General features: G+C 68.6%; 106 protein-coding genes and 1 pseudogene (1 of these 107 cut by a window edge). 29 read left to right on the top strand and 78 right to left on the bottom strand.

The features are described 5' to 3' along the window. Positions 1-78: 78 nt before the first annotated feature. Positions 79-261: pseudogene (locus HRC28_RS07455) on the top strand (IS481 family transposase); the annotation flags it as partial. A 249-nt stretch (positions 262-510) separates the two neighbouring features. Here the strand turns inward: HRC28_RS07455 and HRC28_RS07450 are convergent. Genes HRC28_RS07450 through HRC28_RS07435 form a run of 4 tightly spaced genes read right to left on the bottom strand, consistent with a single transcriptional unit; the run spans position 511 to position 4,738 of the window. Further along, positions 511-1,581, bottom strand: coding sequence for an LLM class F420-dependent oxidoreductase (locus HRC28_RS07450; RefSeq protein WP_182379495.1), 1,071 nt, complete (start codon positions 1,579-1,581; stop codon positions 511-513). Further along, on the bottom strand, positions 1,578-2,774 hold the full coding sequence (locus HRC28_RS07445) for an acyl-CoA dehydrogenase family protein (protein ID WP_182379494.1): 1,197 nt from the start codon (positions 2,772-2,774) through the stop codon (positions 1,578-1,580). Before HRC28_RS07445 ends, HRC28_RS07450 begins: the two co-directional genes overlap by 4 nt. Then, on the bottom strand, positions 2,771-3,535 hold the full coding sequence (locus HRC28_RS07440; RefSeq protein WP_182379493.1) for a 3-hydroxyacyl-CoA dehydrogenase: 765 nt from the start codon (positions 3,533-3,535) through the stop codon (positions 2,771-2,773). Before HRC28_RS07440 ends, HRC28_RS07445 begins: the two co-directional genes overlap by 4 nt. A gap of 9 nt (positions 3,536-3,544) precedes the next feature. Beyond that, complete coding sequence (locus HRC28_RS07435; RefSeq protein WP_182379492.1) at positions 3,545-4,738, bottom strand: thiolase family protein; 1,194 nt, start codon at positions 4,736-4,738, stop codon at positions 3,545-3,547. A gap of 106 nt (positions 4,739-4,844) precedes the next feature. Between HRC28_RS07435 and HRC28_RS07430 the strand changes: the two genes are divergently transcribed. Continuing rightward, positions 4,845-5,486 (top strand): TetR/AcrR family transcriptional regulator, encoded by a 642-nt coding sequence (locus HRC28_RS07430; protein WP_182379491.1) that lies wholly within the window; start codon positions 4,845-4,847, stop codon positions 5,484-5,486. Here the strand turns inward: HRC28_RS07430 and HRC28_RS07425 are convergent. Beyond that, complete coding sequence (locus HRC28_RS07425) at positions 5,452-6,060, bottom strand: TetR/AcrR family transcriptional regulator (RefSeq protein WP_182379490.1); 609 nt, start codon at positions 6,058-6,060, stop codon at positions 5,452-5,454. The genes HRC28_RS07430 and HRC28_RS07425 overlap by 35 nt on opposite strands. Before the next feature lie 75 nt (positions 6,061-6,135). Here HRC28_RS07425 and HRC28_RS07420 point away from each other — a divergent pair, with 75 nt between their 5' ends. After that, complete coding sequence (locus HRC28_RS07420; RefSeq protein WP_182379489.1) at positions 6,136-7,359, top strand: acyl-CoA dehydrogenase family protein; 1,224 nt, start codon at positions 6,136-6,138, stop codon at positions 7,357-7,359. Between the two features lie 3 nt (positions 7,360-7,362). On the opposite strand, the gene HRC28_RS07415 is transcribed toward HRC28_RS07420, so the two are convergent. From HRC28_RS07415 to HRC28_RS07405, 3 genes are read right to left on the bottom strand one after another with little or no spacing between them, the layout of a single operon-like run. Further along, entirely contained in the window at positions 7,363-8,625 is a 1,263-nt protein-coding gene (locus HRC28_RS07415) for a DUF445 domain-containing protein (RefSeq protein ID WP_182379488.1), read from the bottom strand. Then, the gene (locus tag HRC28_RS07410) at positions 8,622-9,272 is read right to left on the bottom strand and encodes a hypothetical protein (RefSeq protein ID WP_182379487.1); all 651 of its coding nucleotides are present in this window, start codon (positions 9,270-9,272) and stop codon (positions 8,622-8,624) included. The genes HRC28_RS07415 and HRC28_RS07410 overlap by 4 nt, the downstream gene beginning before the upstream one ends. 3 nt (positions 9,273-9,275) lie before the next feature. Beyond that, entirely contained in the window at positions 9,276-10,628 is a 1,353-nt protein-coding gene (locus HRC28_RS07405) for a wax ester/triacylglycerol synthase family O-acyltransferase (protein WP_182379486.1), read from the bottom strand. Positions 10,629-10,878: 250 nt separating this feature from the next. Here HRC28_RS07405 and HRC28_RS07400 point away from each other — a divergent pair, with 250 nt between their 5' ends. Continuing rightward, positions 10,879-12,582, top strand: a complete 1,704-nt coding sequence (locus HRC28_RS07400) for an NAD(P)/FAD-dependent oxidoreductase (protein WP_182379485.1) — start codon at positions 10,879-10,881, stop codon at positions 12,580-12,582. Positions 12,583-12,778: 196 nt separating this feature from the next. Continuing rightward, the gene (locus HRC28_RS07395; RefSeq protein WP_182379484.1) at positions 12,779-13,813 is read left to right on the top strand and encodes a hypothetical protein; all 1,035 of its coding nucleotides are present in this window, start codon (positions 12,779-12,781) and stop codon (positions 13,811-13,813) included. 55 nt (positions 13,814-13,868) lie between these two features. Here HRC28_RS07395 and HRC28_RS07390 read toward each other — a convergent pair whose 3' ends face one another. Next, positions 13,869-14,486, bottom strand: a complete 618-nt coding sequence (locus tag HRC28_RS07390) for a TetR/AcrR family transcriptional regulator (RefSeq protein ID WP_182379483.1) — start codon at positions 14,484-14,486, stop codon at positions 13,869-13,871. Positions 14,487-14,551: 65 nt separating this feature from the next. Here HRC28_RS07390 and HRC28_RS07385 point away from each other — a divergent pair, with 65 nt between their 5' ends. From HRC28_RS07385 to HRC28_RS07375, 3 genes are read left to right on the top strand one after another with little or no spacing between them, the layout of a single operon-like run. Further along, the gene (locus HRC28_RS07385) at positions 14,552-15,835 is read left to right on the top strand and encodes a TetR family transcriptional regulator (protein WP_182379482.1); all 1,284 of its coding nucleotides are present in this window, start codon (positions 14,552-14,554) and stop codon (positions 15,833-15,835) included. 1 nt (position 15,836) lies between these two features. After that, positions 15,837-16,832 carry a spirocyclase AveC family protein gene (locus tag HRC28_RS07380; RefSeq protein WP_182379481.1) on the top strand — a complete coding sequence of 332 codons (996 nt, stop codon included), beginning with the start codon at positions 15,837-15,839 and terminating at the stop codon, positions 16,830-16,832. Between the two features lie 30 nt (positions 16,833-16,862). Next, positions 16,863-17,486, top strand: a complete 624-nt coding sequence (locus tag HRC28_RS07375; RefSeq protein WP_182379480.1) for a TetR/AcrR family transcriptional regulator — start codon at positions 16,863-16,865, stop codon at positions 17,484-17,486. Here HRC28_RS07375 and HRC28_RS07370 read toward each other — a convergent pair whose 3' ends face one another. From HRC28_RS07370 to HRC28_RS07315, 12 genes are all read right to left on the bottom strand, one after another. Next, positions 17,487-18,575 carry a peptidyl-prolyl cis-trans isomerase gene (locus tag HRC28_RS07370; protein ID WP_182379479.1) on the bottom strand — a complete coding sequence of 363 codons (1,089 nt, stop codon included), beginning with the start codon at positions 18,573-18,575 and terminating at the stop codon, positions 17,487-17,489. Further along, complete coding sequence (locus HRC28_RS07365; RefSeq protein WP_182379478.1) at positions 18,572-20,866, bottom strand: RND transporter; 2,295 nt, start codon at positions 20,864-20,866, stop codon at positions 18,572-18,574. Before HRC28_RS07365 ends, HRC28_RS07370 begins: the two co-directional genes overlap by 4 nt. Before the next feature lie 3 nt (positions 20,867-20,869). Further along, positions 20,870-22,204 (bottom strand): MlaD family protein, encoded by a 1,335-nt coding sequence (locus HRC28_RS07360; RefSeq protein WP_182379477.1) that lies wholly within the window; start codon positions 22,202-22,204, stop codon positions 20,870-20,872. After that, a complete protein-coding gene (locus tag HRC28_RS07355; protein ID WP_237111836.1) occupies positions 22,201-23,418 on the bottom strand; it encodes an MlaD family protein in 1,218 nt (405 codons plus the stop codon). Before HRC28_RS07355 ends, HRC28_RS07360 begins: the two co-directional genes overlap by 4 nt. Next, positions 23,418-24,812: an MlaD family protein gene (locus HRC28_RS07350; protein WP_182379476.1), complete on the bottom strand. Its 1,395-nt coding sequence runs from the start codon at positions 24,810-24,812 to the stop codon at positions 23,418-23,420. Before HRC28_RS07350 ends, HRC28_RS07355 begins: the two co-directional genes overlap by 1 nt. Continuing rightward, entirely contained in the window at positions 24,812-26,095 is a 1,284-nt protein-coding gene (locus HRC28_RS07345) for an MlaD family protein (RefSeq protein ID WP_182379475.1), read from the bottom strand. The genes HRC28_RS07350 and HRC28_RS07345 overlap by 1 nt, the downstream gene beginning before the upstream one ends. Then, complete coding sequence (locus HRC28_RS07340; protein ID WP_182379474.1) at positions 26,092-27,516, bottom strand: MlaD family protein; 1,425 nt, start codon at positions 27,514-27,516, stop codon at positions 26,092-26,094. The genes HRC28_RS07345 and HRC28_RS07340 overlap by 4 nt, the downstream gene beginning before the upstream one ends. Continuing rightward, positions 27,513-28,763, bottom strand: coding sequence for an MlaD family protein (locus HRC28_RS07335; protein ID WP_182379473.1), 1,251 nt, complete (start codon positions 28,761-28,763; stop codon positions 27,513-27,515). The genes HRC28_RS07340 and HRC28_RS07335 overlap by 4 nt, the downstream gene beginning before the upstream one ends. 3 nt (positions 28,764-28,766) lie before the next feature. Beyond that, on the bottom strand, positions 28,767-29,573 hold the full coding sequence (locus tag HRC28_RS07330) for an ABC transporter ATP-binding protein (protein WP_182379472.1): 807 nt from the start codon (positions 29,571-29,573) through the stop codon (positions 28,767-28,769). Positions 29,574-29,647: 74 nt separating this feature from the next. Further along, positions 29,648-30,523, bottom strand: coding sequence for an ABC transporter permease (locus HRC28_RS07325; protein WP_182379471.1), 876 nt, complete (start codon positions 30,521-30,523; stop codon positions 29,648-29,650). Next, positions 30,520-31,404: an ABC transporter permease gene (locus HRC28_RS07320; protein WP_202033261.1), complete on the bottom strand. Its 885-nt coding sequence runs from the start codon at positions 31,402-31,404 to the stop codon at positions 30,520-30,522. The genes HRC28_RS07325 and HRC28_RS07320 overlap by 4 nt, the downstream gene beginning before the upstream one ends. Positions 31,405-31,490: 86 nt before the next feature. Further along, complete coding sequence (locus HRC28_RS07315; protein ID WP_182379470.1) at positions 31,491-31,859, bottom strand: hypothetical protein; 369 nt, start codon at positions 31,857-31,859, stop codon at positions 31,491-31,493. Between the two features lie 252 nt (positions 31,860-32,111). Between HRC28_RS07315 and HRC28_RS07310 the strand changes: the two genes are divergently transcribed. Next, positions 32,112-34,457, top strand: coding sequence for a LuxR C-terminal-related transcriptional regulator (locus tag HRC28_RS07310; RefSeq protein WP_182379469.1), 2,346 nt, complete (start codon positions 32,112-32,114; stop codon positions 34,455-34,457). On the opposite strand, the gene HRC28_RS07305 is transcribed toward HRC28_RS07310, so the two are convergent. The 4 genes from HRC28_RS07305 to HRC28_RS07290 form a co-directional block, all read right to left on the bottom strand. Continuing rightward, positions 34,412-35,377, bottom strand: coding sequence for an AMP-binding protein (locus HRC28_RS07305; protein ID WP_182379468.1), 966 nt, complete (start codon positions 35,375-35,377; stop codon positions 34,412-34,414). The two genes, HRC28_RS07310 and HRC28_RS07305, sit on opposite strands and share 46 nt — an antisense overlap. 101 nt (positions 35,378-35,478) lie before the next feature. Next, complete coding sequence (locus tag HRC28_RS07300; RefSeq protein ID WP_237111735.1) at positions 35,479-35,748, bottom strand: cytochrome C oxidase subunit IV family protein; 270 nt, start codon at positions 35,746-35,748, stop codon at positions 35,479-35,481. Between the two features lie 10 nt (positions 35,749-35,758). Continuing rightward, positions 35,759-36,385 carry a cytochrome c oxidase subunit 3 gene (locus HRC28_RS07295; protein ID WP_202033259.1) on the bottom strand — a complete coding sequence of 209 codons (627 nt, stop codon included), beginning with the start codon at positions 36,383-36,385 and terminating at the stop codon, positions 35,759-35,761. After that, positions 36,382-37,104 carry a hypothetical protein gene (locus HRC28_RS07290; RefSeq protein ID WP_182379467.1) on the bottom strand — a complete coding sequence of 241 codons (723 nt, stop codon included), beginning with the start codon at positions 37,102-37,104 and terminating at the stop codon, positions 36,382-36,384. Before HRC28_RS07290 ends, HRC28_RS07295 begins: the two co-directional genes overlap by 4 nt. A gap of 75 nt (positions 37,105-37,179) precedes the next feature. On the opposite strand from HRC28_RS07290, the gene HRC28_RS07285 reads away from it, so the two are divergent. Further along, a complete protein-coding gene (locus HRC28_RS07285; protein ID WP_182379466.1) occupies positions 37,180-37,998 on the top strand; it encodes an alpha/beta fold hydrolase in 819 nt (272 codons plus the stop codon). Here the strand turns inward: HRC28_RS07285 and HRC28_RS07280 are convergent. From HRC28_RS07280 to HRC28_RS07240, 9 genes are read right to left on the bottom strand one after another with little or no spacing between them, the layout of a single operon-like run. Next, a complete protein-coding gene (locus tag HRC28_RS07280; RefSeq protein ID WP_182379465.1) occupies positions 37,970-38,752 on the bottom strand; it encodes a hypothetical protein in 783 nt (260 codons plus the stop codon). The genes HRC28_RS07285 and HRC28_RS07280 overlap by 29 nt on opposite strands. Positions 38,753-38,771: 19 nt before the next feature. After that, the gene (locus HRC28_RS07275; protein WP_182379464.1) at positions 38,772-39,938 is read right to left on the bottom strand and encodes an MCE family protein; all 1,167 of its coding nucleotides are present in this window, start codon (positions 39,936-39,938) and stop codon (positions 38,772-38,774) included. Continuing rightward, positions 39,935-41,167 (bottom strand): MCE family protein, encoded by a 1,233-nt coding sequence (locus HRC28_RS07270; RefSeq protein ID WP_182379463.1) that lies wholly within the window; start codon positions 41,165-41,167, stop codon positions 39,935-39,937. Before HRC28_RS07270 ends, HRC28_RS07275 begins: the two co-directional genes overlap by 4 nt. Before the next feature lie 11 nt (positions 41,168-41,178). Then, on the bottom strand, positions 41,179-42,321 hold the full coding sequence (locus HRC28_RS07265) for an MCE family protein (protein WP_182379462.1): 1,143 nt from the start codon (positions 42,319-42,321) through the stop codon (positions 41,179-41,181). Next, positions 42,318-43,349 carry an MCE family protein gene (locus HRC28_RS07260; protein ID WP_182379461.1) on the bottom strand — a complete coding sequence of 344 codons (1,032 nt, stop codon included), beginning with the start codon at positions 43,347-43,349 and terminating at the stop codon, positions 42,318-42,320. The genes HRC28_RS07265 and HRC28_RS07260 overlap by 4 nt, the downstream gene beginning before the upstream one ends. Then, entirely contained in the window at positions 43,346-44,389 is a 1,044-nt protein-coding gene (locus HRC28_RS07255) for an MCE family protein (protein WP_182379460.1), read from the bottom strand. Before HRC28_RS07255 ends, HRC28_RS07260 begins: the two co-directional genes overlap by 4 nt. Beyond that, positions 44,386-45,471: an MCE family protein gene (locus tag HRC28_RS07250; protein WP_182379459.1), complete on the bottom strand. Its 1,086-nt coding sequence runs from the start codon at positions 45,469-45,471 to the stop codon at positions 44,386-44,388. Before HRC28_RS07250 ends, HRC28_RS07255 begins: the two co-directional genes overlap by 4 nt. A 3-nt stretch (positions 45,472-45,474) precedes the next feature. Then, positions 45,475-46,314, bottom strand: a complete 840-nt coding sequence (locus tag HRC28_RS07245; protein WP_182379458.1) for an ABC transporter permease — start codon at positions 46,312-46,314, stop codon at positions 45,475-45,477. 7 nt (positions 46,315-46,321) lie between these two features. After that, positions 46,322-47,089 carry an ABC transporter permease gene (locus HRC28_RS07240; protein ID WP_182379457.1) on the bottom strand — a complete coding sequence of 256 codons (768 nt, stop codon included), beginning with the start codon at positions 47,087-47,089 and terminating at the stop codon, positions 46,322-46,324. Positions 47,090-47,226: 137 nt separating this feature from the next. On the opposite strand from HRC28_RS07240, the gene HRC28_RS07235 reads away from it, so the two are divergent. After that, positions 47,227-48,024 (top strand): SDR family oxidoreductase, encoded by a 798-nt coding sequence (locus tag HRC28_RS07235; protein ID WP_182379456.1) that lies wholly within the window; start codon positions 47,227-47,229, stop codon positions 48,022-48,024. Between the two features lie 121 nt (positions 48,025-48,145). Here HRC28_RS07235 and HRC28_RS07230 read toward each other — a convergent pair whose 3' ends face one another. Together HRC28_RS07230 and HRC28_RS07225 are read right to left on the bottom strand one after the other, a co-directional pair. Continuing rightward, entirely contained in the window at positions 48,146-49,123 is a 978-nt protein-coding gene (locus HRC28_RS07230; protein ID WP_182379455.1) for a MaoC family dehydratase, read from the bottom strand. After that, complete coding sequence (locus tag HRC28_RS07225; protein ID WP_182379454.1) at positions 49,120-49,998, bottom strand: CoA ester lyase; 879 nt, start codon at positions 49,996-49,998, stop codon at positions 49,120-49,122. Before HRC28_RS07225 ends, HRC28_RS07230 begins: the two co-directional genes overlap by 4 nt. An 18-nt stretch (positions 49,999-50,016) precedes the next feature. On the opposite strand from HRC28_RS07225, the gene HRC28_RS07220 reads away from it, so the two are divergent. Both HRC28_RS07220 and HRC28_RS07215 read left to right on the top strand, forming a co-directional pair. Then, a complete protein-coding gene (locus HRC28_RS07220) occupies positions 50,017-51,216 on the top strand; it encodes an acyl-CoA dehydrogenase family protein (RefSeq protein WP_237111734.1) in 1,200 nt (399 codons plus the stop codon). A gap of 51 nt (positions 51,217-51,267) precedes the next feature. Beyond that, positions 51,268-51,906: a TetR/AcrR family transcriptional regulator gene (locus tag HRC28_RS07215; protein WP_182379453.1), complete on the top strand. Its 639-nt coding sequence runs from the start codon at positions 51,268-51,270 to the stop codon at positions 51,904-51,906. A gap of 82 nt (positions 51,907-51,988) precedes the next feature. Here HRC28_RS07215 and HRC28_RS07210 read toward each other — a convergent pair whose 3' ends face one another. The 5 genes from HRC28_RS07210 to HRC28_RS07190 form a co-directional block, all read right to left on the bottom strand. After that, complete coding sequence (locus HRC28_RS07210; RefSeq protein WP_182379452.1) at positions 51,989-53,245, bottom strand: ABC transporter substrate-binding protein; 1,257 nt, start codon at positions 53,243-53,245, stop codon at positions 51,989-51,991. 37 nt (positions 53,246-53,282) lie between these two features. Continuing rightward, positions 53,283-53,996, bottom strand: a complete 714-nt coding sequence (locus HRC28_RS07205) for an ABC transporter ATP-binding protein (RefSeq protein ID WP_182379451.1) — start codon at positions 53,994-53,996, stop codon at positions 53,283-53,285. Continuing rightward, positions 53,996-56,683: a branched-chain amino acid ABC transporter permease/ATP-binding protein gene (locus HRC28_RS07200; RefSeq protein WP_182379450.1), complete on the bottom strand. Its 2,688-nt coding sequence runs from the start codon at positions 56,681-56,683 to the stop codon at positions 53,996-53,998. The genes HRC28_RS07205 and HRC28_RS07200 overlap by 1 nt, the downstream gene beginning before the upstream one ends. 161 nt (positions 56,684-56,844) lie before the next feature. After that, complete coding sequence (locus HRC28_RS07195; RefSeq protein WP_182379449.1) at positions 56,845-57,483, bottom strand: TetR/AcrR family transcriptional regulator; 639 nt, start codon at positions 57,481-57,483, stop codon at positions 56,845-56,847. A gap of 5 nt (positions 57,484-57,488) precedes the next feature. Further along, complete coding sequence (locus HRC28_RS07190; protein ID WP_202033258.1) at positions 57,489-58,376, bottom strand: hypothetical protein; 888 nt, start codon at positions 58,374-58,376, stop codon at positions 57,489-57,491. 108 nt (positions 58,377-58,484) lie between these two features. On the opposite strand from HRC28_RS07190, the gene HRC28_RS07185 reads away from it, so the two are divergent. From HRC28_RS07185 to HRC28_RS07170, 4 genes are read left to right on the top strand one after another with little or no spacing between them, the layout of a single operon-like run. Further along, positions 58,485-59,549, top strand: coding sequence for a tyrosine protein kinase (locus HRC28_RS07185; RefSeq protein WP_182379448.1), 1,065 nt, complete (start codon positions 58,485-58,487; stop codon positions 59,547-59,549). Next, a complete protein-coding gene (locus HRC28_RS07180) occupies positions 59,549-60,652 on the top strand; it encodes a phosphotransferase family protein (protein WP_182379447.1) in 1,104 nt (367 codons plus the stop codon). The genes HRC28_RS07185 and HRC28_RS07180 overlap by 1 nt, the downstream gene beginning before the upstream one ends. Positions 60,653-60,657: 5 nt before the next feature. Then, complete coding sequence (locus HRC28_RS07175; RefSeq protein WP_182379446.1) at positions 60,658-61,398, top strand: hypothetical protein; 741 nt, start codon at positions 60,658-60,660, stop codon at positions 61,396-61,398. After that, entirely contained in the window at positions 61,391-63,001 is a 1,611-nt protein-coding gene (locus HRC28_RS07170; RefSeq protein WP_182379445.1) for an NAD(P)/FAD-dependent oxidoreductase, read from the top strand. The genes HRC28_RS07175 and HRC28_RS07170 overlap by 8 nt, the downstream gene beginning before the upstream one ends. Positions 63,002-63,026: 25 nt before the next feature. Here HRC28_RS07170 and HRC28_RS07165 read toward each other — a convergent pair whose 3' ends face one another. The 10 genes from HRC28_RS07165 to HRC28_RS07120 form a co-directional block, all read right to left on the bottom strand. Then, entirely contained in the window at positions 63,027-64,016 is a 990-nt protein-coding gene (locus HRC28_RS07165; protein WP_182379444.1) for a hypothetical protein, read from the bottom strand. A gap of 134 nt (positions 64,017-64,150) precedes the next feature. Then, on the bottom strand, positions 64,151-64,825 hold the full coding sequence (locus HRC28_RS07160) for a tyrosine-protein phosphatase (RefSeq protein ID WP_182379443.1): 675 nt from the start codon (positions 64,823-64,825) through the stop codon (positions 64,151-64,153). Beyond that, positions 64,822-66,558, bottom strand: coding sequence for a PEP-utilizing enzyme (locus tag HRC28_RS07155; protein WP_182379442.1), 1,737 nt, complete (start codon positions 66,556-66,558; stop codon positions 64,822-64,824). Before HRC28_RS07155 ends, HRC28_RS07160 begins: the two co-directional genes overlap by 4 nt. Continuing rightward, positions 66,558-67,640: a hypothetical protein gene (locus tag HRC28_RS07150; protein WP_202033257.1), complete on the bottom strand. Its 1,083-nt coding sequence runs from the start codon at positions 67,638-67,640 to the stop codon at positions 66,558-66,560. The genes HRC28_RS07155 and HRC28_RS07150 overlap by 1 nt, the downstream gene beginning before the upstream one ends. After that, a complete protein-coding gene (locus HRC28_RS07145) occupies positions 67,637-68,716 on the bottom strand; it encodes a TIGR03857 family LLM class F420-dependent oxidoreductase (RefSeq protein ID WP_182379440.1) in 1,080 nt (359 codons plus the stop codon). Before HRC28_RS07145 ends, HRC28_RS07150 begins: the two co-directional genes overlap by 4 nt. After that, complete coding sequence (locus HRC28_RS07140; protein ID WP_202033256.1) at positions 68,713-70,323, bottom strand: PEP-utilizing enzyme; 1,611 nt, start codon at positions 70,321-70,323, stop codon at positions 68,713-68,715. Before HRC28_RS07140 ends, HRC28_RS07145 begins: the two co-directional genes overlap by 4 nt. Next, a complete protein-coding gene (locus tag HRC28_RS07135; RefSeq protein WP_182379439.1) occupies positions 70,320-71,762 on the bottom strand; it encodes a pyruvate, phosphate dikinase in 1,443 nt (480 codons plus the stop codon). The genes HRC28_RS07140 and HRC28_RS07135 overlap by 4 nt, the downstream gene beginning before the upstream one ends. Further along, positions 71,759-72,376 carry a hypothetical protein gene (locus HRC28_RS07130; protein WP_182379438.1) on the bottom strand — a complete coding sequence of 206 codons (618 nt, stop codon included), beginning with the start codon at positions 72,374-72,376 and terminating at the stop codon, positions 71,759-71,761. The genes HRC28_RS07135 and HRC28_RS07130 overlap by 4 nt, the downstream gene beginning before the upstream one ends. A gap of 13 nt (positions 72,377-72,389) precedes the next feature. After that, positions 72,390-73,298 (bottom strand): hypothetical protein, encoded by a 909-nt coding sequence (locus HRC28_RS07125; protein WP_182379437.1) that lies wholly within the window; start codon positions 73,296-73,298, stop codon positions 72,390-72,392. After that, positions 73,295-74,947, bottom strand: coding sequence for a PEP-utilizing enzyme (locus HRC28_RS07120; RefSeq protein ID WP_202033255.1), 1,653 nt, complete (start codon positions 74,945-74,947; stop codon positions 73,295-73,297). Before HRC28_RS07120 ends, HRC28_RS07125 begins: the two co-directional genes overlap by 4 nt. 100 nt (positions 74,948-75,047) lie before the next feature. Between HRC28_RS07120 and HRC28_RS07115 the strand changes: the two genes are divergently transcribed. After that, positions 75,048-75,650 carry a TetR/AcrR family transcriptional regulator gene (locus HRC28_RS07115; RefSeq protein ID WP_182379436.1) on the top strand — a complete coding sequence of 201 codons (603 nt, stop codon included), beginning with the start codon at positions 75,048-75,050 and terminating at the stop codon, positions 75,648-75,650. Between the two features lie 9 nt (positions 75,651-75,659). On the opposite strand, the gene HRC28_RS07110 is transcribed toward HRC28_RS07115, so the two are convergent. The 6 genes from HRC28_RS07110 to HRC28_RS07085 all read right to left on the bottom strand — a co-directional run bounded on the left by HRC28_RS07110 (position 75,660) and on the right by HRC28_RS07085 (position 81,646). Next, complete coding sequence (locus tag HRC28_RS07110; protein WP_182379435.1) at positions 75,660-76,913, bottom strand: FAD-dependent oxidoreductase; 1,254 nt, start codon at positions 76,911-76,913, stop codon at positions 75,660-75,662. Then, complete coding sequence (locus HRC28_RS07105) at positions 76,910-77,107, bottom strand: ferredoxin (RefSeq protein WP_182379434.1); 198 nt, start codon at positions 77,105-77,107, stop codon at positions 76,910-76,912. Before HRC28_RS07105 ends, HRC28_RS07110 begins: the two co-directional genes overlap by 4 nt. 105 nt (positions 77,108-77,212) lie before the next feature. Next, entirely contained in the window at positions 77,213-78,523 is a 1,311-nt protein-coding gene (locus HRC28_RS07100; protein WP_182379433.1) for an FAD-dependent oxidoreductase, read from the bottom strand. A 15-nt stretch (positions 78,524-78,538) separates the two neighbouring features. Then, positions 78,539-79,705 carry an acyl-CoA dehydrogenase family protein gene (locus HRC28_RS07095; RefSeq protein ID WP_182379432.1) on the bottom strand — a complete coding sequence of 389 codons (1,167 nt, stop codon included), beginning with the start codon at positions 79,703-79,705 and terminating at the stop codon, positions 78,539-78,541. A 2-nt stretch (positions 79,706-79,707) separates the two neighbouring features. Next, a complete protein-coding gene (locus tag HRC28_RS07090) occupies positions 79,708-80,406 on the bottom strand; it encodes a hypothetical protein (RefSeq protein ID WP_202033254.1) in 699 nt (232 codons plus the stop codon). Positions 80,407-80,422: 16 nt separating this feature from the next. Next, complete coding sequence (locus HRC28_RS07085) at positions 80,423-81,646, bottom strand: enoyl-CoA hydratase-related protein (RefSeq protein ID WP_182379431.1); 1,224 nt, start codon at positions 81,644-81,646, stop codon at positions 80,423-80,425. Positions 81,647-81,715: 69 nt separating this feature from the next. On the opposite strand from HRC28_RS07085, the gene HRC28_RS07080 reads away from it, so the two are divergent. Next, positions 81,716-82,999, top strand: a complete 1,284-nt coding sequence (locus tag HRC28_RS07080; protein WP_182379430.1) for an NAD(P)/FAD-dependent oxidoreductase — start codon at positions 81,716-81,718, stop codon at positions 82,997-82,999. Between the two features lie 6 nt (positions 83,000-83,005). Here the strand turns inward: HRC28_RS07080 and HRC28_RS07075 are convergent, their stop codons facing one another. The 14 genes from HRC28_RS07075 to HRC28_RS07010 are packed head-to-tail and all read right to left on the bottom strand — an operon-like array spanning position 83,006 to position 97,171. Then, a complete protein-coding gene (locus HRC28_RS07075; protein ID WP_182379429.1) occupies positions 83,006-84,196 on the bottom strand; it encodes an acetyl-CoA acetyltransferase in 1,191 nt (396 codons plus the stop codon). Then, positions 84,196-85,539, bottom strand: coding sequence for an OB-fold domain-containing protein (locus tag HRC28_RS07070; RefSeq protein ID WP_182379428.1), 1,344 nt, complete (start codon positions 85,537-85,539; stop codon positions 84,196-84,198). Before HRC28_RS07070 ends, HRC28_RS07075 begins: the two co-directional genes overlap by 1 nt. Next, positions 85,536-86,756, bottom strand: coding sequence for an acetyl-CoA C-acetyltransferase (locus tag HRC28_RS07065; RefSeq protein ID WP_202033253.1), 1,221 nt, complete (start codon positions 86,754-86,756; stop codon positions 85,536-85,538). Before HRC28_RS07065 ends, HRC28_RS07070 begins: the two co-directional genes overlap by 4 nt. A 9-nt stretch (positions 86,757-86,765) precedes the next feature. Then, positions 86,766-88,031, bottom strand: a complete 1,266-nt coding sequence (locus HRC28_RS07060) for an acetyl-CoA hydrolase/transferase family protein (protein ID WP_182379427.1) — start codon at positions 88,029-88,031, stop codon at positions 86,766-86,768. Beyond that, positions 88,028-88,315: a hypothetical protein gene (locus tag HRC28_RS07055; protein ID WP_237111733.1), complete on the bottom strand. Its 288-nt coding sequence runs from the start codon at positions 88,313-88,315 to the stop codon at positions 88,028-88,030. The genes HRC28_RS07060 and HRC28_RS07055 overlap by 4 nt, the downstream gene beginning before the upstream one ends. A 10-nt stretch (positions 88,316-88,325) precedes the next feature. Continuing rightward, the gene (locus HRC28_RS07050; RefSeq protein ID WP_182379426.1) at positions 88,326-88,886 is read right to left on the bottom strand and encodes an aromatic-ring-hydroxylating dioxygenase subunit beta; all 561 of its coding nucleotides are present in this window, start codon (positions 88,884-88,886) and stop codon (positions 88,326-88,328) included. Then, positions 88,886-90,169, bottom strand: a complete 1,284-nt coding sequence (locus HRC28_RS07045) for an aromatic ring-hydroxylating dioxygenase subunit alpha (RefSeq protein ID WP_182379425.1) — start codon at positions 90,167-90,169, stop codon at positions 88,886-88,888. The genes HRC28_RS07050 and HRC28_RS07045 overlap by 1 nt, the downstream gene beginning before the upstream one ends. Next, positions 90,166-91,938: an AMP-binding protein gene (locus HRC28_RS07040; protein ID WP_182379424.1), complete on the bottom strand. Its 1,773-nt coding sequence runs from the start codon at positions 91,936-91,938 to the stop codon at positions 90,166-90,168. Before HRC28_RS07040 ends, HRC28_RS07045 begins: the two co-directional genes overlap by 4 nt. A 30-nt stretch (positions 91,939-91,968) precedes the next feature. Then, the gene (locus HRC28_RS07035; RefSeq protein WP_182379423.1) at positions 91,969-93,597 is read right to left on the bottom strand and encodes an AMP-binding protein; all 1,629 of its coding nucleotides are present in this window, start codon (positions 93,595-93,597) and stop codon (positions 91,969-91,971) included. Then, positions 93,597-94,400, bottom strand: a complete 804-nt coding sequence (locus HRC28_RS07030) for an enoyl-CoA hydratase-related protein (RefSeq protein WP_182379422.1) — start codon at positions 94,398-94,400, stop codon at positions 93,597-93,599. Before HRC28_RS07030 ends, HRC28_RS07035 begins: the two co-directional genes overlap by 1 nt. Then, positions 94,397-95,200 carry an enoyl-CoA hydratase-related protein gene (locus HRC28_RS07025; RefSeq protein WP_182379421.1) on the bottom strand — a complete coding sequence of 268 codons (804 nt, stop codon included), beginning with the start codon at positions 95,198-95,200 and terminating at the stop codon, positions 94,397-94,399. Before HRC28_RS07025 ends, HRC28_RS07030 begins: the two co-directional genes overlap by 4 nt. Next, positions 95,197-95,961, bottom strand: coding sequence for an enoyl-CoA hydratase/isomerase family protein (locus tag HRC28_RS07020; RefSeq protein WP_202033252.1), 765 nt, complete (start codon positions 95,959-95,961; stop codon positions 95,197-95,199). The genes HRC28_RS07025 and HRC28_RS07020 overlap by 4 nt, the downstream gene beginning before the upstream one ends. 23 nt (positions 95,962-95,984) lie before the next feature. Then, positions 95,985-96,722: a 3-oxoacyl-ACP reductase FabG gene (fabG, locus tag HRC28_RS07015; protein WP_182379420.1), complete on the bottom strand. Its 738-nt coding sequence runs from the start codon at positions 96,720-96,722 to the stop codon at positions 95,985-95,987. Next, positions 96,719-97,171: a MaoC family dehydratase gene (locus tag HRC28_RS07010; RefSeq protein WP_182379419.1), complete on the bottom strand. Its 453-nt coding sequence runs from the start codon at positions 97,169-97,171 to the stop codon at positions 96,719-96,721. The genes fabG and HRC28_RS07010 overlap by 4 nt, the downstream gene beginning before the upstream one ends. A 105-nt stretch (positions 97,172-97,276) precedes the next feature. On the opposite strand from HRC28_RS07010, the gene HRC28_RS07005 reads away from it, so the two are divergent. The 5 genes from HRC28_RS07005 to HRC28_RS06985 all read left to right on the top strand — a co-directional run bounded on the left by HRC28_RS07005 (position 97,277) and on the right by HRC28_RS06985 (position 102,574). After that, the gene (locus tag HRC28_RS07005; protein WP_182379418.1) at positions 97,277-98,428 is read left to right on the top strand and encodes an acetyl-CoA C-acetyltransferase; all 1,152 of its coding nucleotides are present in this window, start codon (positions 97,277-97,279) and stop codon (positions 98,426-98,428) included. A gap of 14 nt (positions 98,429-98,442) precedes the next feature. After that, positions 98,443-99,600, top strand: a complete 1,158-nt coding sequence (locus tag HRC28_RS07000) for an acyl-CoA dehydrogenase family protein (RefSeq protein ID WP_182379417.1) — start codon at positions 98,443-98,445, stop codon at positions 99,598-99,600. Positions 99,601-99,705: 105 nt separating this feature from the next. Further along, positions 99,706-100,902 carry an aminoglycoside phosphotransferase family protein gene (locus HRC28_RS06995; protein ID WP_182379416.1) on the top strand — a complete coding sequence of 399 codons (1,197 nt, stop codon included), beginning with the start codon at positions 99,706-99,708 and terminating at the stop codon, positions 100,900-100,902. Further along, positions 100,899-101,585, top strand: a complete 687-nt coding sequence (locus HRC28_RS06990) for a nitroreductase (protein ID WP_182379415.1) — start codon at positions 100,899-100,901, stop codon at positions 101,583-101,585. Before HRC28_RS06995 ends, HRC28_RS06990 begins: the two co-directional genes overlap by 4 nt. Continuing rightward, positions 101,582-102,574, top strand: a complete 993-nt coding sequence (locus HRC28_RS06985; RefSeq protein WP_182379414.1) for an MBL fold metallo-hydrolase — start codon at positions 101,582-101,584, stop codon at positions 102,572-102,574. Before HRC28_RS06990 ends, HRC28_RS06985 begins: the two co-directional genes overlap by 4 nt. A 63-nt stretch (positions 102,575-102,637) precedes the next feature. Here HRC28_RS06985 and HRC28_RS06980 read toward each other — a convergent pair whose 3' ends face one another. Next, the gene (locus HRC28_RS06980; RefSeq protein ID WP_182379413.1) at positions 102,638-103,501 is read right to left on the bottom strand and encodes an SDR family oxidoreductase; all 864 of its coding nucleotides are present in this window, start codon (positions 103,499-103,501) and stop codon (positions 102,638-102,640) included. A gap of 87 nt (positions 103,502-103,588) precedes the next feature. After that, a complete protein-coding gene (locus tag HRC28_RS06975; protein WP_182379412.1) occupies positions 103,589-103,993 on the bottom strand; it encodes an SCP2 sterol-binding domain-containing protein in 405 nt (134 codons plus the stop codon). A 154-nt stretch (positions 103,994-104,147) separates the two neighbouring features. On the opposite strand from HRC28_RS06975, the gene HRC28_RS06970 reads away from it, so the two are divergent. Beyond that, entirely contained in the window at positions 104,148-104,705 is a 558-nt protein-coding gene (locus tag HRC28_RS06970; protein WP_182379411.1) for a TetR/AcrR family transcriptional regulator, read from the top strand. A gap of 63 nt (positions 104,706-104,768) precedes the next feature. On the opposite strand, the gene HRC28_RS06965 is transcribed toward HRC28_RS06970, so the two are convergent. From HRC28_RS06965 to HRC28_RS06955, 3 genes are read right to left on the bottom strand one after another with little or no spacing between them, the layout of a single operon-like run. Then, positions 104,769-106,175, bottom strand: a complete 1,407-nt coding sequence (locus tag HRC28_RS06965) for an aldehyde dehydrogenase family protein (protein WP_182379410.1) — start codon at positions 106,173-106,175, stop codon at positions 104,769-104,771. A 29-nt stretch (positions 106,176-106,204) separates the two neighbouring features. Continuing rightward, the gene (locus tag HRC28_RS06960) at positions 106,205-107,473 is read right to left on the bottom strand and encodes a cytochrome P450 (protein ID WP_182379409.1); all 1,269 of its coding nucleotides are present in this window, start codon (positions 107,471-107,473) and stop codon (positions 106,205-106,207) included. A gap of 2 nt (positions 107,474-107,475) precedes the next feature. Continuing rightward, positions 107,476-109,011 carry an acyl-CoA synthetase gene (locus HRC28_RS06955; protein ID WP_182379408.1) on the bottom strand — a complete coding sequence of 512 codons (1,536 nt, stop codon included), beginning with the start codon at positions 109,009-109,011 and terminating at the stop codon, positions 107,476-107,478. 182 nt (positions 109,012-109,193) lie between these two features. Here HRC28_RS06955 and HRC28_RS06950 point away from each other — a divergent pair, with 182 nt between their 5' ends. After that, a complete protein-coding gene (locus HRC28_RS06950; protein WP_182379407.1) occupies positions 109,194-110,036 on the top strand; it encodes an SDR family oxidoreductase in 843 nt (280 codons plus the stop codon). Positions 110,037-110,038: 2 nt separating this feature from the next. After that, the gene (locus HRC28_RS06945) at positions 110,039-111,574 is read left to right on the top strand and encodes a carboxyl transferase domain-containing protein (protein WP_182379406.1); all 1,536 of its coding nucleotides are present in this window, start codon (positions 110,039-110,041) and stop codon (positions 111,572-111,574) included. Between the two features lie 37 nt (positions 111,575-111,611). On the opposite strand, the gene HRC28_RS06940 is transcribed toward HRC28_RS06945, so the two are convergent. Then, on the bottom strand, positions 111,612-112,277 hold the full coding sequence (locus HRC28_RS06940; protein ID WP_182379405.1) for a TetR/AcrR family transcriptional regulator: 666 nt from the start codon (positions 112,275-112,277) through the stop codon (positions 111,612-111,614). Between the two features lie 95 nt (positions 112,278-112,372). On the opposite strand from HRC28_RS06940, the gene HRC28_RS06935 reads away from it, so the two are divergent. Then, on the top strand, positions 112,373-113,392 hold the full coding sequence (locus HRC28_RS06935; protein ID WP_202033251.1) for a hypothetical protein: 1,020 nt from the start codon (positions 112,373-112,375) through the stop codon (positions 113,390-113,392). After that, positions 113,389-114,969 (top strand): PEP-utilizing enzyme, encoded by a 1,581-nt coding sequence (locus HRC28_RS06930; protein WP_182379403.1) that lies wholly within the window; start codon positions 113,389-113,391, stop codon positions 114,967-114,969. The genes HRC28_RS06935 and HRC28_RS06930 overlap by 4 nt, the downstream gene beginning before the upstream one ends. 97 nt (positions 114,970-115,066) lie before the next feature. Here the strand turns inward: HRC28_RS06930 and HRC28_RS06925 are convergent, their stop codons facing one another. Continuing rightward, positions 115,067-115,343, bottom strand: the final stretch of a protein-coding gene (locus tag HRC28_RS06925) for a phosphotransferase family protein (protein ID WP_182379402.1). Its footprint extends 839 nt past the window's final position; only the last 277 of its 1,116 coding nucleotides appear in the window; its start codon lies beyond the right edge, outside the window; its stop codon occupies positions 115,067-115,069.

Genomic DNA, 115,343 nt, shown 5'->3' with positions numbered 1-115,343 from the left:
CGGTTCGTGCCGCCACCCGACCGAATCGAACACCAGCGCGCCGACGGTGAATGTCTGTTTCCGCCGCGCCGGACGATGCACCACCTCGGCGTCGGCTACGCCCACCAAGGACTACAGATCCTCGCCATCGCCGACGACACCACCGTGACCGTCATCCAGTTCACCACCGGCGAAATCCTGTCCACCCACCACGTCGAGCCCGACAAGAACTACTGGCGCAACACGCAAAGAGCCCCCGGCCGATGGCCGGGAGCTCTCTGACTTGTCACTCTTGTCGCGACTCAGGTGTCACCTATGTCTCGACTCATCACATGGTGGAGCTGAGGGGATTCGAACCCCTGACCTTCTCATTGCGAATGGCTTCCTCGGCCTTCGCGCGCGGGATTCACGCCTAGAACTGGCGCAAATCAACGCATGGAACCGCACAGATTGCGCCCGCGGGGTACGCCGGGGGTAAGCGTTCCGACAGGATCCCGGTGCCGCCAACGGCAAGAACGGTCTCTGGCGTGATCATTCAACTGACGCCGACATGCGCTGCTCAGCGAGCAGACCGGCAAGCCGACTGACGTGCTCGACCCGGTCGGCCGGCGTCGCTGCCATCGGGTTGACCAGCAACGTCCTCACCCCGGCGTCGTGGAACTCCGCGAGCTGGCGACGCAGCGAGTCCTCGTCACCCATCAAGGTCACGGCCTCCACCAGATCCTGCGGTACGGCGGCCGCAGCCCCGGCCTTGTCACCGGAGAGGTAGAGGTCCTGGATGTCCTTCGCCTCGTCCTCGTAGCCATAGCGGCAGGCGAGCTGGTTGTAGAAGTTCTTGTCGCGCGCTCCCATGCCGCCGATGTAGAGCGCCAACTGGTTGCGCACCGTGGCAACGACCTCGGGCGGTGGCTCGCCGACGTGGAAGCTGACCTGGAGCTGGATGTCGAGCTCACCGAGGGCGGGGTCGCGCCTCGCGAAGCCGGCAGCCAGGGACTCGCCCCATGCCTGCTGAGCCTTGAGCGGGTGGAAGAACAGCGGCTGCCAGCCCTGGGAGATCTCCGCTACCAGCTCGACGTTCTTCAAGCCCAGTGCGGCAATCGACACCGGGATGTCCGCGCGCAGCGGGTGGTTGATCAGCTTGAGCGGCTTGCCCAGACCCGAACCACCGTGCTCCTTGGTCAGCGGCATCCGGTAGTACTTGCCGTCGTGGTCGAGCGGCTCGCGGCGCCAGACCTGGCGGCAGATCTCGACCGCTTCGCGGGTCCGGCCGAGCGGGGCGTCGTACTTGATCCCGTGGAAGCCCTCCACGACCTGGGGACCGCTGGCACCGAGGCCCAAGGTGAACCGTCCGCCCGAGACGAAGTCGAGCCCTGCCGCGGTCATCGCGGTCAGAGCGGGCGTGCGCGAGTAGACCTGCAGGATGGCCGACATCAACTCGACCTTGTCGGTCTTCGCTGCCACGTAGCCGAGCTGGCTGACGGCGTCGAAGGAGTAGGCCTCCGGAATCGCCACCATCTCCAGGCCGACCTGCTCGTAGGCCTGGATGAGTTCGACGCTCTCGTCGAAGCTGCCGGTGTAGTCGATGATCATGCCCAGCTTCATCGGCCGGCCTCCTTCGGGTAGCGGCCGGCGATGTCGCGGCCGATGATTTCCTTCATGATCTGGCTGGTACCGCCGTAGATCGTCTGAACCCGGGAGTCCCGGAAGGCGCGGGCGATCGGGTACTCGTTCATGTAGCCGTAGCCACCGAACAACTGCAGGCAGCGGCTCGTGACCCGGACCTGCATCTCGGTCGCCCAGAGCTTCGCCTTGGATGCCTCCGCAGCGGTGAGCGTGCCTTCGGTGAGCGCGAGCGCAGCGTTCTGGACGTAGGCGCGGGTGATCTCGACCTCGGTCTCCAGATCAGCCAACTCGAACCGGGTGGCCTGCTGGTCGCCGATCCGCTTGCCGAACGCCGTGCGCTCGAAGACGTAGTCCTGGGTCCACTTCACGGCAGCCTCCGACGCGGCCAACGCCTGGACAGCCAGGGAAAGTCGCTCCTTGGGCAGGCGCTGCATCAGGTAGATCAGACCTTCGCCGATCTCACCGAGCACATTCTCCGGACCCACCCGCACGTCCTCGAAGACGAGCTCGGCGGTGTCCTGCCCGGGGATGCCGACCTTGTCGAGCTTGCGGCCGCGCGAGAAGCCCGGGTCGGCGCGCTCGACGACGAACAGGCTGAACCCACGTGAGCCGGCATCAGGGTCGGTGCGTGCAAAGACGATGACCAGGTCGGCATTGATGCCGTTGGTGATGAACGTCTTGGCACCGTTGAGGATCCAGCCATCGCCGTCACGGACGGCCGTCGAGCGGATCCCCTGCAGGTCACTGCCTGCGCCGGGCTCAGTCATGGCGATCGCGAGGACGAGCTCGCCCGACACCGCGCCCGGGAGCCAGCGCTGCTTCTGTTCCTCGGTGCACAGGTCGACCAGGTAGGGCAGCACGATGTCGTCCTGCAGCCGCAGGCTGAGGAGGTACGACGTCGCGCCCACCGCCGAGAGCTCCTCGGCCACGATCATGGGGAACCGGAAGTCCGACACTCCCCCGCCGCCGTACTGCTCCGGGACGGCGAGGCCCAGGATGCCGTTCTTGCCGGCGGCCTGCCACGCACTGCGCGGGACGAGGCGGGCTTCTTCCCACTCGAGGTAGTGCGGCTCGACTTCACGCCGGACGAACTCCCGCACCGAAGCCCGGTAGTCGTCGTGGTCGACGTCGTAGAACCCGCTGCGCAAGTTGAGTGAGTGGGCGACGCTCATCGCGGAGCCATCCGGATGGCGCCGTCGAGACGGATGGTCTCGCCGTTGAGCATCGGGTTCTCGACCACGTGGGCGGCCAGGGCGCCGTACTCCTTGGGGTCGCCGAGACGCGAGGGGTGCGGGACCTGCTGGCCAAGCGACTTCCGCGCTTCCTCGGGCAGCGAGGCGAGCAGCGGGGTGTCGAACAGGCCCGGCGCGATCGTGACCACACGGATGCCGATCGTCGACAGGTCACGGGCGATCGGCAACGTCATGCCGACCACGCCACCCTTCGATGCGGCGTAGGCGGCCTGGCCGATCTGGCCGTCGAAGGCCGCGACGGAAGCCGTGTTGATGATGACGCCCCGCTCTTCGCCCTGCAGGTCGAGGCCCGCAATGTGCGCGGCGGCGAGGCGGATGACATTGAAGCTGCCGATCAGGTTGATCTCGATGATCCGCTGGAACTTGTCGTAGGGGTAAGGGGTGTTGCCCTTCCCGACGGTCTTGATCGCATCACCAGTGCCGGCGCAGTTCACGACCACACGCAGCTCGCCGAGTTCGGAGGCAGCGGCGATCGCGGCCAGCACGTCGTCCTCGCTTCGCACGTCGCCGGGAACGAAGCGGACGGCGTCGCCGAGCTCCTTCGCGGCGATCTCACCCGGACCACCGGGCAGGTCGAGGATGACGGCCTTGCCGCCCTTGGCGAGCAGGGCTTCGACGGTGGCGCGGCCCAGACCTGAAGCGCCACCGGTGACGAGGGCGACGTTGTTGTTGATCTGCATGGTGAGTCCTCAGATTCGTTCGATGATGGTGGCGTTGGCCATGCCCTGGGCCTCGCACATGGTCTGGATGCCGTAGCGGCCGCCGGTCGCCTCGAGGTGGTTGACCAGCGTCGCGAGCAGGCGGGTGCCGGACGAGCCGAGCGCATGGCCCAGGGCGATCGCACCGCCGCGGGGGTTGAGCTTCGCCGGGTCGGCGCCGAGGTCGTGCGCCCAGGCGAGCGGCACGGACGCAAAGGCCTCGTTGACCTCGTAGGCGTCGATGTCATCGATACTCAGACCGGCCTTGGCGAGCGCCTTCTGCGTGGCCGCGATGGGCCCGGTGAGCATCATGAGCGGGTCGGAACCCACGACGGCGTACGACACGAAGCGGGCGCGCGGGGTGAGGCCGAGCTTGCTGGCCATCTCCTCGCTCATGATCAGCGCAGCCGAGGCACCGTCGGTGAAGGGCGAGGAGTTGCCCGGGTGGATCGCCCATTCGACGTCGGGGAACCGGGCGGCGTACTCATCAGAGCGGAACGCCGGCTTGAGGCCACCTAGGCCCTCGGCCGTCGTGGTCGCACGCACGGTCTCGTCGACCTTGTGCTCGACGGCGTTGCCCTCGGCATCGGTCACCGTGATCGGCACGATCTCCTTGTCGAAGAAGCCCGAGGCGATCGCCTCAGCCGCACGGCGGTGCGAAGTGGCGGAGTACTCATCCAGCGCCGCACGGTCGAACTTCCAGTCGCGGGCTACGAGCTCGGCCGACACCCCCTGGTTGACCAGACCGTCGGGGTAGCGCGCGGCCACCTCGGGACCGAAGGTGTCCTTGCCCTGCGTGGTGCTGCCCATCGGGACCCGGCTCATCGACTCGACGCCCGCAGCAATCACGATGTCGTAGGCACCCGCGGCCACACCCTGCGCGGCGAAGTGGACCGCCTGCTGGCTGGACCCGCACGCTCGGTCGATCGTCGTCGCCGGCACCGACTCAGGGAACCCGGCACCGAGGACCGCAGTCCGCCCGATGTTGAGCGCCTGCTCGCCACCCTGCATGACGCAACCGGTGATCACATCGTCCACGAGGGCGGGGTCGAGGCCATTGCGCTCGACGATCGCCTTCAGGACGTGGACCAGCATCGAGGTCGGATGGGTGCCGGAGAGGGCACCGCCCATCTTGCCCTTGCCGGATGCGAGACGGACGACGTCGACGATGACGGGAGTGGGCACGCGGACCTCCATAAGTTATGTTCTGATTAACCAGTCAGTCTTGACTGGTTAATGCACTGTAGCCTGTCGCCGCTGCGATGTCATCCACGAGAAGGGACCAGCACCGATGCCCGGTACGTCGTCCCCGGAACGCGCGTCCGGCAAGCGCCCGCCGATCAAGCGCGCCGTGCAGTCCCGCACGGTTGACGTCCAGCGCCGGATCCTTGACGCAGCCGTCGAGGTCCTCCTCGAAGACGGGTACGGCGGCGCGACGACCCTGCGCATCCAGGAGCAGGCCGGCGTCACGCGCGGTCGGTTGCTGCACCACTTCCCGTCCCGCGACACCCTCCTGACCGCGGCCGCACACCACCTGGCGAGCGCGCGCGTCGCCGAGATGGGCGCAGACCAGATCTGGCCGGCGGACCCCGCCGAACGGATCGACGCCGCCATCGAGGCGATGGCTCTGACGTTCACCCAGGGCTACTTCTGGGCCGCCACCGAACTGTGGATCGCGGCGCGCCACAACGATGACCTCCGGGCAGCGCTACTGCCGGGCGAGCGCGATCTGGCTCGAGTGATCCGCCCCGGACTGGACGCGTTCTTCGGGCCGGACCTCACCACTCACGCGGACTTCGATGACCTGCGCGAGATCCTGTTCACGAGCCTGCGCGGCATGGCGTTGACCACGGCATTCGATCCCCGCGAGGAGCCGACCCGACGCCACATCGAACGGCTCAAGAAGCTGGCGCGCTCGGTCCTGCTGGACTGACGAGAACGATCAGCGTCTCGACCACGGCCGCCCTGTCGGGCGTGGCCGCGGGGGAGGTGGTCGACGTGCTGTTGAGTGCGCCCACGACGAGGTCCCGCAGGACCCGGAGATCCACGTCGTCGCGTACGACGCCGTCGACCTGACCGCGGGCGAGCACGTCGAGCCAGACCTTGCCGAACCTGCGTTCGTGCCGGACATGGTCGGCACGCAGGTGCGCCGGGATGGTCTCGACCATCCGGACCACCGACGACGCCCTGTCGTCACTGGCATGCAGTGCATCGAGGTGGCCGCGCAGTGCCGCCCGCAGGCGGTCGACAGGCAAGGCGTCAGCGGGAACGTTCGCCATGGCCGCCGCCAGGGCCTCCCGCGCCGAGTCCACTCCGTCCCGCAGAACGGCCGCAACGAGGTCGTCCTTCGTCGCGAAATGGAAGGCCAGGCTGCCCACCTTCAGGTCGGCGGCGTCAGCAATCCGCCGCAGGCTCGCGCCGCCGTACCCGTGCAGTGCGAACTCGTGCGCCGCCGCAGCCAGGATCCGCTGGCGGGTGCGCTCGGCCTTGGTCTCGGAAACGGTCACACCCAAACCCTAGCGAATCTGACGCATGTCCGATTATGCTGGAATCGTACAGTTGTCCGATTTCAAGGAGTCTTCATGAGCGTCGCCCGCACCCAGGACCGCATGTCGCACGACGTGTGGCTGCCTGAGGAGACCCGGAAGGTGCGGACCCAGGTCCGGAACGCCGTCGCCCGACACCTCGCCCCGGTCGCTCGCGAAATCGGCGAACGTGAGGAATCGCGCGACAGCTTCGCCTGGCCCGCGTTCCGCGGCCTTGCGTCCGAAGGGGTCTTCGCGCTCCCCTTCGAGAAGCCGTACGGCCCCGGCCTCGAGTTCCCGATGCTGGCAACCTGCACCGCCGCCGAGGAGATCGCCTACGAGTCCTCCTCCATCGCCGGCGTGTACGACGGCCAGTGCATCCTCGTACCCCAGACGCTCACGGTCGCGACTCCCGAGGTGCGTGCCCAGTTGATCCCTGAACTGGTGTCCGGCGAGACGGCGTTCGCGTTCGCCACCACCGAGCCCGCGACCAGTTCCGACCTCACCGCCGAGCGCCTCGGCACCGTCGCCATCGAGGCCGATGGCGGCTGGATCGTCAACGGCCGCAAGCGCTGGATCACCAACAGTGTGGTCGCCGGCTGGGTCTCGATGCTCGTGCGCGACGGACATGACGGCAACCGCGCCACGATGCTGTTGATCGACCTGACGGCGCCCGGCGTGCGGATCGGGGAGCCGGACCTGAAGATGGGCCACCGCGGCCAGATCACCGCGGACATCGTGCTCGAGGACGTCTTCGTGCCACGGACGCACGTGCTCGGCGAACCGGGGCGCGGCATGGGCGTCGCGCTCTCCGCACTGGTCCGCGGCCGCATCGGCATCGGCGCCGCCGGTGTCGGCGTGGCCCAGGCCGCCCTCGACCTTGCCGTCCATCGGCTGCAGACCCGCGAGGTCTTCGGCAAGCCCCTGGGCGCGATGCAGCACTGGCAGTTCACCCTCGCCCAGCGCGCGACCGAGCTCGAATGCGCCCGCAGCCTCTACCAGAAGGCGGCGTACCTGCTGGACACCGGCGACGCCACCGCCGAACCCGAGGCCGCCATGGCCAAGGCCTACGGCACGAAGCTCGCCGTCGACATGGTCCGCGACGCGATCCAGATCCACGGCGCGCTCGGCTTTGCCCGCAAGGTCTCCGAGAGCGGAGAGTCGGTGCGCCTCGAGGAGATGTACCGCGACTCCAAGATCCTCGAGATCTTCGAGGGTGCCAACGAGCTCCAGCAGTGGATCGTCGCCCGACGCCTGATCGGGCGCGACATCACCGGCTGAAGATCACGCCCCACCAAGGTGGGTGACGAGTTCAACCTGGAGCTCGCCGACCAGGAACCCGAGCAGCGCCCCGACACTGATCATCAGCCACTCGTCATCCTTGAAGATCGGGCGCATGATGCCCTCGAACTGCTCGGTCGTCAGTTGCGCCATCTTCTCGGCCAACACGTTCTCGACATCGAGCACCCGGGCGGCGTAGTCCTCGACCTCGGGCATCTCGGGCAACAGGGTCAGCACCCGTCGTACGACGGTGGCCTTCATCTGGTCGTAGCGCTCGGTGCCGATCCCGACGGCCACCAGTGACTTGGCCGGACCGAGGGATCGCGCCACCACGTCGTCGACTTCGCGCTGGACCATCACGAACAACCGGTCAGCGCCGGGACCTGTCAACACGGACTCCAGGAGAGCGGCCGGCTGGAACAGGTCGGCAGCCATGATGCGTGCATAGTCGCGAGTGATCTGGTCGCGGCTGGCATGCAGGACGCCGTGCATCCGCTTCCCGAGGATCCGGCGCGGTTCGCTCGGCCGGAACAGCAGGGTGAGCGCGATCCAGTCACTGAGGAAACCGGTGATCAGGCCGAAGATGGGCATGATCCAGACGTTGTGCCAGTAGGCCCAGGCCACCGTCTGGACCAGGCCGATCCCGAATCCGAAGATCACCCCGGTACGCCGCAGGAACAGCATCGAACTGCCGGCGGTCTGGCGCATCATGTCGTTGAGGCGGTGCTTGTGCTGCACCAGCGTGGTGACGGTGAGGTAGTGCAGGTCGATGAACTGGTCGACGTCGCCGCGGATCTCCGCAATCAGTCGGTCGACGATCCCGGGCGCCTGTTGCTGGACCCGGGCGCGCACCAGGCGGCGAACCGGGTCGGGCAGGGCATCCCAGCCGCCGGGCGTGATCTGGTCGACGACCTCCCGGGCGACCTCGTCCACTGCGCGCGCCAGCGGCACGCGGAGTTCGTTCACCGCATCGGCGCCGTCGAACCGCGCAAGCAGGTCCTCGGCGCGCAACAGGTTCTCGGTGAGCAGGCGGATGGTGACGGCAGCGACCTTGCCGGCCCTCCGCGGCACCAGCCCCTGCCACCCGAACGGCCCGATGCCGACGAACTTCATCGGCCGGTAGAGCATCTCGATCGCAACGATCTTGGTGACGTACCCGATCAGCGCCGCGATCAGCGGCATCGACGCGTAGATGTACCAGTACTCGGCAACGTCCGCGCGGATCTCGGGCCAGGTCTGGACCGCCGCAATCAGGTGCGCTCTCACCCCGACCGCTCCACGGCCCGCGGCGCAACCTGCCGAGCAGCCCACAGTTCCCGGCCGAGCTCGGACAGCTCGAGCCCACCCCTGCGGATCCGGGGTCCCAGCGGACCGCGACCGGCGGCCCGGATCGCGTCGAGGACGTCGGGCTCGGCGAGGAGCACCTCGTACTCCTGACCGCGGTTCTCCCGCTCAGGGGTTGCTGCCACCAGGCCGCTGGCGAGCAGTCGGGTCACATAGGTCGGCGTACGACGGACCAAGGCGATGCCGGCCTGTCGACCGATCAGCGAAGCGTTGCGCAGGCCCAGGTGTTCTTCGCCGTCACGGCGTGCTTCGACATGGACCAGCGGACTCCACTCGCGTGCAGCGAGGGCCGCGATGATCCTGGCTTCGTCAGGGACCAGGCCCCGGACCAACGCGTCGAGCAGGGCGTCCTCCGCCTCGGCGGTCGACTGGCTCAGCGCCTGATCCAGCAGTACGCCGAGCCGGCGCGCCGACGCTCGTACCGGCGCAACCCTCCCCAACTCAGCCGCGACGGGGCGCGCCGAGACGCCGAGGAGTCGTCGACTCCCCTCGCCCGCGAAGTTCGCGGTCGCGCGGAGCAGAGCCGTGGAGGCATCAACCAGCGGGCGCAGGTCATCGGCGGCGGCCATCGGTCACCCCGCGACGGCCTTCTCCAGTGCCTCCAGGGCACCGTCGAGGTGGATCAGCATCCGCTGGAGGTGCGGCAGCGCCTTGCGGTCTCCCACGATGCCGAAGGTCATCTGGTTGTCGTAGCGGGTCAAGGTGATGTTCATGGCCTGCGCCTCGGAGATCATCGAGACCGGGTAGATGTCGGTCATTTGAGCACCGTTGTAGTAGAGCGGCTGATTGGGAGCCGGCACGTTCGAGATGATCAGGTTGAACGGATGCCGCGGCAGCGCCGTGATGCCGGTCAGCGACGACACGATCGCGCCGCCCATGATCAGCTTGCTGACCGCGAGGACCTCGGCCGCCGACATCTTCGCGAAGCGTTCCTTCGCTGCTCGGGTCTGCGCGCGGATCGAGTCGACGCGCGCGACGGGGTCTTCGTGGTTGGTGCCCAGGTCGCAGAGCATCGCGCCGAACGCGTTCCCCTCGCCGTCGGCGAAACCGTCACCCTCGCGGCGCACGGACACCGGCACCATCGCAATCAGCGAGCGGTCCGGAAGGCCGCCGATCTCGTCGAGATAGGACCGGAGGGCACCGCCGGCCATGGCCAGCCCGACGTCGTTGACGGTGCCGCCGACGGCGTTCGCCACGGCCTTCAGGCGCTCGAGCGGCCACTGGTCACCTGCGAAGCGGCGGGCTCCGCCGACCTTGACGTTCAACGGCGACGGCGGTGCCTCGAACGGGATCGTCGCACTCTCGTCGCGCCCCATCTCGATCAGCGAGCGCACAGCGGTCGCTCCGCGCAGGACCGGCGCGAGACTCACGCCGCCGCTGGCGATCTGGGGCCGACGCGGCCTTGCCGGCCCAGCAGCCCAGGGAGGCAGGCAGCCACGGGCATCAGGATCGGGCGTCAGCGCGCCCAGGACGTGCTTGGCCAGCGACATCCCGTCAGCGATCGCGTGATGGGTCTTGAACGCCGTGGCGAAGCGGCCACCCTCGAGGCCCTCGAAGACGTGGAACTCCCACAGCGGGCGTCGGCGGTCCAACTGCACCCCGTGCTGCACGGACACCGCTTCGAGCAGTTCGCGCACCCGACCGTGGCCGGGGAGGGCAGAGTGCCGCACATGGTGGTCGAGTTCGACGGGTTCGTCGTCGATCCAGCGCAGCGTGGAGGGCGAGATCAACCGCCGAGCCGGGCGCCGCGTGAACACCGGCTTCAGGTTGTCACTGGCGAGCAGTTGCTGGAAGTAGCTGCTCACCCACTCCTGCGGGTCCGCGTCGACCGGAGGCCGGTAGAGCTGGAGCGTGATGACCTGCGCCGGGCGACCTGCCGCCTCGCCCAGCAGGAACATGGCATCACCCAGGGCGATGTTGTTCATTCGATGACCTCCGGCGTACCCCATGACGAGGGACCCCCGCCCTCGCTCGCCTTTGAATCTAACTTAGAAAATCTGACCCGGCAAGGTGTTCCCGGACACCACAGGACGCACCCTCGCAGCCCTTGACGAACGGGGTCCTCCGGGGTTCAAATTCTAGAGAGTCATAAATTCGAGGTGGCGGTTTCCGCAATCTTTCTCTAATCTAGAATAGAAAATACGATCCACCCTCCCTGCACCGAGGAAGCCCGACATGCCGCAGACCGATCAGACCCCCCGCGAGGCCGACGTCGTTGTCGTCGGCTCCGGCCACAACGGCCTCGTCGCCGCCGCCTACCTGGCCAAGGCCGGACTCGACGTCCTCGTCGTCGAAGCCTCGCCCACTGCCGGCGGCATGACGTCGACGAACCCGTTCCCCGAGGCACCGGAATACATGATGAACGAGGCCTCGATCCAGGCCTCGCTGTTCCGGACCACCACGATCGACCGCGACCTCGAGCTCTCCTCGCGCTACGGCCTGCGCCAGACGGTGATCGACCCGGCCCACTTCCAGCTCGCCGCCGACGGCTCCTCGCTGGGCCTGTGGCGCGACCCGCGCAAGACCGCCGCCGAACTCGAGTACTTCTCCAAGAAGGACGCCCGGGCCCTGCTCGAGCTCTACGAAGTCATCGACGCGGCCGTGGAGCTCGGCCTGCCCATGATGCAGACCAGCCCCACCAAGCCCGAGATCACGAAGGTCCTGAAGTCCGCCAAGGGCCTGGTGAAGAACCGCAAGCAGATGGCGGCACTGGGCCGCTGGATGACCTCCTCACAGGCCGAGGCCATCGAGGAGTCCTTCGAGCACGACATGATCCGGGCTCCCCTGCTCACCTCACTGCCCTTCATGCCGTTCGACGCCGACCTGTCAGGCTGGTCGCTGATCTACCTCGGTGTGCTGAGCAAGTACGGCGTCGCGATGTTCCATGGCGGCACCGGCTCGCTGCCCAAGGCACTCATCAAGGTGATCCGCGACAACGGCGGCGACGTGATCACGTCCTCCCCCGTCGAGGAGATCCTCGTGACCAACAACCGCGCGGTCGGCGTCCGGATCGCCGGCGGCGTCGAGATCAAGGCCAAGCGCGCCGTCCTGACCGCCTGCAGCCCCAAGACCACGCTGACGCGACTGCTTCCGCGTGGCGTCCTCGCCCCCAAGATCCAGAACGCCGCGGACCACATCCCCACCAAGAAGCGCGGCATCTCCGACCTCAAGGTCAACGTCGCCCTGTCCGGCAAGATCGACATGAGCAAGCACGAGAAGTGGCGCGGCGACGGCATCGACCTGCGGATCGCCTGCAACTGCTACCACACCTACGAGCAGGCCCTGGCCGCTGCGCGCGCGTGCGTGCGAGGCCAGGTCCCCGACGCCATCCCCGGCCTCGCGCAGGTCACCAACGCCTTCGACCCCTCCATGTCCCCCGAAGGCAAGGACCTCTTCTGGTTCTGGTCCGGCCTCGCGCCCTCGATCCCCGAGGACGGCTGGGACGTGGCTCGCAAGCAGATCACCGACTCCGTCATCCGCGACGCCGACGAGTACTACAAGGGCGTCGACGAGATGCAGGTCGCCGTACGACCGCTGGTCATGCCCGACATCGAGGAGAGGTTCTGGGCCATCGACGGCTCGGTCTACCACGTCGACCCCACCCTGAGCCGCTTCGGACCGAACAAGCCCGTCGCCGGCCTGGCGGGCTACAAGACCCCCGTCGACGGTCTCTTCCTCACCGGGTCCGGCACCCACCCTGTCGCCGGCATCAGCGGCATGCCCGGCCAGAACGCAGCGCGCACCATGCTCAAGCAGTTCGGCATGGAGGACAAGGGCGGCCGGATCGGCCAACTCAAGTCCAAGCTCGCCCAGGACCGTCGTACCAGCAAGGGCGACGACTACACCTCCGGCCAGAACGACCCCTTCCCGGGCCGCTGAGGACCCGTCGAGCGCGCTGGCCCGCCCTCGACCACAACCGGCCCGGCGCTGCCTCACGGCAGCTCCGGGCCGGCTTCGTTTCCGGCCAGAAAACTCATCATTAATTTATCTGGCCTTAAAATCAAACAGACTGTACGATTCCTGTACATACTGTTCGATTCGCCTTCGTCGGCCACAATCATGAAGGACGCACACGATGCTCTTCGGCACCGACAACATCACCGATCCGGTCCCCGTACCGCCGGGCTTCGAGCCCGGTTACTCCCCCATCGACGGCTACGGGAACCTGCTCCCCCACCCGTCCCCGATCATTGCCAGCGACTTCGACGCCTGGTTCTTCCTCTTCTGGGCAGGCCTCCTCGTTGTCGTCCTGGCGGTTCCGTGGGCCTCGATCCGACTGTTCAAGCACAAGGACCCGCTCCCCTGGCTGATGCTGCTCGCCGGCCTCGGCACCTCGCTCGGCGAGCCGATGCTCGACCTGGTCGGCCACCTGCGCTGGTCGGAGAACCTCCACGGCCCGGCGTTCACCAACTTCGGCATCCCGGTGCCGCTGCTGATCCCACCCTGTTACGCCCTCTTCATGGGCCTCGAGGCGTACTGGATCTGGTCGGTCATCCAGAAGGGCATCAACAAGCGCGCCTTCTTCCTCATGTTCGCGGCCGTCGGCATCAGTGACGCGATCATGGAGCACCCCGGCGTGATCATGGGTGTCTACGAGTACTACGGCCAGCAGCCGTTCGAGTTCTACAAGTTCCCGTTCTACTGGTCCTTCATCAACGGCGCCGCCATCTGCTCGATCGCCGTCGTGCTGCACTACGTGTGGCCGCGGGTCCAGGGCAAGGGCCTCAAGATGTTCTGGGTCGTCCCGATCGGCATCATCGCCACGACCGCTGCCGAGTTCGGCACGGGCTTCCCGGTCTTCCTCGCGATCAACGCGGACATCCCGGTCTGGCTCCAGTGGGTCATCGGTTCGGGTTCGCTGTTCCTCGCCGTCTTCTGGATCAGCAAACTGGGTGACCTGGTCTGCACCGAGTCGAGCCTGAACTGGACCTTCTGGGGTCTGTTCAAGTCGCGGTTCATGACCCCGGCAGCACGCCACCGCTACATCGAGAGCATCGGCTGGAACTCCGACGTCGAGCCGCCCTCCTCGGAGTGGCCGCCGGTCCGATGGGTCGAGCGCGCCGCCACCTCGGCACCGGACAGCACGCCGCCCGAGAAGGTCGGTGTCTGACCAACGCGCCCGGTCCCTCGGCCCGTCGCACCAGCGGCGGGCCGGGGGTCGTTCGTCATTCGGCGTAGAGGGCGCTCCACATGAGGTTCGCGACGGCCTCGAGCTGCCGCTCGCTCTCGTCGGCACTCGCGTCGGCGACCAGGTGGTAGAGCCCGCGCTCGAGCATCCAGACCAGCCACTGCCCCGTGCGATCCGCGTCGAGGTCCCCGCGGTCAAGGGCCCGCAGGTGGGCCGTGAGTCCGGCCGTGGCCCGCGCCACGAGCGCCGAGTGCAGCTCGCGAATACCGGGGTCGTACGACGCCGCGTCGGTGATCGAGCGCAGGATCTGGCGGTGCTCGCGGTAGGTCACGAACAGCGGCCGGAGCGCATCACGCACCGCCTTCTGCGAGTCCGGCACGCCGAGCTCGAACCACGGCGCCCCGGCCTCGGTCAGGTCGATCGTGACGTCCTCGGCCATGGCTGCCAGCAGGGCTGCCTTGTCGGAGAAGTACGAGTAGAACGTCGAGCGGGACACCCCGACGGCCGTGATCAGTCGCTCGACGCTGAGGTCGGAGTACTGCTCCCCCGCTTCGAGCAGCGGTGCGACCACGCCGATGAAGTGACGAGCCAGAACCAGCCGCCGCTTCTCCCGGGTGGGCTGCAGCGGGTTTGCCTTCTCCATCGCGCGCGCCATGCGGGAACCCTACCGACCTGCGACCGGAAATCGAACACCGTGTACGACCAGGTCGGAGAAGCGCCGTGACGGCCGCCGTCCGCGAGCGTGGCGACAGGGCACCGGCCCCGCAGCGCCCCGGCGGCACTGCCACCCGGATCCTCGACGCCGCGGCGAAACTGCTCGCCGAGAAGGGGTACGGCGGCCTCCGGATCTCGGACGTCGCGAAGGCCGCGGACGTGCGACCCGCCGCGATCTACTACTACTTCGCGTCTCGCGAGGTGCTGGTCGAGGAGGTGCTCTGGTTCGGCATGTCGCGGCTGCGCCGCCACGTCGAGGAGACCCTCCTCGACGCCGGTGAAGACGTGCCCGCGGTCGACCGCCTGCTGCTGGCCGTCGAGGTCCACCTCCGCTACGAGCTGGAGATCTCCGACTACACGCAGGCCTCGATCCGCAACGCCGGACAGGTGACGCCCGAGATCCGCGAGCGGCAGCGCCAGGAGTTCCGCGCCTACCGCCGACTGTGGCTCGACCTGGTCGACGCCGCAGCGAAGGAGCGCGGCCTCGCTCCCGACACCGACCGTCGTCTCGGTGTGATGCTCATGATCGGCGCCCTCAACGGGACGGCGGAGTGGTGGCGCGCCGACCGCGGCGACCTCCAGACGGTCATCGACCACGCCAGCCTGCTGGTGCGGCACGGCCTGCTCGGCGGTGCCGGCGCCGCCGCGACGCCGGTCCCTCTCGCCGTACCCCCGACGCCCCCGGCCTCCCCCGAGACCCGCGACCGGATCATGGCGGCGACGGCGGCCACGCTTCGCGCCCGCGGCTACTCGAAGTGCCACCTGTCGGAGATCGCCGAGCGAGCCAACGTGCAGGCGCCGGCGATCTACCACTACTTCGCTTCGCGCGACGCCCTCATCACCGAGGTGCTCTCCCGGGGCCAGCGCGCCGTCGGGAACCACATGCGCGCCGCCGTCGACGCCCTCCCGGCGAACGCCGACCCCCGGCACCACGTCGCCGCCCTCACCGAGGCCTACCTGCGCGTGGAGCTCGAGCTCAGCGACTTCGCCACCGCCCTCACCCGCAACGTGGGACAGGTGCCCCCGCCCGTGCGCGCTGCGCTCCAGGTCGAGGGCGACCGTCTGCACGCCCTCTGGCACGCCCCGCTCGAGGACGCAGCGAGTGCAGGCCTGCTCCGCGCCGGCCTCGACCCGTCGATCACCCGGATGCTCGTGCTCGGGGCCCTGAACTGGGTCCCGGAGTGGTGGCACCCCGGCGTACCCGTGGACCAGATCGTCGGCGCCGCCCACCGCCTGTTCGGCGCCGGGCTGTTCCCTCCCGTGACCACCGCAGCACACCAAGGAGACTGACATGGCTCAGCTGACCGCGCTCGGCACCGACGCCGCGGCACCGACCACCCGTCCGGCAAGCAAGCCAGTCCTGATGTGGGCGGCCATCGGCGTCGTCTGGACGATCGTGTCGATCGTGACCCTCTACGGCTGGGTCACCGGCGACGACTTCGGGGCGCCCGAGGTCCGCGGACCGGACCAGATGGACGCCGGCAAGCTGATCGGACTGCGCATCGTCGAGGTCATCAGCACCGGCGTGTTGGCCATCGCCGTCTACTTCCTGGCCTGGAAGCCATGGCGACGCGACAAGAAGGTCACCCTCGACGCCCTGCTGCTGCTCGGCGGCATCACCGGATTCGTCATGGACTGCTGGCTCAACACCCAGTCCTTCCTCTTCGCCTTCAACTCCCACTCGGTCAACCTCGGCGCCTGGTCGTCTTCACTGCCCTTCCACAACGACGCGGTGCCCAGTCACTATGCAGAGTCGCTGCTCTGGGGCCTGCCGATGTACATCTACTTCTGCGCGGCCCTCGGCTTCGTGAACACGATGGCGGCACGCCGCATCCGTGCCCGGTGGCCCGGACTGTCCACCCAGAGCATCCTGGCCATCCTGTTCGTCGGCGACCTCGTCTTCGACTTCGTCGTCGAGAACGTCATCATCCGCACCACCGAGGCCTACTCCTTCGTCCAGACCAGTGGCCCCCTGACCCTGTGGGACGGCGAGCAGCACCAGTTCCCGCTCTACGAGACCTTCCTCGTCGCCTGCGTGGCCATGTGTTTCACGTACGCACGCTGGTCGGCGGACTGGGACGCTGACGGACTGTCGGTCATCGAGCGCGGCGTGCTGACGATCCCGTCGTCGTACCGCCTCGCCGTACGCACGTTCGCCGCGATCGGCTTCTGTGCCGTCGTGCTGATGATGTGCTACCACCTGCCGTTCAACTGGATCAGCCTCACCGGCGACTCGTTCGCCGACCTGCCCAGCTATCTCGCGCCGGCCGGGCTGACCCTCCCGTAGCCGCCTGTCCGGCGTCCCTAGACTTCGGGCATGGCGGGCAAGGGTGGCGGACGAGCTGATCGGACATCGACGGCGAAGTCCGAGGCGACCCGGGCCCGGGTGCTCGACGCCGCGGCCCGTGTTCTCGCCCGCGAGGGGTACTCCGGCACCAAGTTGACCGACGTCGCCCGCGAGGCGGACATCCAGGCCCCGGCGATCTACTACTACTTCGCCAGCCGGGAGGACCTCATCGAGGAGGTCGCTGCCGCGGGGGCGAACACTCTGATCGACCAGGTCAACGAAGCGATCGCAGCACTCCCGGCCGACGCGAGCCCGCTCGATCACATCGATGCCCTCGCCGAAGCCCACATCCGCTTCACGATGACGGCACCCGACTACGCACGCGCGGTGCTCCGCAACGCGGAGCAGTTCCCCGACGGGATCGAGCTGCGCCACGTCGCGGTGATGCAGCGCTACCAGCGCCTGTGGGCCACCCAATTGCGCGAGGCACAGAAGGCCGGTCTGCTGGACACAACGGTCGACCTCGCCATCGCGAGGCATCTGGCGATCGGTGCCCTCAACAGCGCCATGGACTGGTGGGCGCCCGGCCGCTCCTCGGTCGCGAAGGTCGTCGCCCAGACCCGGCACCTGCTCCGGCACGGGCTGGGCGGCTGATCACTCCGTCGGTGCGGGCGTCTCGGTTGCCGGGGCCCCGGAAGCAGGCGGGTCTGCAGCAGGGGTCGGGGTGGAGTTCGCGGGCGGCGCCGTCGGGTCGTCCGGGAGGTACCCGTCGGCGTACTCGACGTCGGCGCCCTTCAGTTCCTTGGCGAGGAAGTCCCGCCATACCTTCAGGCGCGCCTCGGCCGAGAGGCGGTCGATGATCTCGGCCTTCACATCCGTGAAGCTCACTGGCCGAGCCTTCACGACTTCCACGACCTGGCCGACGTTCCAGCCGTAGCTGGTCTTCACCGGGCCGAAGATCTCCCCAGCCGCCGCGGAGAAGGCGATCTTCCCGTAGCCGTCCTCCAACTGGTCGGCGGTGACGAGGCCGAGTCGACCCCCATCGTCCTTGGTGCTGCCGTCGAGCGACCAGGTCGCGGCGAGGGTGCTGAGCTTGCCGGACTTGCCGGCCAGGCGGGCCACGCGGTCCGCGTCGGCGCGGGTCTCGACGACGACGTTGACGAGCTGGCGACCTTCAGGGGTGACCATGTCGCCCTCGTTGTCGTCGTACTTCTTCTGCGCCTCGGCCTCGGTCGCCTCGGGGACGTCAGCGGTGACCTCGTCGACGAGGCGGGAGGTGGCCAGCTGTGCCCGGATCTCGTCGAGCACGTCGCGCTCGGAGATCCCGCTGGTCGAGAGGAACTCGACGAACGCGTCGCGCCCGCCGGTGAGCTGCTGGTCGATGAGCTTGTCGAGCTCGGTCTGCGCTTCCTTGTCCGAGATCACGATGTCACGCTTCGCCGCCGCGTCGGCGAGCACCAGGCTCACGACCATCGACTTCGCTGAGTCGCGGTTGAAGTCGTCCTTCTTGTCCGCGTCGTCGGGGCGCTTGACGCCGTACAACGCCTCGAGGACCTCGAGGCGGTCGTCGAGCTGGGTCGTGGTGACCACGCGGTCGCCGTAGCGGAACGCAGCGTCCTCGGGCAGGTCGTCGGCCCGCGTCACCCCGAAGGCGACTCCAGCCCCGGCCAGGGCAACGACCAGGATGCCTGCGACCAGCCGGCCGCGAGGGGTGCTGAGCACCTGCTTGAGCTTGTCGATCACGACGACACCACCACCAGTTCATTCTCGGGTACGACGACCGGGACGGTGTCTTCGCGGGTCTCCGGCAGGACCACCCGGTCGACCACCAGCGCGGCCACGAAGGAACACACCACACCACCGGCAAGCAGGAGCCCGAAGTCGCGCAGGACGGCCAGCTCCGAGAGTGCGAGCACCAGGTAGCCGGTGGTCCCGGCCAGGGCCGCGGTTCCGACGGCACGCAGATCGGCTCCACGCCGCAACATCACCGAGAACTCGCAACCAGTGGCCGTCACCAGCGAACCGAGCGCGATGGTGAGCGGGTTGAGGGAGCCGGTGGTCGCGGCCGCCAGGAGTGCGACCCATCCGGTCGAGACAACGACCGTCAGCACGGCCCGGAGGGCATCGTCGCGGGACCGGAGTCCGATCCAGATCGCAGCGCCGGCGAGGCCGATGCCCGCGAGGTTGATCCACAACCGTCCCTCGCCGACCAGCTCGAGGCCGCGGGCAGCGGACACCGGGAGACCGACGGTGTCGACCTCGACCCCGTCGGGCGGAGTGCCGACCGCGCGGTCCAGGTCGTCGAGGAGATCTCCGAGTTCGGCCACGTCGTCGAACTCGACGGCCAGCACCACGACGCCCTCGGCGCGGTCGGAGCGGAGCACCGCCGACGACAGGTAGCGCGGCATCACGGCCACGGCTGCCTTGATCTGGTCCGCCGTGGGTTCGGCGCCGAGGAAGCGGAGCAGGTCCGCGACGCTGAGGACCGGGTGCACGCGGTCACCAAGTTCCGTGACGATCCGGGTCTGGGCCTGCTGGCTCCAGGCCAGGACCTCCGGCGAGGTGACGTCGTCGGCCCTGATCACGAGGCTCACCTCCCCCGCCGACCCGAGCAGGTCCTCGGCGTACTGGGCGTCGTCGAGTTCGGGGAGCCCGGCGGCCAGTTCGTCGGGCTGGGCCTCGACGGCGAGACCCGACAGGGCGACCCAGCCGAGGCCGGCGCTGCCCACGAGGAACGCCGTCACGATGACGCGGCCCAGGCCGGCTCGCGGCCAGGCGAAGCCGGGACGGTCAACGGACACGACCTTCGACGGTGCGGGATCCGGGACCGGACCGAAGTGCCAGCGGACTGCGAGGGCCGTCGCCACCGTGAGCAGGATGCCCACTGCCAGGGCGATGCCCAGTTCCCGGACGAACGGGAGCGGCGACAGGGCCAGCGAACCGAAGCCGAGCATGGCGGCCAGCGCCGTGATCAGGACGGCCCGATTGGACTTGCCCCGTGAGAGATAGAGCGGGAAGTCGCTGCCGATGCCGAGCAGGATCGGCAGGAACGCCACCACGCCGAGCGAAAGCGGCTGGCCGGCCCATCCGAAGCCGGACAGGGTGGCCGCCGTACCAACGAGGGCCGCAGCGGTGGGCCGGAGGCGCGAACGGCGCCGGGAGGTCCAGCCCACCACCAGGAAGATGAGGCCGACGGCACCGACGGCCACGGCACCCAGCACGGGGAGCTCGGCCCGTCCGCGGTCGGCCAGGCCCGCGGCGACCACGGGAGCGCCGGTCACGGTGCTCCGGCTGAGCTCGATTTCGACGTCCTTGACGGCCGACCGCACGCCGTCGACCAGCCGCGCGGTCCCGTCGGCGTCCAGACCGGCCCGGGGGCGCACCAGGACGGTGACGCTGTTCGCGGACGGCAACAGGTAGCGCCACTGTGGCCGGACGTCGAGGTTCTCCTCCTCGAAGAGGACGGTCTGTACGAACCGCGGGTTCTTCAGCGTCGGCAGGCCGGCCGGCAAACCCTGCACCATCAGGGCGCCGTAGCGTTCGTCGAAGCGGGCCAGCGCGGCCTCGCCCAGTTCCTTGACCTTGCTCTCGGGGATCCCGCGCTCGCGGGCCGTCGCCATGACTTCCTGGCGGTAGCCGTCGCGTCGACCGGAGATCTGGGCGAGCATGTCCTGCGCCGCCCCGGCGGTCTGGTTCAGCACGGTGCCCGGGCCATAGACCGCGGCGACGTCCGGCAGGTTGGCCAGTTGGCCCTCGAGGCCGACCAGGTGCACCAGCGCCTCCGGGTCGTTGAAGAGGGCGCGGGGCTCGCTGGTCTCCAGGATGACGATGACGGGATCGCCCCCGAAGTCGTCGGACTTGGCGGCGAGCGCCTTCTCGACCGGGTCCCCCGCGGGCAGGAACGAAGAGGTGCTGGTGTCGATCTCGACCCGCAACAGGCCGAGCACGATCACCGCGCCGAGGGCGACCGCCCCCAGCAACGCCGCCCACTGACGACGCTGCCGGGATCCGGTGTCACCGCTTCGCTCCAGCACGGCTCAGCGCTTCTCGACCCGCGGGTAGTCACCCTTGCCGAACGGCCGGGGCTCGTCGACGTTGCCCGGCAGCGGGTACGGGTTGTTCCACATCAGGCCACCGGTCTCGCTCGAGACGATCTTGAGCGGGTTTCCGCGCACCGTTCCCGGGCCTTCAGCGGTGGCGGTCAGACGGATCGGGATGATGCCGTCCTCGGCGCGGACGTCGAAGGATCCGCCGAAGCTGGCGAACAAGGCCCCCAGGTCGAGGCCGTACGGCGCCAGGTAGCTCAGCATCGGCTGGACATCGGCCAGCGTCTTCTGGGCATCGGGCACCAGGTCCTGCACGGTCGTCCCGAAGGGCTTGACCTTGGTGAGCGTGGCCGGCGCCGAAGCGAGGACACCGTCCAGGTCCGGCAGCAGGGCACGCAGGTCGCGGGAGACCGGGCGCAGGTTGGTCAGTGCCCGCGACAGGTACGGCGACGCGGCACGAAGATCGGCGGCGATCGGGGTCAGCGGGACGCTGAGCTCGCTGAGCTTGCCGGCCGCAGTGTCGACGTTCGCGACGACCGACGGCAAGAGCCGGACCGTCTCCTCGATCTTGACCTGGTTGTCGGCGGTGACCTGGGTGAGTTCCTGAGCATCGCTGACCAGGCCCACGATCTGGCCCTGGCCGGAATCAAGGGCATCAAGGAGGAGCCGTGCCTCGACGCTGAGCTTCTGGAGGTCGTCGCTCTGCTTGGCGAGGGCGTCGAGCACGGTGCTGCCCTCGGTCCCGACGTGTCCGAGCCCGGTCATCAACCCGTCAAGGTCGGCGCCACGTCCGCGGGTGGCTGTGTCGAGCGCCTGGACGGCACTGCTCAGGTGCGCCCGGGTGGGCTCGTCGAGCGTGTCGAGCAGTTCGTCGACGTCGACCGAAGGTGTGACTGCGGCACGGTCGAGAACGGTCTGGTCCTCGAGTTCGGAACCGTCACCGTCGATCACCTCCACGAACGAGGAACCGACCAGCGACTTCACACCGATCCGGACGTTGGCGCCCTCGTGCAGTGGCGCGGCCTGCTCCTCGACGCTGATCGTGACCTTGACGGTGTCGCCCTCGTGCTCGGTCGACTCGACCCGCCCGACGCGAACGCCGGCGATGCGGACCTCACCGAACTCCTTGAGGTTCTTGATGTCCTGCGACTGGAACGTGATCTCGTAGCCACCACGATCGGCGACGATCGGGATCTGCCCACCGGCCTTGACCCAGAGGAAGCCGAAGCCGACGGCACAGGCGAGGGTGAACAGGACGACCGTGCGAAGACGCGGGTCCGTGGCGACGGCTCCGAGGCCGCTCTTCACTGCTGCACTGGGGCTCACGACAGACCACCTCCGGTGGGATCGGTGACCTTCACGACGACGTTGGCGCGGCCGAGGCCACCGTTGACGTCACCGAGGCTGAAGGAGGAGGACGTGTTGTAGACGAAGCCACCGAGGTCATCGAGCCACGGCACAAGGCGCTGGGTGGCCTGCGGCAGGTTGGCCACGACCGGGCTCAGGTCGGCCAGAGCCGAGTTGAGATTGCGGGTGAGCGGTCGCAGGTCGGCGACGACTGGTCGCGCCTCACGGACGACGGGGCCGGCCTTGGCAACCAGGTCCCGGGCATTGCTGACCGTCTTCGACAGGTCCTTGATCGTGCCGGGCAGTTCCTCAGCCGAGTCGTGCAACTTGCGCAGCACCGGGCTGAGCTCGTCGGTGAGCTTCTTCGCGTCGGACATCGCGTTGCGCAGAGTGCTGGTGACACCGGGCAGACGGGCCAGCGAGGTGCTGAGTTCGGCGTCCCGGGCGCTGACCACGGCGAGCGTGTCCTGAAGCGCAATCACCAGTTCATCGAGCCGCTTGTCGTCCTCGCCGGCGGCTGTCGCGATCTGGGCCACGGACGTGACGAGGTGACTCAGGTTCGCCCGACGCGTCTGCAGCGCCTCGACGACTCCCGTGAAGTTGACGGCCGCCTTGTCCGTGGCCTTGAGGCCCGGGGCCAGATCGGTCGGGGCCGATGCCAGAGCGACGTCGGCCTGGGTGACCAGATCGGTCAGGGCGGCCCGTGCCCGGTCATCGAGTTCGTCCAGAAGTTCGTAGGGCTGCACGACCCGCTGGGTCTGCGACACCGGGATCACGCCGCCGTCGGACAGCTTGCCCGCTGACGGATCGCCCGGGTCGAGCATCACGTACATGACGTTGAGCGGTGTCTTCGAGCGCAGCACGAGCTTCGCGTTCCGGTAGACCTCGTGGCCCTCGTCCAGAGTGAAGGTCAGCCGCGCGTTGCCACCGTTGGTCGGCGCAGCGTCGGTGACCCGGCCGACGGTGACGCCGGCGATCCGAACCTCTTGGCGGCTGGCCAGCTGGATCGCGGGTGCCTCGTCGAACTCGGCCGCGAACTTGTAGGTGTCGTCCCACGGCTTGATGACCTTGTACTGCCCGAAGATGTAGGTCATCACGACCACTCCGGCCACCAACAGCGACACGAGCAGTACGACGTCGCGGCCCAGGCCGGGCGTGTTCTTCATCCGCTCGACAGCGGTCTCGAACTTCATCACGGCACGAGCCCCAGGTTCTCGAAGACCGACGAGCGCAGCGCGCCGGTGATGCCTGCCTGGTCCAGCGCCAGCGTGACCAGGCTGTCCAGGTCGAAGGGGAGCCCCGAGAGCGAGTTCAGACCGACGCCCGCCTGGAACGCCAGCGTGGAACCACGCTGGTCCTGGGACATCGACGCGCGGTCGACGTTGGTTGCCATGTAGGCCAGCTCCTCGTAGAACTTGTGGTCAGCGAGGTAGCCGCCGCCACCTCCTTCGTACTTGCCCTCGCCCTTCCACGGGCTGAGCACGAACTTCGACACGGGTCCGTTGACCCGGTCGAGGACGGGGCCATGCAGGTTCTTCAGGACTCCGGTCGCGCGGGTGGCCGTCGGGACCAGGTCCTGCACCGCGGGACGCGCGTCACGCAGCAGGGGTTTGAGGTCGGCCATCAGCGGTCCGGCGTCCTTCAACAGCGGATCCAGTTCCTCGATCAGGTTCGCGATCTCGGGGGCGGAGGGCCGCAGGTCGGCCGCAGTGCTCTCGAGCTCCGTCACCGTGTTGCTCAGGCCGGTGAGGCCCAGTCGGGTCTGGTGGATCGTTGCCGGCAGGTTGGCCAGCGTCTCGGAGAGCTCGCCCCGCCGCTCCGCGAGGACGCCACTCGCGACGTTGAGGTTGCGCGCGATGTCCTTGAGCTGTCCGTCGCGCCGCGTCAACACGTCGGCCGTCGTGTTGAGGTCCGCCACCAGGGCCGGCAGATCCGCGTCCGGCCGCGTCCCGCGGGCCGCCTTCACCACGTCCGCACCGGGGTCGAGGACATCGGGCGCGGTCTCGAGCAGGGCGTTGAGCTCGTCGTCGCTCTGCTCCAGCGTGGCTGCCGCAGAACCGCTCAACCCCTGCAGGGCTTCGCGCGCCGTGGCGGGCAGCGCCTCGGCGATCCGGTCCAGCTCCACCGGCGCGGAGGTGCGGGCCAGGGGGATCTCGCCATCGAAGTTGCCCTCGGGGCCTCCAGCATTCAGTTCGACGGCGTACCGACCGCCGAGCAAGGTGCGCGGCTCGATCCGGGCGATCGGCTGGGAACCCACCGTCTCCAGAGCCTTCTCCTCGACCTTCATCTTCACGATGACGGTGCCCTCGTCGGTGCGGTTGATGTCGGTGACGGTGCCGACCGTGAGGCCAGCGATCTTGACCGTCGAGTCGTGGGCCCGCAGCTTGTAGCTGTCGGCGAACTCGGCCGAGATTTCGCGGCCGCCCGCGAAGTACGACGTGATCTCGGCCTTGGCCGCGAGCAGGCCCAGCACCAGGACCAGCAGCACGTAGAACTGCACTCCCAGCCTGAAGTTGCGGCCCTTCGCGTACGCAGCCTTGGCCGCTGCGCCCGCTCCGAGCTCGGGTGCTGGATGACGCCTGGACATCAGTTGGCTCCTCCGCTGCAGTCGGTGACCGTGGCGTGGTTGTAGGACGTGCCGGGGCAGGGATAGGGCTCGGACCGGTAGAGCGGGTCCGACAGGCCGGCGACGCTGAACAGGCCGACGCCGGTCAACTGCGCGGCGAAGTAGTGCTGGTTCGGGTCGCCGTCCAGGATTCCCTCGAGGAGATCGTTCTGGGCGAAGAACCGCGCAGCGTCGTTCGTGTACGGCACGAAGCGGTACAGCAGGTGCTCCAGGCTGTTGACCGAGGACTTCAGGGGGTCGAGCAACGGCCGGGCGTCCACCAGGGTCTCCGTCAACGACGACAGGGCCGGGTCAGCGGCCTTGGCCACGCCGGGGACCTTGTCGAGGGTGTCCGGCGAATCCCGGAGGAAGGCGCGAAGGTCGGGGGTGGCACCACCCAGCGCGCGGGCGCCGGGCTCGAGATCCCTCAGGGCAACCTCGGCGTCTCCGAGCGGTGCGTAGAGGTCGTCCAGCGCCGTCTCGACCGTCGTGAGTGCGGCCGGGAGCCTGGCGATCGTCTCCTCGAGCGGCTTGCCGTTGTCGACACCCAGCGCCTGCACGGTCCGGTCAGCGTTCTCGACCAGACCCTTGATCTCATCGGTGCGTCCGTTGAACCGGTTGACCAGGCGGTCCGCACTGATCAGCAGGCCAGCAATGTCGGTCTGGTCGCTCCCAGCAGCCTCCATCACGGTCTCGAGGTCCTTGAGCAGGTGGGGCGCAGCGGCCAGGACTGCGTTCAGGTCCTCGCCGTGACCGGTCGTGCCCACAGCGAGCTCCCCCACAGCCTTCTGCAGCGAGGCACGGGTTTTCGGGTCGAGGGCCGAGAGCACGTCCTCAAGGGAGGTGGAGCTCTTGGTGGCCTCGAGAGCGATCACTTGCTCGCCGAGTTCCCCGGCCTGGGGCGTGCCCGGGTCGAAGCCGAGGTACTTCTTGCCGAGCGCCGAGGTGTTACCCACGAAGGCGGTGGCGTCCTGGTAGACGTCGACCTTGCCGTCGAGTCGCAGCGTCACTTCGGCCACGCCGTCGACGTACTCGATCTTGCTGACGGTGCCGACACGCAAGCCGTCCTGCTTGACGTCCTTGCCGGTCTTGAGGATGCCGACGCTCTCGAACTGTGCCTTCACCTCGGTGTAGCGCTTGCCCGGGAGAGCGCCGCCGGTCTGGACGATGCCGCCGATCCACCCGACCACGACGAGGGCGAGGATCATGGCCACGCCGACGACGACCTTGCGGGCGACATCGCGGTGGACGGGACGGTTGCTCACTTGTTTCCTCCCAGGAGCTGGCCGAGCAGGTTCTGTTCCTGCAGAGCGGTGAGGCCAAGGGCGCTGGTCGGGTCGGTGGCCGAGGTCCTCGAGGCCTTCGGTGGCTGCTTGCCGAGCAGGCCGAGAAGGCTGCCGCCGAGGCCGTCCAGCAGTCCGTCCACCGTCTTGCCGAGGTCCGGAAGGCCGGGCAACACATTCGGCGCCTTGTTGCCCTTCGCGGCGGGCGTCTGGCCCTTCGGCAGAGCGCCGACAGGGACGAGCGACTCCGCCAACTGGCTCAGCGTCGACGGCGTCACGTAGACGACACCGCGGAAGTAGTGGGACAACCCATCGCGGCCGTTGGTGCTCAGCGCCCACTTGCGCACGAAGTCCATGACGTCCTGGAGGTGGTTGTCGAGCAGCGCCCGGCTGACCGGCTTGAGGGACGCTGCCGTCGACGCCAGGTCCGGTCCGGTCTGGCGCAGCGTCGCCACCACCGGGGCCGCGGCATCGAGCAGCCGATCGGCCTCGTCGAGCACGGGCTTGAGGGAGGCGAGCGCCGGGTCGGCGGAGTCGGCAAAGTTGCGCAACTCCTTCACGACGTCGTCGAGATCGCCCGTCAGCGGTCGCAGGGCCTTCAGCGTGGGTGTTCCAGCCCGCGCCGTCGCACCGAACCGGGCGAGGGTGCGCTGAGCGGAGAGCAGGGTTCCCGGCAGTTCCCGAAGGGTCGCCTCGAGCGCCACCTGCTGGTTCCCGAGCGCGGCCAACGTGTCGCGCGTCGACTCGACGAGCGAGTCGAGGGTCTTGCCGCCGTCCGCGGCCAGCGCGGCGGTGACCGGGTCAGTGGCCTTGACCAGGCTGGCGAGCACCTCGTTCTGCTCGGACAGGATGGCCCCGACCCTGCCGGTGTCCTGCATGGCCGGCGCGAGCACCTTCAGCGCCTTGGCCAGCTCGGCGCCGTTGTCATCGAGGCCCTCGCCGAGGGTCGTGACGAGCGAGGCGAGTCCTGCTGCGGTGGGGTCCTCGAAGGTGTTCAACACGTCCTGCAGGGTGACGGCCGTCGATGTCCGCTCCTCGGGGATCACCGTGGAGTCGGTGAAGGCCGCCTTGTCGGAGCCCGCATCGAGGTCGATGTAGTTCTCTCCGAGCACGTTGACCGGTCGCATCGTCAGCGTCGCGTCGTCGTGGAGCGGGAGGACACCGTCGTTGACCTCGAGGGTCAATTGGGCCTTCTTCCCGACCAACTGGATGCCGGAGACCTGACCGATGCGCACGCCGGCCGAGCGGACTTCGGCGCCGTTCTCCAACTGGCCGGCATCAGCGATGGTCGTGGTGATCTGGTTGGTGTCGTCGTCACCTCCGGTTACGACGACGCCGACGGCGACGACAGCGACGGCCGTCAGGCCGACGGCGCTGCGCCGGAACAGGTTCGAGGCACTCATCGGACGCCATCTCCGTTCGCATCGGTCCACGGCTGCTCGATGAGCGAGCCCGGCTCGGGCTCCTTGGCCTGGAACATGAAGGGGGGCAGGATTCCCGGGTTGCTGTTGAACGAGCTGACCGACGCCGGGATGAGCGCGCGGCCGAAGTGGCCGGCGCCGTTCTTCGCGGAGAACAGCGAAGCCCAGTTGGTCAGGAAGCCCACGATCTCGGGGGTGTACGGCCGCAAGAAGCTGACGGCGGGCTGCAACTGGGTGAGCGCCGTCTCCAGGTCCGGGACGGTCTGGGTGGCGATCGACAACAGCCCCGGCGTCTGCTGGAGCAGTTCGTCGGCCGCGTTCAGGGTCGGCCGCAGCTCGGCCACCACCGGACGGAGGTCACGGAGCACGGGGTCCAGACGCTTGGCGACCGACGGCAGGTGGGCAATGGCCGGCTGGAGGTCCTCGAGCAGCGGGACGGTCTCGTCAACCGCTCCGGGCACCTTGCCGAAGAACTTCTCGGCCGAACGCAGGGTGGCCGGGACCTCGTCGAGCGCGGTCCGCACCTGTCCTGCCTGTCGTACGGCGACCGCGACCAGCGCGCGGAGGTCGCGCACCGTTCCGGCGACATCGGCGTCCCGCGACGACAACGCCTGCGTGACCTGGTGGAGGTTGGTGACCAGCGCCGAGATGGCGTCGCCGTCCTTGCCGACACCTTCGAGGATCTCGCCGAGCCCCTCCACAAACGGCCCGGCCTCCGCCAGGGTGGCGTTGATGTCGGTGTCGTTGCGGTTGAGCGTGGTGTCCAGGTGCCCCACGAGCTTCTTGACCTTCGCGCGGGTGGGTTCGTCGAGTGCCTTGACGATGTCGTCCAGTTCGACGCGTTCGGTGTCGGCCTTGAGCAGCTTGCCCTCCGGCAGCTCGGGGTTGCTCTGCGGGCCGGGCAGGACGTCGACGTACCGGCGACCGACGACGGAGTTCCACCGCACGTTGACGGTCGTTCCGGCGTGCAACGGGGCGCTGTCGGGATCGAGCTCGAGGACCAGGCGGGCCTGGTTGCCCTCGACCTTGATCTCCTTGACCTGACCGATGTCCTGGCCGCCGATCCGGACCTCGCTGCCCGTCACCAGGCCGTCAGCGGCCGGTGTCACGACGTCGAGCTGGTAGGGATCCTCGCCCGAGACGGTCTTGATGCCGACCACGGCGACGACGGCAACCGCACCGCCGACGACCCAGGGCCGGAGATTGTTGAACACAGCAGAAGAAGGCACAGGTCAGTCCATCCCCAGGGGGCCGTCAGCGGCGCCGGCCAGGAACTGGCGGACGAAGGGGTCACCTGAGTTGAAGGCGCCGTCGGCGTCGCCGTAGTGCACGATCTTGCCCTTCCAGATGACCGCGACGTAGTCGCTCACCTCTCGAGCCGTCGGGATGTCGTGGGTGATGACGATGTAGGTGCCGCCGTGCTCGGCGTGCACCTTCGCGATCAGCTGGGACAGGAGCTTGGTGCGCACCGGGTCGAGGCCCGAGTCGGGTTCGTCGAACAGCACCACGTCCGGCTTGAGGACCAGGGCGCGCGCGAAGCCGGCGCGCTTGCGCATGCCGCCGGAGATCTCGTTCGGTGCCTTGTCGATGGCCTTCTCCAGCCCGACCTCAACCAGGTTGGACATGACGATGTCGCGGATCTCGCGCTCCGACTTCTCGGTGTGCCGGCGCAACGGGAAGGCGACGTTGTCGTACAGGTTCATCGACCCGAACAGGGCGCCGTCCTGGAACAGGACGCCGAACCGCTTGCGGAGTTCGAAGCGGTCCTCCTCCGAGGTCCGCCAGATGTCGGTGCCAAAGACCTTGACCTGTCCGGCATCGGGCTCCAGCAGGCCCACGATGTGCTTGAGGAGCACGCTCTTGCCCGTACCGGACGGGCCGAGGACCGTGGTGATCGCATCATCCTTGAAGTCCATCGACAACCCGTTGAGGATGTGGGACGAGCCGAAGCTCTTGTACACGTCGCGGATCTCGATGGTGTGCTCGGCGGCCGAGTCGACGTGGGCGACCCGGTCGTTGAGCGGAAGCACGGCGGTCATGGAATCTCCTGGAGTACGTCGGATGCAGTGGGAGCAAGAGGGAGGTCGGCGCGACGGCACCAAAGGGCGCGGCGTCAGGTGCCGAAGGCCTCGGTGAGCACGTTGGCGTAGAAGACCTGGGCCATGATCATGGCGATCACGCTGATCAGGACGAGGTTGACCAACATGCCCTGGGCCGTGGCGCGGCCCACCCCAACGGGGCCGCCGGAGGCGTTGTAGCCGTAGTAGCAGGCCACGACAGTGATGACGAACCCGGTGACCGTTCCCCACAGCACTGCGATGAAGAAGTCACGCGGGCTCTGCAGCAGGAACAGCACGTAGGTGAAGCCACCGCTGGAGACCGAGCTGAGCAAGTCGACGAAGAACAACTTGCTGGCGACGAAGAAGACGCCGAGCGAGGTGATGAACAAGGCCGGGAGCACGATGATGCTGGCGATCACCCGGCATCCGACGAGCCACGGCAGCGACCGGACGCCCATGACGTCCATCGCGTCGATCTCTTCGCTGATCCGCATCGCACCGAGCTCGGCGACGATGCCGCAGCCGTACTTCGCCGCGAGCACCCAGCCGAACACGATCTCCACCACCCCACGCATCAGCGGCACGGCGGGGATCGCGGCGACGTAGCTCTCGAGGCCGATGCCCTCGAAGAGGAACGTGCCGGTGATGCCGAGGAGGGCGCCGAGCATGAAGAGCATGAAGAGGATGACCAGTGCGTTGGACCGGATCAGGGAGGCGCACTGGCGCAGGATCTCGCCGGGGTAGAGCCGCACGCAGACAGGCAGTTCCTTGACCACCTGGATGGCGAAGGCGATCAGCGAACCGGCGTCCTCGACGGGGCCGCGCAACCTGCTCGACTCAGCGAGGCGCAGGGCAGTCCGCTCGGAGCGCGTCGAGCGCCGCCCCGGGCCCTGCTCGCTGTTGATGGCGTGGTCGACGGTGTCGGTCATCGGAAGGCCCCCAGACCCGGGAAGAAGCCGAGAATCACGGCGTTGTAGCCGAGCTGCATGATGAAGAGCGCCAGGAAGGCGATCACGACGGCCTGGTTGACGGCCTTTCCGAGGCCCATCGCGCCGCCCTGGGCGGCGAGGCCCTTGTAGCAGCAGACCGCTCCGATGAGCAGGCCGGCGAGGAAGCAGTTGAACATCAGCGCGACGAGTTCGACCGTGCTCAGCGTCGACCACAGGAAGGCGCCGTAGAAGTCGGACTTCGGGATGCCGCCAATGAACCAGGACCCGAACTGCGACGACAGCACGGTGATGATCTCGGCCGGGATGGCCAGCAGGGTGGTGATCAGGGTGATCGACACCATGCGCGGAAGCACCAGCGTCCGGATCGGGTCGATGCCCATGACCTCCATGGCGTCGAGCTCCTCGCGCACCTTGCGCGAGCCGAGTTCGGCGGTCAGCGCTGCGCCGATGACGCCGGCGACCAGGAGCGTCGCGACCCACACGGTGAACGTGCGGGTGGACTGCACGAGGAGCAGCGGGCCGTAGAGCTCGCCGACACCGGCAAGGTTGACGAACTGCATCGACGGGACCGACAGGGCGAGCAGGAACCCGAAGAGCGCGATCGAGATCGAGAGCCAGGAGCGCTTGATGGTGAAGTGCATCTCGTCGAGCACGTCGTTCCAGTATCCGCGCGGGTGGCGGATCGCGCTCCACATCACCTTGCCGAGCAGCAGGGTCATGCCGCCGGCTTCCGAGGTCACCGAGCGGATCGGACCGGGCACGTTGGCCACGACCTGCGAGAGCTTGCTCCCGTAGGGGCCGTCGGGCTCGATCGGCGGCCCGTCGTACGCGGGTGCCTCAGCCTCCAGGTGCTGGCTCACCGACTACTCCTTAGTGCTCCACCGACAAGGGCAGGCAGTTTTTAATAGGTCTTAAAATCGAAGATACATTAGAAACGTGACGTAGATCAACCCGTCGCGACCAGCTCGCGCTCGGTGATGCCGGCGAACAGTTCCAGCAGGACAACTCCCTCGCCATCAACGACGATGTCTCCGGCAGCGAGGGCTGCGGCGAGGTCGATCTGGCCACGGCACACCCCAACCGCAGTGTCGGCCGCCATCGCGACGACGCCGGTCACGCCCGCCTCCCCGCGATGGACCGGACGCACCTCGCCGCTGCCGCAGTCGACCAGCAGCACACAGTCCGGATCGATCAGGCCGAGGCGGAGCCGCCGGCCGTTGCCCTGATGGCTCGCGGCGTACGCCGGGGCGCGAAGTGCTCCCTGGATCGTGTCTCCGACGTACTGAACGTCCTCGTCCGTACAGGTGACCAACATGGCTGACCTCCGGGTCTCCGGCGAGCAGGGCTGCTCGACGGTCCAAGATTGCGTCGCCGAGTGGGCCGAGTGGGCCCGGTCACATACGTATTTCGATACGTATGTACGCCGTCACACGTTCGTGCCCGGTGAGGCAGACGAAGGGCGGGGCGGCCCGCGATATCGTGAGAGATCCCGGTCACACAGGTCCGTCACGCCAGCAGGCGTGCGTCGTTGTCTGATCGAGGGAACACATCGGCCAGGCGAACGAGGGTGAGTGCACAGATGACCTCGGCGACGGACCTCGGTTCGGAGACCAGCCAGCTGCCGGTCGAGGTGACCTCCTTCGTGGGCCGCCGCGCCGAGCGCACCGACCTTCGTGAATTGCTGGCCGGCAGTCGACTGGTGACGCTGACCGGATTCGGCGGCATCGGCAAGACACGGTTGGCTCTCAAGGTCGCCTCCGAAGTGCGCCGCGCCTTCAAGGACGGCGTGGTGTTCATCCCACTCGCTTCACTGACCGAGCCCGAACTCCTCGCCAACACGATCGCCGCAGCGCTGGGCCTGGAAGGGCGCTCGACCCGCGCGGCCGCCGCGGTCACCGTCGAGTACCTCAAGGGCCGCTCGACCCTGCTCCTCCTGGACAACTGTGAGCACGTCGTCGATGCGGTGGCGATCCTCGCCGACACGCTGCTCCGCACCTGCCCGGACCTGCGGATCCTCGCCACCAGCCGCGAACCCCTGCGCATCCAGGGCGAGGCGATCCACGCCGTGCAGCCACTGAGCGCGCCACGACGCGGCGACGGGTCCCCCCTCCAGGGCTACGAGGCCGTCGAACTGTTCCTCGAACGGGCGCGGGCGCTCGTCCCCGACATGGAGGTCACGCCGGAGAACCGTGACGCCATCGCCACCATCGTGGCGCGGCTCGAAGGCATCCCGCTGGCCATCGAACTGGCCGCCGGGCGGCTGCGCGCCATGACGCCCCAGGAGATGGAGCGCAACCTCACCGAACATTGGGAACTGCTCAGCCGCGGCAGCCGCACCGCACCGCAGCGCCAGCGCACCATGGCGGCGTGCATCGAGTGGAGCTTCGACCTCTGCACGGCCACCGAGAAGGAGTTGTGGGCCCGGCTGTCGGTGTTCGCCGACGGGTTCGGGATCGACGCCGCACGCGAGGTGTGCGCACCGATCGATGAGTCCTTCGACGACGTCCTCCTCGACCTGGTCGACAAGTCCATCGTGATCCCCCTAGCCGGCTCCGACCGCACCACCTTCCGGATGCTGCCGCCGATCCGGCACCGCGGCATCACCCAACTCGAGGCCCACGACGAACTCCCGCACTGGCGACGCCGGCACCGGGACTGGTACACCGCGTACGCCCGCAAGGTCGCCGCCGAGTGGCCGAGCGCCGCACAGGTGGGCCACCTCGAGCGGCTGCGGCGGGAGCGTCCCAACCTCACCGCGGCGATCGAGTTCTCCACTGTCGCCCCCGGTGAGGCCCAACCCGGGCTGGAGATCGGCGCCTGCCTGCTGGAGTACGGCGAGGCGGACGGCGTCTATCGCGACAGTCGCGTCTGGTTCGACCGGCTCTTCGCCCAGGACACCGACCGCACGGAGATCCGGGCCCGGGCGCTGCGCGCCGCCGCATGGTTCGCCGCCATGCAGGGAGACCTGGATCGCGCCGGCGCGCTGCTCGAGGAAGGCCGCAGCATCGCGCAGGAATTCGGCGGGCACACCGACATCCTGCTGACCCAGGCAACGGCGTTCGTGGCGATGTTCACCGGCGAGGTCGACGATGCAGCACGGCTCTTCGACGACGCCATCCTCGGCTTCCAGAAGTACGAGGACGTCGGCCAGGAGGCGCACACCCTGGCCCTCTCGGCGCTGAACCACGTGATCCGCGGCGACCTCGGCGCCGCCCTCGCCGCGCACGAGCGCTGCCTCGCCCTGACCGAGCCGGCGGGCGAACTCTGGTACCGGTCCTACTCGCTGTGGATCATCGGGATGGCCCTGGTCGTGGCCGGGCGCACCGACGAAGGCAACGCCGCCCAGCGCGCGAGCCTCCAGATGAAGCGCTCGACCCGCGACAACCTCGGGATCGGGACCTCCGTCGAAGCGGTCGCCTACGCCTGTGCCGAGGACCTGCCGGAGCGAGCCGCAGAACTCCTGGGCGCGGCCGACGCGATCTGGTCACGCATCGAGACGTCCACGGCAGCGCTGCCGGGGCTGCATGCCCTGCACGTCCAGTGCGAGACCACCGCCCGATCACTACTCGACCCCGCCGTCTACGAAGAGGCGTTTGACCGCGGTCGCGCCCTGACGCCCGATGCTGCCATCGACCTCGCGCTGGAGGAGTCGACCCCGACCGCGCCGCGCAAGGCCGCCGGTGCCCCGCGTCGTACGCGCCGGCCCGGACCATCGGGCGCGCTGACCCCGCGTGAGCGGCAGATTGCCGAACTCGTGGCCACCGGTGCGACGAACAAGGACATCGCGAGCACGCTCGTGATCTCCAAGCGGACTGCCGAGACCCACGTCGAGCACATCCTGACGAAGCTCGGCTTCACCAACCGCGGTCAGATCTCCGCCTGGGTGACCGAGCAGTCGGACTCCTCCAGCTGAAGGTAGCCCGGCTCCACCACCCGGACCAGGGCCCCCCACAGGTCGCCGAGGGCCCGCCGCACCGGAGCTGCGCACCCCGCCCCATCGACCACGACCAGGGCCAGATCGGGCGGCGACAACCGCAGTACCCGCTCGGCACCCAGCCCGATGATCTCGATGGCTGCCTCGCTGGTCAGGTGCAGGACCGTCGCATCGACCGCAAACGCAGTCCGGAGCACCTCGACGCCCGTGGGACGGCGCGGGACCGCGACACCTCCCCCGCTGGCCAGGACAGCTGCCCCGAGTTGTGCGGCCACCGCCGACAACACGGGAGCCGCGCCGACGAGCACGGTGCCGGAGCCGATCTCGACGTCACCGAAGAGTTCGCGGCCGTTCGCCCGGCCCTGCTCGTCCGCGAGCGGATCGGGCAGCCGCACCTCCACCGGACGGCGGGACGGGCCGATCACGTGGTGCAGCGTCCCGGACGGTGTGGCATCGACCACCCGGACCGGTGCGGCACTGCGAGCCAGCGGCAGGCTCCGGTGGTTCGGGAACTCGGCGTCGAGCCCGTAGCGGGCCCGGATGTACGGCGTCAGCGAAACCAGCGCCTGTGCGGTGCGCTGCTGTCCGGTCGATGCCACGACGACCAGCGCTCCACTGGTGTTGATGGCGAAGGCCATCTGCTCGAGCGTGTGCGCCGGATCCAGCACCATCAGCACCAGCCCGGCCCGACGTACGCCGACGAGGAACTCGTAGACGCCGGTCGAGTGCTCGGACAGCAGCGCGACCACGTCGCCTCGCTGGAGGTCGTGACCGGCGAACAGCGAGGCGAGGAGCATCGACCGCCCCGCCAGGGTGACGTGGTCGAGCCCGGGCGCACTGTCGCTGGACAGCAGCGCGCAGCCGCGGAGTGCCGCGACGCCGGCTTCACTGATACTCACGAATTCTCACCCTCCTGACCACTGCAGATGTTCCCGGCTACCCGGGTGCCGAAGGATCGGGGCGAATACCTACGTACGTACGTATCAGCGGAGTTGCCGCCTCAGGCGACGACGTAGATCACGACGAGCACCACGAAGGTGACCCCGACGTAAGCCTCGACGAGCAGCCGCAGCGGCAGCGGCGCTTCGCGGATCTCCATGAAGTGCAGGGCAACCAGGCGGATCTTGATGAAGGCGATACCCAGGAGGAGCAGGCCGATGGCGGCAGAGCCGCCGTGCTGTTCGAGGCCGACCACCGCAGTGAGAACCGTGGCCGCAACCAGGACCATCCACACGTTGGTCTGACGGTCGCTGAAGAGTCGCGCGAGCATGGCAGTCACCTCACCGGATCAGGTAGAGCAGGGGGAACAGGACCAGCCACAAGAGGTCGACCATGTGCCAGTAGATGGCGCCGCACTCGGCGAACTTGCGCTGCCCCGCGCTCACCTGGACCCGGCGGGCCGTGCGGACCATGAAGATCATGATGATCGCGCCGATCACCAGGTGCGCCAGGTGGATGCCAGTGAAGACGAAGTAGTACATGAAGAAGTCGTTGCTGCCGCCGGAGTAACCCTCCTGGACGAGCAGCGTGTACTCCGTCGCCTTGATGGCGGCGAAGCCCAGCGCGCACACGAGGGTCAGCGCGAACAAGCGGCTTGATGCCGCCGTACCGTCGCCGAGGCGACGCAGTCCGCGGATGACGAAGAGGGATCCCGTCAGCAGCAGGGCGGTGTTGATGATGCCGAACACGGGATGCAACTCGTGCTGCGCCGCGGCGAACATGCCAGGGTCCTCGCCGCGGGTGACGAGGATGGTCCCGAAGAACAGGGCGAAGACCGCCATGTCGCCGAGGATGAAGACCCAGAGCCCCTCCTCGCCCGGAATCCTCTTCGGACGACCGGACTCCGGCGCCGCGGCGGGATCGATGTCCGTCGGCAGCTCCTCGGCAGGTACGGTCCCGACCGTCACGAGGCGACCAGGGACTCGGGTGCACGCTCCTGCGCGGCATCGACCGGCGGCACGGCGCGCAACAGCATCACGGAGCCCACGAGGAACCAGCCGCCGAACAGTGCTGCCGCCAGCCAGAAGGACAGCAGGCCGTTCCAGGCGAAGGGCCCGGTCTTGAAGAAGAGCAGCAGGAACGCCGGCAGGAAGCAGAACGCGGCCCAGAAGTTGAAGTAGCCGAACCAGCGCGGGAACGGCGGGTTCTCGCGCTTGTCAGAGAGGATCGCAACACCCCAGGAGACGCACTGCAGGATGGCCGGCGGGCCATTCATGATGAAGGGCACCCAGGCCAGGTCGATCAGCATCCGGAGCAGGTCGGGATCGCGGTCCGGGCGGAACGCGGCAGCGCCGAAGATCAGCACCGGCATCGAGATCGCGAAGAGACCGCCTGCGGATCCGATGATCTGGATGTAGGCCAGGGGTGAGAAGTCGCCCTCGATCCGCTTGATGTGGGCCGCGATGAGCGCGCCCATCGGCACGGTGAAGCCGGCACCGAAGAGCATCAGGACCGCGCCGAGCCGGATGCCGTTGTAGTCATCGGCGATCTGCCGGGCCACCTCGTCGGCGGTGTCGGACGGCGACGGCGGCGGCATCCATCCCGAGGCGATCAGTCCCCCGAACAGGAGCACGACAAGCATGAATCCGCTGCAGGCGCAGGCGATCTGGACGGGCCGCGACATCATGGCTTGCTCCTTGACTTCGTTGTCCGGGTCACAACATTCGTTGACCCAATAAAATTTAGTCTAAAGTAGATTCTTGTGATCGAGCAACCCTCTCGCGGTCCCGGCCGCCGACAGGACGCACCCGACCGGGTGCTCCTCCTGCACGGCATGGGCTGCGGACCCTGGGTCTGGCGCGAGGTCGAGGCGGCGCTCCCCCCGCACCTGACGGCGGTGGCGCCCGTGGTTGCCGGCCATCGCGGCGGTACCCGGCTGAGCCGGGACGCTGCGAACTCCGCTCCCGAGCAGATGGTCGACGACCTCGAGCGCCAGCTCGACCAGCTCAGCATCGACCGGATCCACGTGGTCGGCAACTCGCTCGGCGGCTGGCTCGCCCTGCGCCTCGCCGAACGTGGCCGCGCACTGAGCGTGCTCTGCCTCGCCCCGGCCGGCGGCTGGCGTCCCGGCTCGGTCGGCGAGAAGCTCGTGGTCTCGCGGTTCGTGCTCGGGCACCGCGTGGCCCGTCGACTCGAGCGCACCCCACGCTTCCTCCGGGCGGCCCGGGTACGACGTGCCGTCCTGGCGCCCGTCGTCCACGACCCGCCCGCCGTCACGGTGGCGGACACCGTCAGGTTCGTGCAGGACCTGGCCGACTGTCAGGCATTGCGGGCCGCGATCGGCCACGCCGAAGCACGGCAGCTCACCGCGATCCTCCGTGTCGGCGCGCCGACCACGATCGCGTGGTCCGGTGACGACCGGGTGCTCTCGGGGGACTGGGCGCGCGACGGATTCCGGCACCTGCGCGTCGACGAGGTCGACGTACCCGACGTCGGCCACCTGCCGATGCTCGACGATCCGGGCCTGGTGGCCGAGCTGATCGCGAACCGGGTCAGGACCGCAGCGCCGTCGTCTCCGTGACCGCCGCGAGATCGTCCCGCTCGAGCTGGCTCAGCGCCTTCCAGGTCAGCCAGGTGCCGAGCGCGGTGAACACGAAGAACTCGACGAAGACGACCCAGAAGCTGATGCCGCCGTGCCACGCAAACAGCCCGGTCTTCACGAACGGCATCACCGTCAATGGGACGTAGCAGAACGCGGTGAAGAACGAGACGTAGGCGAACCAGCGCGGGTAGAGGGTCACCACCCGGCGGTCGCGCAGGATCGCGACACCGATCGCCACGCTCTGCAGCGCGGAGCAGACGAAGGTGGTGTCGAAGAACATCCAGCCGAAGTCGTAGAGCGTCTGCACCATCTCGGGCGAGCGTTCCTCGACCCGGAACGCCGCCGTGATCCAGATCGTCGCCGGGACGAACGTGACCAGCCCGGTCAGGAGTCCGCCGATCACCTGGATGCCGGCCAGGGGACCCATCGGTCCCTCGATCCGGCCGATCACCTTCGAGATCGCCACGCTCCACGTGACGTAGAAGGGACCCGCGAACGCCATCATCACCATGCCGAGGGTCAGCCCGGTCTTGTGCTCCACGAAGTAGGCGTGAATCTCGTTGGCTGTCCAGTCCTCGCCCGGCGGAGGCCAGAAGCCCGCAAACACGGCGAAGCCGAGCAGGCCGAACACGACATAGCTGCCAACGAGCAGCAGGGCGACCCGCAGCGTCACGTAGTCCCCGTGGACCTGTGCCTGGTCTGCTGGCGCGCGGGAAGCGTCGGTGAGCGTCATGAGTTCTCCTCGGTTCGGTTCAGCACCTCGTCGCATCGCCTTCGCGGCGTCCGGGGTCGGCCGGACACGGGATGTTGCGGGCTCCGCGCACACCGCGCGGATCGTTGGACGGCAACTTGCAGTAGGACAGCGGGGTCGTCCGCGGTGAGTCGTCGAACGGGGACGCCCACTTCCCGGCAGGGACGAACCCCTTCACACACACGGGAGGCTTGTCGGCGTTGGCCAGGGTCAGTCGCACGGCGTGGCTGCTGAGCGCAGGCAAGGTCACGGACTGCACCGTCGCGACCGCGAGCGGGTAGTCGGACAGGATCTGCGCGAGGTGGCCGTTGTAGGTGCGCAACGTCCCGAGGACGGGGTTGGTCCGCTGCAACAAGGTCGGCAGCGAGATCGAGAGGTCGTCGATCAGGCCGATCGTCTCGGTCGTGAAGGCCGGCCCGTCCGCCAGGAGCTTGCGCAGGTCGGCATCGCCGGCACGCAGCTCCGCCGTGACCTGGTCGAGGTTCCTGGTCAGCCGGGCGATGCCCTCGCGCTCCCCGTTGATGGTGCCCAGGACCGGTCCGAGGTCCCGCAGTAGGTCGGCCGTCGGTCGGAAGTTCGCGTCGGCCGTCTCGATCAGGTTCGATCCGCTGTCCAGCAGTGCCTGCAGGTCGCCTGCCCGGCCGGACAGTGCCTGGCCGCTCTCGTCGATGAGCAGCGACAGCTTCTCCTCGTCGAGGCTGGACACCAGGGCCTGGACGTTGTCGAGCACCGGCCCGATCTCCACCGGGTACGACGTCCGGTCGAGCGGGATCACGTCGCCATCGGCCAGCAAGGAACCCTTGCCCTCATTGCGGTCGGGGACCAGGGACACGTACTGCTCCCCGACGGCGGATCGGCTGTGGATCTCCGCGGTGACCGTGGCCGGGATGTCGACGTCGTTGACGAGGCTGAACTCGGCGACCATCCGGTCGCCGGCGAGGTTCAGCTTCTCGACCTTTCCGACCGGGTGGCCCAGGTAGGTCACCTCGGCGCCGGTGTACAGGCCGGCCGCCTGGGCGAACTCGGCAGACACCGTGTGGCGGCCGATGCCGAGCTGTTCGGGAACGCGCAGGAAGGAGACGGCGAGGACGACCGCGCCGACGACGGCCGCGATGCCGAAGGCGATCAGCTGCTTCCTGATGATCGGAGCTGCACCCTTGAGGATCATCGTCCGCCTCCCAGGATTCCGCCGAGGAGTTCCTCGAGGGTGTCGGCGATGTCGGGGCTGCTGCCCGGGTTCTGCGCGGTTCCCGCGCCACCGGCCCCGCCGGACTTCGTAGTCGAGCCGTCGGTGCGGGCACCTCCCGTGAGTCCGTTGAGCAGTCCGGTGACACCGGGCAACAGGCCCCCGAGCAGCTTGCCGAGGTCCGGCAGGCCGGGGAGCCCCGGGATCCCGATGGAGCCATCGGGACGGATGAAGCCGTTCAGGAGCGCCGAGTTGGTCAGGTCGAGCATCAGGGTGAGGTTGCAGTAGGACCCGCGGCAGGCGTTCTGGACGGTCTCGGGAGCAAACGGGAAGGTCACCGCGAAACCGAGCGCCGACACGGCGGAGTCGCCGGCGGCGGTCACGGCCTCCAGCACCGGAACCAGGTCCTTGAGGCCGGCGATCAGGTCGTCCTTGACCCTGCCGACGAGCGGCGTCGCGACGTCGCTGAGGCGGGTCAGGGAGGTCAGCGCCTTGGTGAGGTCGGGACGGTTCTTCGCCAGTGCCTCGAGGGCGGGTCCGATCTCGTCGAGGGCGGTGGTCAGGACGCCGCGGTTCTTCGCGAACCGCTGGGACAGCCGAGCCATGTCCCGAACCGCGCCGAGGATCTCCTCGCGCTGGCTGTCGAGTGCCCCGACGAAGGAGTCGAGCCGGGGCAGCAGGCTGGCCACGGCCCGGTCATTGCCACCGAGCACCTGGTTGAGCTCGGTGGTGATCGTCGCGATCTGCTCCAGGCCGCCGCCGTTGAGGGCGAGGGACGCTGCGGACAGCACTTGTTCGGTCGAGGGGTAGGCGCGGCCGCGCTCCAGCGGGATCCGGTCGCCGCTGGCCAGCGTCCCCTCAGGCTTTGCCGGCGCCACGAGTTCGACGTAGGCGGCACCGAGAAGCGTGTTGACGCCCACCTTGGCGACCGCGTTGGCGGGCAGGTCGACGTCGGGCTCCAGGGTGAGCTCGGCGACGGCGTGCCAGTTCTCGACCCGCACGTCGGTGACCGTCCCGACGGCGATGTCGTCGACCTTGACGTCGGCGTTGACGTTCAGGGTGCCGACGTCGGGGAGTTCGACGGTGAGCTTGACGGCGTCCTCACCGTTCCCCTTGGCGCCCGGCAGGACCATCGAGTCGATGCCGTCGAAGCGGCACCCCGAGAGCAGCACGACCAGGGCGAGCACGCAGGCCAGCCCGAAGCGACGCATGGTGGCGGACCTCATGAGCCGGCCCCGGCGATCAGCAGCAGGAGGGCGTCGAGCAACTCCTGGGACTGAGGGTTGTCGACGACCTGTCCGAGCAGGTTCCCGAGCAGGTCGTTGCAGAGTTTCTCGGTGCCTGCCTCGTCCGTGCCCGCCGCGCCCCCGATCGCGCCACAGATCAGCGATCCGGGCGAGAAGATGTTGGCGGAGTTGAGGTTGACCCCGACCGCGTTCTGGTTCTCGTGGTACGACTCGGTCAGGTTCTCAAGCGCGTTCGGCGCGACGTGCAGGATCTGCGCGAGGTCGCCCTGCTGCTTGTTGACGACCTGGACGATGTCGGACAGCCGGGTGACGGCGGTGTTCAGTCCGGCACGGTTGTCCTTGATGAAGCCTTCCACGTCGCCGACCGCAGCGCTGAGATTGCGCAGCGCGCTGCGCACCATGCGCTTGTCGTCGACCAGCACCGCCGAGACGGCGTCGAGGTTCTGGATGAACCTCTTCATCTGCCCGTCGCTCTGGGCAAGGGCGGCGACGAACACCTGCAGGTTGCGCACGACCGAGAACGCGTCGTCCCCGCCGCTGTCGAGCACCCCGACTGCATTGGAGAGGTCGGCGATCGTCTGGTTGATGGTGGCTCCCTGACCGTCGAGCGCTGTCGAACCCGCGTCGACCAGGTCCGAGAGAGCGCCGTTCTTGTTCGCTCCGCGCGGACCGAGCGCTTCAGCGAGGCCGTTGAGCTGCTCCTTGATGTCGTCCCACTCGACCGGCACGGCCGTGTCGGCGAGCTCGATGGTCGAGCCGTCCGCCATGACCGGCCCGCCGTCGTACCGAGGGGTGAGCTGGAGGTAGCGACTGCTGACCAGTGACGGCGCAACGATGACCGCCTTGGCGTCCTTGGGGATCTTGATGTCGGAGTTCACGTGGAAGGCCACCCGCACCTTGGTGCCGTCGGGGTCGATGCTGTCGATCTTGCCGACCGGGACACCCAGCACCCGCACCTCGTCACCGGCGTAGATGCCGTCGGTGCTCGGGAACCATGCGACCAGGTCGGTGCTCCCCTTGTCGCGGAAGCCGACCGTGAGGACGGCGACGGCGACCAGGGCGAGCGCGAGAAGCAGGCGCAGACGCGGGGTGGCGAGGATCTTCTTGATCGTGCTCATGGGGTGGTACCTCCTCCGAGCAGTCCGCTCAGGTCGACACCCGACAGGCCCAGCTCCGAGATCCCGGGCTGGAGCATGTTGCCGGGCAGCAGGTTCTGGAGGTACGCCGAGAAGAACTCGCCGCTGGAGACGACCTCGCCGAGGCCGGTGGCGTAGACCGACATCCCCGTCAGTGTCTTGCTGATGTTGGTCTTGTTCTGCTGCAGGGTGCCGATCACGGTGTTGAGCTCCTGGAGCGCGGGTCCGATCGTGTCCTTGTTGTCCGCGACGAGGCCGCGCAACTCGATCGCCATCGCCGACAGGTTCTCGAGCAGTGCCGTGATGTCGTTGCGCCTCTTCAGGAGCTCGGTGAACAGCACGTTGCCGTCCTTCATCAGCGCGGTCAGGTCGCCGCTGCGGTCCGCGAGCACGTCGCTGAACTGATCGGCGTTGGCGAGCAGGCTGCGCAACGAGTCGTCGCGACTGCTGATCGTCTGCGACAGCCGGCTCATTCCGGTGATCGCGTTGCCGAGCTCGGGGGTTGCGCCCTCGAGGGTTCCAGCCACGGTCTCGAGCGCTGTCGCAACCTTGTCGACGTCGATCTCCTCGGTCTCCTGCTGGAGCTCGGCGAGTGCATCGGTCACCTCGTACGGGACGCTCGCCCGCTCGATCGGGATCCGGTCGCCTTCGGCGAGGGTGCCGCCGCCCTGGGAGGTGAGGACGAGCGCCTTGTCGCCGAGCACGGTTTCGACGCTGACTTCGGCCGTCGTCTCCTTGCCGAGTTCGATACCGGTCTCGGTGAGGCCGAACTCGACGAGGACCCCCTCGCCCTCGAGGCTCACCTCGCCGACACGACCGACGGTCAGGCCGCTGACCCGGACCGGGTCGCCCTGCTTGATGCCTGCTGCTTCGGGCAGCATCACGCTGTACTTGCGCCCGAAGGCGCCGACGACGCCGTCGATGTTGAGCACGAGGAGCAGGGTCATGACCAGGCCCACCACGACGACCAGGCCCAGCGGCAACGGGTTGCGTTCACGGAACATCTTCATCGCTGGCCCCTCCTCTCCGGATTGTCCTGGCACCTCTCGGTCTGGCTGCGGACCATGGGCGTCTTGATGGGCTTGCCGCCCGGTCCGCTGATCACGACCTGCACCGCGCAGAGGTAGAAGTTGAAGGTGTTGCCGTGGGAGCCGATCCGGTCCAGCACCTGGTAGGCACCGGGCAACGAGGCCAGCACCTTGTTCAGGGTCTTCGTGTTCGTGTTCAGCAACTTCGCCAGGTCCTTGACTGCGATCACGGTCTGCTTGAAGGGCTCGCGCCCGTCGTTGAAGAGGTCAGCCAGGGCAGCGGCCATCCGGTTGATCGAGGTGACGGACGTTGCGATGGGGTCCTTGTCGTTCGCCAGTCCCGACACCAGCTCCTGGAACTGGCCGATCGTCTGGCGCAGCTGGACATCGCGGGTGTCCAGGCTGCCCAGCAGCACGTCGAGGTTGTCGATGAGCGAGGTGATCGCCGTACTGTCGTCGGCCAGCCCGTTGGTGAGGCTCGAGGTCTTCGCGAGGAGCGACTCGACCGTGCCGCCCCTGCCCTGGAGGGTGGCGATCAGGTTCTCGGCCAGCTCGTTGACCTCGGTCGGCTCGAGTCCGCGGAAGAGCGGGCGGAAGCCGTTGAGCAGCACGTCGAGGTCGAGCGCGGGCGTGGTCCGGTCGACCGGGATCGTGGCTCCGTCAGCGAGCGGCTTGCCCATGTTCGGCGGCTGCCGGAGCTCGAGGTACCGGTCGCCGAGCAGGTTCTCGTAGCGCACGAGGACGTCGGTCGAGTCGGTCAACGTCTGCGACTCGTCGACCTGGAAGGAGACCTCGACGCGGTTGCCGTCGATCACGTCGAGGCCGTCCACCTGGCCGACCCGGACGCCGGCGACCCGGACGACATCGCCGCCCTGCAGCCCGCTCACGTCGGTCATCACGACGCGGTAGCTGCGGGTCGGGCCCAGCCGGGTCTCACCCAGCGTGAGGTAGAGCAGGCCGAGCACCAGCACGCCGACGATGCCGAAGATCGCGAGCTTGATCGCTTCTGCGTGGATCTTCACTGTGCAGTCCCCCGCTCGGGAATCGGGATCTGGCTGTTCTTCAGGCGCGGCAGGCCATGGCAGTCCGGGCCGCGGTCCTCGGGCAGGCCCGGCAGGTCCTTCGGCACCGTGTAGTGCGACAGCTCGGAGCGAACACTCACCAGCGCACGCAACGAGGCGTCCGTGCCACCGATGACGTCGGCCATGACCTTGCGGGTCTCGTCGAGGCCCTTGAGGAAGCAGGGCAGTTCGGTGGAGTAGGCGCGCAGGGTGGCCGCCGTGGGCCGGGCCGACTCCAGCAAGGTCGCGAGAGCGTCACCGTTGTCCCCGAGGAAGTCCGCAGCACGACCGCCGAGAAGTGAGAGGTCCACGAGCACCCGGTGCAGGGCCTGCTCCTCGTCGGCGATCGTCCCGGCCGTCACCGTCGCATTGCGCAAGATGGCCAGCAACGCCGGCGACACCTCGACAGCAAGGCGGGCGAACCGCGCCACCTCGAGCAGGTCCTTGCGCAGTTGCGGGAGGAGCGGCTCGAACTTCGTCAGATAGGCGTCTGCCTTCGCCGCGATCGCAACGATGTCGTCACCGCGGCCCGACAGGCTGGTGGCAAGTACGGTCAGGGTGCCGTTCAGGCTCGCGATGTCGATCCCGCTCAGCACCCGGTCCAGTCCGTCGAAGACCGTGTTGATCTCGGTGGTCACACCCGAGGCCCGGATCACCGCGCCGTCGGTGAGCGAGCCGTTTCCGCCGGCAGCAGGCGGGACCAGTTCGACGTACTTGGCGCCGAAGACGGTGGTCGCACGGATCTCTGCGACGACGTCAGCAGGAACCCCGTCGAGCTCGTCACGATCGATCTCCAGGACGATCTCGACGGCGTCGCCCACCGGGCGGACGGAGCCGACCCGACCGATCTCGACGCCGCGCATCTTGACCTTGCCGCCCGGGTCCATGACCAGTCCGGCACGGGAGGTCTGCACCGTGACCTCGGCCGGGTTGCTGAACGCGCGCCCGTACAACGCTCCGGTGAGTGCGACCGCGGCGACCACGACGAGGATCAGGCCCATCCCCGCAATCCGGGTCGTCCTCGGTGACGTGACTCTGCTCATCTCTCAGCCGCCCAGGTGGAAGGTGTTGAAGTTCGAGTAGATGGCCATCGCGATGAGCAGGTTCACGATCATCACGCCGCTCAACGAGGCTCGGACCGAACGGCCCACGGCCTCGCCGACTCCCGCCGGACCGCCGCTCGCGGTGTAGCCGTAGAACGTGTGCACGAGCATCACCACGATGACCATGCCGAGCACCTGGATGTAGGAGAAGACGATGTCCATTGGGTGCAGGTACAGGAAGAAGTAGTGGGAAAAGTTGCCCGCGCCGACGTCGTAGAAGAAGACCAGCAGCAGGTAGTCGGCCAAGAACCCGCCGAGCGTCGCGAAGATGTAGAGCGGGGTGATCACGGTCATTCCCGCGGCGACGCGCGTGGTCGCGAGGTAGGGCAGCGACGGGATGGCCATCACCTCGATCGCGTCGATCTCCTCGCTGATCCGCATCGCGCCGAGCTGGGACGTCGTGGCGGCACCGAGGGTCACCGACAGGGCGACACCGGCGAGCAGCGGCGTCGACAGCCGGGCCGTGAAGAAGGCGGCCAGCAGCGGGCTGAGTGATCCGACACCGAGGCTGGAGGACGACTCGAAGCCCTGCGCCGCGGCCACCGCGCCGGCGAAGAAGGTGATCGAGGCGACGATCACGATCGAGCCACCGACAAGGGCGAGCGCCCCCGTACCGGTGCCGAGCTCGGCGATCAACTTGACGATCTCACCGGGGTGGCGACGGAGCGCCCGCGGGATCCCGGTCAGCACGCGGGCATAGAAGAGACCGTGCGTGCCGATGGCGTCGAGCGTCCGGAGCGGCGCGCGACGTACGGCTTCGAGCTTGGGCGAAAGGGAAGACATCAGGGCCTCAGAGGATCGCGAACTGGATCAGGCTGATGGTCAGGCTGACGGGAACGAGCACGGCCACGGTGATGACCACGGCCTGGTTGACGGCGTCACCGACACCCTTGGAACCACCGGCCACGTTGAGGCCGCGATAGCACGCGATGAGCGCGGCGATCAGGCCGAAGATGAAGGCCTTGATCATGGAGAACATCAGCTCCGGGATCCCGGTGAACAGGGGGATGCTGGCGACGTACGCACCCGGATTGACGCCCTGGAGGTAGACCGAGAAGAAGTAGCCACCCGTCAGGCCACCGGCGCAGATCAGGACGTTGAGGACGAGGGTCACCATGACCGCGGCGACGATCCGGGGTACGACGAGCCGCTGGATCGGGTCGATGCCCAGCACCTGCATGGCCGCGATCTCCTCACGGATGGTGCGCGCCGCGAGGTCCGCACACATCGCGGTGCCGCCGGCACCGGCCACCACCACGACCGTGACGAACGGACCGATCTGCTGCACGGACGCGATCCCGGCGATGCCGCCCGAGAGGTCGAGCGCGCCGAGGTCCTTGAGCAACAGGTTGACCTCGAAGATCACCAGCAGCGTGAAGCCGAGCATCACCAGCAGGGTCGGCAGCAGCGAGACCCTCGTGATGAACCACGCCTGCTGCACGGCCTCGCGCCACGAGAACCGCTTGGTGAACATGATGACCAGGGCATCCAGCGTCATCGCCAGGATCCCGCCGAGCTCACGCGTCGGCTTGGCCGCAGCCTCGACCACTGACGCCATCGCAATCCCCCAGCACTTCCGGTAAATTTGAATCTAGATTAAGGTAACTCTACTTATGGAACGCTAGGGCGACCGCATCGACGTGTCAAGCGTCACGCTGGAGATGAATACCGACCGCCGCTCAAAGGAGAGTGCAGATGGACCTGGGACTGAAGGACGCGCGCGTACTGATCACCGGTGGCGCCTCCAACATCGGCCGCGGCATCGTCCATGCCTTCGCCGCCGAGGGCAGCCGGATCGTGCTGTCCGACATCGACGGCGCCCAGGCTGAGCGGGTCGCCGCCGAGGCCATGGGCCGCGGCGCCGCGGGGATCGAGGTGGTGGTGGGTGACCTGACCGACGAGGGCGAAGCGCAGCGTGCGGCCGATCATTGCGTCGAGGCGTGGGGCGGCGTCGACGTACTCGTCAACAACGCCGGATGGAGCGTGCCGGGCTTCATCGCGAAGAACACCGACCGCGCAAACTGGCAGAAGACGGTCGAGATCAACTTCTTCACCGCCATCGCCGCGACCCAGGCCGTCCTCTCCCCCATGCGCGAGCAGGGCCAGGGCTCCATCGTCTTCATCGCCAGCGAGTCTGCCTTCGGCCAGATCCGCCAGGGCGTGTACGGCGCAACGAAGGCGGCCGTCGTCGCACTGGCCCGGACGACCGCCCGTGAGCACGGTCGCCACGGCATCCGTTCCAACATCATCTGCCCGGGGCTGGTCGTCCCCGACAGCCCCGAGGCCGTCGGCGCCGGCAGCCTCTGGTCCGTCGGCAAGGACAACGTCTTCACCGACGACCAGGCGGAGTACCTGCTCAAGGACACGCCCCTGGCTCGGCTGACCAGCGCCGAGGACGTCGCCGCGTCGGTGCTGTTCCTGGCGTCGGAGAAGATGTCGCGTCAGGTGACCGGGCAGCTGTTCAGCGTGAGTGGTGGCTACACGATGCCGTGATGCTTCGCTTGCGCGCTGCTGCGGGTTCATCAAGGTATGTAGCCGAGTTGCCACTCCCCGGTGGTTGCTCACCATGGGAAGCGCGCACTCGCCGACATCCCTTGATGAACCCGCGCCCCGCTCAGGGAGCGAGCGCCGAGAACCGCCAGTCCAACACGGGGCGCTCGCCATCGGCGGTGACCTCGGCGCGCAAGTCGAGGACCTGCCAGCCAGCAACCGGCGTCACCTTCGCGACCGTGAACCGGGTGGTGAGGGTGTCACCCTCGTGGACCGGTCCTGTGTGATCACAGGAATCCCACGCGAGGATTGTCGCCAGGTCGGGCAAGGCCCGGGTCAACTGGGAAGCAGCGATCGCGATGGTGTGGCCGCCGTAGACCAGCCGCTGCCCCCCGCCGGCGAACCGGTCATGGTGCACAGCGGCGACATTGAGAGTGAGCCGGGCGAGCTCGGGAGCACTGGAGACGACGTCGCCCGTGGCGACCTCGAACACCTCCCCGGCTTCCGGGAGTACGCCGACCGTTCGGCCCGCGACGAACGCTGCCCGGTCCCACGGCGGAATGAGCGCGGCCGGGTCGATCGGAGGCAGGTCCGCACCGATCGCATCGAGGTCGTCAGCCCGTCCGGTCGGTGCGGCGCCCGGGCTCAGCGGGAGCATCGCGCAGCGGAAGAAGTCGATGACCGCACGCCCCTCCTGGTCGACGGTCTGCATGTGCAGCGCAGCGAGGCCGGTCGGCGGACGACCTTCCCGCCGGGCGTTCTCGCGCAGCCCGACCACCGTGGTCGTGGTGCGCAGGGTGTCGCCGATCAGGGGCTGCCGCAGCAGCGCGAAGCGACGGTAGAAGAGGTTGGCGCGAACCCGCTGGGTGACCAGCGTGGTCTGGCCGATCGCGGTGTTGGTGACGAAGCTCGGTCCAGCCACCACGCCACCGGCGACGGAACGGGCGAGGTGGTCGTCGAGCGCCAGGCGCCACCGATCCCCCACGATCGACTGGTGCTGCGCGGCGCGCCCCTCGGTCAGCGTGCAACCGGGCGCGGCGTCGAAGACCTGTCCGATCTCGAGCTCGTCGAAGTACGGTCCCCCGACCTGCGTCACGCTCATCCGCCGGCCACCTTGGCCAGGACCTGACGCGCGGCTCGGGCCATTGCCTCGTCCACCAGTGCTCCGTCGACCACGGCCGCCCCCCGGCCGGCCGTGGCCACGTCTTCAAGGGTCGACAGCACGCGCCGGGCGTGGTCGACCTCGTCCTCGGACGGCGTGAAGCCGCCGTTGACCCCGGCGACCTGCCGCGGGTGGATCACCCACTTGGCGTCGAAGCCGAGCGCCACGGCATCCGCGACGGAGCCACGGAACGGCTCGTCGTCGGCGACACCGAGGAACGGACCGTCGATCGCGGCCACCCGTGCGGCCCGTGAGTGCAGCACGATCGCGTCCTGGATCGCCCGCCAAGCGGCGGGTTCGAGGTCGCGGGCACGGCCCAGCGACGCGGCGAGGTCGGCGTAGCCGACGATGACCGCGCTCAGCCGCCGGACGTCCGAGACGATGTCGGCCAGGGCAACGACGCCCGCGGCGGTCTCGACGAGGGCCTGCACGCCGACCGCGTCGGCGCGGCCGACTTCGGCCTCGAGACCAGCAAGGAGGCGCTCGACGAAACCGATGTCGGCTCGCGACTCCACCTTGGGCAGCACGACCGACGTCACGCGGGGAATCGAGGCGGCAACCTCCAGGTCGCGGTGGCACCAGGGAGTCCCGACCGCGTTGACCCGCACGGCGACGTGCGGCCCCCCGGCGGGCCAGACGAAGGCGGCAAGTTGTGCGCGGGCGCGATCCTTGTCGTCGTACGCAACGGCGTCCTCGAGGTCGACGACGACCTCGTCGGCGCCGGACTCCAGCGCCTTGGTGAGTTTGCGGTCGTCACCGGCCGGAACGCAGAGGGCGGAGCGGCGGGTGACATGCGCGACGTTGACCACGGACATTCTTTTAATCTACATTAAATGACGTTCGGCAAGCAACGAGTCCCGGAGGAAGACCCCATCATGGCCAAGCTGTCATCGGAAGAGCAGGAAGTCGTCGCCCTCGTGCGCGACTGGATCGACCGGGACGTGCGCGGCAAGGTGGCCGAACTCGAGCACGCCAACGAGTACCCGGAGAAGTGGATCGAGCAGATGAAGCAGCTCGGCGTCTTCGGGCTCGCGATCCCCGAGCCGTACGGCGACGTCGCGGTCTCGATGCCCTGCTACGTCGAGGTCACCACCGAGCTCGCCCGCGGCTGGATGAGCCTTGCGGGAGCCATGGGCGGCCACACCGTCGTCTCAAAGCTGATCCTGCAGTTCGGCACGGAGGAGCAGAAGCAGCGCTACCTCCCCCGGATGGCCACCGGCGAACTGCGCGCCACCATGGCGCTCACCGAACCGGGGGGCGGCTCGGACCTCCAGGCGATGACGACCGTGGCGCGCCTCGACGGCGACGAGTACGTCGTCAAGGGCTCCAAGACGTGGATCAGCAACGCCCGCCGCTCGGGCCTGATCGCCCTGCTGTGCAAGACCGACCCGAAGGCCGAGCCCCGCCACAAGGGCATCTCGATCCTGCTGGTGGAGCACGGCCCCGGCCTCACCGTCTCCCGCGACCTGCCGAAGCTCGGCTACAAGGGCGTCGAGGCCTGTGAGCTCTCCTTCGACGACTACCGCACCCCCGTCGACACTCTTCTCGGAGGCGTGGAGGGCAAGGGCTTCGCGCAGATGATGCGCGGACTGGAGACCGGTCGCCTGCAGGTCGCGTCCCGCGCCCTCGGCGTCGGCCAGGCTGCGTTCGACGACGCGCTCGCCTACTCCCAGACCCGCGAATCCATGGGCAAGCCGATCTGGAAGCACCAGTCGATCGGCAACTACCTGGCCAACATGGCCACCAAGCTCACTGCTGCGCGCCAGCTCGTCCTGTTCGCCGCCGAGAAGTACGACGCCGGCGAACGCTGCGACATGGAGGCCGGCATGGCCAAGCTCTACGCCTCCGAGATCGCCATGGAGATCGCACTGGACGCCGTACGCATCCATGGTGGCTACGGCTACTCCACGGAGTACGACGTCGAGCGCTACTTCCGCGACGCACCGCTGATGATCGTCGGCGAGGGCACCAACGAGATCCAGCGCAACGTGATCGCGGCCCAACTCGTCAAGCGCGGCGGACTCGGACGCTGACCCGCGCGGGTCGCCGCATGTGAACCTGTGAAGCGCGATTAGAATCCAGCCATGGCGAAAACTTCGGGGAGTCCGGCGACGACAACCGTCAAGCGGACCGACAAGAAGTCCGCACGCACCCGGGTGCGGATCCTCGATGCAGCCGCGCAGGTCCTGAGCGCCAAGGGGTACGCCGGCATGCGGCTCAGCGACGTCGCCGAGGTCGCCGAACTCCAGGCCCCGGCGATCTACTACTACTTTCCCTCCCGTGACGACCTCATCGAGGAGGTCATGTGGGTCGGGCTCGCCGAGATGCGCGAGTACCTCACCAAGGCCCTCGACGCAGCGTCCGCCGACGCGACCTGCATGGAGCGAATCCTGATCGGCGTCGAGACGCATCTGCGTCACGAGCTCGAGATCTCCGACTACACCACGGCCGCGATCCGCAATGCCGGCCAGCTCCCGGACGCGATCCGGGACCGCCACGACGCCGAGGAGAAGAAGTACGGCGCCGTGTGGCGCGAGCTCTTCAAGGCCGCCGACGCTGCCGGCGAGCTTCGCGAGGACCTCGACCCGTACCTCGCTCAGATGCTCGTGATGGGCACCATCAACTGGGCAGCCGAATGGTGGCAGCCCAACCGCGCCACGATCGACCGGGTGGTGGCGAACGCGCAGTCGTTCGTGGAGAACGCGCTCTCGCCCAGGGCCTGATCAGGCTCCTGCACGGGGACCGACGAAAGGAGGGGGTGGAGCGCCCGAGTGCGCTCCACCCCCTCCTGCGGTCAGGGCGAGATCAGCCCTTCTGCAGCGCCGTCAGCATGGCGGTTGCGGTTGCCTGGTCGATGCAGGTCTGCTCGGGATCGGACTTGAACTCGCCGCCCGTGAGCTTCGCGGTGAAGTAGCACAGCGGGAACCCCGGCTGCCCCTCAGGGAAGTTCAGCGGCGGAGCGATGCCGTCGAGCGTCTCGTCCTTGAGCAGGCGCAGGCCCGCGACCACGTCCGCACCAGTCGAGGCCGGGGTGACCTTGCCAGCCTCGGCAGCGGCCTTGAACAGTTCGCCACCGGCCCACGGGTAGATCAGCGGGAAGCTGAACTGCGGGCTCTCAAGCACCTTGGGTGCGTGCTCGGCCAGGCCGTCGAGGAAGTTCTTGACGCCGGGCACCGACGCGTCGGTGTAGACAGCGTTGGTGGCAACGACCAGGGACCCGTCGAGGTTCTCATCGGTGGTCCAGCTCTTCTGCGTCGTCGTCGACGAGGCGACCTGGATCGGGTTGAAGCCGGCCTGCGAGCACGACTCTGCGATGCGCGGGACCACGTCGGAGTTCACCGCATTGAACATCGCGTCCACGCCCTTGTCCTTGAAGGACTGGCACTCGGCGAGGTACTTCGGCGCCGACTGGGACACCTTCGCCTCGACCACCGTCATGCCAGCCTGGGCGGCGAGCGGCTTCACGATCGCCGGCAGCTGCGCACAGACGGGCGTCTCGGAGCAGTACATGAGGCCGAGCTCCTTCGCGCCGGCCTTGGCCGCCACGGTCACCTCGCCGAGCAGGAGCAGCGGCAGGGTGGATCCGGAGGCGAAGAAGTTCGGGTCCGTGAAGAACGACGTGTCGACCGGCTGGCCGCCGACGACCGGGATGCCCTTCTTCGAGACGTACGACGCCCACTGGTCGGACACCAGGCTCATCGTGCCGACGATGGCAATGACCTTGTCCTTTTCGACGAGTTGCTTGGCCTTCGCGAGGCCGGTGGCCGGGTTCTGGCCGTCGTCGTAGGCGATGACCTCGACCGGGTGGCCGTTGATGCCACCGTTCTCGTTGGTGAAGCTCGCCCACGCCTTGATCACGTCGAGGCTCTGCCCCAGGGACGCTGCGAGCGGGCCCGTGCAACTGCACAGGGTGCCGATCCGGATCGGTTCACCGGTGAGGCCGCCCGACTCCACCTCGAGCTTTCCGTCCTTGGAACCATCCGAACCACAGGCGGCCAGAAGGGCCGTCAGGAGGGCCAGCACGGCGGCGATCAGGCCGGCGCGCAGCAGTCGTTTCTTCATCAGTTTTCTGCTTTCTGTTGGGGTGAGGACACGTGGGTCAAGGAGTGGTCGTGGCGCCGAGATAGCTGGCCAGCAGGCCGTCCCGGTCGATCTCGGACGCCGGGCCGCCGAAGGCGATCCGGCCACGGTCGAGCAGGTGCACGGTGTCGGCCATGGCCAGCGCCCGGTCGACGTACTGCTCGACCAGGAGCAGGGAGACGCCGGTGGATCGCAGCGCGTCGAGCGCCACGAAGATCTCGTCGACGACCAGCGGAGCCAGGCCCATCGACACCTCGTCCAGCAGGACGACCTTCGGTCCGGTCAGCCAGGCACGGGCGAGCGCCAGCATCTGCTGCTGACCGCCGGACATGCTTCCGGCCGTCTGACCGAGCCGGTTGCGCAGGTCGGGGAACACATCGAGCACGTCGTCGACGCGCCCGCGCGGACCACGGGCGGGCAGCATCATCCGCAGGTTCTCCCGCACCGTGAGGCCACCGAAGACTCCCCTGCCCTCGGGAATCAGGCAGACACCATGGCGCGCCCGACGGGACGCGCTCCAGCGGGTGACCTCCGCACCGTCCAGTCGGAGCACCCCGGCCGAGGGGCGCAGCAGCCCGGCGGCGACCCGGAGCAGGGTCGTCTTGCCGGCACCGTTCGGTCCGAGCAGGGCGGTCACCGTCCCGGCCGGGACCCTGATGTCGATGTCGTGGAGGACACGTGCACCCCGGTAACCGGCGTGCACGCCTTCTATCTGCAAAGTGGGTTCGGACATCAGGCACCTGCCTTGGCGGTCTCGAGATCGGTGGCGCCGAGGTCGGTGCCGAGATACGCGGCCTGCACCAGCGGCGAGGCCTGGACCTCTGCCGGCGTGCCCTCGAAGAGGGGCTTCCCGAAGTCCAGGACGTGGATGTGGTCGCAGATGTCGAGCACCAGCGCCATGTCGTGCTCGACGATGAGGATGCCGACGCCGCGCTCACGGACCACCGACCGCAGGATCTCGCCGAATCGCTGGCTCTCGCTGTGATCGAGGCCGGAGCTCGGCTCGTCGAGGAGCAGGATCGAGGACGGTCCGGCCAGGCAGCGCGCGAGCTCGACGAGGCGGCGCTGGCCCGTCGACAGCGATCCGGCTGCACGGTCGGCCAGGTCGGCGATCCCGCACAACTCCAGGGCATCCCGCGTGGCTGCCGCGACCTTGCTGTTCTCCCCCGGGAACGCGAACAACTGGCGCAGCGGGTTGCCGCCAGCGAGGACGCCCTCCGCGCCGATCGCGACGTTCTGTCGCACCGACAGCGAGTCGAACAACTCCATCCGCTGGAAGGTCCGCCCCAGTCCACGCCGGGCGCGGCGGGCGACCGACCAGCGGGTCGCCGCGTGCTCATCCACCCGAATCGTGCCGGAGCTCGCCCGGGCGAGTCCGGAGCAGGCGTTGAAGGTCGTCGTCTTGCCCGCGCCGTTGGGCCCGATCAGTCCCGTGATGCGGCCGGTCGGGGCTGACAACGTCAGCCCGTCAACGGCGACCACGCCGCCGTACCGCACGGTGAGGGCGTCGGTCTCCAACGCCATCGGCCGGACCTGGTCGCGTGCGTCCGTTGCGGAAACGGCGGTGGCACGCCGCCAGGTGAGGCGGTCCAGGAAGTCCCGGAGCGGCCGGGGCACCTGGAGCTTGCCGGTCAGGGCCGCCACCACGATCGCGAGCGCGCCGAACGCGACCTGCATCCGGAAGGCGATCTCGGGATCGCCGCTGTACGACGGCAGCAGCACCATCACCGCTGCGGCGAGCAGGGCGTACCACGGCTCGTGTCCGACCACGATGACGATCAGGGCGAACCAGGTGATCGACAGCAGGGGCTGGTAACTGTCGGCCGACACGTTCGTCGAGGCCCCGCCGGCCAACGCGCCACCGATGGCGGCGAGGAACGCCGACAGGCAGAAGACCATCACCCGCGTCACCTCGAGGGAGACCCCCGTGGTGGCGAGCGCCGTCGGCGACTCCGCGACACCGCGCAGGAGACGCCCCATCCGACCCCTGTTGAGCGCCACCACCAGCAGGGCTGCGAGCACCGTCAGCACGAGCACGAGCCGGTAGTAGCCGGCGTCATCCTCCGCCCCGAAGACGGAGGGACGCGGGACGGTCAGTCCGGCGCCGGTGTCACCGAACATGAAGTCCTGTGTGTAGAACATGACCTGGAGCACGATCCCGAAGCCGAAGGTCGCCAGTGCCAGATAGAGCGGACTCAGCCGGATCGCGGGGATGGCCAGCACGGCTCCGATCGGCACGGCGACCAGGCCGGCCAAGAACAGGGCCAGGAACCAGGGCAGGCCCTGGTCAACGGTGAACCGGGCGAACGCCGAGGCACCGATGGCGGTGAAGCCGACGTGGCACAAGGACGCCTGGCCGGACGTGCGCACCAGCAGGCCCAGCGACAGGAAGACGATGGTCATCGCCAGCGCCACCGTCCAGTCGGTCAGGTGGATGTCGGCGAACGACGGCACCGTCGCCAGGAAACCGACGAGGCCGATCCCGAGGACGACCTGCAGCGGTGCGGGTGCACGCCACGACGGACGCGTGCGCGCTGCCGGCCGCTCGCGGGTCGCCAGGAAACGTCGCGGCATCAGCAGGAGAACGAGGAAGAGCGCGAGGAACGGCATCGCGGCCGGGATGCCCGCCCACAGTCCCTCGGTGAAGTGACGCGTTGCCAGCGATGCGGCGAGTCCGATCAGCAGTCCGCCACCGAAGGTGAGGGGCAGGCTGGTGAAGCGGCCGATCGCTGCGGCGCCGAAGGCCTGGACGACGAGCAGCGTGAGCTGCAACGGGTCAAGCGGGAGGAGCGGGGCGAACAGCACGCCGGACAGGGAAGCGAGGGCGGCGCCGACACCCCAGGCGAGCCGTCGGGTCGCCGCGGCACTCGTCCCCATCAGGTCGAGGAGGTCGGGGTCATCCACGACCGCCCGCATCGCCACACCCCGGCGCAGCCGGCCGAGGCCGAGCGAGAGTCCTGCGGTCACGACGACCGCGATCGCGAAGGTGATCGCGTCCGACCATTGCACGACCGTGCCGCCGAGGGTGAACGTCGCGTCCGACAGGAAGACCGGGACGGTGCGCACTTCGACCTGCCCGTACAACAGCGTCACACCGCCCTGGACCAGCAGCAGCACGCCGATGGTGGCGGCGATCTGGAGCTCGAGCGTCGCCCGCGACACCATCCGGGTGAGACCTTCGAGCACGACACCCATGACCGGGCCGAGCACGAGAACGCACACCAGGGCCGACCAGAACCACGGCAGCCCCTGGTCGACGTACAGCGAATAGAAGCCGTAGGCGCTCACTGTCGCCATCGCGCCGTGCGCGAAATTGAAGATCCCGGACGTCTTGTACGTCAGCACGAGACCGACCGCCGCCAGACCGTAGATCGACCCCGTCACCAAACCGGCGATGACAAAGGGAAGCAGATCACCCACCTTGATGCTCCCATCAGGAATGACGCCGCCCCCCTCCAGGGCGACTCCGTTCTCCCGAGCGAGAACTCCTCGAAAATCTAATGCCGATTCAAAAGATTTTCAATGGGGTCATAGAAAATGATGAAAGTCGGGACCAAAGTCCCGGGTGCGCGCAGAAGGGGTCAGCCTCGCTGGCCGATCTCGATGCAGCGGGCGGCGATCGCGGCCGACTCCTCGACGCCAAGGCCGAGCAGGCGCAGGGTCAGTTCCGCCTGGGCAGCCACGACCGAGTCGTCGTGCTCACCGTCCAGAATCCTGCGGATCAGGGCGAGTGATCCGGCGACCACGTTGTGGACGACGGCATCTTCGTGCGGCACGACGAAGCGCCCCGCCTCGACACCGGTGCGCACCACCTCGAGCGCCGCGGGATACATCGCCCGCGTGTAGACAAGATCCGCATGGTCGAGCCGGACCAGCAACCGGGCCAGGTCCGGGTCACTGAACGCGATGCCCACGATGCGCAGGACGGCGAGGCCGGTGGTGATCGCCGGATCCTGGTGCCGGTTGGCTTCGTTGATACCGGCGGTCGCGGCCATCTCGGCGAGCGACTCCTCGACGACCGCCTCGACCAACTCCTCCTTGTTGGAGAAGTAGTTGTAGAAGGACCCGAGCGCGACATCGGCCTCTTCGGTGATGTCCTGGATCTTCAGTCCGGCGACGCCGTGGGCGCCGATCAGCGACCGCCCCGCAGCGACGAGCACGCTCCGCGTCCGCGCACGACGCCGGTCGTACCGGCTCTCCCCCACCGACGCTCCAGTCACGGAGGTCACACTACGGCCGGCGCCTTCGGCCCCGAACCGATGGTGATCTCCGGCGGCGGCACATTGCCTTCCGGCACGCCGAAGACGGCAGCCTTCACGATGGCGAGCTTGCCCTGGATGGCGACCTCGTCGTCGCGACGGCAGACCACGAAGGACAGCACCCACACGCAGGTGAGAGCCAGGCCGACGGTGACCAGGAAGGCCACGTGGCTCACCCACAGCGGCGCGTCGAGGTTGAGCGCGGTCCAGACCGGCCACGCCGCAGCGCCGTTGCCGATGCCGTCGGCCATCGGGATGAATGGAATGACCAACGCGATCCGCCAACCGGGCAGGTACGGCTTCAACCGGTAGATCAGGGCACCCGCAGTCAGCGGCATGATCGGGTTGACGAAGACCCACCACAGCGGCAGGCCCCAGAGGTTCATCGGTTGCGGTCCGTAGTACTCATAGGCACCCATCAGGACGCCCGGGCTCTCCAGCCAGATGTTGATGAAGACATCCATCAGGTACAGCTGGAACAGGCCCTTCACGGTGACCCCGTTGGAGAAGATCCGGTAGGCCAGGTAGGCCAGCCCGCCGACGTACCAGATATAGACGAAGTTGATGAACAGCGGGAAGTCACGCCCCATCGAACTGAACGTCGTCAGGTACGCGTCCTCGCGGATGTAGCAGAGGCCGAGGGTGTCGACGATCGGCTCGAAGAGGCAGGCGACCCCACCGCCGATCAGGCACACGGCGAGCAGAGGCCCCCGGCCCGTCAGGAGATGTCGGATCGCGAAGAACACCCCCACGACAACAGGGATCCCGAGAAAGATCGTGAACGCGATCTCGGGACCGAACGGCATCTCGGTGGTCGGGTGGGCCGGGATCTCCCGGGCGGCAGCAGCAAGCATGCGCCGGACTCTAGATCTATTTTGAGATCAATTTCAATATTGAAAATGGATTCATTATCTGTCAGTGTGGTGGGCGTCACGAAACGCCACGACCTGCTGGGAGCCTCGATGAACCACGCCGTCCACCCGCCCGAGACGGACCTCCTCGTCCCGCTGCCCGTCGGGGCCGAGGACTGGGACCACCACACGATCCACACCCACTACTTCGGCTTCTCGGTGCCGGAGGCGGCGATTGGCGCGTTCCTCTACGTCCGCTACCAGCCGACATTCCCGCTGAGTCAGGGCGGCGTCGCGATCTTCCAGGGCCTCGACAACGTCAATGTGCTCGACGTCGCCCACCTCGACTACGAGGTCACCATGCCGTGGCCCGAGTTCGACGGGAACGTCATCACCACGGCCAACGGCCTGCGCATCGATTTCCTGGAGCCCGGCCGGGTTGCACGAGTGAGCTACACCAGCAAGGACGGGCGTACGTCGTTCGACGTCACCCAGACCGCGGTCACCCCGCTCCTGGCCCGCGGCCACGTGATGCCCGGCGAGGACGCCCACCACGGTGACCCGGGCCGCGTCACCGGCGGCAGCGAGCAGTTCATGCACTGCGTCGGCTCGCTCACCCTCGAGGGCGTCACGTACGACGTCGACTGCTTCACACCGCGTGACCGCTCCTGGCGCCAGGTACGCACCGAGGACCAGGGCGGCGTGCCCGTTCCGCCCGTCGGCTGGTCGCCGATGTACTTCGGCGAGGACCTGATCTTCAACCAGATCAGCTTCGAGGCACCCGACACCGACCCGGCCTGGACCGGTCTCTTCGACATCCCCGAGGGTGCACCGACCCACCACTTCGCGTGGCTGATCCACAAGGGCGAGACCCGGCAGGTCACCCGGATCCGACGCAACGTCCTGGAGCGTCAGCCGCTGACCTTCGCGACGTTGCGCCAGGAGATCGAGGCCACCGACGAGGACGGCCGCATCTGGCGCTTCACCGGCGAGGCGATCGCAACGGCGACGATCCCTGCATGGCCCAACGTCTCCTTCCACGACAGCGTCTTCCGCTGGACCGACGAAGAGGGGCGGATCGCCCACGCCACGTACCAGGAGATCTGGTTCGACAAGTACCAGCGGGCGATGGTCGCCCGCGCCACCGATCCCACCCCCGTCGAAGGAGACAACTGATGGCCCTCGCGAACACCGACCCGGCAGAGATCCGCGGCGCCCTGGAGACCTGGCTCGCCGAGCGACTGCCCGGCGCCAGCATCACCGACTGCGACGTGCCCGCGGCGAGCGGCATGTCCAACCTCACCGTGCTCTTCACCGCCACCTGGTCCGACGGGCAGGAGACCGGACAATTCGTCGCCCGGGTCGCACCGGCCGGACCTTCCGTGTTCCCCAGCTACGACTTCGCCCGTGAGGCGGCGGTGATGAACGGCCTTGCGTCCGCCGGCGTGCCGACGCCTGTCGTGCGGTGGGTCGAGAACTCCCCCGCCGTGCTCGGCTCCCCGTTCCTGGTGATGGAGCGAGCCTTCGGCCGGGTGCCCGCCGACGACCCGCCCTTCACGGCAGCGGGCTGGGTGCTCGAGGACCTGACTCCTGCACTGCGCGGCGAACTGTGCCGCAACTCGATCGAGGCCATCGCCAGCATCCACGCTGCCGACTGGCGCACCCTCGGCCTCGACTCGCTCGCGCCGGCAGCCGGGGCCGACGCTGGTTCCGTTTACGACGCCGATCTCGCGCGCTGGCAGGACTTCTACGACTGGGCCCGTGCGGGCGACACCAACCCGACCGTCGAATCCGGCTTCGCCTGGCTCGCCGAGCATCGGCCCGCCGACGATCGCGACCCGGTCCTGCTGTGGGGCGACGCCCGGATCGGCAACCAGCTCTTCGGCGATGATCTCGCCGTCAATGCTGTCCTGGACTGGGAGATGGTCGGTCTCGGCCAGCCCGAGGCCGACGTCGCGTGGTGGCTGTTCATCCTGCGCCACCACACCGAGGGCATCGGGTTCCCCGTGCCCGAAGGATTCCCGTCGCGCGACGAGGTCGTCGCGATCTACGAGAAGGCGGCCGGCCGGGCGCTGGAGCACCTCGACTTCTACGAGGTGTGGGCCGCCGTACGACTTGCCGTGATCATGCACCGGGCCGGCAACCTGATGATCGAACTGGGTCTGCTGCCGCCCGACGCTCCCATGAAGTTCAACAACCCCGCCAGCCAACTGCTCGCCGCGTTGATCGGCGCACCTGCGCCGGGTGGGGACGCACAATCGTTCATCGGGAACCGGTGACCTCGATGTCGCAGGTGTCCGACGTCGATCTCCACCGCCGGAACCAGGTCATCATGGCGTGGTGCGGGCCTCTTTTCACCGTCTGCCTGTTCGGCGGATGGGGCCTGCTCGGGGGCTTCATCCCACTCGTTCCTGCAACCGACTCGGCAGCTCAGGTCGCCCAGCACTATGCGAACAATCAGGCCCTGCACCTGACGGGGCTGACCATCGCGATGGCCGGTGCCTTCCTCACCCTGCCGTTCTCGCTGGTGGTGAGCCTCCAGCTGCGCCGCGCGGAGCGGGGATTCCCGGTGATGTCGGTGCTGCAGTTCGCGTCGGGGATCATCGTGACGATGGTGTTGACCGTGCCCATCGTGTTCTTCATGGTCGGCGCGTTCCGTCCGGAGCGGCCCGCAGAGATCACTCTCGCGTTGAACGATCTGTCCTACATCCTGCTGATCATTCCCTGGCCCCCGGTCGTCGGACAGCTGGTGGCGATCGCGATCGCAACCCTCGGCGATCGCTCGCCCGAGCCGGTCTTCCCCCGGTGGGTCGCGTGGTTCAGCCTCTGGCTGGCTTTCCTGGTCCTGCCCGCCACCCTCATCGCGTTCTTCGCCGACGGCGTCTTCGCCTGGACCGGACTCATCGGGTTCTGGATCCCGGCCGCGGCCTTCGGCGCTTGGTACCTCGTCATGACCTGGGTCCTCCTGCGCGCCATCCGCACCGAAGCCCACCTCGCCACTGAACTGGAGCTCTCCCATGCCTGACCCGAAGGCACCCACTGACGTCCTCGTCATCGGCGCCGGCCACAACGGCCTCGTCGCCGCCTGCTACCTCGCCAAGGCCGGATTCACCGTCGAGGTCGTCGAGGCCTCCCCGACCATCGGCGGGATGATCTCGACCAACCCGATCTTCCCCGACGCCCCGGGCCACCTGATCAACGAAGGTGGGATCCAGGCCTCGCTCTTCCGCTCCTCGGGCATCGAGGAGCACCTCGAGCTGAAGAAGTACGGCTTCAAGCAGATCATCGCCGATCCCTTCCACGTCCACCTCGACCCCGAGGGACCGTCGCTGGCGTTCTGGAAGGACCCGGCGAAGACCGTCGAGGAGCTGCGGTACTTCTCCCCCAAGGACGCGCGCGCCTACGAGGCGTTCGCCCGCTCGCTCGACGCCGCCATGGACCTCGCGATCCCCTACATGAACGGCCATCCCCTGCGCCCCGGCGCGCAGCTGATGCGCGAGCTGCCGGCGGCGCTCAAGAAGCGCAAGGAACTGCTGCCGCTGACGACCTTCCTGACGACGTCGCACAAGGAGTTCATCGAGGAGCGGTTCGACACCCCGCTCCTGCGGGCCGCCCTCGCCTCGATGCCGCCCTTCTGCTGGATGACCCAGGACGGTACGGCGTGGGCACTGATCTACATCGCCATGTGCCACCGCACGAACTCCGCGCGCTTCCAGGGCGGTACCGGCGCCCTCACCAACGCGCTGACCCAGTGCCTGATCGAGCACGGCGGCTCGGTGCGAGTGAACAGCCGCGTCTCCGAGATGATCGTGCGCGGCGGCACCGTCGCCGGTGTCCGACTGGACAACGGGGAAGAACTCTTCGCGACCACGACCCTCGCCTCCTGCAGCCCGAAGGCGACGTTGGCGCAACTGTTGCCCGAGGGCACGCTGCCCGACCACCTCGAACGCCGGGCGCACGCCATCCCGACGAACGTGCTCGAGACGACGACCCTGAAGATCGACGTCGCCGTGTCGGGCCGGCTGACCATGCCGAAGCACAACGCCTGGCGCAAGGACGGCCTCGACCTGACCGAGCCGATCGTGAGCTGGCAGACCTACGAGGACCACATCGACGCCTGGAACAGCGCCGTGCAGCGGGTCTACCCGGAGAACGAGTGCTTCATCGGCATCGTCCCCTCGCGTCTCGACCCCACCCAGGCACCCGAGGGCCAGGACACCTTCTGGGCCTGGTCCGGCATCTTCCCGCGCAACCCCAAGGTCCCGTGGGAGGAGATGCGCGAGCAGATCGGCAACAAGGTCCTCAAGGAGTCATCGCTCTACTACGAGGGCCTCGACAGCATGGAGATCAGCCGCCGAGTGATGTCCGCACCCGAGCTCGAGGAGCGCTTCAACGTGCCGGACGGCAACGTCTACCACGTGGAACCTGTCGGCATGCGGTTCGGCGGACTCCGGCCGGCCCAGGGCTTCGGTGGCTACGAGACGCCGGTACCGGGGTTGTGGATCACCGGCGCCGGTACCCACCCGACCGGCGGCATCTCCGGCCTGCCCGGCAAGAACGCGGCCGAGGCCCTGATCAAGGCGAACCGGGACGGTGCGCTGACGCGGCTGAAGAAGCGCTTCGGCTGACCATCGAACAACGGCAGGGATTCGATCAAGCAGGTTGATCGGATCCCTGCCGATCCGCCGGTGGGCACTCAGGACACTGACTCGGTTCTCCGGCCCAGCCCCGCATCTGGAGCAACCGGCCGACCCTTTCCGCCGTCGAACACGACCTGGCGAAGACCTGTCCGTACCCGAGCCGGACGGTGTCCTCGAGCCCCAGGGCGGCGTCGAGGTCCCGCTCCATGTCCCGATCGCGGTCGGTCGCCGAGTCGTGCCCCAGACGACCATCGAGTTCGACGATCTGGCGCCAACGAGGCCGGCTGCCGCCGTACACGACGTCACGGAACATGCGCCGACCGTCCTCGCCGCGGGCAGCTACCTGCCGCAGTCCACGCGGAAGCTCGTGCGCCCGCTCGACCCGCGTGAGGTAGCCGTGCTCGAGCACCGAACAGGTCCCGTCGGCCACGTCCTGCAGGACCGCTTCCATCAGCGCTCGTCGGGCCAGCCGGGACATCTGCTCCATCCGTGACAGCAGCCGGGCAGCCGTCGTACGACGGCCACCGCACGCGTCGGCGAGGACGGCGATCATGTCCAACTCGTTCGAGGCACGATCCGCGAGCTCGATGATCGCGTCGTCGTAGCGCTGCCTCGGCGGACTCAGGTGCAGCTGCGCCGACTCCTCGAATCTCCGCGACTCCCGCGCACGCACCCCGTCCAGCAACGGCGGCCGGCGGCCGTGCCGGACCATGACCTCGATCGGCCGGTCGTCGTCGAATCGCCGCCGACCGGGCCCTTCGTGCGCGCGGATCGCCGACCAGCCGCTCAATGCCGCCGGCCAGCACGCCAGGACGGCCGCCCAGGCTCGTTGGCGCCAGACCAGCGGACCCGTGTGGTTGACGTAGACGCCCGGGTGAACGGTCACCAAGTCCCGACGCCGAACCTTGCGTGCGACGAAGGCGGGCGAGTGGCCACGGGCCAGCACCTGATGGCGCGCGATGACACCGTCCTGGCGATCGAGGAGGTCGTCGATGTCATCCATGACCGAGCCCTGTCCAGCCCGGGTCCGGCCGACACCTCGGCCGCTTCCGCCTGTGGACGGGAGCGCAAACCAGGCGGCGGAAGCGACATCGGCAGGGATCCGATCAAGCAGGTCGATCGGATCCCTGCCGTTGTTCAGATGAAACGGCCGAGGAACCGATCGATCGCGGCATCGGTCGCGCCGTTCTCAAGGAACCACCCGCGGGGGCCGTCGGGGTGGCCGGTGACCGCCTCGATCACCAGGCCGACCGCCTCGTACGGCGCCTCCGCCCACTCGGGTTGCCAGCCGTCGACGTCGATGGCGCCGCGCTCGACCAGTCGCGCGAGCACGCCGCCCATCGCGGACTCGGTGCGCTGGTAGTCCGCGACGACCGCCTCCTCGGGGACGCCGGCGAGCAGCAGCAACGCGGCGACGCTCGCGCCGGTGCGGTCCTTGCCGGCCGCGCAGTGGAGGTACGTCGGCCCGTCGCCCATCACGTCCAGCAGCCCGGCAATCCCGGGACCAGCGTTGGCCACCAGCTCGCGGTAGACGGACATCAGGGCGCCCTCCCGCGGCATGCGTCCCAGGTCGGCGGCGTCGAAGAGCTCCCGGGACACGATCGCCACCCCCTCCGGCCAGGTGTACGGCGACCGGTCGCGCTCCTTCGCGGACCGCAGGTCGATCACGGTGGCCGGCGGCCAGGTCACGTGCGCAGGTGGCTCGTCGCCGTCGTACAAGGCGTCACCACGGAGCAGCACACCGCGACGGGTCACGCCCCCACCCACCAGCGGCAGGCCGCCCACGTCGCGGACGTTGACTGGACCGGTCACCCGATGACCTCGACCGTGCCCGCGCTCCCGTCGACCCGGACCCGCATGCCGTCGCGCAGTTGCGTGGTGCCGGTACGGGTGTTGGCCACACAGGGCAGGCCCAGCTCGCGACACACGATGGCGGCATGGCTCATGGCGGAACCGACATCGGTGACGACCGCCTCGGCCAGGGGGAACAGCGAGGCCCAGCTGGGGTCGGTGGCCTTGCAGACCATCACGGTGCCGTCGTCGAAGTCGGCCTCGTCGAGGTCGGTCACGACCCGCACGATGCCCTCGGCGACACCGGCACTGACGCCGAGGCCGGTGACGACCAGGCCGTCCTGAGACGCACCCGGCGACTTCGCCGGGCCGTCGGCCGACACCGCATCGCTCACGACGACGGTTTCGACCGTGGGCAGGCCGTGCCACACGTGCGGCAGGCTCAGCGCGTCGTAGGCCTGGTGGTCCGCGCGCCGCGCCGCCACTGTCTCCGCCACGGATCGACCCGCGAACACCACCGCACTGCGCACGGTCGCGCGGTCGATCTGCACGAGCTCGTCGATGGTCAGGAACCGCACCTCGCCGGGAGCGCTGAGGACGCCCTCCTCGACCAGCCGGAGCCCCACGGTCCCAGACGCGGCCCGGGTGACGTCGACGCAGCGCAGGATGCTCGCGCGGCCGGTCTCGCGCCAGTCCGGTGCGTTCGAGGCGAACCGCAGCAGCAGCCGCGCCGGCACGGATCGGACCCGGCCGAGCGCCCCTTCGAGCCGTCGTACGGCGGCCGCGTGCTCCTCGCGACGGCGGAGGACCAGTCCGTCCATGTCCCCTGTCCGGCTGCGGTAGCGCGCGGCGAGGTCGCGCACCATCGCGGCGTCCTCCCGCCACGACACCGACTCCACCAGTCCCTCGCGAGGGCCGTGATAGCCGTGACTGCGCAGGAAGCTGTCCATGTCGATCTCGTCGGCCGACAACCGCCACAGGTCGCGCACGAGGTCGAACTCGGCCGTGCCCTGCTCGCTCTTGACCAACTGGTGCCCGAGCTCGGGCATCCCGGCCCTGGTGGCCAGCGTCTCAACCTGGCCCATCACGCCCTGGCAGGCCATCGACAGCACCATGTGGATCATCAGCACGCGCTCGAACTGGGCGCGCGCCTCCACCAGCAGGGCGGTCGCGCCCGCGAGGTCGAGGTCGCTGGCGCCGAACGCCGCCCTCCCCCACCACGCGTCGATCTCGCTCGCCGTCGGATCCAGCGCCCGCATCGCTCGGCGCAGAGTTCGGGGGAACTTCACGGCGACGAACGGGTAGCGCCGCATCTTGCGCAGACCGGTGGGTTCCGGCAGACCGCCGCCCTGGACCGAGCCGAACAACTGCTCCTCCATCATCGCGGCCGAGCCGCCCGGGATCCTGGCCGCCATCTGTCCCATCAGGTCGACGTTGGCGATCGCGTGACCGTAGGCGACCGAGATGAACCGGCCGTCGACGTCGTCAGGCACTGCCCGTTCCGACTCCGGCATCACCCCGAGGTCGACCCAGCAGTCCCGCATCGTCGACTCGGTCGGCGGGAAGTAGAGCGACCACGTCAGCGGCGTGACCGTCCCCGGCAACCCCTCGTCGACGTTCGCCGTCGTCCAGCGCAGTCGCCGACCGGGCGTGTGAACGGGGCTCCGCTCGAGGTCGGGACCCTCGACTGCTGCAACAACGGGAACCGGGCGTGGCGTACGTGGCTTGCGGGAAGCCCGTGTCTTCGGTGGCATCAGCGCTCCTGGGGTGAGGGTAGGTGGGAAGGTCGGTAGTCGCGCTCGATGACGCCGTAGCCGACCTCGCCGTCGGGCGCGACGACCCGCACGGTGCTCTGGGTGACGACGAGCGCGTCGGGCTGGCCGTCCAGGTCAACGCCGTTGATGTTCTCGTTGGGCGACAGGAAGGTGAGTGAGTAGCCGTGCAGCCACTCCGCCTTCAGGTCGTACGACGACCCGTCGGCCCGGTCGAAGGCGACGTTCAACGCCCGGGGCTGGTGGGTGCGGTGGTCCTCGAGACCGGTGAACCGGATGGATGCGCCGATCTCCACCGTGGCGTCGGGGCCGGTGCCGCCCTCGAAGACCGCCTGGGTGCGGTGGTCGACGGCGTGATCGGTGTTCCAGTTGACCAGGCCGTTGATCACGCGTCCTGACTGGGGAAACACGAACACGCAGAAGTGCAGCCCTCCGAGGTGAGACACGTCGCGGGGGCCACTGGAGTGGTCTCGGTGCGCGACCCCGGCCACGTCCCACTCCCGAGCAGCCGCACCGGATCCGGCGGTGATGCTTCCCGTTGCCCGGAAGCCCTGGGTGTGGTGGAAGGCCGCCCACTGCAGGCCGTCGATGCCGAGAGCCGCATGCATGTCCCAGACGGGAGCCGCGGCCTCGAGGTCGATGGCGAAGGTGAAGGCCTGGGCCGGGCCGGCACCGACCGGGCCGTCAACCATGGCATCGAGCGAGGTGATCTCGCCGGCGCCGTCGAGCTCCAGGCGCCACCGCCGAAGCGGCTCCACACAGCGGATCCGCAGGTTCCCCGTCGCCGGGCCGCGATCGTCGGGCGCGCGCCCCCAGGAGCGATCGACGAGCAGGCGGCCGTCGGGCAGGAGTGCGATCACCTGGGCCCACCACAGATCGGGGTCCTCGGGCCAGCGACCGCAGTGGATGAAGACACCGACGCCCTGCCCCTGGGCCGTGTCCGGCGACCAGACGTGGAAGTACATCGTCTCGCTCCAGCCCGGTACGCCGTCCGGAACTGCGTGCAGGAGGTCGTCGTCCGGATCGACACCGAAGGGATTCGAGCCCTGGAGCACCTCGGTCACGACGCGTCTCCCCACGCTGCCGCAACCGCTGCGTTCTGCCCCGGGGTGCTGCCGTACGTCGCGATCTCGTCAGCGCCGGCTGCGCGGTACTCCCGCAGGCGCGCAACCACCTCGGTCGAGGTCCCCAGGGCGCAGGAGTCGGCGATCCAGGTGTCGGGCACCAGGCGGGCAGGTTCGAGCAGCTCGATGCGGTGGAACGCGGTGTCGGCCATCTCGCCTCCGTTCAGCTGTCGGTGGTCGCGCAGGCGCGCCACGGGTTCGGGATCCCAGCTGTTGGCGCGCACGGTCGCGTCGCCGTACTCCTTGGCCTGGAGGTAGGTCACCGCCCGGGCATGGGCCAGCGCGCGGGACTCCTCCTCGGCCAGGTCGGGTGCCGTGATCACGCAGGCCGTGACCCGCAACGTCGCGGGGTCGCGGCCGATCCGCTCGCAGGCCTCGCGCAACCGGGCGACCGCGGCGGCGACTGCATCGGGCGTCAACAGCGGCGGGAGGAGCACGCCGTCGAACGCCGTTGCGGCCGCCGCTGCGGCCCGGGGCAGCGCGAAGCTGCCGGACCACACCTGCGGGGGTGCACCCTCGTAGGTGTCGCCGAGCTTGATGGCCTCATAGCGACCGGCTGGGCCGTCGTGGGTGAGGACCTCGCCGCGCCAGAGCCGATGCAGCAGGCCGACGTAGTCGACGATCCCGTCGTAGCCGGCAGTCTTCAGCCCTTCGTGCTTGAGGTAGCCGTGGTCGCCACGGCCGAGGCCGAGCACGAACCGCTCCCCGAACATCGCCTGCATCGTGGCGCCGAACGCCGCCATGTGCAGCAGGTGTCGACGGGCCGGCGAGACCAGCCCGGTGCCGAGCCCGAGGTGCTCGGTACAGGCGCCGACCGCGCCGAGGAACACCCCCGCCTCCTTGAGGTTCCAACGTTCGGAGAAGAAGATCCGGCGGAAGCCGAGGCGTTCGGCCTCGACGGCGTCGTCGAGTCCCTGGCGCGGAGTCCGCACGGCGGTCTCGTTGGGGACGTCGTCGGGCAGGTGCGAGGCGACTCGTCCGGCAACCACGTAGGCGCTGAGGTCGTCGTACGTCATCCGATGACCTCGACGGTGCCGGCGTCACCGTCGAGTCGGAGCAACTGGCCGTCCTGGATCCGGTGACTGCCGGTCTCGGTGCCACACACGCAGGGGATGCCGAGCTCGCGGGCCACGATCGGCCCGTGACTGAGCAGCCCGCCGTGGTCAGTGACCACGCCACCCGCCACAAGGAACAAGGACACCCAGCTGGGGTCCGTGGTCTCGCAGACAAGGATGTCGCCGTCGTCGAGCTCAACCTCGTTGGGATCGCGTACGACGCGAGCACGGCCCTCCACGACACCGCCACTGGCGGCCACGCCGGTCACCACATCACCCAGCACGGTCGCAGCACCCGCGCCGTCACCGGCCTTGACCACCTCGGGGACGCCGGACCAGGCATGCGGCAACCGCAGCCCCTGTCGGGCGTCGTGCTCGGCGGCACGGCGGGCGACGAGGTCTCGCTGGTCGGTGTGGACTCCCGCGACGAGCTGGTCGTGGCGCAGGTGGAAGACGTCGTCGCGGGCCGCGATCACGTCGCGCTCGACGAGGAGCTCGCCGAGGCGGCGCGTGGCGGCGCGGGCCACGTCGAAGGTGAGGAGGTAGCCGGCCTTGCCCTGTTCGCGCAGGGCCAGGAACCGGGAGGTCACCTTCAGCAGGAAGGCAGTCGGTCGACGCTTCAGGCGCGGTGTCGCCGCCAGCAGGCTGGCGATCGCCTGGTCCCGTACGGCCACCTGGGCCGCGCTGCGTACCTTCGGCGACCGCGGCGATCCGGGCGCGATGGCGCGGTAGTCGTCGAGCCGCGCGAGGATCGGCGCCGGGTTCTCCCGCCACACCGATCCGGCGAGCTGACCCTCGCCGGGGCCGTGGTAGCCGTGCCGGTCGGAGAACTCCGTCATCGTGATCTCGCCATGGGCAAGGGCCCAGAGGTCGTGCGCGACCTCGTTCTCGTCGGACCCGACACCCGACAACAGCTGTCCCTCGAGCCCTTCGTGCCCGGCGGCCTTCGCCGCTTCGGCGACCTTGTCGGCGAAGCTGGAGCTGATCATCGCGACACCCATGTGGATCGACATGACGTCTTCGAACCGTTGGCGCACGTCGTCCAGGAGGGCCAGGCAGCCGGTCTCGTCGAGGTTGGCGATCCGCGGGAGCTGCTCCAGTCGCCAGCGCCGCAGCTCGGCGAACATCGCGTCGTGGCGCTTCGGGACGCCGATCAGCCAGCGCGGCGCGCGGGCGATGATCGCCGGGTAGCGGTTGCGCACGTTGGCGTCGACGGTCTCCGGCCGCACGAAGCCGAACAGTTGCTGCTCCACGGCCGAGGCCGAGGTCCCGGGCATGACGTCGGCGATCTCGCGGAACTTGTCGATGTTGCCTGCACCCCGGCCCGCGAAGACCGACCAGAAGCAGTCGTCGACCTGGGTCGGGACGTGGACGTCGGCATCGGTGTAGACGCCCAGGTCGCGGAACATCCGGCGGAAGGCCAGCTCCATCGGTCCGAACACGAACGACAACCCGAACGCCGTGAACACGCCCGGGAACGCCTCCGCGACGTTGCCCGTGGTCCAGGTGGTGTCCGCTCGCGGTGCGGGGGTGTCGAGCAGGTCAATCATCTCGTCGGTGGCGGTCATGCCGTCTCCTCCTCGTCGCGCCATGCGCGCAGCGTCGCCAGCACGGGATCATCGGATGTGGCAGGTGGTTCGACCCGGAGCACGCCCAGATGGACCGTCCCGTTGGTCGCGTCGACCGTGACCACTTGACCGGCCAGGCCCATCAGGGTGTCGGCGCCGGTGCCGACCACGCACGGCAGGGCGAGTTCACGACAGACCACGGCGGCATGCGAGGTCGAGCCGCCGATCTCGGTCAGTACGGCGACCGATGCCGCCATCCCGGCGACGTCGTCGGGGTCCGTGGTCGGCCGGGCGAGGATCACGTCCTCGCCGTTGTCGGCACGGTCCTCGGCCTCGTCGGCATCGGTGACCAGCACGCCCGTCGCGATGCCGGGGCAGGCCGGCTTGCCGACGGCGACCGCCGGCGAGGCCAGCAGGTCGGCGGCGGCAAGGTGCGGTCGAAGGAGGGCGCTGACGTCCTCGGGACGGATCCGCTCGAGCGCCTCGGCGCGGGTGATGATGCCGGCTTCGGCGAGGTGCACGGCCGAGCGGACCGCCGCCTCGGGCGATCGCTTCGCGGGCCGCGACTGCAGCAGCCACAGCGTTCCCGACTGGACCGTGAACTCGATGTCCATCACGTCGCGACCCTCGGCCTCGAGAGTCGCGGTGGCGGCCATGAGCTGCGCGTGCACGTCAGGCTGAGCCGCCGCCAGCGCGTCGAGCGGCAGCGCGTCGGACCGACCGGAGACGACGTCCTCGCCCTGGCCGCGGGCCAGCCATTCGCCGTACACCTCGGGACTGCCGGTGAGCGGGTCGCGCGAGAACAGCACGCCCGTGCCGGACTCGTCGTCGAGGTTGCCGAAGACCATCGCCTGGACCGTGACGGCCGTGCCGCCGGTGTCCGGAATGTCGCGCGCGGCGCGATAGGCGACCGCCCGCTTCGAGAACCAGCTGTCGAGAACGGCGCAGACGGCCAGGCGCAGCTGCTCCCACGGGTCCTGCGGGGCCGTCGTACCGACGACCTTGGCGAACTGCTCCTCGAAGCGGTGCCGGGTGTCGGCGGCGTACGCCGGGCTGCCGGTCTCGACCGCGAGACGCTCCTCGATGGCGGCGTTCATGCCGAGGTTCAGGACGGTGTCCATCATGCCGGGCATGCTGTTCGAGGCCCCGGAGCGCACGGAGACGAGCAGCGGCTGCTCGCCACCGAAGGTCCGCCCGACGGCGGCCTCGATGCCAGCGATCGCGGCGACGACCTGCTGCCAGACCTTCTCGTCGAGGACCCGACCGGCGCGATGGTAGTCACGACAGACGTCGGTGGTGACGACGAACGCCGGCGGCACCGGAATGCCCAGGCCGAGCATCTGCTGGATGCTCCACGCCTTGCCGCCGATCTCCTCGCGGGTGTGGCTGCCGCCGCCCGCCAGGGCGACGACGGAGCTGGCCAGGGTGGGCGCGTTCACAGCGCCCTCCCGGCGGCGGCCTCGTCGGCGCGGGTCAGCCCGGCGAGGCCGATCAGGTCTTCGTGGAGCTCGAACCAGACGGTGTGATAGCTGTCGGCGAGCGGCCGCGCGAACCAGGTGTGGTCACCCGCGGCGATCTGCTCCAGCGCGTGGGCGAAGCGGGCCGGGTAGTGCCCCAGGCGCGGCGCGAGGGCCACGAACCGTGCCAGCAACGGGACGAAACCTTCATCGAGCACGACCAGGTCGGCAACGACGGCCTGGTCGTAGGCCGGGTCGGTGTGGTCGTTCGGCGTGCTCTCGTCCTTGAGCTGCCAGCGCGTCATCAGGCCCTTGAGTGCATCGTTGTGGGCATCGAACTCGTGGTAGCCGGCGGTGAGGGCGGCACCATCGACACCCGCGCGCTCGGCGGCCAGCAGCTCCTCGAGCGCGGCACGTCCTTCCGGGGTGAGCTTGATCCGCTCACGGGCCTCGACCACGTGACCGGACGCGGAGAGATCGTCCAGCAAGGGGCCAGCAACGGCGAGCGGCAGCCCGGCGGCCGCAGCGAGATCGACAGGCAGGGCACGGCCCTTGAGCCGGACGGCCTGGAACAGTCGGAGTGCTTCGTGGTTCATCGGTGTCTCCTGATCAGTACACGCGGTGGACGATGCCCTGCTCGAAGAAGCCGGCACCCGTCCTTCCGTCGAGCTCGAGCTGCATGAAGTCGTCGTAGGTGCCGAAGGCCGGCCCGTCGGTCTCCGCGCCCATCGGCACGAAGAAGCCGGCCAGGCGGTCGGTCAGGGTGACCACCCGCACCGAGCCGTCGGCAAGGGTCAGCGTCCCGGCGAGGAACTGCGCGGCCGCCGTACGACGGAAGCCGATCCCGGTGATCGAGTGCGACCCGGCGGCGTCGATCACGAAGCCGTCGGCCTTCAGGACGCCGTCGGTGCCGAGGAACTTCATGGCGGTCACGAACACTCCGTCGAAGACGCCCACCAGTCCGGCGTACTCGGCCCACTGGGCCGACTCGTCGCGGAAGCCCCAGGTGCGGTCGCGCATGCCGAAGCCGTCGACGTCGTACCTCTCTCCGTCGGCTTCGAAGGTGCCGACCAGGCGGCAGGCCTGCTGGAAGTGCTGCAGCGGCTTGCCCGGGACGAGCTCCGGAATCAGGTCGGTCGTGGAGTAGTCGGCAGGCTGGTGAATCGGCGAGTTGGTCAGTCGAGCGACGAGGTCCGGATGGTCAACGGTGATCGTGCCGTCGAGGCCGAAGGAAATGCTCTGGCTGGTGAAAGTGCCCGGGTCGAGCTCCTCGATCACCTCGACGACGCGGCCGCCCTCGCCCCCCAGGAGGACCGAGCAACGTGCGCGGCGGGCGCCGGTGCCGTTGGGCGAGGTGGACACGTGGAAGGTGCCGAAGACCTGGCGCTCGGTGTCCCAGAAGGACAGGTAGCCGTTGTCCTTCCACACCGGGTCACCGGGACCCGCCGCGTCGTTGTGGATCGGCTCGGCGAGCGGCCCCCACAGGGTGCTGCCGGGGGTCTCGGTCGTGGTGGTCATGCGGTGACTCCTTCAGGGTGGGTGGTGGTCAGTGAGGCCCGTTCGAGGACCTCGACAGTGCCGGCCCGGCCGTCGACGCGAACCAGGTCGCCGTCGCGCAGGACCCGGGTGCCGGTGCCGGTGTTCATCACGCAGGGGATGTCGAGCTCGCGGGCGACGACCGCCGCGTGGCTCATCAGGCCGCCGATGTCGACGACGAGCGCGCCCGACAGGAACATCAGCGACACCCAGGCCGGGTCGGTGGTGTGGGCGACGAGGATGTCGCCCTCCTCGATCTCGACGTTCGAGGGATCGTGGGCCACGACGACGCGGCCTTCCACGACGCCGGGGCAGGCGCCGATGCCGGCCAGGGCCAACGCCCCGGCCGGGTCGTCCGCGACCACGACCTCCTGGGGAACCGGCTGTCCAGTCCAGGCCGACGGCACCGTCAGCTGCTGGAACTCGCGCCGCTGCAGCTTGCGTGCGTCGACCGTCGCCCGAAGGTCCGGACGGTAGCGGAGGAACGGATCCCCCAGCTCCTGGACAGTGAGGTACGTCGTGTCGTCGGCGTGGTCGAGCCGGTCAGCGGCGACCAGGTCGGCCCCGACCCGGCGAGCGGCCCCGCGCAGGACGTCCAGGCTCTGCAGGTACGACACCTTGCCGACTCCGCGCAGCGGGATGAATCGGCGCGCGAGGCGCAGCACGAGGCGGGCCTTCAGGCGCCCCGCCGCACCACCGGCCGTGGCCATCACTGCGGCTTCGGCGCGTTCGCGCTCGGCACGGTGGTCGGCATGACGAGCGTCGGGCGCTTCGTGGTCCGGCTTGGCGGCGTACTGCGCCACGATCCGTCGTACGGGCTCCGGGTCCTCACGCCACACGCGGGTGGCGACCTCGCCCTCCCCCGGTCCGTGGTAGCCGTGGCGTCGCAGGAACTCGTCGAGGGACAGCGTTCCTCGCGAGACCAGCCACAGGTCGCCCAGGACCGCGCTCTCCTCATGGGGCGTTCCCCGCAGCAGTGCGGACCCGTCGACCCCGGCGGACTGGGCGAGCTTGTCGAGGTGCTCCTGGATCGGCTGGATCGCGGCGGCGCTGATCAGGGCCTGAGCTGCGAGGCTCTCCGCGAACCGGCGGTCCGCCTCGACGACGAGCCGTTGGCTGGCGGCAAGATCAAGCGTGTCCATACGAGCGATCTCGACCCGCCACCAGGCATCGGTCCGCGCGCGCAGGTCCTCGACTCGGCGAGCGATCGTGGCAAGGGTGCGGGGATAGCGGGCCAGGATGAACGGGACCCGGCGCAGCGACGGGTTGCTCTCGTAGCCCGGCGGCACATAGCCGAAGAAGTCGCGCGACAGGGCCTCGCCACTCTGCCCGGGCACCAGGTCACCGATCTCGCACAGGAAGTCGACACGAACGGCCATCCGACCGAAGAACGCGTTGGTGATCCGGTCGGCCGGGTCGGCCGGGATCTCCTTGCGTGCGGTCTCGAGCACTCCCATCGCGTGGAAGGGCAGGCGCAGTCCGGTCTCGCTGGCCGGAACCCAGGCGCTGGCGGTCAGCGGCGTCATCACGCCGGGGACGGCCTCGGCGAGGTTGATCGACGACCACGACGAGCCCAGTGGTGCGACCGCGTGGAGGACTTCGACGTCCTCGTCGGTGGGGTGTTGCGGCATCCGATGCATCCTTCGTTTTTAATGACCTCTAAAAACGAATGTACGTTGTACAGTCGTCGATGGCAAGCAGAATCTGTGACCCGGCTCACGAGAGGAAGTCATGGCACGCATCGCAGGGCTCGACGTCCCCGGCATCGTGAAAGCGGCGCTGGCCATCGCCGACCGCGACGGCCTCGACAAGCTCACGATGCGCCGACTCTCGGCCGAGCTCGGCGTCACGCCGATGGCGACGTACCACCACGTCAGCGGCAAGGAGGAGCTCCTCGACCTGGTCATCGACGAGTCCATTGGCCAGCTCGGTTTCGCCGAAAGCGGTGACCCGGAAGCGGTCATCGTCGACTGGTTCCTGCGGCTGCACGACCTGCTGATCGAGCACCCGGCCATCGGACAGGCCTCAGCCGGGCGACAGATCGTCGGCCCGCAGGCCACCCAGGTGGGCATCACCCTCAGCCGGATGGCCGAAGGGGTCTGCCACGACCTGGACCGCGCCGCCCAGATGGTCGTCGCGGGATTCTGGCTCACCCTCGGCAGCGGCCTGCACCGCGCCTCACGCCACCCCGGCGGCTACGGCGCCGAGGACCAGGCCGTCGGCTCAGTCGACGACGAGCGAGAACTGCTCGGCCGGGTGCTGGCGGCCGCCGGGCAGGACGACCAGTTCAGCCGCAGCCTCGCCCTGCTCATCCGCAGCCACCTCCACCCCTGACGGGGCGCGTCAAACCGCGGCGAGCTTCTCCTCATGCGCGATCCGGCGCTTCTCGGCGAAGGCCAGGGCGTCCTCCCACGAGCCGCCCTTCATGATCTGCACGCGGTACTTCATGATCTCGGCCTGGCCGTTGACGGTCAGTGCACCGATCAAGCGGTCGTCGCGGCGGTAGAGCGCTACCCAGCGCGACCCACCACCCGGATCGCCATCGACCAGCACGACCTCGTCAGCCTCGGGCGAACCGACGAACTGGATCCGGACGTCGTACCAGTCGGACCAGAAGTACGGCACGGTCCCGTAGGCCTTGGCGTTCTCCGGATCCAGCGCGTTGCGCGCTGCGGCGGCACCCTGCTCGGCGGCAGCCGTCCAGTTCTCCATCCGCTGGCGCTCCCCCATGGTCGGGTTGATCCAGCTCGCGACGTCGCCAGCGGCGTAGACGCCGGGCACGCCGGTCCACAGGTTCTCGTCGCAGACGATGCCGTTCTCGATGGTCAGGCCCGAACCCTCGAGCCAGCCAACCGAGGGGATCACGCCGATCCCGACGACCACGAGGTCGGCCTCGATCGTCGTGCCATCAGCAAGGACCACCCGCTCGACCTTGCCGTCGCCCTCGATCGAGGCGACACCCACGCCACAGCGCAGGCTGGTGCCGTTCAGTTCATGCAGGGCCGCGATCGCGGCACCCATCTCGTGGCCCGTCGCCCGGACCAGCGGCGTGGGCAGGGCCTCGATGATCGTGGCCTCCAGACCACGCTTGCGAGCGGTCGAGGCGAGTTCGGAGCCGATGAAACCGGCGCCGATGACGACGGTGCGCGCACCAGCTTCGAGCTGGTCACGGATCGCCAGGGAGTCATTGAGGGTGCGCAGCGGATGAACACCATCCAGCCCCTCGGTCCCCGGCAGCAGCCGGGCGTGGGCACCGGTCGCGATCACGAGGGCGTCGTAGGCGATCTGGTCGCCACCGACCGTGATCCGCCGGGCAGCCGTGTCGAGCGCGGTCGCGGGCGAACCCAGCCGTACGTCGACGCTGAGCTCGTCGCGCAACGTCTCCTCGGTGCGAAAGAACGGCACTTCGGCCAGCTCGCCGGACTCCTCGGCAGCGCCGAGGAACGCCTTCGACAACGGCGGCCGGTCGTAGGGCAGGTGGTCCTCGGCGCCGATCAGCACGATCTCGCCGTCGAACCCGGTCTTGCGTGCGGCCTCGACCGCCCGCAACCCGGCGAGCGAGGCACCGACGACAACCAGACGGCGGGGATCGCTCACAGCGAGACGATCTTCAACGCCTCGGTCGGGCAGCCGGCGACGGCCTCCTCGACCTCCTGCAGTTCGTCGTCGCTGATCTCCTCCTTGAGGACGAGCAACTCACCGTCGTCGTTGACCTCGAAGAAGTCGGGCGCGAGGGACTCGCAGATCCCCAGACCCGTGCACTTGTCGAAATCGACCGTCACACACTTCATCGTCTTCTCACCTTCTCGCTGGGCTTCACTCCCACGATCATAACTCGACTTATGTTTTCTGGCGAGACTTCCGCGCCGTCTTTTTTTCTGCCTGTTAGAAACGTGTCAGCCGGCGGCAGGGCTGAACTGTGCAGCGACCTTGCCGACCACGATCTCGGCGGTCTCGGCACACGCCGTCGTGCCGCCGTTCGCGTACTCCTTGACCGCGTCGCCGACGTTCCAGAGCCCGACGAACGGGGTGTCGTGGGACATGTCGAAGCCCGCCACGGCCCGCTGCGGCGGCCAGCCGTCGCGCGTGGTGACCTTGCTGAGGATCCGGGCCCGCTGGTCGAAGCCGGGGATGGTCTCGCGCAGGTCCTCCATCAGCAGGGCGTACTCCGCGTCCTCGTCGAAGTCGCCGACCGACGGCTTCGGGACCGCCGTGCCGACGTACAGGTTCCAGCCCTCGGGGGCCATCTCCGGGCAACTGTCGGTGAAGTTGGCGATGTAGGCGAGGCGTCGGGAGTTCGCGAAGCTCAACATGCCGGGCGCCTCGATGAGGCGCTCCTGGCTGGCGAAGTTGACCGTGATCATCGCGGTCGGACGATCGTTGCGCTTGACCGTCTCCTGGAAGTCGGCGGGCACGTTCGCGACGCCGAGCAGTCCCACGGTCGCGGCCGGGCCGATGTTGCTGATCACGACAGGCGCCGTGACCGTCTCGCCGCCCGCCAGCACCACGCCGGTGATCCGGTCGCCGTCGAGGGTGATCTGCTCAACCGCCGCCGAGAGGCGCACGGTCCCGCCGTCACGCTCGATCGCACCCGCCAGCGCCTTCCAGACGCCGATCGATCCCTCGGGGTGGAAACCGAAGCGCTTGAAGGCGCTCTTGCGCGTGAAGTAGGTCAGGAACACCCGGGCCGGCAGGTCCTCGGAGCCGACCGCGAACACCGACGCGGCCATGTTGCGGAAGATGCCATGGACGCCCTCGTTCTTCGTGTACTTGTTCAGCCAGTCCTGGAGCGTGATCTGCTCTTCGGGCAGGCCCTCATCCTTGCGGGCGGCGCCGATGCCGCCGACGACCTTGGCGCCCTGGCGGGTCAGCTTCTGGAGCAGGAAGCCCCAGCCGCCGCCGGTGACGTCGACGTCCTTGCCCTTGATCCGGTAGAGGATCGGCGGGCTGGGCTCGCGGATCTCCCACGGGATGTCGAGCTCGCCGAAGGTGCGCTCGGTGATGCCACCGCACTCGATGACGATGGCACCATCGTTGATCTTGAAGCCGTCGACGTCCGTGGTCGACGCGCGACCACCGACCTTGTCGAGGCTCTCGACGACCAGGGTCCGGTAGCCCTGGTGCTGCAGGCGGGCCGCGGCGAAGAGTCCGCCGGCGCCGGCGCCGATCACGATGGCGTCGTACGACGAAGGGTTGTCGTTGTTCATGAGGTGACTCCTGTTTCAGTAGGACCGCGGCAGGCCGAGCGAGGTCTGCGCGACGAAGTTGAGGACCATCTCCCGGCTGACCGGGGCGGTCCGCATGAGGCGGGTGACGAACCAGAGCTCGGAGAGTCCGTACTCGTTCGCCAGCCCGTTGCCACCGTGGGTCTGGATGGCCTGGTCGAGCGCCTTGAGCGCCGCCTCGGCGCCGACGAACTTGGCGATGTTGGCGGCCTCTGCGACCCCGGCATCGCCCTCGTCATAGAGGACAGCAGCATTCTTGGTCGCCAACCGCGCGACCTCGACGTCGATGTGGGCCGCGGCAAGCGGGTGGGCCACACCCTGGTGCTGGCCGATCGGCACTCCCGACCAGACGGCGCGCGTCTTGGCGTACTCAGCGGCCTTCTCGATCGCGTAGCGACCGACGCCCGTCGTGATCGCGCCGACCAGGATCCGCTCGGGGTTGAGCGCAGCGAATACCTGACGCAGTCCCTGACCGGCCTCGCCGACGAGCGCTTCCGGGCCGACGTACACGTCGTCGAGGAAGACACTGAACTGCTTGTCCGGGGAGACGATCGAGGTGTCGATCTTCTGGTAGCTCAGGCCCGGGGCGTCCCGCGGCACCACGAAGATCGAGAGCCGCTTCTTCTCCGGCGTCGACAATTCGGCGTCGCGGGCGACGAGGAGGAGAGCATCCGACTGGTCGATCGCGGAGATGTAGTACTTCGATCCGCTGATCCGCCAGCCGTCGCCGTCACGGGTGGCGGTGGTCGCGACCTCGTGGCTGTTGGAGCCGGCGTCGGGCTCGGTGAGACCGAAGGCGACCTTCTTCGTGCCGTCGGCGATGCCGGGCAGCCAGGCCCGCTTGAGTGCGTCGGAGGCGTAGGTGGCGAGGATCGAGCCGATCATGGCGGGCGAGATCACCCACACCAGCATCGGCATGCCGTGGGCGGCGATCTCCTCGACCACCACAACGGCTTCCTGCATGCCGGCTCCCCCGCCGCCGTACTCCTCGGGGAGGTGCACGCCGAGCAGCCCGGCCTGGCCGAGTTCGGCCCACAGCTCGGTGATGTCCTCGTTGTTGCGGGACTTCTCGAGGAAGTACTGCTGGCCGTAACGGGCGCAGATCTTGGCGACGCTCTCGCGGATGGCGCGATGGTCGTCGGTGTCGCGGATGAGTCCGGGCACGGTCAGGCTCCTTGCAGGGTCGTGTCAGACGGAAGGCTCTTGTTGGCCTGTCGGCATGCCCAGGACATGACGAGCAGGAAGACGCAGTAGCTGGTGAGCGCGAGCCAGAAGACGAAGATCCCGTTCCAGGCGAACGGCCCGGTCTTGAAGAAGTAGGCCAACGGATCGGGCAGGAAGGAGAACGCGACGAAGAAGCTGAGGAAGGCGACCCACCGCGGCATCAGGGCTGCGGGGTCACGCAGGATCGCGATGCCGACGGCGAGATTCTGGACGATGAATGGCGTGATGCCGCAGAAGAGCAGGAGCCAGGCGAGGTCGCACAGCAGTACGACGTCGCCCGGATCGCGGTCGGAACGGAAGGCCGCCAGCGCGAAGATGAGGTGGGGGAACATGTTGACCACCACCGTCACGGTCGCGCTGATGATCTGAATGACGGCCAGGAGCGGCATTCCGCTCGGCTCCATGCGCCGCAGATGCAGCGAGATGAGCGCGAGCTGGGGGATCATCAGTACCACGCCAATGGACCCGATCAGGAAGCCGACCTTGACGCGCGTCGCGTTGTCGAGGAAGAACCGGGCCACCTCCTGCTCGTCACCGGGACCGATCGGCAACGGCAGGAAGCCGGCGATCAGCCAGCCGACGAGGGTGACCACGACGGCGAGCGGACCGCTGAGGGCGGCGTAGTCGGCGAGCTTCTTCAAGGTTTCTCCTGGGTGTTCAGAGACCGCGGAATGTCGGGCGCTGCTTGTTGAGGAAGGCGTCGATGGCGCCGCGCGCGTCCTCGGTGCTGGCCGAGGCGACGAGGCCGACGATCTCGGCGTCGAGCTGTTCGGGGAGGCTGCGGTCCCAGGACTCGCGGAGCAGGGCCCGCATCTGCGCAAAGGCACGGGTCGGACCGTTGGCCAGGCGTTGGGCGATGGCCACGCCCCGGACCCGGGCGTCTGCCGCGGGGACGACCTCGGCCACCAGACCCCAGTCGAGGGCCTGCTGCGCCGCGATCGGCTCGTTCAGGAGGTAGGCACGTGCAGCGCGGGCCGGGCCGATCCGTCGAGGCAGGTGCCACGTGCCGCCACCGTCTCCGCTGAGCCCGATCGCGGCGAACGCCGTCACGAAACGTGCGTCCTCGGCGGCCACGACGATGTCGGCGGCGTAGACGAACCCCAGGCCACCACCGGCGACCGCCCCCTGGGCCACGGTGACGATCGGTGCGTCGAGCATCGCCAACACCTGGAAGGCCAGGTGGAACGGCACCGTCATCTGGCGCAAGGTCGCACCGAGGTCGTCGCCGGCGTTCCCGGTGAAGTACCCGATGTCACCGCCAACAGTCAGGTCCGGACCTTCACCACAGATGAGTACGGCGCGAACGCTGGTGTCGCCGGCGATGCGGACCGCTGCAACGAGGAACTCGTCGGCGAGACGCTGGTCGATGGCGTTGCGGGCGTCGGGCCGAGCCAGGCAGAGCGTGGCGACGCCGTCGGCGACAGTGAGGTCCATGGTCTCGAGACCGAGGGGGGCCGCACCTTCGGACTCCAGAGCGCCGACGAAGGCGGTGGCGTCCGTGATCTGGGTGAGACCGCAGATCAACCCGTCGCGGAACTCCCACACGTGCGCGAACCAGGTCGTGAACGGCGTCCCGCTCTCCCGGCCGGTGCCGCGGTAGATGCCCTGCACCTGGAGGCGACCGTCGGCCGTTGCGGTGAAGGTCGAGGGCTCCGCCCGCACCCGCCAGTGCGCACCGATCGTGAACCAGCCGTCGCGAATCATCGCCCCAGCGCCGACGTGCTCGCCGCCGATCCCGAACGGAAGCCCCGGCGTGACCCGGCCGATGAAGTCGGCGGTCAGCGCCTGCTCGATGGCTGCGCGATCCCCGCCCGCCAGGGCGTCGTACAAACCCTCAACCAGGGTGCGGGCGGCCCGGGAGGCCGACGTTGCGTCGCTCACCTAATTGAATATAGATTAAATACGCACCGCGGGACAAGCCCCTGGGATGCACACCACAAGGAGGACGCCGTGCAGGTGATCGTGATCGGCGGCGGCGTTGCCGGCGCTGCAGCAGCACACAAGCTGAAGAGCAACGGCGCGCAGGTCATCGTCCTGGAGGCGGCGGATGCTGTCGGCGGGCGCACCCGCACGCTTCAGCGGGACGGATTCGCCATCGACACCGGCGCGATCTTCCTGATGGGGTCCTACGACCGCACCTTCGGCTTCCTCCGCGACAGCGGACACCGCCGCGACCTGACCCGCTGGCTGGCACTCGCCGCGGTCATCGACGACACAGAACGCCTGAACCCGGTGCGCTACGACCGGCCCTGGACCTTCCTGCGCCAACCCCAACTCCGGGTGCGGGACGCGGCCCGCATCGCGAAGACCGCAGTCCAGGGCGTGCTGAGCTCGCGGGTGCAGCCCTTCGCCCTGGACGAGCTCGCCGCCGCGGACGACGGCACGACCCTGGCCGACTGGTCGCGGGGATCGATGGGCGATCCGGCCTATCACGCCCTGATCCGCCCACTGATGGAGCCACTCACCGGAGCGGACCCCCATCGGATCAGCGCCGCGTTCACGCGCGCGCTCCTGCAGCAACCGCACCGGACCACCCTGGACGTCCCGCTCGGCGGGCTTGGGCAGGTCGTGAACTGGCTGTGCAAAGGCATCGACGTCCGCCTGGACACGCCCGTCCTCGACATCGCATCGCGCGGCGACCGGGTGGCCGTCCGTACGGCGACCGAAACCCTCGAAGCGGACGGCGTCGTGGTGGCCACCGACGTTCTCACTGCTCGCCAACTCGTCGGCGCGGTGGCCCCGACCGCAGTCCTCGACGCCCTCGACTCGGTCGAGCCGATCCACGCCTTCCACGTCTGGTTCGGCTACCGGACGGACCCGTGGCCCGGCGTCGCCCAGGACCTGGTGGTCGAGGGCACGACCGGTCCACACGCGACGTACGGCGTCCTGCTCAACAATCGACGCGCACCGGGATCCACTCCCCCAGGCGGCCAGTCCGTCAGCATCTACCTCGACCGCGAACAGGTCGGCGACCGGGATCGGGACGGCATCATCGCGCTCGCCCGCACCGCCGTCGATCGCGCCTTCGGACCGGCGGCTCCCGACCTCACCGAGGTGTTCGAGTGGCCGGTGACCCTGATCGCACCGGTGCCCGGGCACTACCGCCGGATGCAGACGGCGCGGGACAGCATGCCGCAGCGGATCCGGCTCGCTGGCGACTTCCTCACCCATTCCGGCATCGAGGGTGCGCTGCGATCCGGCGAGCAGGCAGCCGAGGACCTGCTTCGCACCTGATGCAGGTCAGCCGCGCTCGTTGCCCACCACGGACACGAACGACACGCAGCCGCCGGGGCGGCCTCCCAGGTTGTGGGTCAACGCAAGGCGGGGGTCGCCGAGCTGCCGCTCCCCCGCGTCGCCGCGCAACTGCAGGAAGGCTTCGTAGAGCATCCGCAGGCCACTCGCACCGACCGGGTGGCCGAACGACTTGAGCCCACCGTCGACGTTGACGGCCAGGCGGCCGTCGGCGTCGAACTCGCCCGCCAGGACGTCCTTCCAGGCCTGGCCGCGGTCGGCGAACCCGAGGTCCTCCATCAGCACGATCTCGGTCGGGGTGAAGCAGTCGTGCACCTCGGCGAGCGACAGTTGCGAGCGCGGATCGGTGATCCCTGCCTGCGCGTAGGCGTCCGCAGCGGAGTGGACGACCTCGGGGAACGTGGTGAAGTCGTACGCCGGGTCGAGTCCACCGCGCATCGGGCCGGAGGCCAGGGCCAGGGCCTTCACGAAGATCGGGCGGTCCGTGTAGTCGTAGGCATCCTCGGCACGGACGATCATCGCTGCGGCCGCACCGTCAGAGACGCCTGAACAGTCGAAGATGCCGAGTCGCCCGGCGACCTTCAGCGCACCTTCGATGGTCTCGCGGGAGACCTCCTTGCGGAACTGCGCCTTGGGATTGCGGGCGCCGTTGACATGGTTCTTCCACGCGACGTGCGTCATCGCCTCGCGCATCGCGATCGGATCGACGCCGTACTTCGCGGTGTAGGCCGGGTCCAGCAGCGAGAAGGCTGCCGGGGCCGTGAGCGAGAGTTCTGCGGCAGTGCCGTCCGAGGGCGGATCGGCACGCAGGAGCCCCGAGAAACCGGAGTCCTTGAGCTTCTCGACACCCACGGCCACCACCCGGTCGTAGGCACCGGAGGCGACGGCGTAGCAGGCATTGCGGAAGGACTCGGATCCCGTGGCGCAGTAGTTCTCGACACGGGTGACCGGCTTGTAATCGATCCCCAGCGGTCGGCTGAGCGTCAGTCCGCTCTGGCCCGAACCCAGGGTGCCCAGCCACCAGGCGTCGATGTCGTCACGCTGCACCCCTGCGGAGTCGAGCGCCTCCCCCACGGCTTCGATCAGCAGGTCATCGGTGGAGGACTCCCAGCGCTCGCCGAACCGAGTACAACCCATGCCGACGATGGCGACGGCGTCCTTGATTCCCTTGCTGGCCATCAGCGGACCCGTGCCTTCCAGAAGTAGTTGTGCACGGCGCCCGCGGTGAACAACCGACGGAACACCAGCGACACCTCGGAGCCGACATCAACCCGGTCCGGGTCGGCATCGGCCACTTCGAGCGTGGTCCGTCCACCGCCCTCGAAGTCGACCACCACATCAATCACCGGAGGCGAGGGCGAGAAGGCCAGACGGTCGATGGTGAACGTGGCCACGGTGCCGGTGCGATCGGCCAGCGACACGGTCTCCATCGCGTCGACCGCACTGCACGACCGGCACACCCGCAACGGCGGCACGTGGACGAAGCCGCACTCGATGCACCGCGTGCCGCCGAAGCCGAACTTCCACGCACTGGCGCGCGCCGACGGCGGTCCGGCAGGCCGGTCCGGCTCGGGGCGGCGGGGCAGTTCGCGATCGAGCAGTCCTCGCCAGGAGAGGTATGTCGGGTAGGGAATCGCACGCCCGGCTGCGATCTGGTCGGCAACGGTCCGCCCGGCGCGACGAGTCGGGAGCAGGTCCGTGGTGCGCAGCAGCAGTCCGTCACAACCGTCGACGGCCGACAGCACCAGCACGGTCTCCCCCGGACCTGCGACATCGAGCACGGCAGCCAGACCGAGCAACGGGTCCACTGATCCGGAGAAGCCGATCGGCGACCCGCTCGACGACAGGGCGCCCTTGACGAGAGCCCCGGCCCGCTTGGTGATTCCCGAGTTCCCGCTCGTGACGACGACGTGGTCGGCCTCGGCCAGACCGGCCTCGTCGAGCAGCCGCGCGGCCACGGCACGGACCAGGTCGGCGTACTGCTCGAAGCCGAAGCGTTCCTCCCACTGCTCGCCCGTCGTGCGTTGCGGGTCGCGCCAGCGGTCCAGCACTTCGAGGGTCTCGCTCGCGACACCGAGGACCTCGGCAATCAGATCGCTCTCGCCGAACAGGAGGGCGGCAGCGCCGTCGCCACCGGACTTCTCGTCCGCGGAGCCCGGCTTGCCGATCCGGACGTCGGCCGCGACCACCAGGCCGCCCGATGCCAGCGCGGCGCGGACACCCGCGAAGGTCGATCGCGCCGATCCAACGAGATCCGCAGCCGGCACCGCCGAGGGGAGCCGCAGCGCGGCATGCACCGCAGCGGCGTTCGTCTTGTCGAGGTACGGCGGCGAAGTACTCGCCCACCACAACGAACCCGGCGCGGTGCGGACGAGCTCGCGCGCGGCTTCGACGGCCATCGTCGTGGCGTCCTCGTCGAAGGACGCGACGACCCGCGTCCCGCGGACCCCACTGTCACTCCCGAGGCGGTACGACGGCAGGTAGGCGCCGTAGCCCACCAGACCGATCGCTGCGCCGCTCATCCGTGGACACCGCGGAACAGCGCGGCGATGCCCTGGCCGCCACCGATGCACATGGTCTCGAGTGCGAGGCCGCCGCGGCGACGGTCGAGTTCGTGCAGCATGGTGGTGAGGATCCGCACGCCGGTGGCACCGATCGGGTGTCCGAGCGAGATGCCGGAGCCGTTGACGTTGAGGCGGCTGTCGACTTCGTCGAGCTTCACGCCCCAGCCGGCCAGGACAGCCAGGACCTGCACCGCGAACGCCTCGTTGATCTCGATCAGGTCCAGGTCGTCGAAGGTGACGCCGGTGCGTGCGAAGAGGCGCTGCACTGCGGCAACGGGTCCGATGCCCATCATCGACGGCTCGACGCCGGCGGCGGCCCAGCCCTCGAACCAGGCGATCGGCTCGAGGCCGAGCTCCTCGAGCTTGTCCTCGGCCACGACCAGACAGGCCGCGGCGGCATCGTTCTGCTGGGCGGCGTTGCCGGCGGTCACCGTGCCGCCGGGGCTGATCGCCCGGAGCCGACCGAGGGTTTCCAGGGTCGACTCCGGACGAATGCCCTCGTCCCGGTCAAAGACCACGGCGTCCCCACGACGCTGCGGGACCGAGACGGAGACCACTTCGTCGGCGAAGACACCCGACTCCCAGGCTGCCGCGGCGTTCGCGTGGCTGCGCACGGAGAAGGCATCGGCCTCCTCGCGGCTGATGCCGTAGTGGGTGGCCAGGTTCTCAGCGGTCTCAATCATCCCGCTGATCGGACCGAATCGCTCCTCGGGCTGGGAGCGTTCCCGTCCGCGGTCGAGGCGGTCATAGAGGGTCTGGTTGCCCGAGCGCGAGCCCCATCGGGCCGTGGTCGTGTAGTGCTCGATGTTGCTCATCGACTCAACGCCACCAGCGATGACGACATCGGCCGCGCCGGTCTGCACCGTCATCGCCGCGGTGATGACGGCCTGCAATCCACCGCCGCAGCGACGGTCGATCTGGAAGCCGGGCACCTCAATCGGCAGGCCCGCGGCCAGCGCGGCCCAACGGCCGATGCACGGCGCTTCGGAGTTGGAGTAGGACTGGGCGAAGGCCACGTCCTCGATCCCCGTCGGGTCGACGCCCGTTCGCTCCACGAGAGCGCGGATCACGTCAGCGGCGAGATCTTCGGCACGGACTGGCTGCAGTGTCCCACCGAAGGTGCCGACCGCGGTGCGTACGGGACCGACGATGGCGACGCGTCTCAAACTGGTCATGAGGTTCTCCTAGGCCGACGCCAGCACGCTGTCGGCGTGGGCATCGAGGTCTGCTCGGTGGGCCGGGTCGGCGACGGCGATCATCCGCTCGACCCGCTGGCTCAAGGTGGCACCGCGGAGATCCGCGACACCGTGGTCGGTCACGATGACGAGACCCTCGGACCGGGGCGTCGAGACCGGACCCGAGAGACGGTTGACGATCCGGCTCTGCCCGCGGGCGAGCGACGGGAGCGCCACGATCGGGATGCCTCCGGAGGATCGGTCGGCCCCACGGAGGAAGTCGACGGCACCGCCGACCGCGCCGACGTATCGCCCGCCGGCGAGCTCGGAGTTGACCTGCCCGGTCAGGTCCACCTCGATCGCCGCGTTGATCGCGACGAGCTGGTAGGACGAAGCCAGGACGGCGGGGTCGTGCGTGTAGGACGTCGGTCGCAGCTGGACGGCGGAGTTGTGGTGCGCCCACTGGAACAGTGCGCGGGTCCCGCCGAAGAGCCCACCCACGGCAACGCCGGGATCGTTGGTCTTACGGGATCCGTTGGCGGCCCCCGACTCGATCAGGCGCATCGCGGTGTCGTTGATGATGCCCGAGTGGATGCCGAGATCGCGGTGGCCATGAAGCTCCGCAAGCACGGCTTCCGGCAGGGCACCGATACCGAACTGGAGAGTGGCGCCGTCCGGCACCAGCTGCGCGACCCGACGGGCAACGGCTCGGGTGTCGTCACCGACGGGAGGCGTGGGCAGTTCACCGGGCGGACGCGAGGTGTGGATCGCCGCGGCCCACTGGTCGGCCGTCAGCGTGCGAGCCCCCTGCGTGAAGGGCACCTGGTCGTTGATCTCGGCGATCACCACGCGCGCCGTGTCGATCGCGGCAGAGAAGTAGTCATCACCCAGACCGAGACTGTGGCGACCCTGCTCGTCGGGCGGCGAGACCTGGACGAGGACGACGTCGCAGTGGAAGTCACCACCGGACAGCAGCGCGGGCAGCGTCGAGTAGTGCACGGGCCAGATCTCGAGCCGCTCGGCAGCGTGCAGGCGGGCGTTGCTGCCGGCGCCGCAGTAGGAATGCACGGTCAACGAGTCCGGGACGGTGTCCGCCGTCAGCGCCGACTGCGCCGGGATCCCGACAAAGCAGCGCAGCTGCCCGATCCGGTCAGCCTGTTGTACGAGCAGTTCGACCAGGGTGGTCGGCTCGGCGCAGGTCTGCCCCCAGGTGATCGTGTCCCCAGGCCGGACGTAGCGCGCCAGGTCAAGGGCAGCCGGGTTGTGCTCGCTCACCCACGCCACCGCTCGTGCGACGGGTCGAGCAACTGGGTGAGATGCCCCTCGCCCAGCCACACCAGCGATTCCAGTTCGAGCGCGTCGAGGAACCGGACGCGCCCCGTGCGCAGGTCTTCGACGCGCAACCGGACGGAGTTGCCGTCCTGGTCGAGCTTGATCGCCACGGAGGCGAACTCGCTCTCGACCACCTTGCCGGCGCCGATCGTGACCGCTCCCGAGGTCTCGTCGAACCGGATGTCGTGGCGCGGGCCGTCGGCTGCGGCGGGGTGGGTCTCGGTCATGGCGCATTCCTCAGATCAGGAAGCCGAGCGTGGGCACGGCTTGCTCGTTGTCGACCAGGACGACCTTCTTGTAGGCGAGCAGGATCTGGCCGTCGACGCGACGCAGGCGGTACGTCGTACGACCGCCCCACAGGGTGTTGCCGCGCGGACGCGACTCGAACGCCAGCACGTTGGCGCCGATCTCGATGTCGACACCGCCCTCCGCGTTCGCCCGACCGCCGAGGAGCTCGACGTTGCCGATGATGCGACGCAGGTTGGACGGCGGTGCCTGCGCGTAGCGCTTGCCCGTCTTCACCTGCTTCATCCGCGTCGAGATGCGGCTGCGGTTGTCGAAGATGATCGACACCGTCGTCCGCGGGTGGTCACCCTCACCGTCGACCGGCACCCAGTAGATCGCGTCGTCGGTCCACAGCGCCTCCCAGCCGTCGTAGTCGTTCTCGTCGGCGAGCCGTGCTTCGCGGTAGAGGAACTGTTCGACTTCCCGGGCCTCCCACCCGTCCGGGACGTCCAGCAACTCCGTGCCGTTGTCGGGGCGCGGCGGCAGCCCTTGCTCGATCGTCTGCTGAGCCATCAGTCTTCCGCCTCCATCAGCGACTTGTAGTGGTTCCAGAACCCGCGCATCCCGGTCTCGTCGGTCGCGGTGCCGATCGTGAAGCCGTCCTCGTCGACGCTCTCGCGGTGCAGCCCACGCCGTACGTCGAGCCACTCGGGGTCGGCCATCGCCACCCCGCGCTGGTTGCGCTCGTACATCTCGGTGTCGTCGGCGAGCAGCATGCCCGCCGGACCGACCGAACCGATCGACTGCGACACCATCCGCATGTTGAGCTCGTGGCCGCCGTCGAACTGCACGGCGGTGGCGTACTGGACGCACTCGCCGACGGCGACCGGCTGGATGTTGAAGACCTGGATCTCGGCGATGAACAGGTTGGGGAAGATCATCACGTGGGGCGCGCCCTCGATCATGAGGCGATCGGCGTCCTCGCCGTGCGCTTCCTTCATGGCTGCCACGTAGTTGGGCACCCGGTCGGGGGTCGTCCCGAACCAGCGCATCGGCTCCGCGAACCCGCGGAACTCCGGGCGCAGGTCGTTCTCGCTGTGCCCGTCCCCGAGGTTGCGGGTGACGGCTGTCGAGTTGTCGCTGTAGAGCTCGCCGATCGGGCTGCCGGTCACACCGAAGATCGAGCCGTGCACGAACTGCGGGTGGTAGCCGTCGGTCTCGTTCTCGGCGAGGAACTTCCAGTTGGAGCGGGTCTTGTGGCGCAGCCAACCGGCATCCAGCGACACCTTGCCCTCCGGGGAGAGGCCGACGAGCCGGTCGATCTCGCCCTTCGCGGCGCCGAGGTGGTCCTCGAGGCTCTGGCCCTCGGCGGCGAGGCTGCCGAAGACGAAGCCCTGGTACGACGCGACGCGGGCCACCTTGCCCATGCCGAGCGGCAGCTGCTTCTTGCCGCCGTACCCCTTGTTGTAGGGGTAGCCGAGCAGCTCGCCCGTGTTGCGGTAGGTCCAGCCGTGGTACGGGCACCGGAAGGAGCTGGAGTTGCCTGCCTTGTCGTCGCAGACCTGGAGACCGCGGTGCGCGCACCGGTTGATCAGGAGGTGGACCTCACCCTCCTTGTCGCGGGTCATCACGACGTCCTGGTCGGCGAGCTGCTTGCGGACGTAGTCGTTGACCTGCGGCACCTCGCTCTCGTGGCCGACGAAGACCCAGGTCTTGTGCCAGATCTTGCGCAGCTCCTCGGCGAAGATCGACGGGTCGGTGTAGAGAGTGCCGTGCACCCGGGCCGGCTGGATCAGCCGGTCGTACCGGCTGCCGCCTTCCTGGACCTCGGACTCGGACGGGACCACAGCGGTCATGACTTCTCTCCTTGGGGCGGGACAGACTGGGCGACCAGTTCGACGAGCCGGAACTTCTGGACCTTGCCGGTCGCAGTGGTGGGCAGTTCAGTGGCGTCGAGGAACTCGACGCGCTTGGGGACCTTGAATCGGGCGAGGTGTTCGCGGGCGTGCGCGATGACTCCTTCGGCGGTGAGGGCGTCGCCCTCCGCGCCCGGAGCTCGGACGATGACGGCGCAACCGATCTCGCCCCAGCGGTCGTCGACGACCCCGACGGCGTACACCTGGCTGATGCCGGGGTGCGCGCCGAGGACCTCCTCGACCTCCTTGGGCATGACCAGCTCGCCGCCGGACTTGTAGACCTCCTTGCTGCGGCCGGTGAGGACGAGATAGCCGTCCTCCCGCACCTGGCCGAGGTCACCGGAGTGCAGCCAGGTCGTTCCGTCAGCGGCCGAGTGGAGCGCGGCAGCGGTCTCCTCGGGCTTGGCGTGGTACCCGAGCATCGTGGTCGGGCCGGACGAGGTCAGCTCACCGACGGCTCCGTCAGGAAGCACCTCTCCAGTGCCCGGGTCCACGGTCCGGTAGACGCACAGGGTGCCGTGGCCATCCACGCCGGCAGAGCCGGCCAACTTCGGCCGACCGACGGTCGTGGACGTCAGCACCAGGTCGTCCTCGGGCAGCGTCAGGGTCATCGCGCCACCGCACTCGGTCATGCCGTAACCGGTGACGATCTCGCTGACGCCGAAGTCCCGCTCGACCTGCTCCCACAGCCAGACCGGCGCAGGGGCCGAGCCACAGAGCACCGCGGTCAGGCTGGAGACGTCCGCGTCGACGCGCAACGGCGACTCGACGAGAGCAACGGCCATCGTCGGGACACAGAGCATGTCCGTGGCGCGATGCTTCTCGATCGCGGTCAGATAGGCCTCGGCGCTGAACGAGGGCAGCATGATGACCGCGCCGCCGACGTACGTCGCCGACAGCAGGCCTTCGACGTATCCGAACATGTGGTAGGAGGGAAGCGAGAAGAGGATCCGCCGACCGTCCTCGTAGGCGCGGGTCAGCGCGGACGCATAGCCCGTGCGCAGGACCGCATCGTGCGTGACCTGGACGCCCTTGGGGGAGCCCGTGCTGCCCGACGTGTAGAGCAGGTCGGAGACGTCGTCAGGTCCGTGGCCGGCACCGGCCGACGCGCCCGGGTTCTGGGCGCCGAGATCGGACAACGCGGTCCCCGTGAAGGCCCCGGGGCGAATCAGGAGGTCGGGGCGCTCCACGAGAACCACGTGACGCAGCCCGTCGGGCGCGTCGTCTCCGACCGCAGGGCGATCGGAGAACTCGGGGGTGTCCCAGCCCGGCACGATGGCGTCGAGCATGCCGGCGTGGTCGAGGTTCTGGAATCCGGCGTTGGTGACCAGCACCGTGCATGCGGACTGTGTGAGGACGTACCGCAGCTCGTCGGTGCGGTACAGGAAGTTGAAGGGAATCGCGACGGCGCCGGCACGGGCGATCGCGAACTTCCAGGTGACGAACTCGGCATAGTTGGCCATCAGCAGGCCGACCCGGTCGCCGCGGCGAACGCCCAGGGCCGCGAGGCCGTCGGCCAGGCGGCGCGACTCCGCCGCGACGTCGTCGTAGGTGAGCACGCGCTCGTCGGTGACCACGAAGTCACGCTCGGGGAACTCGTCGGCGCAGACATCGAGCCAGGCATCGAGGGTGCGGGGCGTCCACGTGGCGAAGCGTTCGCGCAGTGCAGCACGACGGTCGGCGATGGTGCCAGCGTTCGAGTGGGTCACGAGATCCTCCGTTCTTTAATCTAGATTAGATTATGCGTGGATCTCACGCAATGCCGGGGTCCCGATCAGGTCGGCCAGCTTGAATTTCTGGACCTTTCCGGTCGGAGTGGACGGCAGCTCGCCAGCCAGGAACCAGCGCGTGGGCACCTTGTACGGCGACAGGCGTTCGCGGCAGTGCTCGATCAGCGACGTCACCAGAGCCGAGGGATCCTCCGCCGCAACCGCGTGGCGCAGGTGCACCGCCACAGCGACGATCTCGCCCATCCGCTCGTCGGGCAGCCCGAAGACCGTCGCGTCAAGGACTGAGGCGTGTTCGGCCAGGCAGGACTCGATCCCGGCGGGGGCGATGTTCTCGCCGCCGCGGATGATCAGCTCCTTGAGCCGCCCCGTGAGCGTGATGTAGCCGCGCTCGTCCATGGCGCCCAGGTCGCCCATGTGCACGAACCCGTCGGCGTCGACCGCGGCCGACGTGGCGGCAGGGTCGTGGAGGTACTCGATCAGCTGCTGGTAGCCGCGGGCGCAGATCTCGCCGGGCTCACCGAGTGGCTGCACCGCACCGGTCACGGGGTCGACGATCTTCACGTCGACCTGCGGCAGCGGGTGGCCCACGGTCGTCAGCTTGTCCTGCCGGGAGTCGCCCGGGCGGGTGGCCGTGAGCACCGGGGAAAGCTCGGTCTGGCCGAAGACGTTCGTGACGGCTGCCCCGAAGACGCGCTCGGTGGCCTCGATCAACGTGGCCGGCACGTTCGCGGCCCCGCCGAGAGCGACCTTCAGTTGCGGCGCCGGCAGGTCGGAGACGCGTTGCGCCTCGACCAGGGCGCCGAGGACGGCCGGCACGAAGAACAGCACGTCGACGTTCTCGCGGCGCATCGTCTCCAGCACGGGCGCCGGCGCGAACTGCTCGACCAGCACCTCGGTGCCGCCGAGCCACAGCGGCCCCAGGGTTCCGATGACGCACGCGGCGGTGTGGAACATCGGCAGCGGATTGATGGTCACCGCGCCGGCCGGCACGTCGACGTACTCCATGGTCAGCTTGGCGACGTTGACCAGGGAACGGTGCCGCAACAGCACGCCCTTGGGGTTGCCCGTCGTACCGGAGGTGTACTGCAACATCACGGGCAGTTCCGGATCGGTGGGCGCCTCGGCGATGACGGTCGGATCGACCACGTCGGCGCGCCACTCGTCACGGTCGGTGAGACTGATCAGCCGCAGGTGCGGGCGATCCGCCGCGACGTCGCGGGCAACGCTCGCCATGTCGTAGTCGCGACTGCGGTCCGCGTGCAGCAGCACCGTGCAGCCCGAGTGGTCCACGGCATAGGCGAGTTCGGGCGCGCGCAGCACGGGGTTGAGCGCGACCAGGACGACCCCGGCCAGCGCGGCACCGTGCTGGATCAGCACCCACTCGACGACATTGGGAGCCCAGAGCGCAACGTGGTCGCCGGGCGCCGAGACGCGACGCAGGCCGGTTGCAATGAGCTGGGCCTCGCGGTGCAGCTGTGCGTAGGTCAGGCGGACCTCGCTCGAGCCTGTCGAGACGCCCACCAGCGCCAGCCGGTCGGGGTACGACGCCGCGCGCTCCGCGAGCAGGCCCGGGACCGTGAGCTCGCTCAGCTCGACGCTGGTGTCTGCGGGCAGGAAGGACGTCGTGAGCGCGGTCATCAGCTCTCCTGGTCGGCTGCCGCCCCGAACACGGGACGTCGCTTCTCGGCGAACGCCGTCACGCCCTCGGCGAAGTCGTCGCTGTCCCAGAGCATCGTCTGGTTGCGGATCTCGAGGTCGAGGACGGCGAGCGGGTGGCGGGCCTCACCGGCGAGCATCTGCTTGATCACACCCAGCGCGAGCGGCGGACCGGCCGCCAGGACGGCAGCGTCCTCGAGTGCAGCAGCGAGAGCCTCCCCCGGCTCGACGACGCGGTCGACGAGACCGATCACTCCCGCTTCCGTGCCGCTGGTCCGGGAACCGAACATCAGCATCTGGCGGGCGCGGGGCGCGCCGATGCGGGCGGGTAGCGAGGAGAAGATCCCCATGTCGCCGGCCAGGCCGACCGCGGTGAACGTCGTCGCGAAGGTCGCCTCGCCCGACGCCACGATGCGGTCGCAGGCCAGCGCCAGCGCGGTACCCGCACCGAAGGCCGGGCCCTCTACCGCGGCAACGACCGGCTTCGGGGTGTGCCACAGGGCGCGGACGATGCGTTGCGCGGCCTGTGCGCGGGCCGTCGTCTCGTGGCGAGGAGCCCGCGTCATCGTGGCGATGTCGCCGCCCGAACAGAAGGCGCCACCGGTGCCTGTCAGCACGATCGCGCGCACGGCCGGCTCGGCATCGGCTGCCTCGATCGCCTCGGCCAGGGCGTGGCGCAACGGCAGGTCGATCGCGTTGCGGACATGCGGCCGGTTGAGGCTGATCACCCGGACGGGCCCGCGGTCCTCGACCAGGACCAGGCCCACGTCTTCCGAGGCGGTCATCGGCCCTCGTAGGTGCCGGTGCGCCGTTCGATCACGGCGGCGAGCGCCTCCCGGCTGTCGGCAGTTCCGGACAGTTCGGAGACCACCCGGGCCTCCTCGGGCAGCCGCTCGGCGACAGTGGACCCGAGCCCGTCCCAGACCAGCCGCTTGGTGGCCGAGAGGCCGAGCGGCGGCTGCGCAGCCAGGTCTGCAGCGAGCTGGTCCACGGCAGCAGCGAGTTCGGCATCGGGCACGACCCGGGACACGATGCCGAGGTCGCGCGCCTCTGCAGCGCCCAGCGTCGGGTTGGTCAGCAGGATGTCCATGGCCCGGCGGAGCCCGACGATCCGGGCCAGCGTGACCGTCGTACCGCCGTCGGGGGCCATGCCGACGCGAACGGCGCCGGAGAAGAATTTCGCTCCCTCGGCCGCGACGACGAGGTCGGCAGCGCAGACGAAGCCGAAGCCCGCTCCCCCGGCGGCAAAACCCTGCACCTGCGCGATGACCGGGGCCTTGAGCTGGATGAGCGCCGCGGTGGCGAGCTGCAGCCAGGCGGTGGCCTCGCGGAGGTAGTCGGGCAGGTCCTCCCCCTTGCTCAGGAAGGTCTTCACGTCGCCACCGGCGCAGAAGTTGCGGCCCTCGCCGCTGAGGATCACGACCCGCACGGTCGGCTCGGCGTGGCAACGCAACACGACCTCGTGCAGGACGCGCAGCAGATCGGCGTCGACGGCGTTCGCCGCCTCGGGCCGGTTGAGCCGGATCCGGGCGATGCCGTCGGTGATGTCGAGCAGGACAGGGCCTTCTGAGACGAGCGCGGTCATGCTGGGCCTTCCTTCCGGCCGGCGAACGCCGACACGCTGGCACCACCGGCGTCGCCGGCGATGTGGGAGACGACGGCGTCGAGCTCGAGGTCGAGCCCCGCCGGGAGATCGGTGGCGAGGCCCTCGCGGACCAGCCCCTTGATCGTGCGTACGGCGTCCGGTCGGCGCGTCGCGAGACGACTCACGAAACGGTCCACCTCGGCGTCGAACGACTCGGCCGGGTAGGCCCGGTAGGCCAGCCCCCACTCAACGGCGTCGACGCCGGTCAGCCGGTCACCGGACAGCAGCAGCCCGAGCGCCCGCTGCGCGCCCACAAGGCGGGGCAGGCGTTGCGAACCGCCGCCGCCCGGCACCATGCCGAAGTTCACGTGGTTGTCGCTGATCCGGGCGTCGTCGCGGACCAGGACGACATCGCAGGCCTGCATCAGTTCGAAGCCACCGGCCATGGCGATGCCCTCGACGGCGGCGATCACGGGCTGCGCGATCGCGCCCACGGCCTCGCAGGCCCCCCGGAACGCGTCGAACAGGCTGCGCAGGGCTGCCGGTCCCTCGTCACGAAGCCGCTGGACCTCGGCGAAGTCACCGCCGGCACAGAAGTTGCCGCCCGCGCCGCAGATCAGCACGACGTTGACCGCGGGGTCCTCGCCCGCAGCCCGGATCGCCTGCTCGAGGGCCACCGCGAGAGCCGTGGTGACGGCGTTCATCGCCTCCGGCCGGTCGAGCGTGATCCGTGCGACGCCGTCGGCGATCACGAGCTTCACGGGGGGAGCCCAGACGGGAGTGTTCACATCCCCCTCCCACCGGAGACCTCGAGCACGGCACCGGTCATGTAACTGGACAGGTCGGACGCCAGGAAGGCCACGACGTTCGCGATCTCCTCGGGCTCACCTGCGCGACGCATCGGGATGGTGGCCTCGGTGGCGGCGTAGGCCTCCGGCGTCATCGCCTCGGTCATCGGCGTGCGGATCAGCCCGGGCTGGATCGCGTTGACCCGGACCCCGTGGTGGGCCAGCTCCTTGGCCGCGGCCTTGGTCATGCCAACGATGCCGGCCTTGGCCGCGCTGTAGTTGGTCTGTCCCGGATTGCCACTCTTGCCGGACATCGACGAGATGTTGATGATGCTGCCGCGCTTCGCTTCCCGCATGACTTCGCTGGCAGCCCGGATGCCGAGCCAGGTGCCTTGCAGGTGGACGGTGATCACGGCCCGGAAGTTCTCGAGCGTCATCTTCTTCAGCGACGCGTCCCGGGTGATGCCGGCGTTGTTGACGATCACGTCGAGGCCGCCGTACTCGGCGACGGCGCCGGCGACGAGCGCCGCGACACTCTCCTCGGACGTGACGTCACAGGCGACCCCGCGGGCGGCCGGACCGATCGCAGCGGCCGCCGCTTCGGCCTTTGCGCCGTCGAGATCGGCAATGGTGACGCGCGCGCCGTGGCCGACGAGGGTGGTCGCGATCGCCAGACCGATCCCCTGGGCAGCACCGGTGACGATGGCGGTGCGACCTTCAAGCAGCGCGGTCATGCGATGTACCGCACGATCGAATGGACGACTGCGGCTGGCTTGTCAGAGCCTTCGATCTCGAAGGTGCTCTCGAACGTTGACTGCACGGCGCCCTCGAGCGACGTCACCGACAGCACCGTCGCGGTCAACCGGATCTTGGAGCCGACCGGCACCGGCGCCATGAAGCGCACCTTGTCGAGGCCGTAGTTCACTGCCATCCGGACGTTGTCGACCCGGTAGAGCTGGTTGAGCAGTGGCGGCAGCAGGGACAGCGTGAGGAAGCCGTGGGCGATGGTCGCGCCGAAAGGGCCGTCCGCTGCCCGCGCCGCGTCGACGTGGATCCACTGGTGGTCACCCGTGGCGTCCGCGAATGTGTCGATCCGCGCCTGGTCGATCTCCAGCCAGTCCGACGTGCCCAGCACGTCGCCCTCTGCGTTCGCGAAGCCCGCCACGCCGTCGTACACCTTCACCTGTGTGTCCTGTCTCGCTCAATCGATCATAGATTTTGAATCGAAACTAAATTATAGTCTAGTTTTGAAAAGAGCAATGCCGAGAACGTCAACGCAGGAGGATCCATGTCCGAGGCCTACATCGTCGAAGCTGTCCGGACGCCCGTCGGGCGCCGCAAGGGCGGATTCGCCGACGTCCACCCCGCCGACCTCGCCGCGCACTCGCTCAAGGAGCTCGTCGCACGCGCTGGCGTCGACCCGTCGGCCATCGAGGACGTCATCCTCGGTTGCCTCGACAACATCGGCGCCCAGGCCGGCGACATCGCCCGCACCTCCGCCCTCGCGGCCGGCTTCCCCGAGACCGTGCCCGGCGTGACGATCGACCGCCAGTGCGGCTCCGCCCAGCAGGCCGTGAGCTTCGCAGCCATGGGCGTCAAGAGCGGGATGCAGGACCTCGTCATCGCTGGTGGCGTCCAGAAGATGACCCAGTTCCCGATCCTCTCGGCCTTCGGCGCTGGCGAGGCCTTCGGTTCCACCGACCCGTGGACCGGGTGTGAGGGCTGGCAGGCCCGCTACCCCGGCGAGGAGATCTCCCAGTTCCGCGGCGCCGAGATGATGGCGGCGCACTGGAAGCTCACCCGCGACGACTGCGAGGAGTGGGCCTTCCAGAGCCACCAGCGTGCGTTGGCCGCGATCGACGCGGGCTACTTCGACAAGGAGATCTCTGCGTTCGCAGGCGTCACCGCTGACGAGGGCCCGCGCCGCGACACGACGCGCGAGAAGATGGCCACTCTCCAGACCCTGGTCCCGACCGGTGTCCTGACCGCCGGAGTCGCCTCTCAGATCTCCGACGCCTCGGCTGCCCTGCTGATCGCATCCGAGGCCGCCGTCAAGCAGCACGGTCTCACCCCGCGCGCCCGGATCCACCACGCATCGGTCCGCGGGGATGACCCGGTCATGATGCTCTCGGCGCCGATCGCCGCCACGCAGTACGCCCTGAAGAAGGCCGGCCTGACCATCGAGGACATCGACGTCGTCGAGATCAACGAGGCGTTCGCGCCTGTTGTGCTCGCCTGGAACAAGGAACTCAACGCCGACCCGGCAAAAGTGAACCCGAACGGCGGCGCCATCGCCCTGGGCCACCCGATCGGTGCGACCGGCGCGCGGCTGATGGTCTCGATGCTGCACGAGCTCGAGCGCACCGGTGGCCGCTACGGCCTGCAGACCATGTGTGAGGGCGGCGGCCAGGCCAACGTCACCATCATCGAGCGTCTCTGAGAGCGGGTACGACGATGGAACGCACGCTCTTCGACGAAGACCACGAGTCCTACCGGGCCACCGTTCGCGAGTTCCTCGCGCGCGAAGTCATCCCCCACAAGGACCAGTGGGACGACGACAAGTGGATCCCGCGGGAGGTCTTCAAGGCAGCAGCCGAGGCCGGCCTCTACGGCCTCCAGATCCCCGAGGAGTTCGGCGGCAGCGGAGTCAGCGACTACCGGTACCGCTTGGTCGTGGGCGAGGAGGTGGCCCGTGCCAACGCCATCTCGTTCAGCGTCACGCTCGGACTCCAGGACGACCTCTTCCTGGCCTACCTACTGGGTCGCGCGAACGACGAGCAGAAGAAGCGGTGGCTCCCCGGCTTCGCAGCCGGTGACCTGATCGGCGCACTGGCGATGACGGAGCCCGGAACGGGCAGCGACCTCCAGGCGATCCGCACCTCGGCCCGACGCGACGGCGACCACTTCGTCGTCAACGGGCAGAAGACGTTCATCTCCAGCGGCATCATGGCCGACTTGATCGTCCTCGCCGTGCGCACCGACCCCGAAGGCGGCTCGAACGGCTTCAGCCTGCTCATGGTCGAGGCGGACTCGACGCCCGGCTTCGAGCGCGGCCGCAAGCTCGACAAGATCGGCCTGCCGGCCCAGGACACCGCCGAGCTGTTCTTCACCGACGCCCGCATCCCGGTCGAGAACCTCCTGGGTGAGGAGGGCCAGGGACTGAAGTACCTGATGAGCCACCTCCCTCGCGAACGCCTCGGCGTCGCGAACCAGTCGATCACCACGGCCCGTGCGACGCTCGACCAGACCATCGCCTACCTCAAGGACCGCACGGCGTTCGGCAAGCGGCTGATCGACTTCCAGAACACCCGCTTCGAACTGGCCGAGATGGACACCGAGCTCGACGTCGCCCAGGCGTACGTCGACGCCTCCGTCCTCGCGTTCAACGCCGGCACGCTCACGCCGGTCGAGGCAGCCAAGGGCAAGTGGTACGTCAGCGAGCTGCAGAAGCGAGTCATCGACCGGTGCCTCCAGCTCCACGGCGGCTACGGATTCATGCGCGAGTACGCCGTCGGCAAGGCGTACATCGACACCCGGATCCAGACCATCTACGGCGGCACGACCGAAATCATGAAGGAGATCATCGGCCGCGACATCGCCGGTGGACGTTGATCGCCTGACCCAGACGACCGCCCGGGCCCGGATACAGCAATCTCCAGCCCGGGCGGTTTCTTGCTCCAGCTCCTTAATCGAAATTCAATGAACCGGAGGCCCTCGATGCCGCTGCGGGACACCCTTGCCATTGCCACCATGGTCGGACAGGTGGCCACCACCGTGGCCCGCGAGCGCTTCGGTCCCGCCGTGAAGCTGGACCGGCCGGACGCCGTACCCCCGAACGCGGAGACGGTCACGACCGACTGGCTCACCCAGGCGCTCTGCCGTGCGGTTCCTGGCGCAGCGGTCACCTCGATCGACATCATCGGTGGCAGCGACGGCACCTCGTCGCGCCGTGCCCTGTTGGTCGGCTACAACGACGCGGGGCGCGATGCCGGGCTGCCGACGCACCTCTTCAGCAAGGCGGCAGCGGGGCTGTTCTCCCGACTGCTGCTCGGCCTCACCGACATCGCCGAGGGCGAGTCGCTCTTCTACAACCAGGTCCGTAACAGCCTGGACCTGCGCAGCCCCCGGTCGTACTACGCGGGCTTCGATCCGCGCACCCGGCGGTCACTGGTGATCCTCGAGGACCTGTCCGTCGACGGCTGGTCCTTTCCCGACCCGCAACACAACAAGGTCACCCGCGCCGACGCCGAGGACATGGTTGCCGAGATGGCGCGCTACCACGGTGCGCTCTGGAACAGCCCGCGGTTCGCCACCGACCTGTCCGCCCTCAAGCACGCGGAGCGCTGGCAGCAGGACCTCGATCGTCGGGTCGGGTTCAGGTCCCGCACCCTGCGGGGGTTCGACCGGGCGAGCGCCGTCCTGCCCGAGCGACTGGTGGCCCGACGGAACGAGCTCTACCCGGCCTTCCACCGTGCGCTGGCGTTGCACCACGACACGCCCTCGACGCTGTTGCACCAGGACCTGCATCTCGGCAACTGGCTCCGGGACCCCGCGGGCCGGATGGGCCTCTACGACTGGCAGTGCGTGGCGCGGGGAAACTGGGCGCTGGACTACGCCTACGCGCTGGCCGGTGCCCTCGAACCGGAGGACCGACGCGAGTGGGAGGAGGACCTGCTTCGTGGCTATCTGGCTCGGCTCGCCGCCGAGGGCGTGACAACGGCGCCTGACTTCGACAGTGCGTGGCTCGCCTATCGTCAGCAGCCCATGCATGCGTTCGCCTTCGGCCTGTTCACCCTCGGTGGCAGCCGGTTCGAACCAGAGCTGCAACCCCGCGACTACACGCTCGCCGCGATCGGGCGGATTGCCCGGTTCGTCGACGACCACACGACGCTCGACGCCCTGGAGGCCCGATGACCACCGCCACCACCACTACTGCGGACGCCCTCGAAGACCTGCTGTCCTCTCGGTACAGTTGCCGCGGGTTCCTGCCCCAGACCGTCGACGGCACCGACCTCCGGCGCCTCTTCACGATGGCGCAGCGCACGGCGTCGTGGTGCAACTCGCAAGCCTGGCAGGTCGAGCTCCTCAGCGGCGACGCCGTGACCGCTCTTTCGGAGCGGCTGCTCGCCCACGTCCCGGTGGCGGCGGAGAAGCCGGACATCGCCGGCCCGGAGCGCTACGAGGGCGTGTACCAGGACCGGCGCCGGGCCTGCGGCTTCGAGCTCTACAACGCTCTCGGCATCGCGCGCGACGACCAGACCGGTCGCCTGATGCAGATGCTGGAGAACTTCCGGTTCTTCGGCGCACCGCACGTCGCGATCATCACCAGCCCCCAGGCGCTCGGGACGTACGGCGTCATGGACTGCGGCGGATACGTTGCGACGCTGCTCGCTGCGGCCGAGTCGCTGGGCGTCAACGCGATCGCCCAGGCGGCCATCGCCATGTTCGGCGACGTCGTTCGCGCCGAGATCGGCATCCCCGAGGACCGCTCGATCGTCTGCGCCGTCTCCCTCGGGTACGCCGACCCCGAGCACCCGGCGAATGCCTTCCGCACCGTGCGGGAGGACGTCGACGTGGCCGTCGCCGGGCTGCCATGACCCTCACACGGATCACCGACCGGGTCACCCTCATTCAGCTGCCCCTGCCGCTCGAGGGCCTCACCAGCGTCAACTGCTACGTCCTGCGCGGCGACAGCGAAGCCGTGCTGGTCGACCCGGGCTGGTCCTCGCCGGAGACCGAACGGGCCCTGCTGGACGGGCTGGGCGAACTCGGCCTTGGGCCGGCCGACATCGGCCGGGTGCTCACGACCCACCACCACTGGGACCACTACACGCAGGCGATCACCTGGCAGGGCAAGCACGGGATTCCCGTTCATCTCGGGCGCGGCGACGCACCCAGCATCGAGGCGTGGCACTCACTGGACGGGGCCTTCCCGCGACAGGTCGGCCTGCTTCGACGAGCAGGAGCGCACGGCCTTGCCGCCGAGGTCGAGGCCATGCCCGCCGAGGTGCACGAGCAGGACATGGACTTCGACCTACCGGCCGGCTGGATCGACGACGGAGCCGAGATCGATCTCGGCGGCCTGGTCGTGCGCGCGCACGCGACACCCGGCCACACGCGCGGCCACGTCTGCTTCGAGGTCGTCGGCGAGGACCTGCTGCTCAGCGGCGACCACGTCCTGCCGCGGATCACGCCGTCGATCGCCTACGAGCGCGAGCCGTCCGAGGACTCCCTGACGTCGTACCTCGGCTCGCTGAGGCTGGTCGCCGACCTGCCGGGGGCCCGGCTGCTGCCGGCGCACGGCGCCATCGGTGACAGCGCGGCCCAACGGGCGAAGGAACTGATCGCTCACCACGACGAGCGACTTGACGTGATCCGATCTCTCGTCGTGAGCGGTCATGCAACCGCTCACGACATCGCCGCTGCGATGACGTGGACCCGGCGCGAGCGCCGCCTCGACGACCTGGACCTGGTGCATCGGATGACGGCGGTACTCGAGGTCGCCGCCCACCTGACGGTCCTCACCCATGACGGCATCGTCGCCCGGACCACCGACGAGGGCGTAGCGCAATACGCGGCCATGTGATTGCCTGAAAACGAGAGAAGGGCCCGGAAGTCGATCACAGACTCCCGGGCCCCTCGGTTCTGGTCAGCCGATGGGGTTCTTGCCGATCGTGGCGTCGTCGAGGTCCGCGATGTCGCTCCAGCGCTCGGAAACCTCGCGCAGCGACGGCGGCTCGGTGAACACGGCGCCCTTGTTCTGGAACTGGGCCACGCGGTACACCTGCCCCCCTCCGGCAACGAAGACAGCGCCGTTGTCCGTGGACTCCTCGGTCAACAAATAGGTCACCACCGGTGACACATAGGCCGGCGGCAGCTTGTCGAGGAACTCCTGGGGCGCGATGTCCTCGGTCATTCGCGTCGCAGCCATGGGAGCGATCGCGTTGACGTGGATGCCGTCGCGGGCACCCTCGATGGCGAGGGTGTTGAGCAGACCCACGAGGCCGGCCTTCGCCGCGCCGTAGTTGGCCTGGCCGAAGTTGCCGAACAGGCCACTGGTGGAGGTCGCCATCACGATCCGGCCGAAGCCCTGCTCACGGAAGTGCGGCCAGACGGCCTTGCTCATGTGGAAGCCACCGTCGAGATGGACCGCCTGCACGAGCTTCCAGGCATCGACATCCATCTTGGAGAAGGACGTGTCGCGCAGGATGCCCGCGTTGTTCACGAGACCGTGCACGGCACCGAACGTGTCGATGGCGGTGGCGACGATGCCGGCCGCACCCTCGGCGGTCGCGACGCTGTCGTAGTTCGCGACGGCCTCGCCGCCAGCGGCGCGGATCTCCGCGACCACGGCGTCCGCCATCGTCGTACCTGCGCCGCTGCCGTCGCGCGCGCCGCCGAGGTCGTTGACGACCACCTTGGCGCCGACGCTTGCCAGGAAGAGCGCGTACTCGCGTCCGAGCCCGCCGCCCGCACCGGTGACGATGACGACCCGACCTTCTACTCCAGCCACTGTGTTCCCCTGCAAATCGTTCTGGTCATGGATGGTGAAACCCTGCGGCCCGGTTTTCCCCCGCCGGACCGCAGGGTGCTGAGTGGGTCAGGCGACGACGAGGTCGTCGCGACCGGCCGCCTTGAGAGTGGCGACGTACTTCGGGAAGAGCTTCTTGCCGAGGGGGGCCAGCTTGAGCAGGCTCGCGACGTTGCCGTCGACCTTGATCTTGCCCCGGGCCATCGAGAGGGGCAGGTTGACCTTGCCCTGCCAGTAGGCGCTGCCGAGCTCAGCGGTCATCCGCATGGTCGCGATGGGGGCGGCCATGCCTTCGCCGGCGCCGATCTCCTTCTTGCCCATGTCGATCACGAGGTCGGCGTCGGGATCGGAGAAGACGAACTTCACGACGATGCCGGTGGCCTCCATCTTCGGCCCGACCTCGGGGTCGTCGAACCCGGCCTGGAACACGCTGCCGATGTAGTGGCGAACCTCGTCCGCATCCTTGAAAGCCATTGCTGGGCCCTTCTCCCTCGCGAGCCACCCGACGTGGCCTCATTGACGTGACGACCGTAACATAAGTTAGGTTATGGTGGAAGAGGTGTCACCGGGTCCGGTCCCGACGACCGACGACGCCCTACGATGACCGTCGAGAGTTGAGGAGTCAGCCATGACTGAACGGCAGGTCCGCCGCAACGAGGCGTTGCGTGCTTCGTGGTTCGAGGGTGCCAACGAGATCCTCGCGACCGATGGCTATGGCGCACTGAAGCTCGCTCCCCTGTGCAAGAAGCTCGGCGTCACGACCGGATCCTTCTACCACTCGTTCGACAACTGGCAGGACTTCACCGACGCGCTGCTCGACGCCTGGCTGGACGAGCGCACCCAACAGACCGTCGAGATCGTCCGCAAGACCGAAGACCCGGTCGACCGGCTGTTGCAACTCGCCGACGCCACCGCCGAACTGATGCACCAGACCGAGGCAGCAATCCGGGTCTGGGCGGGCGTCGATGAGCGCGTCGCCATCGTGCAGCGCAAGGTCGACGACGGGCGCTACCAGGTCGTCAACGAGGCGATGACGCAGATCGTCGGCGCCGAGCAGGCCGAACGGTTCACCGTCTGGGGCCTGAGCACCCTGATCGGCTACGAGATGATCGCCGGACGGCACGGTCGCGAGCACCTGCTCTGGTCGCTGCAACACATTCTGGCCGACGCCCGGGCCGAGGCCTGAGGTCCCGACAGGCTCGACCAACGGCTTCCCGTTGATCGAGCCTGTCGAGATCAGAACAAGCGATCAGAACAAGCGGCGCATCAGCGCGCGTGCCTTCGGGCCGTACGGCGGGTAGACCAGCGCCGGATCGGGACGGAAGCCCTTCACAGCCACTGACTTGCGGTGACTGAGGGCTTGGAAGCCCCATTCACCGTGGTACGCGCCCATGCCGCTCGCCCCGACGCCACCGAAGGGCAGACTCGGGATGAGGTAGTGGATCGCGCAGTGGTTGACCACGGCCCCGCCTGCGGGGATCTGCTCGACGATCCGCTCGGCCACCGCACGGTCCTTGCTGAACACGTAGAGCCCGAGCGGCTTGGGGCGACCGTTGACGAAGCCGATGACCTCGTCGACGGTCTCGAAACTGCGGACCGGCAAGATCGGACCGAAGATCTCCTCGGTCATCGCCGGCTCGTCGGGGTCCGGGTCGACGAGGATCGTCGGCTCGATGGTGAGAGCCGTCGCGTCCGTCCCTCCTCCGGCGACGATGGTGCCCTTGGTGCTCTGCAGATAGCCCGCCAGCCGGTCGAACTGACGCTGGTTGACGATCCGCTTGGGGCCTTCCTCGATCGTGAAGGCCGCCATCGTGTCGCGGATCTTCGCGACCAGCGCTTCCTTGACCGACTCCTGCACCAGCACGTAGTCGGGCGCGATGCAGGTCTGGCCGGAGTTCATCAGCTTCACCCAGGCGATCCGGCGCGCGACGACGTCGAGGTCGGCATCCGCCGTGACGATCGCGGGGCTCTTGCCGCCGAGTTCGAGGATGACCGGTGTCAGCGTGTTCGCAGCACCCGCCATGATCTTGCGGCCGATCTCGGTGCCACCCGTGAAGAACGCGTGGTCGAAACCGAGCGCGAGCAGGGCCTGGGTGGTGATGCCGTCGCCCTCGACCACCGCAACGGCGTCCTTGTCGAGGTACTCCGGCAACGCCTCGGCCAGAAGGCGTGACGTGGCGGGAGCGACCTCGGAGGGCTTGAGGACCACGCAGTTGCCCGCGGCCAGTGCGGCGACCATCGGGCCGAGCGACAGGTTGACCGGGTAGTTCCAGGGGCCGATCACCAGCGCGACGCCGAGCGGCTCGTACTGGATCCGGGCACTGGCCGGCATCTGGGTCAACGGCACCCGACGCCGCTGCGGACGCATCCACCGCTTCAGGTGCTTGATGGCCAGCTCGGCCTCACCCTTCGGCGGCGCGATGTCACCGAACCAGGCCTCGAACGAACTCCGGCCCAGGTCAGCAGCCAGCGCCTCGGCGATGTCGGTCTCACGCTCGGCACAGAACCGCAGCAGTCCTTCGAGCTGCGCCTTGCGCCATTCGTAGCTGCGCGTCCGACCCGAGGCGTACGTCGCGCGCAGGCGTGCCATCAGGTCCTCGAGACCCGCGTCTGCGACCGCTGCTGCGGCCTTGGGTGTGCCAGTGGACTTGGCCATGATCAACCTTTCAGCGCCTCGGCGCAGTGTCATCGGAGGGTGTAGGGCATCCGCTTGACGGCCCGCACGAAGTTGCCGGTGAGGTACTCGGGCTCGCCGAGTTCCAGGTTGGGCGCACGACGAAGCAGGTTGTCGAAGATCTCGCGCAGCTGGATCTTGGCCACAAAGTTGCCCATGCAGAAGTGCGGGCCGCCGCCCCCGAAGCCGACGTGCGGGTTCGGGTCGCGCAGGATGTCGAACTGGTCGGCGTTCTCGAACACCGACTCGTCCCGGTTGCCGGAGGAGTAGATCATCGCGATCCAGTCCCCCGCCTTGATCTGCTGGCCACCGAGAACGGTGTCCTCGGTCGCCGTACGACGGAAGGTCATCACCGGCGTCACCCAGCGGACGAACTCCTCGATCGCCGTACCAATGCGGCCTTCGTAGTCCTCCAGGAGGAGCGCCTTCTGCTCGGGGAACTGGTTCAGCGCCCGCATGGTGAGGCTGATCGAGTTGCGCGTGGTGTCGTTGCCCGCGACGGAGAGCAGCACGAAGAACGCGCCGATCTCGTCGTCGGTGAGCTTCTGGCCCTCGACCTCGGCGTTGACCAGGCCCGTCATCAGGTCGTCCTGCGGATTGTTGCGGCGCTCCTCGGCGAGCTCCATGCCCATCATCAACAGGCCGACGAGGGACTCGTTGAGCACCTCGCCGGGCTCCCGGCCAGCGGCCACTTCTTCGTCAGCCCAGGAGACCATGCCGTCGGCGTGGTGGGCGGCCTCGAGCCGCTTGTCGATGTCGGTGAGGCCGACCATCTCGTAGATCGTCCACATCGGCAGCCGCTTGGAGACCATCTCGACGAAGTCACCCTCGGGGTGCTCGAGCAGGTTCGTGACGATGTCGTGGGCCTGGCGCTTGATCTGATCCTCGATGGCCTTGACCCGCTTGGGGGTGAAGGCCGAGCTGACCAGGCGACGCAGGACGGGGTGCCGCGGCGCGTCCATGCCGAGGAAGCTGCCGGCGGCCTCGTTGACGTCCTCGGGGACCTCCTCCATCTGGAAGCCCTGGCCCGAGCAGAACAGCTGGGTGTTCTTGCTGACCTCCTGGATCAGCGCGTGGCTGGTCACCACCCAGACACCCGGGTTCTCCGAGGGGATGAGAGCGCCCTCGATGGGCGGGTGCCAGCTGATCGGAGCCTCGGCGCGAAGCTTCTGGAAGGTGATCTCGCGTTCCTCGGCCGTGCCGGACCAGAAGGCCAGTTCCGAGATGCTGTTCGGGTGGAAGGTGCGGGCGTTGTTGTCGGTGCCCTGTGCAAGCGTCATGGTCAGACTCCAGTGGGGACGTAGAGCTTCTCGAGCTCGCGCTTGACGAGCTTGCCGGTGGGGAGCCGAGGGATCTCGGCAATGAAGTCAACGGAACGCGGCGCCTTGAAGCGGGCGATCCGTTCGCGGGTGTAGTCGATGATCGACTGGGCCAGCTCGTCGCTGGCCGCGGACGGGTCCTTGAGCTGAACGACCGCCTTGACCGACTGGCCCATCTCCTCGTCGGGCACGCCGATCACGGCCACGTCGTAGATGTCCGGGTGCAGCGTGAGCACGGCCTCGACCTCGGCGGGGTAGATGTTCACTCCGCCCGAGATGATCGTGAACGCCTTGCGGTCGGTGAGGAACAGGTATCCGTCCTCGTCGAGATAGCCCAGGTCGCCAACGGCGGTCCATGTGCCGTGCTGCGGGTGCGTCGCCTCGTCGGTCTTGTCCGGGTCGTTGTGGTACTCGAAGGGCCTGATGTCGCGCTCGAAGTAGACCGTGCCGACCTCGCCGGCAGCGAGCTCCACGCCTTCGTCATCGCAGATGTGGGTGATGCCGATCATCGCCTTGCCGACCGAGCCGCGCTTGGTGAGCCACTCGGGCGAGGAGATGAAGGTGATGCCGTTCTGCTCGGTGGAGCCGTAGTACTCGAAGACCACCGGGCCCCACCAGTCGATCATCGCCTGCTTCACGTCCGGCGGACACGGAGCGGCGGCATGGACGGCCAGGCGCAGCGTGCCGTGCGCGTACTTCGCCCGCGTCTCCTCGGGGAGCTGGAGCATCCGGACGAACATGGTCGGGACGAACTGGGCGCAGGTGACGCCGTACTTCTCGATGGCGGCGAGGGCGCCCTCGGCGTCGAACTTCTCCATCATCACGACGGTGCCGCCGAGGGCGTGCACCGCGCCACTCCACTTGAGAGGCGCGGCGTGATAGACCGGCGCCGGCTGCAGGTAGACGTCGGCCGGGCCGACCTTGAACGGGCCGCCCAGCAGGCCGGTGATCGGGTCCCCGGGCTGGTCGATCTGGATCGGGAGCATTGCCTGCTTGACGCCTTTCGGGCGTCCGGTGGTGCCCGACGAATACATCATGTCCGAGCCGCGGGGCTGGTCAGCGAGCCGCTCGCCCGCGTTCGCGATCAGGTCGTCGTACGACGCGTAACCGGCAACCTCGCCACCGAAGGCGAAGGCGTGGGCAACATCGGGGGCCAACTCGCGAACCCGTCCGGCGATCGGCACGGCGGCCGCCACGATCAGCGCAGAGGCGCCGCTGTCCTTGACGATGTAGGCGACCTCGTCCGCGGACAGGTTGCGATTGACGGGCGTGATGTAGAGACCCGAGCGCATGCACGCCCAGTAGATCTCGAAGCATTCCGCGGCGTTGTCGGTGAGCATGGCGACGACGTCGCCCTTGCGCAGACCGAGGCCGTTCAGCGCGCTGGCGAGGGCAGCTGACCGGTCATCGAGCTGGCCGTAGGTCAGCGTCCGACCCGAGCCGGTCATCACGACGGCCGGGTGGTCGGGGTTGGTCGCGGCGTGGACTCCTGGATACATCGGGCACCTTCCAAATTCGATCAGAGATGAGATTCCAACCTCCACTCGCACCGCGGTCCCAAGAATCTGCGGGTTGTGTGGGGTGTCACAAAGTACCGTAACCTGAGTTATGCTCGACGTCCAGAGGGCACCTTGCCAGGTCGTCACTTTTCTGATTCTCTATTAAAAACCTTGGAGGCGACATGAGCTCATCGACCGGAATCCGCACCCTGAGCGGGAAGCGGATCGCGATCACCGGCGCGGGCCGTGGCATCGGACGCGCGACCGCAGAGGAGTTGCACCGCCGCGGTGCACTCGTCGCGATCGGCGACATCGACGCCGACTCAGCCAAGGACGCCGCAACCTCCATCGGTGCCGACGTGACCGCGCACCACATCGACGTCACCGACAGCGAGTCCTTCGCGAGCTTCCTCGCCGATGCCAAGCAGGCGATGGGCGGCCTCGACGTGCTCATCAACAACGCCGGCGTCATGCCGATCGGGCACTTCCTCGACATCGCAGAGCCGACCGTCCGCCGCGCCATGGAGATCAACCTGCTCGGCCCCACCTTGGGCATGCGCGCCGCCCTGCCCGACATGATCGCGAACGGCTCCGGCCACATCGTCAACGTCGCGTCGGTCGCCGGCAAGGCGGCGGTGCCCGGTGGGCTCTACTACTGCTCCCACAAGGCCGGCATCATCGCCCTCACCGAGGGCGCCCGTCTCGAGTTCGGCGCCCGGGGCATCGACTTCACCTGCGTGATGCCGTCCTTCACCAACACCGATCTGGTCGCCGGCACGAAGGGCACGAAGTTCCTCAAGAACGTCGAGCCCGAGGACGTCGCGAAGGGCATTGCCGAGGCGATCGAGAAGAAGCACCTCGACGTCTACCTGCCGAAGTCCCTGCGCCAGATCACCTTCACCCAGGCCCTGACCGGACGCCGGATGCGCGACTTCCTCAACCGGCGACTCGGCGCCTACAACACGTTCCTCGACATCGACCAGTCCGGCCGGGCGGCGTACAACGAGCGGATCAGCAAGAGCTGACCGTGTTGCCGCACGAACTCGCCACGGCAGCCCTTTACGACTCGGCCCGACCGGACGCCGTACGACGTCAACACGGGCGGGGCAAGCGGACAGCGCGCGAACGGATCGCACTGCTCGTCGACGACGGGAGCTTCCGGGAGATCGGCGCGCTCGCGCGCCCCGACGAGCCCGGTCCCGACGGGCAGCCGATCCTCGCCGACGGCATCATCATCGGTACGGCCCGCATCGACGAACGGCCGGTCGTCGTGGTCGCGACCGACTTCATGTCGGCCGGTGGCAGCAACGGCCTGATCGGCAACGAGAAGCAGCGCCGGGCGATGGAGATCGCGGCGACCCGCGGGCACCCGCTGGTGATGCTGTTCGACGGCGGCGGGCACCGGATCCATGAAGGCCTCGACGCCCGCGACTTCGCCGGTGGCTTCGACATCCAGCAGGCCCAGACCCGGCTCAGCGGGTGGGTGCCGATGGTCGCGGCGATCCTCGGGCCGGGCTACGGCCAACCCACGATTGCCGCATCGTTGTGCGACTACGTCGTCGCGGTCCGCGGCATCGCGTCCCTGGGCATGGCACCGCCTGCACTGGTGCGCGCGGCCACGGGCGAGACGACCGATGCGGACGTCCTCAACGGGCCGGATGCCCAGGCGTCGTACGGCACGATCGACGCGGCCGTCGACACCGAGGAGGAGGCGCTCGAGGCCCTGCGCTGGTACCTCGACCTGCTCCCCTCGAACGCCGAGGCCGAACTCCCCCGAGAGGTCCCGGCGCTCCCCCGGGCCGACGCCGCGCGGTCGCTCGACGATGCCGTGCCGGCGAACCTGCGCGTCGGCTACGACATGTCCGAGGTGGTCGCCGGCATCGTCGACGACGACAGCGTGGTGGCGCTCAAGTCGGCCTTCGCGCCGAACCTGCTCACCGCCCTCGCTCGCATCGAGGGCCGCCCGATCGGCATCATCGCCAATCAGCCACTCTCCAAGGCAGGCATGCTCGACGCCGCGGCCGCCGACAAGGCGGCCCGCCTGGTATCGCTGTGCGATGCGTTCGGCCTGCCGATCCTCGTCCTGATGGACCTGCCCGGCATGGCCGTGGGTGCCGAAGCGGAGCAGTCCGGCCTGGCCCGCTCAAGCGCCCGGTTGTCCCTGGAACTGGGGGCCGCCACCGTGCCGACCTTCACTGTCGTCGTCCGCAAGGGGTACGGCGGTGGATACGTGATGATGTCCGGCGGCCGCACCTTCCACCCCGAACTGGTGGTCGCCTGGCCCCACGCCGAAACCGCCGTCATGGCCGTCGAAACGGCGGTCGAGCTCGTCTTCCAGCGCGATCTTGCCGCTGCGCCGGATCCAGCCGGTCGTCGTACGGAATTGATCGAGCAGTACCGCGGACAGCTCGGCGCGGTGCGCGGCGCCGAGGGCTTCGGGTACGACGCCGTGATCCGGCCGAGCAAGACCCGCGACTGGCTCGCCGACCTGCTCGCGGTGCTACCGCGGCATCGATTGATGGACACCTTCACGCCTCGTCGCCACAGCGTCGCGCCGCTGTGACTGCCGGACTGGCCGCTCCCCTGACCTCACGTCGTACCTAGGAAAGGAGAACCTGATCACCGCTGGCTGACCCCTTCAGGCGTTCGATCGCGTTGATCAGGAAGCTCAGGTCGTTTTCGTAACCAGCGATCCAGTCGTGTTGAGAGATGCCGTATTGGCGCGCGACCTGACGTAGCCGGGGATAGATGTCGGGCGGGAGTCGATCCAGGCGGGCTCGTTCGTCGGTGTCAGCATGTCGACGGTGTTCACGGATGGCGGCGCCGACGAGATGGTCGGTGAGCAGTCCGATGGCCTGGACGGTCGAAGTCTCGTCGAACCCGGCATCGAGAAGCGTCGCGAACATGGATTCGCGGATCGGGTCGAGCATCGGGTCTGAAGTCGGGCGGCGCAGGAGAAGTTCAGCGAGGCTGGGGTGCGCGATAAAGGCGGCGTGCATCGAGCGCATCGCGGCGGCCATTTGCTCCTGCCACGGAACGGCGGGATCGGGCGTGTGTGCGACGCCATCCAGAGCACGCTGGACCATCGCGTCGAGGAGGCCCTCCTTGTTCTCGAAATAGGTGTAGATCGTCATCGGGCTGACATTGATGGCCGCGGTGAGCGCCCGGATGTTGATCGCGCCGGTTCCGTCGACGTCGGCGATCTCGAGCGCGGCGTCGAGGAACAGGTCAGCGTTGAACGTACGACTCGGACCACGACGGGGCATGACTTCATGGTAGCGCTCGTATAGAGTAACGGTTGTACAGAGTTATGGATCGGCGAGGACATCCCCCGCCGTCACCGACGAGGAGTGTGGTCGACGTGGCGCAGGTCAATCCGTTCGATGTGGACGGAGAGCACGATCTACTGCACGCGCCGCCAGAAGGCGTTGCTGGGTGGAGCGAGACGATGTACTTCAGCGTGTGGAATCCGGACGCTGGCGTAGGGGTCTGGATCCACACCGGCCGCTGCCCCGAAGATCCCGACCTGTGGTGGGCACAAACCGCCGCACTACTCCCTGACGGCGCCTTGTTGATGGACATGTCATGGGGCCGCCCGGTGGATCGACGGGGTCCATCAACGGGGAACCTGACAGTCCGCTGCGAGGAGCCGCTGACGCGATGGACGCTGAGTTTCGATGGCGCAGGCGAAGCGACCACGACCGAGCGCACGGCACAGGGGCCGGTCGGGGCTGGTCCATGTCTGCCGTTTGCGTTCGACGTCGAACTGAATGCGATCTCTCCGGTGTGGGACATGGACCGTGCGTTGGGGATCACCGACCTCAGCTGGGCGCACATGCACCACGAGCAAGCGTTCCGCACGACGGGCGAACTGCGTGTCGGCGAGCGTTCCTGGCGCCTGGACGGGGTCGGTTTCCGCGATCACTCGCACGGCCCGCGAGACTTCACCTCGCTCGGCGGCGATCACTTCTTCAATGTCGTCTCGCCGACGACGGGTCGCGTCGCGCACGGACTGGTCAACTGGAGGCAAGACGGATCGGTGGACCACCGGACCTTCGCCACCTACTCCGAGAGCGATGGCTATCAACTGTTCGCCACAGGCTCCATGATCGGCCTCCAGGACCCGGTCACGCATTCACCGCGCGGGATCACTGTCCATGTCGGTGACGATCTCGTGCTGACCGGCGAGGTGCTGCACGGCCTGACCGTGTCGCTCATCGAACCCAACATCAACATCAACGGCCTCGCAGCATTTCACCCCGACCCGCTCGTCTTGACCGAGAGCATGATCCGCCTCGAATGGCCGGACGGCGACGTCGCCTACGGGATGCTCGAACGCGACTACCGGAGCCGTCTGCTGCCTTCGCCGGAGGCGCGATGACCATGCCTGCTCCCTTCTGGACGACAGTCAACGCGAGCGAGGCATTGCCGGGCGTCGTGACCCCCATGACGTGGAGCCTGTTCGATTCAGCGCTCGAAGTCGGGCTGCGCCGCTCGTTTCATGAGGTTGGTGTCCTCCACGCCAGCGAACTCGGTGTTCCCACCCGCCCGGATCGCCGGTTTCTGGATGTGTTCAGCGGCCGAGTCGCGATCAACCTCGACACGTGGCGGGCGACCGCCGACAAGATTCCCGGCACTTCCGGCGACGCGCTCGAGCAACAGATGTTCGGCTCGGCCCGCGAGGACATTCCATCCCTGCGCTCTCGACGTCGCTATCCGCATGTCGCCCTTCGCATGCCCATAGCGGCGGCACGCGTCGTCCGTGAGGTCCACGCCGCGCGGGACGCCAGCACCACCCTGTGGAGATCGACCCTGTCCACGCCACCGCGGGATCTCGCTGGTGCCGCCGACGTGTTGCTCGCATCGCGTGATGCGTTGACCCACAACTTCCACTGGCACGGCGTCGGAACCATGCTTGCGCAAGGTTGCCATGACCAGCTCGCCCATCTCTGCCGCATCCACGAACTCGAGGGCCTTGAACTTTCGCTGCTGACCGGATTCGACGACCTGGAGGAACGCGCCATGCTGAACGACCTCCAAGCACTCGCCGCCGGCAAGATCGAACTCCAGACCTTCCTCGGCGAACACGGGTACCACGGCCAGGGTGCCGCCGAGATTGCCATCCCATCGTGGCGCGTCGACCCGGCCCCGGTGCATCGTCTGATCGCTTCGTTTGCTGAATCGACGCCAGAAGACCGTGGCGGACAGGTTCGAACGGAGCGGCAGCGCGCGACGAACGAACTTCTCGCGGCCGTGAGCGGGCCTCGCGTACCGTTGGCGAAGCTGCTCCTCCGGGCCGGGCTGCGGTTCATGCCGTTGCGCGAGGCCGGCCGCAAGGGAGTACTCCTCGCGGCCGACACCGCCCGCATGGCCGTACAGGTCGCCGCACACGACCTGGTCAGCCGCGGCGCGGTGACGGCCGAAGACGACGTTCTCTTCCTCACGATTGAGGAACTTGTTCGACCGCCCGATGACCTCGCTGCCATCGTCGCTCACCGACGCGCAGCGCACGACGCGCACACGCGGACACCGATCCCGGCGACGTGGTACGGCACCCCTACGGCCAATGCTGGTGACACTCCCCTGAGCAGCACCGACCCGAACAATCCGCTCCGCGGGATCGCCGCGAGCACCGGCGTCGTCGAAGGACCCGCACGAGTCGTGGTCGATCCCGTCATCGACGAGCTCGAACCTGGCGAGATCCTGGTCTGCCGCACCACCGATCCCAGTTGGGCCTCCACCTTCATGCTCGCCGCCGGCGCTGTGATCGAGGTCGGCAGTGCACTCAGCCACGGCGCGATCCTTGCACGTGAGCTTGGCGTCCCCTGCGTCATCAACGTCGCCGACGCGACCACCCGGCTGAAGACCGGCGACATCATCCGCATCGACGGTCGCACGGGCGACATTGCCGTGATCAGTCCATCAACGAGGGAGGCGCTCAGGCCAGACCCTCGGTAGCCGGGAGCCTGGTTGAACAAACGAAACCTCCGAAGGGAGCCCGGCCTTTCCAGGCCCGACTCCCTTCGGAGGTTCTCGCGTTCAGGACTGGGTCTGGTCAGCGACTACCGGTGATCCACGCAGCCTGCTGGCTGGGCGCCGGTAGGCCCAGGACTTGAGCCAGCGCAACCGAAGCCGGATTTGCCAAGGGCAGCGCGGCGTCCTGCGGAAGGGCACCGAGCTCGATCAACAGGTTCCCGACTCGCAGGAGGAGGATCGCGCATCGCACGCCGGCGAATGCCTCCCACCAATCGATGCTTTGGACCTTGAGGCCGCTCAGCTCCTCATACCGACGAACAGCGGTCGCCGGGTCGGGGAACCCACCAGGAAGAGGA

This window comes from Nocardioides sp. WS12 (assembly GCF_014108865.1).
Classification (GTDB): domain Bacteria; phylum Actinomycetota; class Actinomycetes; order Propionibacteriales; family Nocardioidaceae; genus Nocardioides.
The sequence above is the reverse complement of the archived record's forward strand: the minus strand, read 5'-3'. Positions and strand labels throughout refer to the sequence as shown.

Coding starts and splice junctions, on each gene's coding strand:
- HRC28_RS07450 (WP_182379495.1), bottom strand. CDS start 1,581: ATGAAGCTGGGCATGATCATCGACTACACCGGCAGCTTCGACGAGAGC.
- HRC28_RS07445 (WP_182379494.1), bottom strand. CDS start 2,774: ATGAGCGTCGCCCACTCACTCAACTTGCGCAGCGGGTTCTACGACGTC.
- HRC28_RS07440 (WP_182379493.1), bottom strand. CDS start 3,535: ATGCAGATCAACAACAACGTCGCCCTCGTCACCGGTGGCGCTTCAGGT.
- HRC28_RS07430 (WP_182379491.1), top strand. CDS start 4,845: ATGCCCGGTACGTCGTCCCCGGAACGCGCGTCCGGCAAGCGCCCGCCG.
- HRC28_RS07420 (WP_182379489.1), top strand. CDS start 6,136: ATGAGCGTCGCCCGCACCCAGGACCGCATGTCGCACGACGTGTGGCTG.
- HRC28_RS07410 (WP_182379487.1), bottom strand. CDS start 9,272: ATGGCCGCCGCCGATGACCTGCGCCCGCTGGTTGATGCCTCCACGGCT.
- HRC28_RS07405 (WP_182379486.1), bottom strand. CDS start 10,628: ATGAACAACATCGCCCTGGGTGATGCCATGTTCCTGCTGGGCGAGGCG.
- HRC28_RS07400 (WP_182379485.1), top strand. CDS start 10,879: ATGCCGCAGACCGATCAGACCCCCCGCGAGGCCGACGTCGTTGTCGTC.
- HRC28_RS07395 (WP_182379484.1), top strand. CDS start 12,779: ATGCTCTTCGGCACCGACAACATCACCGATCCGGTCCCCGTACCGCCG.
- HRC28_RS07390 (WP_182379483.1), bottom strand. CDS start 14,486: ATGGCGCGCGCGATGGAGAAGGCAAACCCGCTGCAGCCCACCCGGGAG.
- HRC28_RS07380 (WP_182379481.1), top strand. CDS start 15,837: ATGGCTCAGCTGACCGCGCTCGGCACCGACGCCGCGGCACCGACCACC.
- HRC28_RS07375 (WP_182379480.1), top strand. CDS start 16,863: ATGGCGGGCAAGGGTGGCGGACGAGCTGATCGGACATCGACGGCGAAG.
- HRC28_RS07355 (WP_237111836.1), bottom strand. CDS start 23,418: ATGAAGTTCGAGACCGCTGTCGAGCGGATGAAGAACACGCCCGGCCTG.
- HRC28_RS07350 (WP_182379476.1), bottom strand. CDS start 24,812: ATGTCCAGGCGTCATCCAGCACCCGAGCTCGGAGCGGGCGCAGCGGCC.
- HRC28_RS07340 (WP_182379474.1), bottom strand. CDS start 27,516: ATGAGTGCCTCGAACCTGTTCCGGCGCAGCGCCGTCGGCCTGACGGCC.
- HRC28_RS07330 (WP_182379472.1), bottom strand. CDS start 29,573: ATGACCGCCGTGCTTCCGCTCAACGACCGGGTCGCCCACGTCGACTCG.
- HRC28_RS07325 (WP_182379471.1), bottom strand. CDS start 30,523: ATGACCGACACCGTCGACCACGCCATCAACAGCGAGCAGGGCCCGGGG.
- HRC28_RS07315 (WP_182379470.1), bottom strand. CDS start 31,859: ATGTTGGTCACCTGTACGGACGAGGACGTTCAGTACGTCGGAGACACG.
- HRC28_RS07300 (WP_237111735.1), bottom strand. CDS start 35,748: ATGCTCGCGCGACTCTTCAGCGACCGTCAGACCAACGTGTGGATGGTC.
- HRC28_RS07290 (WP_182379467.1), bottom strand. CDS start 37,104: ATGATGTCGCGGCCCGTCCAGATCGCCTGCGCCTGCAGCGGATTCATG.
- HRC28_RS07280 (WP_182379465.1), bottom strand. CDS start 38,752: ATGACGCTCACCGACGCTTCCCGCGCGCCAGCAGACCAGGCACAGGTC.
- HRC28_RS07275 (WP_182379464.1), bottom strand. CDS start 39,938: ATGATCCTCAAGGGTGCAGCTCCGATCATCAGGAAGCAGCTGATCGCC.
- HRC28_RS07270 (WP_182379463.1), bottom strand. CDS start 41,167: ATGCGTCGCTTCGGGCTGGCCTGCGTGCTCGCCCTGGTCGTGCTGCTC.
- HRC28_RS07265 (WP_182379462.1), bottom strand. CDS start 42,321: ATGAGCACGATCAAGAAGATCCTCGCCACCCCGCGTCTGCGCCTGCTT.
- HRC28_RS07260 (WP_182379461.1), bottom strand. CDS start 43,349: ATGAAGATGTTCCGTGAACGCAACCCGTTGCCGCTGGGCCTGGTCGTC.
- HRC28_RS07250 (WP_182379459.1), bottom strand. CDS start 45,471: ATGAGCAGAGTCACGTCACCGAGGACGACCCGGATTGCGGGGATGGGC.
- HRC28_RS07245 (WP_182379458.1), bottom strand. CDS start 46,314: ATGTCTTCCCTTTCGCCCAAGCTCGAAGCCGTACGTCGCGCGCCGCTC.
- HRC28_RS07240 (WP_182379457.1), bottom strand. CDS start 47,089: ATGGCGTCAGTGGTCGAGGCTGCGGCCAAGCCGACGCGTGAGCTCGGC.
- HRC28_RS07235 (WP_182379456.1), top strand. CDS start 47,227: ATGGACCTGGGACTGAAGGACGCGCGCGTACTGATCACCGGTGGCGCC.
- HRC28_RS07230 (WP_182379455.1), bottom strand. CDS start 49,123: ATGAGCGTGACGCAGGTCGGGGGACCGTACTTCGACGAGCTCGAGATC.
- HRC28_RS07225 (WP_182379454.1), bottom strand. CDS start 49,998: ATGTCCGTGGTCAACGTCGCGCATGTCACCCGCCGCTCCGCCCTCTGC.
- HRC28_RS07220 (WP_237111734.1), top strand. CDS start 50,017: ATGACGTTCGGCAAGCAACGAGTCCCGGAGGAAGACCCCATCATGGCC.
- HRC28_RS07215 (WP_182379453.1), top strand. CDS start 51,268: ATGGCGAAAACTTCGGGGAGTCCGGCGACGACAACCGTCAAGCGGACC.
- HRC28_RS07210 (WP_182379452.1), bottom strand. CDS start 53,245: ATGAAGAAACGACTGCTGCGCGCCGGCCTGATCGCCGCCGTGCTGGCC.
- HRC28_RS07205 (WP_182379451.1), bottom strand. CDS start 53,996: ATGTCCGAACCCACTTTGCAGATAGAAGGCGTGCACGCCGGTTACCGG.
- HRC28_RS07190 (WP_202033258.1), bottom strand. CDS start 58,376: ATGCTTGCTGCTGCCGCCCGGGAGATCCCGGCCCACCCGACCACCGAG.
- HRC28_RS07185 (WP_182379448.1), top strand. CDS start 58,485: ATGAACCACGCCGTCCACCCGCCCGAGACGGACCTCCTCGTCCCGCTG.
- HRC28_RS07180 (WP_182379447.1), top strand. CDS start 59,549: ATGGCCCTCGCGAACACCGACCCGGCAGAGATCCGCGGCGCCCTGGAG.
- HRC28_RS07175 (WP_182379446.1), top strand. CDS start 60,658: ATGTCGCAGGTGTCCGACGTCGATCTCCACCGCCGGAACCAGGTCATC.
- HRC28_RS07170 (WP_182379445.1), top strand. CDS start 61,391: ATGCCTGACCCGAAGGCACCCACTGACGTCCTCGTCATCGGCGCCGGC.
- HRC28_RS07165 (WP_182379444.1), bottom strand. CDS start 64,016: ATGGATGACATCGACGACCTCCTCGATCGCCAGGACGGTGTCATCGCG.
- HRC28_RS07155 (WP_182379442.1), bottom strand. CDS start 66,558: ATGCCACCGAAGACACGGGCTTCCCGCAAGCCACGTACGCCACGCCCG.
- HRC28_RS07145 (WP_182379440.1), bottom strand. CDS start 68,716: ATGACGTACGACGACCTCAGCGCCTACGTGGTTGCCGGACGAGTCGCC.
- HRC28_RS07140 (WP_202033256.1), bottom strand. CDS start 70,323: ATGACCGCCACCGACGAGATGATTGACCTGCTCGACACCCCCGCACCG.
- HRC28_RS07130 (WP_182379438.1), bottom strand. CDS start 72,376: ATGAACCACGAAGCACTCCGACTGTTCCAGGCCGTCCGGCTCAAGGGC.
- HRC28_RS07125 (WP_182379437.1), bottom strand. CDS start 73,298: ATGACCACCACGACCGAGACCCCCGGCAGCACCCTGTGGGGGCCGCTC.
- HRC28_RS07120 (WP_202033255.1), bottom strand. CDS start 74,947: ATGCCGCAACACCCCACCGACGAGGACGTCGAAGTCCTCCACGCGGTC.
- HRC28_RS07115 (WP_182379436.1), top strand. CDS start 75,048: ATGGCACGCATCGCAGGGCTCGACGTCCCCGGCATCGTGAAAGCGGCG.
- HRC28_RS07105 (WP_182379434.1), bottom strand. CDS start 77,107: ATGAAGTGTGTGACGGTCGATTTCGACAAGTGCACGGGTCTGGGGATC.
- HRC28_RS07100 (WP_182379433.1), bottom strand. CDS start 78,523: ATGAACAACGACAACCCTTCGTCGTACGACGCCATCGTGATCGGCGCC.
- HRC28_RS07075 (WP_182379429.1), bottom strand. CDS start 84,196: ATGGCCAGCAAGGGAATCAAGGACGCCGTCGCCATCGTCGGCATGGGT.
- HRC28_RS07070 (WP_182379428.1), bottom strand. CDS start 85,539: ATGAGCGGCGCAGCGATCGGTCTGGTGGGCTACGGCGCCTACCTGCCG.
- HRC28_RS07065 (WP_202033253.1), bottom strand. CDS start 86,756: ATGACCAGTTTGAGACGCGTCGCCATCGTCGGTCCCGTACGCACCGCG.
- HRC28_RS07055 (WP_237111733.1), bottom strand. CDS start 88,315: ATGACCGAGACCCACCCCGCCGCAGCCGACGGCCCGCGCCACGACATC.
- HRC28_RS07050 (WP_182379426.1), bottom strand. CDS start 88,886: ATGGCTCAGCAGACGATCGAGCAAGGGCTGCCGCCGCGCCCCGACAAC.
- HRC28_RS07045 (WP_182379425.1), bottom strand. CDS start 90,169: ATGACCGCTGTGGTCCCGTCCGAGTCCGAGGTCCAGGAAGGCGGCAGC.
- HRC28_RS07035 (WP_182379423.1), bottom strand. CDS start 93,597: ATGACCGCGCTCACGACGTCCTTCCTGCCCGCAGACACCAGCGTCGAG.
- HRC28_RS07030 (WP_182379422.1), bottom strand. CDS start 94,400: ATGACCGCCTCGGAAGACGTGGGCCTGGTCCTGGTCGAGGACCGCGGG.
- HRC28_RS07025 (WP_182379421.1), bottom strand. CDS start 95,200: ATGACCGCGCTCGTCTCAGAAGGCCCTGTCCTGCTCGACATCACCGAC.
- fabG (WP_182379420.1), bottom strand. CDS start 96,722: ATGACCGCGCTGCTTGAAGGTCGCACCGCCATCGTCACCGGTGCTGCC.
- HRC28_RS07005 (WP_182379418.1), top strand. CDS start 97,277: ATGTCCGAGGCCTACATCGTCGAAGCTGTCCGGACGCCCGTCGGGCGC.
- HRC28_RS07000 (WP_182379417.1), top strand. CDS start 98,443: ATGGAACGCACGCTCTTCGACGAAGACCACGAGTCCTACCGGGCCACC.
- HRC28_RS06995 (WP_182379416.1), top strand. CDS start 99,706: ATGCCGCTGCGGGACACCCTTGCCATTGCCACCATGGTCGGACAGGTG.
- HRC28_RS06990 (WP_182379415.1), top strand. CDS start 100,899: ATGACCACCGCCACCACCACTACTGCGGACGCCCTCGAAGACCTGCTG.
- HRC28_RS06985 (WP_182379414.1), top strand. CDS start 101,582: ATGACCCTCACACGGATCACCGACCGGGTCACCCTCATTCAGCTGCCC.
- HRC28_RS06975 (WP_182379412.1), bottom strand. CDS start 103,993: ATGGCTTTCAAGGATGCGGACGAGGTTCGCCACTACATCGGCAGCGTG.
- HRC28_RS06970 (WP_182379411.1), top strand. CDS start 104,148: ATGACTGAACGGCAGGTCCGCCGCAACGAGGCGTTGCGTGCTTCGTGG.
- HRC28_RS06965 (WP_182379410.1), bottom strand. CDS start 106,175: ATGGCCAAGTCCACTGGCACACCCAAGGCCGCAGCAGCGGTCGCAGAC.
- HRC28_RS06960 (WP_182379409.1), bottom strand. CDS start 107,473: ATGACGCTTGCACAGGGCACCGACAACAACGCCCGCACCTTCCACCCG.
- HRC28_RS06955 (WP_182379408.1), bottom strand. CDS start 109,011: ATGTATCCAGGAGTCCACGCCGCGACCAACCCCGACCACCCGGCCGTC.
- HRC28_RS06950 (WP_182379407.1), top strand. CDS start 109,194: ATGAGCTCATCGACCGGAATCCGCACCCTGAGCGGGAAGCGGATCGCG.
- HRC28_RS06940 (WP_182379405.1), bottom strand. CDS start 112,277: ATGCCCCGTCGTGGTCCGAGTCGTACGTTCAACGCTGACCTGTTCCTC.
- HRC28_RS06930 (WP_182379403.1), top strand. CDS start 113,389: ATGACCATGCCTGCTCCCTTCTGGACGACAGTCAACGCGAGCGAGGCA.